The organism is Streptomyces tagetis, assembly GCF_018069565.1.
Classification (GTDB): Bacteria; Actinomycetota; Actinomycetes; order Streptomycetales; family Streptomycetaceae; genus Streptomyces; species Streptomyces tagetis.
Genome location: NZ_JAGPNL010000001.1, coordinates 1,195,582 through 1,308,245 on the forward strand (window position 1 = coordinate 1,195,582; position 112,664 = coordinate 1,308,245).

Here is a 112,664-nt window from a genome sequence, read left to right on the forward strand (position 1 = left end):
GCGCCAGTCGCGGGTCGCGGAGGCGAAGCCGAACCGGTCGGCGGCCTCCTCGGCCCGCCCCGGCACCTCGTCGGCCACCGTCACCAGCTCCGGACGCAGCGGAAGGCCGGGATAGTGGTGCCGTACGCGCGCGTACGCCTGGGTGTGCACACGGCCCATCCAGCCGAAACCGACGACGGCGACGCCCAGCGCATCCACCATGAAGAGCCCCTCTGCGGACCGGTCCAGTCACTGACCCGCTCACCCTGAGCGGCCCCCACCGGTCCTGTCAACCGTTTGACAGGACATGGGCCGGGTCCACGCCTTCGCCCGGCGTCCCGGTCCCAGGTCCGCCGATTCGGTGAACAATATTGTTGACAATCCTGTCGCGCCGGATCTAGGTTCGACGGCACTCGGCAAGGGAGGACGCACCCGCCGAACCAGGACCCTCCGAGGGGGCAGGGCTCCGCGCGGGCTGCCCCCGGTCCGCCGAGACGGCACCGACACCGCCCACCATCCAGGAGACCGTCATGACTCCGCCGCTCGGTGACATCGCCCACCTCGGACACACCCAGCTCTTCACTCCCGACCTGGACGCCAGCGTCGCCTTCTTCACCGACTACCTCGGCCTGACCGTCAACGGGCAGGGCGGCGACACCGTCTACCTGCGCACCTACGACGACTACGAGCACCACAGCCTGGTCCTCACCGCCCGCGAGCGGCCCGGCCTCGGCCGGCTCGCGCTGCGCGCCTCCGGCGAGGAGGCCCTCCGGCGCCGCGTGGCCGCCCTGGAGGCGGCGGGCCGGCCCGGACGGTGGGTCGAGGACGAGCCCGGCATCGGCAGGCTCTACCTCACCGCCGACCCCGACGGGCACGAGCACGCCCTGTACTGGGAGAGCGAGCACTACGAGGCGCCCGAGGAGCTGAGGCCGGCGCTGAAGAACCAGCCGCAGGCCAGGCCCAACCGCGGGGTCGGCGTGCGCCGGCTGGACCACGTCAACTTCCTCGCCGCCGACGTGCTCGCCAACGCCGAGTTCCAGCAGGAGCTGCTCGGCGCCCGGCCGACCGAGCAGATCCGGCTCGACAGCGGCAGGATCGCGGCGCGCTGGCTCACCTTCACCGCCAAGTCCTACGACGTCGTCTACACCGAGGACCGGACCGGCTCGAAGGGCCGCCTCCACCACGTCGCCTTCGCCACCGACACCCGCGAGGACATCCTGCGCGCGGCCGATCTCGCCATCGACACCGGCGTGTTCATCGAGACCGGGCCGCACAAGCACGCCATCCAGCAGACGTTCTTCCTCTATGTCTACGAACCGGGCGGCAACCGCGTCGAGTTGTGCAACCCGCTCACCCGCCTGGTGCTGGCGCCCGACTGGCCGCTGATCACCTGGACCGAGGCCGAGCGGTCCAAGGGCCAGGCGTGGGGGCTGAAGACCATCGAGTCCTTCCACACCCACGGCACCCCGCCGGTCGCCTGACACCGGCCGCACCGCCGCCCAGGGGCGGGCCGCACCGCTTCCGTGCGCGGCCCGCCCCTTCGCCGTGTCCGGGCCTCACCGGGCCCGGCAGATTGTTGCTGAGAATGTTAACAAAACCGTTGACATGAGGAGGCGGGCTCCTTAGCGTCTGGCGCACGCCGGGCCGGGCCGCAGCGGACCGCGCGCAGGCCCGGTCCTCCCCGGCCCCCTCCAGGCACCGCCCACCCTGGACGAGAGGAAAACCGCGATGTCCTCCTCCCCCGCGCTGTCCGCCCGTGGCGGCGGACCGGCCCTGCTGGTCATCGGCCTGTGCTGGCTGGCCGTGCTCTTCGACGGCCTGGACATGTTCATCTACGGCTCGGTGCTGCCCCACATGCTCGCGGAGAAGGCCCTCGGCATCACCCCGGGCCAGGCCGGCGACCTCGGCGGCTACGCCACCTTCGGCATGCTGGTGGGCGCGCTCGCCGCGGGGACGGTCGCCGACCGGATCGGCCGCAAGAAGCTCATGGTCGGCTGCGTCGCGCTCTTCTCGCTGGCCTCCGGCGTCTGCGCGCTCTCGCCCACCGTGGCCGTCTTCGGGATCGGCCGCACGCTCGCCGGCATCGGCCTCGGCGGTCTGCTGCCCACGGCGATCAGCATGGTCACCGACTACGCCCCCCGCGGCCGGGCCGCGCTCACCATCGGCCTGCTGATGACCGCCCACCACGCCGGCGGCATCCTCTCCGCCTACGTGGCCCTCTGGATCGTCGAACCGCTCGGCTGGCGTGCCGCCTTCTGGGTCTGCGTGGCCCCGCTCCTCTTCGTCCCCGTGCTCGCCCGGTTCCTGCCCGAGTCGCTGAGCTTCCTGGTCGCCCGGGGCCGCGCCGAACAGGCCCGCCACCTGGCCGCCCGCTACGAGGTCGACCTGCCCGCCGCCGGCCGGCCGGTCACCGGGTCCCGGTGGACCCACCTCGCCCGGCTCTTCCGCGAGGGCGAGTGGAAGCAGACCCTGCTCTACTGGCCGGCCTCCTTCGGCGGCCTGCTGCTCGTCTACGGCGTGGCCACCTGGCTGCCGACCCTGATGCGCGGCGAGGGGTACGAGCTGGGCTCCGCCCTCACCTTCGTCGTCCTGTTCAACCTCGGCGGCATCGTCGGCATGCTGATCGCCGGACGCGCCTCCGACCGCTTCGGGGCGCCGCGCGTCTCCGCGATCTGGTTCGCGCTGACCGCGGCGGGGGTCTTCCTGCTCAGCGTCCACATGCCGACGGCACTGACCTTCGCGGTGGTCTTCCTCACCGGCGTCTTCCTCAACAGCGCCCAGACCATGATCTACGCGACCGTGGCGATCGGCTCCTCCCCGGCCGACCGGGCCACGGCTGTCGGCTGGACCTCGGGCATGGGCCGCTTCGGCGCGGTCTTCGGCCCCTGGCTCGGCGGACAGTTGCTCGCCGCGGACAAGGGGGAGTGGGGCTTCACGGCGTTCGCCCTCGCCGGGGTGTCGTCCACGGTCTTCATCGGCGCCGCCGCCCTGCGCACGGCCCGCCGCACCACCCCGGCGCCCACGGACCGGCCCCTGACCCCGGCCCCCTGACCGCGGCCCCCGACGCCGGGGGCGGGCCTCGCGGGCGGGGTCCGGCCACCGGGCCCCGCGGGGAGCGGCGTGACACCCCCGCGGAACATCACGACCCCCGGCGGACACGGCACCCCCGCCTCCCGGCCGCGAGGCCGTCTCGCGGCGCGATCGCCGGCCCGGCTCAGTCCCGGCCCATCCGGTCCTCCTCGGAGAGGTGCTCCACCGTCCTGCCGGTCTCCGTGAACGTGCGGGTCACATGGCCGGAGGAGTACACCCACAGGATGCGCAGCGGGACCGTGCCCACATTGCGGAACAGGTGCGGGATCGGCGAGGGGATGTACGTGGTGTCGAACCGCTCCAGCCGCGTCACCTCCCCGTCCACCCACACCTCCGCCTCGCCCTCCAGCACCGTCACGTGCTCGTCGCAGTTGTGCGAGTGCAACGGCGCCCCCGAGCCGACCGGGTAGACGCTCATGCCGCTCGTGATGCGGTTCTCCCCGCCCGCCGACGACGTCGTGATCAGGGGCGTGGTCGCCACCGACCCGCCCCGGTCCAGCAGGGGCACGGACGCGACCTTGACGATGGTGGTCATCCAGGGTTCCTCTCTCCTCGGACAGCGCCGGCCGATCTCCGTCGGACAACGCCGACCGACGTTAGGCCGCGCCCCGGCGAAACGGTGCCCTCCGGCATGCAGGTTTACGTTGCGCTACGAGAGGGGTGAGCATCATCCGCCCGGCTGTACCGTCACCTGTCACCGCAGGGTGTTCGACCCGTGGCAGACCCGCGCCGGAATGAAAAGGCAGGTATCGGCCAGATGAGGCTCCCCGTTCTCACCGAAGAGGAAATGGACCCGCGCCAGCAGGAGCTGGCCGCGAGGATCGCCGGCCGCCGCGGCGCGGTCCGCGGCCCGTTCCGGGTATGGCTGCACAGCGCGGAGATGTGCGAACGCGCCGAGTCGCTCGGCGCGTTCGCCCGCTTCGACTGCTCGCTCCCCCCGCACCTGCGCGAACTGACCCTGCTGATGGCGGCCCGCAACTGGGACGCCCAGTACTCGTGGAACGCGCACGTCCACCAGGCCGTCGAGGCCGGGATACCCGAGGCGGCCGTCAAGGCGATCGCCGAGAAGCGCGAGGCGGTCTTCGACAACGACGCCGACCAGGTGTTCTACCAGTTCTGCCGGGAGGTCCTGGAAGACCACTTCGTCGGCGACGAGACCTTCGCCGCCGCCCTCGCGCACTTCGGCGCCAAGTCCCTCGTCGACACCATCGGCGCGCTCGGCAACTTCACCATGCTCGGCATGTGCCTGAACACCTTCCAGGTGGACCTCCAGCCCGACCGGGAGCCCCCCTTCCCGGACGTCCGCGGATACGGCCGGACCGCCCCCGACACCGACCGGTCGCGGCCGTGACCTCCTCTCCGACCGTCCCGGACACCGAGAAAGGCACGGCGGTGAGTCCCAGGAGAACGGCCCCGGCCCACCCGGCGCCCCAGGCCCTCGTCCGCGTCCGCGGCGTGACCAAGAGCTTCGGCGGAGCCGCCGCCCTCAAAGGCGTCGACCTCGACCTCTACCCCGGCGAGATCCACGCCCTGATGGGCATGAACGGCGCCGGCAAGTCCACCTTCGTCCACGTCCTCAGCGGCGTCCACCAGCCCGACTCCGGCACCCTCACCCTGGGCGGGCACGAGCACACCGGGCTGACCGTGCGCAGGGCCCGCCGGCTCGGCATCTCCTCGGTGCCCCAGCGCCGCGAACTGGCCCCCGGTCTCACCGTCGCCGAGAACGTCCTGCTGGGCGACCTGCCCACCCGGTACGGCACCGTCCACTGGAAGGCCGTCCGGGAACAGGCGGGCCGGGCCCTGTCCGGGCTCGGCATCGACATCGACCCCGACAGGATCGCCGGCACCCTCACCGTCGCCGAGCAGACCATGGTGGAGGTCGCCCGCGAGGTCCGCCGAGGCGGCCGGGTCCTGATCCTCGACGAGCCGACGGCCTGCCTCAGCGCCCGGGACGCCGACCGGGTCCGCGACCTGGTACGCACCCTGCGCGACGAGGGCGTAGCCGTCGTCTACATCTCGCACTACATCGACGAGGTCATGTCCCTCGCCGACCGGATCACCGTCCTGCGCGACGGCGCCCTGGTACGCAGCGCGCCCGCCGCCGAACTGGACGCCGCCGCCCTCGTGCGCGGCATGGTCGGCCGGGACGTCGTCTCCCGGCGCCCCGCCCGGCCCGCCCCCCGGAGCGAGAGCGGGCTCGCCGTCCGCTCGCTGAGCCAGGGACGCGCCCTGCGCGACTTCAGCGTCGACGTCCGCAAAGGCGAGATCGTCGCCGTCCTCGGACCGGCCGGCGACGGCCAGTCCCGCCTCTTCGACCTGCTCTCCGGACGGCAGCGCCCCGACTCCGGCGAGATCCGCGTCGACGGCCGCCCGGTGCCCCCGGGCCGGATCGACGCCTCCCTCGCCGGCGGGCTGCGCTGCGTCACCGGCGACCGCCGCACGCTCGGCCTCGTCCAGGGCCTGACCGTGGACGAGAACCTGATGCTGGCCGGCGACCGCTTCGCCCGCCGCCGGCTGCACCGCGTCCGGCACCTCGCCCGCCGCGCCGCCCCCGTACGCGACACCTACGGCGTCGTCGCGCTCACCGGCAACCCGCCGGTCGGCACGCTCTCCGGCGGCAACCAGCAGAAGGTCCTGCTCGGCAAATGGCTGGAGACGGCACCCGTCGCCTGCTTCCTGGAGGACCCCACCAACGGCGTGGACGTGGCCGCCATGGCCGACATCCACACCCTCGTCGACGACCTCGCCGCGCGCGGTGTGGCCGTCCTGCTGGCCTCCTCCTCCCCCGAGGAGGTCATGCGCCTGGCCGACCGGGTCGTCGTCGTGAGCGCCGGCCGCACGGTCGCCGAGCACGACATCGACGCCATCACCCGCGACCAGCTCGTCACGACCGCCCTCGGAGGTCAACCGCAGTGAGCCTCAAGACACCCTCCGCCGCCCCGGACGTCGCGGCCGGCCCACCCGGCGACGCCGGGCGCCCCCGGAGCACGTACCGCCGGCTGCCGCACATCCCGCACGGCGGACTCCTCCTCGTCCTGGTCCTGGTCGCCGTCTTCACCGCCGTCCAGGCGGACGCCTTCACCTCCTCGCAGAACCTGCTCAACGTCCTCCGCCAGGTCAGCGTCACCGCCGTGATCGCGGCCGGACTGACCCTGCTGATGACCGCCGGCGGCATGGACTTCTCCATGGGCAGCAACGCGGCCGTCACCCTCTGCGTCGCCGCGCAACTGCTGGCCCGCGGCTGGTCCACCCCCGCCGTCGTGGTCGTCAGCCTCGTACTGGCCACGCTGATCGGACTGGTCAACGGCCTGGTGGTGACCTACACCCGGGTCGCCCCCTTCGTCGCCACCCTCGCCTCGGCGATGCTGCTCGACGGCGTGGCCCTCCTCGTCCTGGACGGCATGAGCGTCACCATCGGCGACAAGATGTCCGCGCTCGGCAACGACGAGGTGGCCGGGGTGCCCTACCTGACGATCGTCGCCCTCCTGGTCCTCGCGCTGACCGGCGTGACCATGCGGTTCACCACCTTCGGCCGGGACGCCTTCGCCATGGGCGGCAACGAGCACGTGGCCCGGCTCAGCGGTATCGACGTCAACGGCCGCAAGCTCGCCCTGTACGCCCTCGCCGGGGTGCTGGCCGGCCTCGCCGGGCTGATGCTGCTCTCCCGGCTCGGCGCCGCCGCGCCCAACACCGCGGGGCTTCAGACCCAGCTCACCGCCGTCGCCGCCGTGGTCATCGGCGGTACGTCACTGGCCGGCGGACACGGCACGGTCACCGGCACCGTCATCGGCGTGGTCCTCCTCGGAGTGGTGGGCAACGCCCTCAACCTGCTCCAGGTCAACAGCAACTACCAACTCGTCGTCACCGGCGGCGTCCTGCTGGTCGCCGCGATCGTCAACGAGTTCCAGCGCAAATCCTCCCCAGGCCATTAGGGGCCCGCGCCAGCGACGCCCCCGCCCTCGCGCATCCCCCTGCTCCACGCGCGCCCCCACACGCAAGCACCTTCTCTTCGACGACGCAGGAAAGGCCCCACCCATGAAGCCCATCACCCGCTCCCGCCGTGCCGCCGCGATCTCCCTGGCCGGCGTCGCCGCCCTGCTCCTGGCCGGCTGCGGCTCGGACAAGGACGGCGGGGGCTCCTCCGACGGCTCGGTCTCGCTCGGGTTCGTCAACGGCGCCAACACCCACTTCCACACCTGTCTGCTCAAGGCCGTCGAGCAGGAGGCCAAGACCCAGGGGGCCAAGGTCTACTCGGCCAACTCCAAGCAGGACGCCGGGACCGAACTGTCCAACATCGAGGACATGATCGCCCGGAACGTGGACGCGCTGATCGTGCAGACCGTGAACGTCGACGCGCTGGAAGGCGACATCGCCAAGGCCAAGAACGCCGGCGTCCCGATCTACCTGACCTCCGTGGCCACCTCCGACATGTCCCACGTCCTCGGGGCCGCCGTGGTCGACCTCGACAAGGCCGGGGCCCTGGACGCGGAGTGGATCGGCAAGGACGCCGCCGGCAAGGACGTCACCGTCGGCATCGTGGCCGGAGCCCCGGGGGCCGCCTCGGACCTGCTGGTCGGCGGCTTCAAGGACGCCCTGCCGAAGAACGCCAAGGTGGTCGCCAACCAGCCCGGCATGTTCAACCCCGCCAAGGCCCAGGACGTCGCCGAGAACATGATCCAGTCCCACCCCGGCCTGGACTACGCCTTCGTCGCCAACGAGGAGATGGCCTTCGCCGTCCGCAAGGCGTTCGACGCGGCCGGTGCCAAGGACGTCAAGATCGTCACGGTCAACGGCACCGAGGACGGCGTCGCCGCCGTCGGGGAGGGCCGCCTCTCGGCCACCGTGGCCAACTCGGCCCAGGTCATCGGCGAGACCGCGGTCAAGAACACCGTCGCCCTGCTCGACAAGAAGGAGGGTGTTGACAAGATCTCCGACATTCCTCTTGTCTTGGTCACCAAGGACAACCTGAGCGAGGCTCCCCAGTACTGCCCGAAGTAGGGCCCCACCGGGAACCGGCGCCCGTCTCATCCCTGTCCGAGCCGCACATCCCGCCGCCGCGTCGGGCCGGCCCGGTCGAAGCCGCCACCGGGAACAGGCTTTCCGTGACCGGTGGGGCCCCCGCTCCCCGCCCCGACGCCGGTCGGGCGGGGAGCACCCTCCGGAGGTAAACATGGATCGCCTGCTCCTCATGCACAGCTTCGTCACCGTCGCCCGGGTCGGGAGTTTCAGCGGGGCGGCCAAGAAGCTGGGCTCCTCGGGTTCCCTGGTCTCCCGGCACGTCGCCGAACTGGAACGGCAGGTCGGGGTCCGTCTGGTCAACCGCACCGCCCGGTCGGTGAGCCTGACCGAGCCGGGACAGCGGTACGCGGAGTTCTCCGCCCGCATCCTGGAGGAGATCGAGGCCGAGGACGCGGGCATCGCCCGGCTCCACGACCGCGCCGAGGGCACGCTCAGCGTCATCTGCCCCAAATGGATAGGAAGCCTCGATCTCGGCGAGGCGATAGCCGCCTTTTCCGCCGCTCACCCGAGAATTCACATCCGCTTCGAACTGGGCGGAATGTCGGACCGTACCTACGATTTCCTCGACAGCGGATTCGACGTCGCCTTCCACACCCGCGATCTGCGCGACTCCAGCGTACGGCTGAAGAAGATCTCCTCCCTGCCCTTCGTGCTGTGCGCCTCCGAGGGGTACATCAAGGAGCACGGCGCCCTCGCCCACCCCAACGACCTCGCCGCCCACGACTGCCTGGTCCACGTCAACGACCCGGTGTGGCGGATCGGCCACGGGCACGCGAGCACCCTGCACAAGATCCGCAACATCGCCTTCTCCTCCAACTCCTACATCGCCCTGCAGAAAGCCGCCGTGCACGGCCGCGGCATCGCCCTGCTGCCCCAGCGCTCCGCCTACGACGACCTCGTCTCCGGCGCCCTGCGTGTGCTGCTGCCCGAACTGGCCGTCCCCGACCGCCCGCTCTTCGCCATCTATGGACCCGGGCAGGACACCCCGCGCAAGGTGAGCGTCTTCCTGGACTTCCTCGCCGGCTGGTTCTCCAGGAATCCCATTCCCGCCCTCGCCCCGTGACCGCGGGACGAAAGCGCAAGTAAGGGTTGCGCATCCCGGCGCCCTCAGCCCGTTGAGAGCCCGCCCCCGTATATCTACGCTCACCAGGCGAGACGGAAACGAGGAATCCATGGGAATCCAGAGAATCGAATCGGTCACCTACGGCATCGACGACCTCGGCGAATGCGTCCGGTTCTTCGAAGACTTCGGCCTCCTCCTGGTGGAGCGGACCGCCGACCACGCCGTGTTCGCCACCCTCACCGGGCAGACCCTCCATCTCGACACCGCCCCCGGCCCCTTCCTGCCGCCCCCCGTGGAGAGCGGCCCCACGCTCCGCGAGGTCGTCTGGGGCGTCGACACCCAGGAGGAGCTGGACCGCCTGGTGGGCGCAGTCGCCCGCGAGCACGCCGTGCGCGAGAGCGCCGACGGCGTCCACCACACCGTCGACCTGAGCGGCTTCGGCGTCGGACTCACCCTCGCCCGGCCCACGGCGGTGGCCGTGGAGCCCCGCCCGGCCAACACCCTGGGCACCGTCGGCCGGTGGAACCAGGCCCTGGAGCCGATCGGCCGCGCCCGTCCGCTGCGCATGTGCCACGTCGCGCTCAACATCCTCAAGGAGGGCCGGGAGGAGGCGGTCGCCTTCTACACCGGACTCCTCGGCTTCCGCCCCACCGACGTGGTCGAGCCCATGGGCGTCTTCATGCGGGCCCCCGGCGACGACGACCAGCACACCATGCTGCTGTGCCACCGTCCCGACCGGGCCGGCGTCAACCACGTCGCCTACGAGGTCCCCGGCTTCGACGACGTGATCGAGGGCGGCAACCACATGATCGAGCGCGGCTGGCGGGAGGCCCGCAGGCTCGGCCGCCACACCGTCGGCTCCAACGTCTTCCGCTTCCTGCACGCGCCCTGCGGCGGCCGGGTCGAGTACGCCGCCGACATGGACCGGGTCGACGACACCTACGAGACCCGCGTTCACGCGACCACCCCGCCCCACCACATCTGGGCGCTGCGCACCAACCGGGACCAGGACGCCCCCGCCTCCTGACCTTCCGGACCACCACCCGCCAGCCTGAGAGGGCACCCACCCATGACCACCGACCACGGCCACCCCGCCGTCCGCATGTACATCGCGGGCGAGTGGTGCCAGGGCGGCGCCGGACGTACCGCCCCGATCGTGAACCCGGCCACCGAGGAGGCGATCGGGGAGGTCCCGCTCGCCACCGCCGCCGACCTGGACCACGCGCTCGCCGCCGCCGCCGACGGCTTCCGGCGCTGGCGGGCCACCCCCGTCACCGAACGCACCGCCGTCCTGCACCGCGCCGCCGTCTTCATCGCCGACCGCGCCGAGCACATCGGCCGCGTCATGACCCGGGAACAGGGCAAACCGCTCCGCGAGTCGGCGGGGGAGGCCCGTCGCTCCGCCGACGCCCTGCGCTGGCACGCCGACGACGCCCGCCGCGCCTACGGCCGCATCATCCCCTCCGACCCCGGCACACTGCTCACCGTCCGCCGCGAACCCCTCGGCCCCGTCGCCGCGTTCGTCCCGTGGAACTTCCCCGCCGGCGGCCCCAACCGGAAGATCTCCTCGGCGCTCGCGGCCGGCTGCTCCCTGATCATCAAGGCGGCCGAGGAGACCCCGGCCACCGCCATGGAACTGGTCCGCTGCTACGCCGACGCGGGACTCCCGCCCGGCGTCCTCAACCTCGTCTTCGGCGAACCCGCCGAGGTCTCCGCCCACCTCATCGACTCCCCGGTCACCCGCCTGGTGGCCTTCACCGGCTCCGTCCCCGTCGGCAAACTGCTCGCCGCGCGGGCCGGCGCGGTCATGAAGCCCACCCTGATGGAACTGGGCGGCCACGCCCCGGTGATCGTCTGCGCCGACGCCGACCCGGTGACGGCGGCCCGCCGGGCGGCCCGCGCCAAATGGGCCAACGCCGGCCAGGTCTGCACCTCCCCGAGCCGCTTCCTCGTCCACGCCTCCCTCCTGGAGGAGTTCACCGCCGAGTTCGTCCGCGCCGCCGAGGCCGTCGTGCTCGGCGACGGCACCGCCGAGGGGACCACCATGGGCCCGCTCGCCAACGAACGCCGCCTGGCGGCCGTGGAGCGGCTCACCGCCGACGCCGTCGCCCGCGGCGCCAAGGTCCTCACCGGCGGTGAACGCCCGGCGGGCCCCGGCTACTTCTTCCCGCCGACCGTCCTCACCGACGTCCCGGGCGACGCCGAGCTGATGACCGAGGAACCCTTCGGCCCGCTCGCGCCCATCGTCCCCTTCGACGACCTCGACGAGGCCCTCGCCACCGCCAACGCCCTGCCCTACGGGCTGGCCGCCTACGGCTTCACCCGCTCCGCCGCCACCGCCGAGAAGCTGTCGGACACCCTGGAGGCCGGCATCCTCTCCCTCAACCACTGCGGCGGCTCCGTCCACGAGGCCCCCTCGGGCGGCGTCAAGGACAGCGGTCACGGACGCGAGGGCGGCCCCGAGGCCCTCGACGCCTACCTCGTCACCAAGCGCGTCTCCCACCTGCTGGCGCCATGAGGTACGCACGCGTCTCGGTCGGCGGACGCGCGGTCTGGGGCCGCGTGGAGGAGGACGACATCGCCCTCCTCTCCGCCTCCCCGCTGGAGGAGGAACGCCCCGACGTCATCGGCACCCTGCCGCGCGACGCCGCCCGGTGGCTGCCGCCCGTCGTCCCGCCCGTCTTCTACGCGGTCGGCATGAACTACCCGAGGCACATCGCCCATGCCGCGCGCCTCGGCAACGCCGCCGCCGTCATGCCCGACCGCCCCGAGGTCGGCTACCGGGCCAACAACGCCCTCACCGGCCACCTCGCCCCCATCGTCAGACCGGCCGCCGTCGAGGGCCGCTTCGAGGCCGAGCCGGAACTCGTCGCCGTCATCGGCCGCACCCTGCGCCACGCCACGCCGGCCGAGGCCCGCGCCGGCGTCTTCGGCTGGACCATCGGCAACGACGTCAGCGCCCGCACCTGGCAGCACCAGGACCGCACCTTCTGGCGCAGCAAGAACAGCGACACCTTCAAACCCATGGGCCCCTGGATCGAGACCGACGTCGACGCCCTGGCGCAGAAGACCACGCTGCGCGTCAACGGTGTCACCCACGCCGAGTTCGCCACCGGCGACATGGTCTTCGACCCCTTCGAGTACATCGTCGAGATCACCAGGCACATCACCATGCACCCCGGCGACGTGCTGTGGATGGGCGCCGAGAGTACCTGCGCCATCGCACCCGGCGACACCGTGGACGTCGAGATCGGCGGCATCGGTGTGCTGTCCAACCCCGTACACCCGGAAGGGAACCAGTCATGAGCGCGGAACCCCGCTACATCCACCACGTCAACTTCCCCACCACCGACCCCGACCGGACCGCCGCCTGGTACGCCAAGGTCTTCGGGATGAAGAGGATCACCCCCAAGTCCAACACCCGCGTGGTGCTGATGACCCGGGGCAACTTCGACCTGCACTTCACCCCGGTCGAGGAGATGGAGCGCATGGCGCCCTACCACTTCGCCGTCGAGGTCGACGACTGGGACGACTTCCTCGCCCACCTCAAGGAGCTGGGCATCCGGCACACCCGCCCCGTCCAGCGCCCCGAGAACCAGTCCAAGTTCTGCTACATCCACGACCCCGACCACACCATGATCGAGCTGGTCTACCACGCCAAGCGCCCCAACTAGACCGACGCGCACAGGAGTTCACCCCATGCCTCTCGCCGACTCCGACGGCACCTCCATCTACTACGAGCGCCACGGCAGCGGCCCGGCGATCCTGTTCGTGCACGGCAGCGGCGGCCACCACGCCGCCTGGTGGCAGCAGGTCGCCGCGCTGCGGGACGAGTTCACCGTCGTCACCGTCGACCTGCGCGGCTTCGGCAAGTCCGACTCGTCCATGCCCGAGTTCGACGGCCAGGACTTCCCCGGCGACATCGTCGCCGTCCTGGAGGCCGAGGACCTCACCGACGTCATGCTGGTCGGCCAGTCCATCGGCTCCGTGGCCGCGCTGCGCGCCGCCCTGCTGCGCCCCGAGCGGGTCTCCCGCGTCGTCCTCGGCCACTCCCTCGGCGGCATCGCCCACCCCGAACTGCGGGAACTGGCCGCGGCCGACCGGGCGGAGGCCGTCAAACTGCCCGTCATCGACCGCCTGCTGACCCAGGAGTTCCAGCGGCGGCGGGCCGACCTCACCTTCCTCTTCCAGCAGATGGGCACCTTCAACGTCGCCCGCATGCAGGACCTGCGCAACCTCGACACCGACGGACCCTCGCTGGAGGAGATCCGGGAATCCGGCGTCGAGGTGGTCTTCCTGGCCGCGGAGAAGGACGCCGTCCTGGGCGTCAAGACGGTCACCCGCGCGCACGAACTGCTGCCCGGCTCGCGCCTGGAGATCGTCCCCGGTGCCCCGCACTCCATGTACTGGGAGACGCCCGAGCCCTACAACGCGACCGTCGCCCGTCTGCGCCGCACCCTGACCGCACCGAAGGAAACCGCATGAGCAACGTCACCCTCGGCGCCGCCGAGGAGATCATCGAGGCCGCCCACCGGCGTGCCCGGGAGATCGGCAAGGCGGTGAGCGTCGCCGTCGTCGACTCCGGCGGTTTCGTCGTCGCCGTCCGCCGCGCCGACGGAGCCCGCCCCCTCACCCCCGACATCGCCCGCGCCAAGGCGTACACCGCGGCCGTGATGCAGCGGCCCGGCACCATGCTGAAGAAGTGGCAGGAGAGCCAGCCCGTCTTCTTCTCCCAGCTCTCGCAACTGCCCGGGGCGGCGATGCCGATCCTCGCCACCGAGGGCAGCGTCACCATCAAGAAGGACGGCGAGATCATCGGCGGCCTCGGCATCGCCGGCGGCACCGCCGACGAGGACCAGGTCATCGCCGACGAGGTCCTCGCCTCCCTCGGCTACGAGCTGGAGTTCGCCGCCTGGGGCGTCGCGGGCAGCCCGGCTCCGTCCGGAAAGGACTGACTCATGGCGGACACGTTCAACTACCGCATCGATCACCAGGGCAGCCTGGTCCGCCCCGCCGAACTGGTCGCCGCGCGCGCCGCCGGCGACGCGGACGCGCTCAGGGCCGCCGAGGACCGGGCCGTCGAGGAGGCCGTGGTCTTCCAGCGCAAGCTGCGCTCCACCGTCGTCACCGACGGGGACTTCCCCCGCGAGGACTTCCGCAGCCCCGTCCTGGACACGGTCTCCGGCTTCCGCCGCACCGGCGAGACGGGCGCCGACGGCCTGGCGCGCTGGGTCGCCGAGTCCCTGCCCAAGGCGAACGGCCCCCTGCTCCCCGGCTACGGCCCCCGGCTCACCGGGCTCACGCTGGTCGCGCCCAAGGCGAAACTGCCCTCCCCGGCCTATCTGGCCGCGACCACCTTCCAGGAGGGCCTCGGCCCGGCCTCCGCCCGTGAACTGGGCGAGGCGCTGGCGGAGATCATCCACGCGGAGATCGCGCTGCTGGTCTCCCAGGGCGTCCGCCTGATCCAGCTCGACAACCCGCTCCTGCTCGGCCAGGTCGCCGCCGACCCGGCCGGCTCCGGCGCGCTGTCCTTCGAGGACGCACTCGCCGTGGACGCCCTGGCGGTGCGGACGGCCGAGCGGCCCGAAGGCGTCCGCGTCGGCGTGGCCCCCGGCTGGGCGGCCCCGGCGGCCGTGGACCGGGCACGTGCCGAGCGGCTGTACGCCGGGATACCCGCCGACCGCTGGGTCCTCCCCCTCGACCAGGGCACGGACGCGGAGCTGGACCTCGTCCGGGCGCTCCCCGAGGACCGGGACGTGTGCCTGGGCGTCGTGGACGCGACCAGGGCGGAGCTGGAGGACATCGACACGGTGATGTCCCGGATCGACCGCGTCGGCGAGTTCAAGGACCTGGAGGACGCGGCCGTCGCCCCGTCCCGGGGCTTCGCGGACGTGGCGAGCCGGCCACTGCTCGACGCCGACGGCCAGCACCGCAAGCTCGTCCTGGTCGAGACGATCGCCCGCTACTGCTGGGGCAACGAGTTCTGATTCCCGTGGCCGCCTCCCCGGCACGGGAGCGGAACGGTGCGGGGGCCCCGCCGGGCGCCGGGAGGCGTCCGGCGGGGCCCCGTATCGGCATGCCGGCGCGGGCGTCCGCCCGGCGGGCGGGACGGAAGCCGCCCCACCCGCCACCGTCCGCACCCGGGACGCCCCCGCTACAGCACCTCGGCGAAGGTCACCGAACGCTCCGTCAGCAGCGGCCACACCGTCTCCACGATCTGCTCCTTGAAGTGGGGCGCCGCCTTGTGCGCCTCGAAGCCCGCGACGTCCTCGTACCGCTCGTACAGCAGGAAGCCGCCGGGCTGGTCCGCCACGGCGTGCACCTCGTACGACTGGTTCGCCGGCTCGGCGCGGGTCGCCTCCCGCGCGGTGAGCAGCGCCGCGCGCACCGCGGCTTCGTCGGCGGGGGCACAGCGGTAGTGGGCGACGACTGCGTAGGCCATGTCTGGTCTCTCCTCGGTTCTTCTCGGCTCCGGCGGCATCGGACACACCTGCCGGCCGGCCGATTCCAGCACGGAACAACCCCCCTCCGACCTGCGCGCGATGCAAGCAATGCCTGCCGCCGCGGTGCTGGCGCACCCACCCGGACATGGTGTGTCGTCACATTCGGCCCCCCGGCCGAACCGCTGGGACCGCGGTCACCTCACCGCGGTCGAACGAAGGAAGTGATCCGATGCGCACCCTCGAAACGCTCCTGGGAGGCGAGTGGGTGACGACCGGCGAGTGGATCGACGTCCACGACCCGGCCGACGTCCGCGTTCCCGTGGCCCGCGTCCCGGCCCTGTCCCCGAAGGACGTCACCCGGGCCTACGACCTGGCGGAGCGGGGCTTCGCCCTCTGGAGGCGCACCAGCCCCTTCGAACGGGCCCGTGTCCTCACGGACGCCGCCCGGCTGCTCCGCGAGCGCCTCGACGAGATCGCCGCCGACGTCACCGCCGAGAACGGCAAGACCCTGGCCGAGGCCCGCGGCGAGGCCGGCAAGGCCGCCGACTTCCTCGACTACTACGCCGGCCTCGCCCGGCAGGGCTACGGCACCCTCCTGCACGACGCCCGCCCCGACACCCAGACCCACACCCGGCGTGAGCCCATCGGCGTGATCCTGGTCATCAGCCCCTGGAACGACCCGCTGATCACCCCGGCCCGCAAGCTCGCCCCGCTGCTCGCCGCCGGCAACGCGGCCGTGTTCAAGCCGGCCACCGAGACCCCGGCGTCCGGCCTGCACCTCGCCCGCGCCCTGCACGACGCCGGGCTGCCCGCCGGTGTCCTGAACGTGGTCACCGGCCGCACGGCCGAACTGGAGGAGGCGCTGCTCGACGACCCGCGGATCACCGGCATCACCTTCACCGGGTCCAATTCCGTCGGCAGCCGCATCCGCCGCCGCCTCGGCGACCGCAACGTCCGCTTCCAGGGCGAACTGGGGGGCAAGAACGCCTCCGTCGTCCTGCGCGACGCCGACCTCGCCGCCGCCGCCGAGAAGATCGTCGCCGCCTCCTTCGGACAGGCCGGCCAGCGCTGCACCGCCACCAGCCGCGTGATCGTCGAACGGCCCGTGTACGAGGAGTTCTCCCGCCTCCTGATCGCCGAGGCCGAGACCCTGACGACGGGTCCCGGCACCGACCCGGCCACCACCCTGTGCCCGCTCTCCAGCCCCCGGCAGCGCGACAGCGTCCTGGCCGACGTGGCACAGGCGGTCCGCCAGGGGGCCACCGTCCTCACCGGCGGCGAGGCGGACACCGAGGGGGAGCGCGCCCACGGCTGCTACGTGCGGCCCACCGTGCTCGCCGACGTCACCCCCGAGGCGGCGATCTGGCGCGAGGAGGTCTTCGGCCCGGTCCTCGTGCTGTGCGCCGTCGACGACTTCGCCGCCGCCGTCGAGGCGGTCAACGACTCCGTCTTCGGTCTCGCCGCCGCCGTCTTCACCCGTGACCTCGGCGCCGCCCACCGCTTCGCCGACGAGGCCGAGTGCGGACAGGTCGCCGTCAACACCACCACCACCGGCTGGGACGTCCACCTGCCCTTCGGCGGGTTCCGCGACTCCGGTACGGCCTACAAGGAGCAGGGCGACGAGGTGCTGCGCTTCTCCACCCGCGTGAAGACGGTCGCCGTCCACTTCGGCGCCTGACGGCGCGGGGACCGGCACGAACAGAGAGGAGGACGCCGATGGCGGACGAGACGATCGGCATCGTCGGCGCCGGAATCGTGGGCCTGGCCACGGCCCGCGAGATCGCGCTCGGGCGGCCCGGCACCCGGGTCGTGGTGTTCGAGAAGGAACGGCAGGTCGCGCCGCACCAGACCGGGCACAACTCGGGCGTGGTGCACGCCGGCATCTACTACACGCCGGGCAGCCTCAAGGCGGACCTGTGCGTGCGCGGGGTGGGCCTGCTGCGCGAGTACTGTCAGGACCGGTCGCTGCCGTACAAGGAGATCGGCAAGCTGGTCGTGGCGGTCCGCCCGGACGAGCTGGGCCGCATGGAGAACCTGTACGAGCGGGCCAGGAACAACCACGTACCCGATCTCAGGAAGGTCTCCCGGGAGGAGATCGCGGAACTGGAGCCGCACGCCGGCGGCATCGCGGCCCTGCACTCCCCGCGCACCGCCATCACCGACTACCCGGCGATCGCCCGGGAGTTCGCGAAGGACGTCACCGCCTCGGGCGGCGAGGTCCGGCTCGGCTTCCCGGTCACCGGCATCACCACCGTGCCGGGCTCCATCGAGGTGGCGTCCGGGCGGGAACGCGTCCGCGTGGACCGGCTGATCCTCTGCGCGGGCCTCCAGTCGGACGAGGTCGCCCGCCTCGCGCAGGACGGGCGCGAGCCGCGGATCGTCCCCTTCCGGGGCGAGTACATGCTGCTCAGACCCGATCGCACCCATCTGGTACGCGGCCTCCTCTACCCGGTGCCCGACCCCCGTTACCCCTTCCTCGGCGTCCACTTCACCCCCCGGGTCGACGGCTCCGTGGAGGTCGGCCCCAACGCCGTCCTGGCCCTGGCCCGCGAGGGCTACACACTGGGCCGCGTCTCCCCCCGGGACCTGGCCGGCCTGGCCGCCTACCCCGGCTTCTGGAGGATGGCCGCCCGGCACTGGCGCACCGGCCTCAAGGAGTACCGCGGAGCGCTGTCCACCGCGGCCTTCATGAGGGACGCCGGCCACTACGTCCCCGGAGTCGGCCCACGGGACGTGGTGCGTGGCGGGGCCGGGGTGCGCGCCCAGGCACTGGACCGGGACGGCGGCCTCGTGGACGACTTCCGCATCCACCGGGCCGGCAGGATCACCGCCGTGCGCAACGCGCCGTCGCCCGCCGCCACCGCCTCCATGGCCATCGCCGAGCACATCGTCGGCGCGGCCTTCACCGAAGGCTGATCCACCGCGCGGCCCCGAGGCCGCCGACGTGGAAACGCCCAGCCCACAGGGCGCGTTCGCGCAACAACAGCTTGCGCCCCGGGCTCTCTGCAAGTCCCGCTCGCCCGCCTAGCGTTCCTACCGCGGCACCGCACCGTCACCCGAGAGAAAGAGTTCACACCATGTTCGTCGTCGACACCCAGATCCACATCTGGAAGGAAGAGACCCCGGACCGCCCCTGGGTCCCGGGCGCGCGTGAGCGCATCCGCCTCAACGGCCACCGCGAGGACCCCTTCTCGTACGAGGAGGCCCTGGAGCTGATGGACGAGGCCGGCGTCAACCGGGCGCTGATCCTCCCGCCGTCCTGGGAGGGCAACCGCATCGACTACGCCCTGGAGGCGTGCGAGGCCCACCCGGACCGCTTCGGCATCATGGCCCGGGTCCCGCAGGACAACGAGGCCGAGGGCACGGCGATGCTGAAGGACTTCGCCCAGAACCCGCACATCAAGGGCACCCGGCTCACCTTCCACCGGCCGCAGGACCGCAACTGGATGATCGACGGCACCAACGACTGGTACTGGCCCGTCGCCGAGGAACTCGCCATCCCCACCATGGTCCACGCGCCGATCTGGAAGCGCGAGCTGGGCGAGATCGCCGCCCGCCACCCCGGGCTGAAGATCATCATCGACCACATGGGCATCATGGCCCGCTGCGTCGACGACGCCATCGGCTACTGGGTCTCCGAGACCGCCGACCTGGCCGCCCACCCCAACATCTACGTCAAGGTCTCGGCGCTGCCCGGCTACTCCACCCAGCCCTTCCCCAACGACAACATCCAGAAGTACGTGCGCGAGATGGTCGACAAGATGGGCCCCCAGCGCTGCTTCTACGGCACCGACATCACCCGCCTGCTCGGTCACGGCATCACCTACACCGACACGATCGAGCAGTTCACCAAGCACTGGGACTTCACTCCCGAGGAGCTTGAATGGATCATGGGCCGCGGTATCTCCGAGGTCCTGAACTGGCCGGTCGAGGACTGAGGGACACCACGAGATGACCGACAGCAAGAACAAGCCGGGCGCCGACGGCGGCGAAGCTCTCGTATCCGCCTTCAACGCCGTCGGCGCCGAGTACCTCTTCTGCTCATCGGGGTCCGAATGGGCCCCGGTGTGGGAGTCCCTGGCCCGGCGTCACCGTGACGGTGAGCCGGCGCCGGAGTACCTCGACCTCACCCACGAGACGGTGGCGGTCGGCATGGCCACCGGCTACGGGCTGGTCCGGCGCCGCCCGCAGGGCGTGCTGCTGCACGCCGCCCCGGGCCTGCTCCAGGGCTCGATGGCGGTGCACGGCGCACTCCTGGCCGGCGTCCCGATGGTGGTCGCCTCCTCGGAGTCGACCACCTACGGCGACGGCCCCGGCCCGGACCCGGGCGGTCAGTGGTACCGCAACCTCTCCATCGTGGGCGGACCGCACCAGGTGGCCCAGCCGTTCACCAAATGGTCCAACGAGGCCGCGAGCGTCCACACCCTGCCCACGATGATCACCCGGTCGGCGGAGCTGGCCTGGCGGGCGCCGGCCGGTCCCGCCTACCTGAACGTGCCGCTGGAGATCCTGCTGGAGGAGTGGGACGGCCGCGAGGCCAAGCCCGTCGTGCCGCCGGGCTCCACGCACTCCTCGCCCGAGGAGGTCGACCCGGTCGCGCAGATGATCCGCGAGGCCCGCAACCCCGTGATCGTCACGGAGACGGCCGGGCGCGAGGAGGGCGGCTTCGAGGCCCTGGTCGCCTTCGCCGAGGCGTGGCACATCCCGGTGGTCGAGCCCGACTCGGCCGTGTGCGGCAACTTCCCGCGCACCCACCCGCTGCACGCCGGCAACGACATCGGGCCGTGGATGGACGAGGCGGACCTGATCCTCCTGGTCAACTGCCGCGCCCCGTTCTACCCGCCGAGCCGCCGGCCGTCGAAGGCGAAGATCGTCGTCATCGACCAGGTACCCCAGCGTCCGCACGTCGCCTACCAGGTGCTGTTCGCGGACGTGTACCTGGAGGGCGCCGTCGCCAACACCCTGCGCCAGCTCGCCAGGCGGGCGGGGGACCTCGACCCGGCGGGCCTCGCCGCGCGCCGGGCCGCGCAGGAGGAGCGGCACCACGCCGAAGAGGCCGCGGTCACCTCGGCGGAGGCCGCCGCCGAGGGCACCGGGGGCGCTGACGGCACCGAGGATCGCGGGGGTGTCGACCCGGTGCACGTCGCCGCCCTCCTGCGCCGGCTGCTCGACGGCGAGGACGCCATCGTCGTCGACGAGACCATCACCCACAGCCGGACCGTCCGACGGCACCTGCGCACCTCCGCCCCCGACTCCTACTTCTACGTCCAGGGCGGACTCGGCCAGGGCATCGCGGTCGCCCTCGGGGTCAAACTGGCCGCCCGGAACCGCCCGGTGGTCCTCACCGTCGGCGACGGCGCCTTCGCCTACAACCCGGTGATCCCGTCGTACGACGCGGCCACGGCGTACGGACTGCCGCTGCTGATCGTCGTCTTCAACAACCGGGTCTACCGGTCGATGAACCTCAACCACCGCCGCTTCTATCCCGACGGCGCCGCGGCCGGCACCGGCGAATGGCTCGGCACCGACCTGCACCGGCTGCCCCGCCTCGCGGCCTTCGCCGAACCCTTCGGGATGCACACCGAGACCGTCGACACCACCGACGCCCTCGCGCCCGCCCTGGAACGCGCGCTCAAGGCCGTCGCCCAGGGCACCACCGCCGTCGTCGACGTCCTCGTCACCCGCTGACCCAGGAGACCCCGCACCATGACCGACAGCCCCACTCCCCGGCCGGGCCGGGTCCGCGTCCCCGCCGACGAACTGCGCTCCTTCTCCGCCGCGCTCCTGGAGAAGGGCGGCCTCGGCGCCGACCACGCCCGCACCACCGCCGACGTGTTCGTCTGGGCGGCGCTGCGCGGCGTCGAATCCCACGGCATCGCCCGCGTCCCCGCCTACCTGGACCTGCTCGCCAAGGGCGTGGCCAACCCGGCGCCCGACCTCCGTATCGAGTCCTCCGCCCCGGCCGCCGCCGTCCTCGACGCCGACCGCGCCCCCGGCCCGGTCGCCCTCACCGCCGCCGCCGAGGAGGCGGTACGCCGGGCCCGTACCCACGGCATCGCCTCGGTCGGCGTCCGCCGCACCGTGCACACCGGCGCCATCGGCTACTACGCCGCGAAGATCGCCGAAGAGGGCCTGATCGGACTCGGCTTCGTCGCCGGCATGCCCAACATGGGCTACACCGGCGCCAAGGGCGCGGCCGTCGCCACCAGCCCCCTCGCCATCGCCGTACCGGCCGCCGGGCACGCCCCGCTCCTGCTCGACATGGCCACCGCGACGATCGCGCTCGGCCGCATCCGCCAGGCCAGGGCGAACGGCACGCCCCTGCCGGAGAACGCCGCCGCCACCGCGGACGGCACCCCCACCACCGACCCCGAACAGGCCGTCATGCCGCTGCCCCTGGGCGGCGCCAAGGGCTCCGGCATGTCCCTCGCCTTCGAACTGCTCACCAGCGTCCTGGTCGGGGCGCCGATCCTCTCCGCCTTCCACTCCGACGACCCCCGGGGCCGCGAGCACCGCCAGAACGCCCTGCTGATCGCCCTCGACCCGGCCGCCTTCGGGGGCGGTACGGCAGAGTTCACCGCGGCGGTCGACGCCACCCTGACCACCGTGCAGAACCTCCCGCCCGCCGACGGCGCCGACGGCGTCCACTACCCCGGCGAACGCAGCGCCGCCACGGCCGCCGAGCGTGCCGAAGCGGGCATCCCCCTGCCCCCCGCCCTCTGGCGCGACCTCACCGAGCGCGCCGACCGGGCGGGCCTGACCCCGCCCACACCGCGCTGAGGACACGGCCCCGCGGGTCGCCGGCCGCCACGGGGGCCGGCCGGCGCCCCTGCCCCGCTCCCGGTATGGGTTAGGCTTGACCGGCGCGATCACCGGACACGTGATCCGCACCGGGACGTGGCGCAGCTTGGTAGCGCACTTGACTGGGGGTCAAGGGGTCGCAGGTTCAAATCCTGTCGTCCCGACGGTGAAGCACAAGACGAGAGGGGCCCTGCGGGGCCCCTCTCGACCGTTTCCAGGGGTGCCGTCTCGCCATTCCTCACAAACGCTGTTGACCAAGGCCATCCGAGCGGCGCGGCCGGCTCCTCCGAACCCGCCGTCATCGACTGCGGGTCGGCAGTCGCCACAGAACGAGGCTGCCTCGGTACCTTCGGAGGAAGCACCCAAGGAGGGCGCATGTCCGATGAACACGGCCTCGGGGACCGACTGCGCGAGATCCGCAAGCGGCGCGGCCTCTCGCGGCGTGAACTGGCGCGAGCCTCGAAGGTCAGCCACTCGCTGATCACCAAACTCGAACAGGGCGTGGTGGCCGACACCCGCATGGAGACCGCCCGGAAGCTGGCCGCCGCCCTCCGGGTGCCCACCACGACGCTCGTGGAGCGCGCGCCCGCCGAGCCCCACCCCGCGCCCGAACCGTGGCAAGCCCTCCAGCGCGCCGTGGAACGCCCCGCCGAGCAGCCCGACGAGGAGCCGACGACCCGAGGCGTCCAGGACGGCCTGGAGGCCGTCAGGGCGGCCCACTTCGGCAAGCGGATGCGGGAGGCCGTGGACCTCCTGGTGCCGCTGCTGCGGGACGCCGAAGCCCTCGGGGACTCCCCGGCCGCACGGACGGCCCGTGCTCAGCTTCTCCAGATCGCGGGATCGACCTTGACGGGGGCCCGGCAGTTCGCCGCCGCCGAGACCGCGCTGCGCTGTGCCCTGGACGAGGCTCCGGACCGCCTGCGGGCCGCGAGCGGTCCGGAGGCGGTCCGGAGCGCCTGCGGGCCGCGAGCGTCGTCACCACCTGGACGTGGCTGCTGGTGCGGCAGGGACGGTTCGATGCCGCCCGTGCCATGGCGGTGAAGTGGGCGGACGACGCCGAACCCCGCATGTCCCGGGCGACCGCCGAAGAGATCGCCGCGTGGGGATGGCTGCTGATCCAGGGACACGCGGCAGCCCTCCGGGACAACCGGGGAGGGGAGGCCGCCGACATGCTGCGCCTCGCCCGGTCGGCGGCCGTCGCCACGGGACCGCTTGGCCACGGGGACGTACGGATCGCCACCTGGGGGCCCGCCACGGTGGCGTACAAGGCCGCCGAACAGGGTGTCGTGACCGACCGGCCGGACGAGGTGCTGGAGATCGCCCCCCGGCTGAAGGGCGGCACGGGGTCCGAGTACCACCGTCACAGGCTCGATGTGGCGAAGGCGTACTCCATGACGCGCCGGCACGGCCGCGCGCTCGAAGTGCTGGGGGAGGTCGCGGCCGAGGCCCCGGAATGGATCGCGGAGCAGCCCTACGCACGGGACACGCTGGCCGACACGATCGCCCGTCGGCGCACCCTCACCACCGAGACGCGTCGACTTGCCGACCTGGTGGGCCTACCGCTCTGAACTACGCCTTTGACACTCCGGGCTGACGGCCCGCCAGACTGTCATCGGGGACCGGCGTCCACGAGCGAGGCCGGAATGAGCCGCGGTGACCACACCGACGGCTTGCGTACGGTGGCCGGCCGGGCCGACCCGGGCGAATGCCCGGCACCACCACGGACCGGGGAAACCGGAGCGGGGACCGACGCGGTGAGCCGGTACGACCCCGGGTCCGAAGAGCCGTGCCCCGCCCCGGGCGGTCAGGTGGCGGTGGGGGCGAGGCCCTCGACGGCGAGGCGGAAGACGCGCTCCGCCTGGACGGCCGGGTCGGCGTGGTGCTCGGTGGCCAGGGCGATCCCGACGATCAGCGTGAGCAGGTCGTGGACGGTGACGTCGTCCCGCACGGCCCGGTCGGCGATGGCCCGGCGCAGCAGGGGGGCACCGGCCGCCTCGATGGCCGCCGCGCAGGAGTCGCCGGCCGCGTCGTCCCCGAGGGGCTCGTACGAAAGCGCGTCGGCCAGGCCCCGCGCGGCCACCGAGTAGGCGAGCAGCTCGCGCAGCCAGGTCAGGAGCGCGGCGCGGGTGTCGTCCTCACCGCCGAGCGGTCGCGCGAGGTCGCACAGGGCGCGCACGCGCTGGGCGAACACGGCGTTCAGCAGTGCCCTGCGCGTGGGGAAGTGGCGCCTCACGGTGGCGGAGCCGACGCCTGCCTCACGGGCGATCCGCTCCAGCGACGCCTGGGCCCCGTGGGCCGCCACCTCGGTCTCGGCCACGGCGAGTACGCGTGCGTGGTTGCGGCGGGCATCCGAACGCTGGCCGGTCATCGTCTCCCCAACATTGCTAAGTGGCGGGCCCCGCCGTATCGTAGCGAACGCGAAATGGCGGGCCCCGCCGTTTCTGGCGTGAGGAGAGGCGTCCATGAGGTCCATGACCACTGCCGCGAAACCGGTCCTCGTCACCGGGGCCACCGGCCGCCAGGGGGGCGCCACGGCTCGCGCCCTGCTCGCCCGGGGAACGCCGGTCCGAGCCCTGGTCCGCGACCCGCGGACCGAACGGGCACGGGCCATCGAGGAACGCGGCGCCCGCCTGGTCGTGGGCGATCTGACCGACCCGTCGACGCTCGGGCCCGCCGTGGACGGCGTGCGGGCCGTCTTCTCCGTCCAGATGCCCGCGTTCACCGAGCGGGGTGTCGACTTCGACGGCGAGGTCAGGCAGGCGTACCACCTCATGGCCGCCGCCCGGAGCGCCGGCGTGGAACAGTTCGTGCAGTCCTCGACCAGCGGGGTGGGCCGGCACACCCAGGCTCCGGGCTGGGCGGAGGGACGCTGGGCGATGATGGAAGCGCCCCTGGGCACCAAGGCGGCCATCCAGGACCGCCTGCGCGAAATGGACTTCCCCCACTGGACGTTGATCAAGCCGTCCTTCTTCATGGAGAACCTCGCGCCGTCCACGCGGTTCTACTTCCCCCGCGGAGTCGAGGGCGGCCTGGTCACCGTCGTCAAACCGGACACGCACCTGGCGCTCGTCGCGGCCCAGGACCTGGGCCGCGCCGCGGCGGCTGCCCACCTCGAGCCCGAGAAGTTCCACCGCGTGGAACTGGAACTCGCGAGCGACTACCTGACCATGACGCAGATCGCGGACACCCTCTCCCGCGCCCTGGGCGTCCCGCTGTCGGCGCCGGACATGACCGAGGACCAGGCCCGCGCCGCAGGCATGCCCGACATGGGCGCCGGCCACAGCTTCCTGGACGAGGTCGGCCAGCCGGCCCGGCCCCGGTTCGCCCGCGCCCTCGGCATCGACCTGACCAGCTTCGAACAGTGGGCCCAGGACCATCTACGCCCCGGCACCTGACCGAGCGGGAGGCGAGGAGCCCGCCCGGCCGCCGCGAAGGGAAGGCCCCCATCACCTGGCGGCGAGACCGAACGGGCGACCGTGAACCCGGCTTGTGGATCGAGAGGAGGTCCGAGCCGGGCAGCCTCAGAGGCCGGCGGACTCGTACGGCCTCAGAGCCCGGCCGACTCGTACAGGTTCTCCATCTCGTCGGCGATCTCCTCGGGGTCACGGTCCGCCGCCGAGCGGACCGCCCGTACCTTCGACGCGAACTCCGGGCCGAGCTCCTCGTAGCGTGACCGCCAGACCTCCGCGCGGTCCTGCCAGTACGCCACGCACTTGTAGTGGTGCGCCGGGAGCTTCCGCTCGTGCCGCAGGTACCGTCGCGCCGCGCGGTTCAGGCGGCCCTCGGTCGAGACCCAGACGTAGGTGTCGTCGCCGGGGGCGAGTTCGCGCAGGGCGTCGAGTATCCGGCTCTCGCCGTTGCCGTTGCCGCTTCCGTCCAGCCAGATGTACTCGACGTTCCCGACGTCGGCGCGGATGCGGTGATCGGCGCCGCGTACCTCGAGGAGAAGGACGGTCTCCACCTCGTCGGCGGTCAGCTCCGCGAGCCGGAGCGCGGCGGGCAGGCCCGGCTCGTCGGCGACGAGGATCTGTCGTGTGAGGGCGTCGGGCCGCTCGTAGAGGCCGCAGGGCGGGTTGACGCCGACGGCCTGTCCCGGCCGGGCCTGCTGTGCCCAGGCCGCGGCCACCCCGCCGTCGTGGACGACGAAGTCGACGGTGATCTCACCGGGGGCGTGTCCGCGGACGGTGTAGACGCGCATGGCGGACGGCTCCACGCCGTCGGCGTACTCCCAGCCGCGCACCGTGGTGATCCGGGGGAGGCGGACCTCCTCGTCGGGCCGGTCGGGGAAGAACATCCGGACGTACTCGTCGCCGATTCCGGTGGTGGGGTAGTCGCGCAGATCGGTGCCGCCGAAGCGCACGCGCACCATCCCCGGGCCGGACCGCTCCACGCCGAGCACCTCGGCGCGATGGATGCGCGGGACGTAGTCCGTGGGCAGACGGGTGGCTGAAAGATCCTCGGCCATGACGTTCTCCTCGTAGGGGGACGGCGCGGGCACCGCCCCGGTGGAACGGGTGCGCCCGGCGGTCACGCGGGGCGCACCCGGGGGGTGTCAGAAGTCGTCGAAGTCCTCGACGGCGTCGACGATGCCGTTCACGAAGCTCGTGTAGGTCAGCGCGAAGCCGAACCGCTCCGCGAGGTTGCCGTCGATCCAGTGGTCGTCGGCGACCGCGGGCACGCGCCGCAGCAGCGGGTCCAGCTTGAGGTCCTTCTCCGCCTTGTAGACGAAGAGCACATCCGCGTCGCCCAGGGCGCTCACGGCGTTCTCGTAGCTGAGCATGTGGCCCGTGCCCGCCTGGTTCGGCGGGGCACTGCTGATCTCCTCGTTCTCGTGGATCGTGAAACCGAGTGCGGGGAGGACGACTTGGTAGATCGACTCGTCGGAGATCACGGTGAAGTTGTCGACGGGGGCGTGGATGACCCCCGCGCTCTTGCCCTTGGCGTAGCCGCCGATCTTCTCGCGTGCGCTCTTGACCGCCTTCTCGTATCCGGCGATGGCCGCGTCGGCCTGGTCGGTGCGGTCGAGCAGCGTGAGCTGTTCGGTCATGGCGACGAACGGGTCGTCGGTGGAGGCGCCTTCGACGCCGATGCCGTCGTTGACCGCGAGGACGGGGGCGATCTCGCCGAGCTTGAAGTTCTCGCCCTCGTAGTAGTTCCACCATCCGGAGCCGACGACGATGAGATCGGGGTTGTAGGAGGCGATCTCCTCCCGGTTGAGGTCGAACGCCGTGTTCTTCAGATGCGCGGCGTCCTTGTCGACCAAGGGTGACAGCGGGCTGTCGTCGCCGTAGGCGGTGGCCACGATCGGGTAGTCGGCGAGGAGCGCCATCTCGAGCCCGCTGCGGCTGTCGAGGACGACGACGCGCTGCGGGTCGGCCGGGAGCGTGGCCGAGTAGCCCTCGTACGCGAATTCGATGGTCTTGGCGGAGGTGCCCTTGTCGGCGGCCTTCGCGCTCTCTCCGGAGGAGCATCCGGAGAGGAGGCCGATGGCCACGACAGCGGAGAGCAGGGGCAGGAGGCCGCGGCGCGCGGCCGGTCGGTGACCTGCGCGGGGCGCGGGGGAGGGTGCAGACGGCATGTCGTTCCTTGGGGATGCTCGAACGGCCCGCGTACGGGACCACGATGTGCGTGAGGCGTGGGCGCCTCGCGTTCCACGCTAGGCAGGAGAGGAGACGTGAGGCGGACGATCCGCATCGCGTTCGGGACTCCGCGCGGGCGAGGTGGCGCCGCGGTCGCGCCCGAGCGGGACGACCGTCGGGGTCCCCGTCACCGGGTCCGGTACGACGCGGCAGGCGAGGCCGAAGACCTCGGCGACCAGCTCCTCGGTGACGACGGACTCCGGTGGTCCCTCGGCGACGATCCGGCCGTCCTTCATCGCGATGAGGTGTGTGCCGTAGCGGGCGGCGTGGTTGAGGTCGTGCAGGACCGCGACGAGCGTGTTGCCGGCGAGGTGCAGATCGGTGAAGAGTTCGAGGAGGTCGATCTGGTGCGCGATGTCCAGGAAGGTCGTCGGCTCGTCGAGGAGCAGCAGTGGGGTCTCCTGCGCGAGCACCATCGCCACCCATACGCGCTGGCGCTGCCCGCCGGACAGCTCGTCGACGAGCCGGGTGGAGAGGTCGGTGACGCCGGTGGCGGCCATGCTGTTCAGCACGGCCTCCTCGTCGGCGTCCGTCCACTGCCGGATGATTCCCTGATGGGGATAGCGGCCACGGGCGACGAGGTCCGCGACGGTGATGCCGTCGGGGGCGAGCGAGGTCTGCGGAAGCAGGCCGAGGCGCCGCGCGACCTCCTTGGCCTTGTACGACGTGATGGCCTTGCCGTCCAGGAGGACGGCGCCCTCGCGCGGACGGATCAGCCGGGACAGCGCACGCAGCAGTGTGGACTTGCCGCAGGCGTTCGGTCCGACGATCACCGTGAAGGAGCGGTCGGGGATGGCGACCGTGAGCTTCTCGGAGATCATCTTCTTGTCGTAGCCGATGCTCGCCCGCTCGACGCGCAGACGCGTCGCCTGACCCGCGGTCAGGACGCTGGGGGTGCCGGTGAGTGTCATGCTCTTGCCTTCGGGAACGGGGGCGTGGTGGTCACAGACGTTTCCTCGCCTCGTGGACGAGGAGCCAGATCAGGTACCCGCCGCCGATGACCACCGTGACCGTGCCCACCGGCAGCATCGCGGGAAGGGCGTGGAGGGCGACGTGATCGGACGCCGCGAGCAGCGCCGCCCCCATGAGCGCGGCCACGGGCACGGAGACGCCCGGTGTACGGGTGACGCGGCGTGCGATCTGCGGCGCCGCGAGCGCCACGAAGGAGATCGGTCCGGCCGCGGCCGTGACGACCGCGATGAGCCCGACGGAGAGCAGCATCAGCGTGAGGCGGGCGGGTTCGACGCGGACACCCAGCGCCTTCGCGGCGTCGTCGCCGAGTTCGAGCTGCCGCAGCGGCCGGGAGAGCACCAGCGTCGCGGCGAGGAGGAGCAGGACGAGGAGGCTGCCGATCCCGGTCTGCTGCCACGTCATGCCGTTCAGCGAACCGGCGCCCCAGACCGCGGCCACCAGCGCGGTGTCGAGGTCGGCGGTGAGCGTCAGCCAGGTGTTCAGCGAGCCCAGCGTCGCCGAGACCGCGATGCCCACGATGATGAGCCGGAAGCCCTGCACCCCGTGTTTGAAGGCGAGGAGGTAGACGACCGCCGCCGCCGCGACGCCGCCGATCAGCGCGCCGGCCGCGACGTCGAGATAGGTGCCCCCGAGAACGATGATCACGACGAGCGCGCCCGTGTAGGCGCCTGCCGAGAAGCCGAGGATGTCGGGACTGGCCAGCGGATTGCGCGTCAGGGACTGGAAGACGGCTCCGCTCGCCCCGAGGCCGGCACCGAAGGTGATCGCGGCGAGGGTGCGCGGCATCCGCCACTCGACGACGACGGTGCGGGTGAAGTCGTCCACCCCGGAGAAGAGCGCGTGCCCGACCTGCGAGAGGGTCAGCGGATACTCCCCGCTCACGAGCCCCAGCACTCCGATGGCCAGGCAGACGATCACGAGGACGAGGCTCACCGCGACGGCGCGGACGTCGAAGCGGAGCCATACGCCGCGCGCGTTCCGGCGCAGCACCCGGCGCCCGAAGTCCACCCGGGCGGTCGGCGCCGTGGAGGGGCGGGGAGACGAGACGTTCACAGGCCGCTCACCTTCCTCCGGCGGATCAGCACGATCAGTACCGGAGCGCCCACCAGCGCGGTGACGATCCCTACGGGAATCTCCGCCGGCCGCATCACGATCCGGCCGGTGATGTCCGCGACGAGCAGCAGCACCGGGGACAGGGCGAGCGTGTAGACGAGAATCCAGCGCTGGTCGGGGCCGACCATCCACCGTGCGACGTGCGGCACCATGAGGCCGACGAAGCCGATCGGGCCGGCTATCGCGGTGGCGCCGCCGGCCAGCAGCGTCACGGCGATGATCACGAGGACGCGGGTGCGCAGGACGTTCGCGCCGAGCGCGGCGGCCATGTCCTCGCCCAGCGCGATGGCGTTCAACGGCCGCGCCGTGAGGAGGGCGATCACGAGGCCCGCGGCGAGGAAGGGGAGTACGGGCCACACCAGGTCCAGGCTCCGTCCGACGACGGAACCGGCCCCCCAGTTGCGCATCTTGTCGAATGCCTGGGGATCGAGGAGCGTCAGGGCGCTGGTGAGACCGCTGAGCACCGCACCGAGGGCGACGCCCGCCAGGACGAGGCGCAGTGGGTCCGCACCGCCCCGGCCGGCGGCTCCGATGGCATAGACCGCGATCGTCACGATCAGGGCGCCGGCGAACGCGAACCACACGTATCCGGAGATCGACGCGACCCCGAACGAGCCGATTCCCAGGGCGACGGCGAAGGCGGCACCCGAGTTGACGCCCAGGATGCCCGGATCGGCGAGCGGGTTGCGGGTGAGTGCCTGGATCAGCCCGCCGGCGACGCCGAGCGACGAGCCGACGACGATCGCGATCACCGTGCGGGGGATGCGCAGATCGCGGATCACGAAATGGTCCTCGACGTCGGCGGGGGAGAACACCGCCTGCCAGACCACGGAGAAGGCGATGTCGCGCGATCCGATGACGACACTGAGCACGGTGACGACCGCCAGCACGGCGAGGATGACGAAGAGCACGAGCGTGCGGGAGGCGTTGCTGCCGGCGAGGCCCCGTGGGGGTCGTGCGTCGACCCCCTCGACGGAGCGTGTCGGGACGGACATCATCGGATGGGTACTCCAGATCGGGCCGAATCTGCGGGCGAGGGTGATCGCCGGGCATTCGCGTTCGACGCTACGGTGATCCCGCCGAGGCGGGCGGACAGACGATGTCTCGTTCAGGACAGCGCGGGAGCGCTTCCCGTCCTGTCGCTCACAGGCGGCCGGCGAGGTCACCGGGTGTGTGGCCGACCGTCTTGCGGAACGCCGCGACGAACGCGCTCGTGGAGCCGTAGCCGACGCGCCGGGCGACGACCTTGACGCTCGATCCGTCGGCGAGTTGGCCGAGGGCGGCCCGCATGCGGACGAGTCGTCGCCAACGGGCGAAGCTCATCGCCACCTCGGCGGCGAAGGCACGGGTGAGGGTGCGGGAGGTCATGTTCAGCAGCACCGCCCACTGCTCCAGGGAACGGTCGTCGGCGGGGTCTCGCAGGACGCTCTCGACGAGGGGCGCCAGTCGCCTGTCCCGGGGAAGCGGGACGTCGAGCTGGGTCGACTCGGTGATCTCCAGCATGTCGATGCAGACCTGCTGGGCGCGCATGCGCTGCTCGGCGGTCATCGGCGCGTACTTGAGGTGCATGAGCAACTGCCGCACCGCGGGGATGACGCTGACGGCGACGGGGCGGTCCCACGTCTTCCGCCAGGAGTCGGGGGCGAAGTACGTCGCGCGTACCTCGGTGTGATCGCGTGTCGAGCCCTCGTGCTCCATGCCGGCGGGCACCCACAAGCCGACCCCCGGCGTCACCGTCCACTGCCGGCCGTCGGCGAACATGGTCACGACGCCTCGGTCGGACCAGAGCAGTTCGTGCTCCGCGTGCCGGTGCGGCGGCCAACTGATCGCCCGCTCCGGCTCGTACACGCTCGTCGTGAGAAGGAAGGGGCGGGGGACCGCCCGGTCGGTCGCGGAATCGTTTCTTTCCAGGATGGGCGGCGGGGAGAGCAGCGTCATGAGAACCTCGGGAGGCAAGAAGTTAGGTAAGGGTAACCTAACCTAAATTCGCCGGGTTCGGGATGGTGGCCGCTCGATCGGTGCCCGCCCGTACCGGGCGTGTGGGCGGGAAAGGCTGACTGTTCAAACAGAGTTCCGAAAAATGGACAGGTGGAGCCGGACCTCGGAAGGTGGAAAGGAAGGGGCGTTCACATCTCACGCCCTCCTCCGATCCCCCCCCACGAGGAGGCCCGTCATGGCATCAGCCACCGGCCCGGAGAAGACCGAGGCCGTCGCCGCGACCGAAAGCCTGGGAAGCGAACTGGCCGAATCGGTCCGGCCGCGCGGCGAGACTCCGCCGGCCCCGGCCCCGTCCGTCAGTACGGCCCGGCACGAGGGCCACGAGATCATGGTCACCACCACGTACGAGGTCGTCGTGGACGGCCGGCCGGTGACGGCCCGGCTGCACGTGGACGACAGCGGCATGGTGTCCAGCCCCGGCCTGCCCTACCACCGGTTCGCCTCGGCGCTGGACGCGGTCCGGGTCCTGGTCTCCACCTATCCCGGCGACTTCCGGGGAGGCACCTGAGATGGCCCCCGTGACCCGGAAGAACGTCCTGCGCGACCAGAAGTCACTGAACGACTACGTGCGCGGTGTGGGCCTGCTCAAGCAACGCCCCTCAGGCCGGTACACCAGCGAATTCAACATTCCCGGCCCCATGGAGCCGATCAGTCTCTACGACATCTTCGTCCTCTGGCACATCCTGACGGGCGACAGCGCGATTCCGCCGGGCGGCGACCCGATGCGCCGCAATCAGGCCCACCGCGGGCCGACCTTCCTGCCGTGGCACCGGCGGATGCTCAACCTCTTCGAGGCGAACCTCCGGTTCGTGCTCAATGACTCCGCCTTCGCGCTGCCGTACTGGGACTGGACGGCGGACGGCGACAGCGGCTCGCCGTTCGACGCGCCGGTCTGGCGGCCCGGGTGCATGGGCGGGCAGGGCGACCCGGTGTCCAGCGGCCCGTTCGCCTTCCACGCGAACGACCCGAATACCTTCAGCGTCCACATCGAGACCGACGCCGCCGGGAACCCGTCCCAGCCCGACCGACCCCGGGGTCTGGTACGCGACTTCGGACGGAGCGAGCCGGACGGCTGGCCGACCCTGCCGACCAGCGGGGACATGAAGGCCGCGCTCACCTACCGGCCGTCCGGTCCCCACCCCAAGCCGGAGGACGGGTACGACACCCTCACCTACGACGTCGACTCGGACGGCTTCCGCAGCCGGGTCGAGGGCTGGCTCCCGGCGTCACGCCCCTGGATGCACAACCAGGTCCACATGTGGGTGGGCGGCGACATGGTCCCGATGAGTTCCCCCAACGACCCGGTCTTCTACCTGCACCACTGCAACGTGGACCGGATCTGGGAGGCCCGGATCGAGCGCTACGACGGCCGTGTCTACGCACCGGACATGACCGCGCCGGCCGACCCGTACCTGGGCATCAGGATCGACGATCAGCTCGGGCCTCCCGCGGCCGCCGGCGACACGCCGAGACGGATGCTGGGGTGGGTCTCCAGCGAGCACTACGTCTACGACACGCTGCCCTGAGGCCGGCGAGCGCCACGGACCGGGGCCGGTTCCGGAGGATTCCGGAACCGGCCCACGGTCGTTCCCGGGGCAGGGCGCCCCGCGCCCCGGCACCCCCGCGCCCCGGCGCCCGGGAGGGCGGTACGGAGGTCCGCCGCCGAGTCCGCCGACCCCGTCACCGCCTCACCGGAGGTCTGCCTCCGGCGCCGGGCCCGGTGCCGAGCCCGGGGCCGGTCCCGTGGCCGGGCCCGTCGCCGGGACCGTGGCGAGGGCCCAGAAGCGGGCGTACCGGCCGCCCTGCCGCAGGAGTTCGTCGTGGCTGCCGTGCTCCACGATCCGGCCGTGGTCCAGGAAGGCGACGCGGTGCGCGCGTTGGACCGTCCGCATCCGGTGCGCGACCATGATCACCGTCCGGCCCGCCGTCAGCCGCTCGATGCCCTCGTGCACCGCCGCCTCGTTCCCCGGGTCCAGCGCGGAGGTCACCTCGTCGAGGAGGACGACGGGGGCGTCCTTCAGCAACGCCCGTGCGATCGAGACCCGTTGGCGCTCACCTCCCGAGAGCCGGGCCCCGCCCTCCCCGACGTGGGCGGCCCAGCCGCCGGGCAGTCGCGCGATCACCTCGTCGAGGCGGGCCGCCGACGCCGCCGCCCGTACCTCCGCCTCGTCGGCGTCGGGACGGCCGAGCCGGATGTTCTCCTCGATCGTGCCGTCGAAGAGGAAGACGTCCTGGAAGACGATGGCCGTCCGGGCGAGCAGTGCTTCCGTGCTGATCGCGCGGACGTCGACACCGCCGAGGCGCACCGCGCCCGCGTCCACGTCGTGGAACCGGGCGAGCAACTGCAACAGGGTGCTCTTCCCCGCCCCCGACGGGCCGACCACGGCGAGCCGCCGGCCCTGCGGCACGGCGAGCGACAGGCGGTCGATCACGGTGCGGTCCCCGTGCCGGAAGGAGACCGAGTCGAACTCCAGGTCGTGGCGGGCCGGCAGGACCGGCTCCCCGGGCTCCGGCAGCGGTTCGGTGGCCAACAGCTCGTCGAGCCGAGCCAGTTCGAGCCGGGCCCCGCGCAGGCGTCCGGCGATCTCCGTGAGCGAGAGCAACGGGTCCGCAGAGCGCGCGGCGAGCACCAGGAGCGCCAGGAGCTCCGCCGTGCCGATCCTCGCGCCGAGGGCGAGATGGGCACCGAGCACGAGCACCCCGGTGAACATCGCCTGCACCACGAGCGTCAGGGAGACCGCGCCCGGCAGCGCGGCCAGCGTCGCGCGCCGGGACGTGCGCCGGACCTCCCGCAGCGCGTCGTCGAGGAGGCGGAAGCGTTCGGTGGTCCGGCCGCCTGCCCGCAGGACCGGCTGGGCCTGGAGGTACTCGACGACGCGCCCGGTGGCTTCCTCGTCGTTGACGTGCCGCTCCTCGTCGGCCGCGGCCGTCCAGCGCGCCGCCCACAACTGGACCACCGCCACCAGCGGTACGGCCGCCAGCGCGACGAGGCCCAGCCGCCAGTCGTACGCGAGCATCACCACGACGATCGTCAGGGGGGTGACCAGGGCGGAGACGAACGGGGCGAGCAGATGGGCGATCACCCCCATCGCCTGGAGGACGCCCTGCCCCGCCAGGGTGGACACCTCGCCCACACGGCCCGCGCTGAACCAGCCGAGGGGCAGCCGGGCCAGGTGATCGCCGAGCCGGTGGTACATGCCGCGCAGCAGCGCGGTCCCGGTACGGAACCCGGACAGGTCGCCGAGGAAGCGCAGTACCGCGTAGACCGCGACCGCCGCCCCGAAGGCGGCCAGCCAGGGCCGGGCGTCCTGCGGTGTGCCGCCGAACAGGGCCCGCAGCACGGGGACCAGCAGGGCGTAGGAGAGCCCCTCGACGACCGCGGTCGCCGTCATCAGGGCGAGGGTGCGGCGTACCGGCCCGGCGTGTTCGGTGCCGAGGACGCGCAGCAGCGTGCGGATCATGCGAGGTCGCCTCCTCGTGGCGTTCCGGTCCGGGGTTCCACGAAGATGTGGTCACCGAGTCCGTGGGGGATCGTGGCCGGCTCGTGGCCCCGCACGCGCACCGCGTTCTCGCCGGCCGTCACCGCGATCTCGTGACGGGGCCGGATGCCGGCGCGGGCGAGCCGCAGGAGGACCGAGGGGTCGTTCTGGAGGGGTTCGCCGATGCGGACGACCGTGACCGTGGTCTCCACCGGGGTGGCCGCGCCGGTCAGGGTCAGGACAGGGAAGGGGACAAGGGCAGGGCCGGGGCCGGTGCCGGTGCCGCCCCCGCCCTCCGTGGGGATGGGGCTGCCGTGCGGGCAGGTCGCGGGGTGGCCCAGGAGTTCCGTCAGCCGCCCCGCCACCGCGTCGGACATCACGTGCTGCCACCGGGATGCCTCGATGTGCACGTCCTCCCAGCGCAGCCCGATCACGTCGGCGAGGAAGCACTCGGCCAGGCGGTGCCTGCGCATCACGCGGACGGCCTGTCCGCGGCCCGGCCCGGTCAGCACCAGCCGCCGGTCACGCGCCACCAGCACCAGGCCGTCGCGCTGCATCCGGGCCACGGTCTGGGAGACGGTCGGCCCGCTCTGCCCGAGCCGTTCGGCGATCCGCGCGCGCAGCGGCACCACCCCGTCCTCCTCCAGTTCGACGATGGTCCGCAGGTACATCTCCGTCGGATCGACCAGCCCGTGCGCCCTCATGACCGTTCCCTTCGGCCGGGGTCCGTGCCGTCGGCCGGCGCCGGGCCATGTGCCTCCCAGAAGTGGGCGAACTCGCCGCCCCGGGCGAGCAGTTCGGCGGGCGGGCCCTGTTCGACGACCACGCCGTCGGCCAGCATCACGGCGAGGTCCGCGTCGGCGACGGTCTCCCGCCGGTGGGCGATGACCAGGACCGTACGCTTCCCCTCCAGCGAGGACAGGGCCCGGCGGACGGCCAGTTCGGTCTCCGGGTCGGCGAAGGAGGTCGCCTCGTCGAGCACGAGGACGGGGGTGTCGGCGAGCAACGTCCGTGCGAGCGCGATCCGCTGGGCCTCACCGCCGGAGAGCCCCGCGTCCTCCCCGATCACCGACGCGTAGCCGCGGGGGAGCCGGAGAATCCGTTCGTGGACCCCGGCCAGCCGGGCGGCGCGTACGACGGCGGCGTGGTCGGCGCGCGGCACCGCGAGCGCGATGTTCTCCGCGACCGACGCGCGCAGCAGCCGTACGTCCTGGAAGACGCACGACACGGTCCGGTACAGCTCCGGGCCCGCCACCCGGCGCAGGTCGGCACCGCCGAGCAGCACGGAACCGCGCGTCGGGTCGGCGAACCGCAGCAGCAGCCGCGCCAGCGTCGACTTCCCGCTTCCGGAGGGTCCGACGAGCGCGGTGACGGTCCCCGGTTCGAGGACGAGGTCGACGCCGCGCAGCACCTCGCGTTCTCCGTCGTAGCGGAAGTGGACGTCGCGCAGTTCCACCCGGTGTCCGCGCGGGAGGTCCGGGCGCGCGGGCTGCGGCAGCGGGGGCACGGCGAGCACCTCGCGGATGCGGCCGACCGCGCGCCCGGCGGCCTGGAGGTCGTCGAAGCCGTGGCCGAGCGCCGCCACGGGGGCGGTCAGGCCGAGGCCGAGCAGCAGGAAGGGCAGCAGATCGGCCGGGTCGAGTCCGCCGTCCGTGATGAGGACCGTGCCCGCGGTCAGCACGACGAGGAGGACGAACGGCGGTGAGAGCACCAGTTGCATGGCCGCCGCCGGGCGGGACAGACCGTGCACCCACCGGTCGAAGGTGGAGACGAAGGCGTCGGTGGCCGTGAGGAACCGGCGATGGGCGCGCGCGGACCCGCCGTACGCCTTCACCACCGAGATGCCCTGGACGAACTCGATGACGGAACCGGTGATCCGGCCCATGGCGGCGTCGAGTTCACGCTGCTCGCGCAGCCGCACCGGAGTCATCATCAGGGGGACCACCGCCACGGCGAGCGCGACCGGGGCCAGCGTGATCAGCGTGAGCCGCCAGTCGACGGCGAACAGGTACGCGAGCGACACCAGCGGCACCACGAACGCGGAGACCAGCTCGCCCGGAGCGTGGGCGATGAACGGGTGGACGGCGCTCACGTCCTCGCCCACCAGCCGGGCCAGCTCGCCCGTCCGACGCCGGGAGAGCCAGTCGAGCGGCACTTGCCCGAGGCGCGCGGCCAGTTGACGGCGGAAGGAGAGCTGCACGCGGCCGTCGACCAGGTGCCCGACGCCCTGCGAGGCGGCCGTGAGCACGAGCTGGACGAAGAGCCCGGCCGCGCCCACCGCCACCGTGGCCCAGACGTGGCCGCGGTCGGGCGGCCCCGGCGACAGCAGCGTACGGCCCAGCTCGACCACCGCGAGGAGCGGTGCGAGCCCTGCCACGGCGCCGACGACCTGGAGGAGCACGACGAGCGCGAAGGGCCCGGCGTGGGGGCGGAGCAGTGGGGCCAGGCCCGGTCCCGGCGCGGCGGCGGAGCGGGGCGGTGAGGTGTCCTCGGCGTGCTGCCCCGCCGGTGCGGGGTCGGTGGTGGTCATGGCCCTCTTCTCTCGTCCGGCTCGTCGTGCGCGGACACACCGGCGCTCACGCCGGGCGCGTCCGTCCGTCGGGGTCGGTCGCGCGGTGACCCGGGGGTCTCGGCTTCCTCGCGGGCACGGGGCCGGACGGCACGGTCACCGCCGCGGCGCCCGGCACGGGACCGGCCGGAGGGGGCCACTCATTCCGCCAGGGCGCGGCGCAGCACGGCGCCGAGTTCCGTGAACTGCCGCTGGGAGACCTCGGCGGACAGGATCGCCAGCGACCCGTGGAACGTGCCCGGCCACTGGTGCAGCTCGACCGGGACGCCCGCCCGCAGCAGCCGCATCGCATAGGTGATGTCGACGTCGCGGTACGGGCAGAACTCGGCGCTGGCGATGAAGGCCGGAGGCAGACCGGCCAGGTCGTCGGCGCGGGCCGGAGCGGCGTACGGCGTGGCCGTCGCGGAGCCCAGGCAGTGCCGCCACGCCGCCGCCGCGTGCTCGTGTCCGCCACCGATCGTCTCGATCAGCGGCCCCGTCGACCACTTCTCCCGCCGGTCGTCCAATCCCGGCTGGTTGAGCAGTTGGAAGCAGATTGCCGGGCCGTTCTCGTCCCGGGCCCGAAGCGTCAGCGAGGCCGCGATGGCCGCACCGGCGCTGTGCCCCCCGACGGCGATCCGCTCCGGGTCGACGCCCAGTTCGGCGGCGTGCCCGGCCGCCCAGACCAGGACGGCGTACGCGTCGTCGAAGGCGGCCGGGAACGGGTGCTCGGGGGCGAGCCGGTAACCGACCGAGATCACCACCGCGCCGGAGAGCGCCGCGAGCCGGGCGGCCCACGGATGCTCGGTGTCCAGATCGCCCATGACCCACGATCCGCCGTGCAGCCAGACGATGGCGCCCCGCGCCTGGTGCGGGCGGTAGATCCGCACCGGCACGTCCGCACCGGCGGCCACGGTGCGGTCCTCGATCTCCAGTCCGGTGGTGTCCGGCTCCGGGGCGGCTGCGGCCCGCGCCGCGTAGTTCCCGCGATCGGCGACCGGATCGGTCAGGTCGGTGTGCGGGATGAGCGGGACGAATGCTTCGAGCTCGGGATTCATGCCGGTCATTCTCACGGCCCCGCGCGCCGGGACCATCCGCCAACTGTCGGTCATCCGCGGCGTATCGCGCGCCGGTCGGCGCCCTCCTGCCCGCGGCCTTTCGGCCTTATGCTCCTCGGATGCAGGCAATGTCCGAACGGCTGTCGGACCTGGACTCCCACGTCCAGGGCGCGATCCGTGTCGTCACCTTCTACGACACCCTGATGCGCCGGCGGGTCGATCTGCCGGCGCTGGCCCGCTCCTCGGCGGGCCTCGCGGCGTGCGTCGTCGGAATCCGGCTGCACGGCACGGGCCGGGTCACCCGGCTCGGCCCCGACGGGCGGGACGCCCCCGGGGAGGCACGGCCCCCGTCCAGCACGGCGCCGATCACCCTCGACGACGAGGAGATCGGCACCGTCTGGCTCGAACGCCCCGGACGGCCCAGCCCGCTGGACGAGGTGCTCCTGGACCGGCTCGCCATCGCCGCCGCGGCCGTCGTCGAACGGTACGGACCGGCCCGTACCACCATGGCCGACCCCTCCCTCGTCGAACTGGTCGTCAGCTCCGGCAGCGACGAGGCGGCCCGTGCCAGGGCGCTCAGGCTCCTCGGGTTCTTCGCCGACCGGCCGGTCCACGTCGTCGCCGTGCACTCCCGCCTCCCCCTCGACCAGGTCTGCGCGCTGATCTGCCCGGCCCGTCCGGTGAAGGCGGCACCACTGGCCGACGTGGGCGTCATCCTGGCCACGACCGTGGACCGGGCCGCCTTCCCGGAAGGCGTACGGGCGGGCATCGGCGCGGCGGAGAGCCCCGACCGCTCCTGGCAGCAGGCCCGCACGGCGCTGCGCTTCACCACCCCGCGCCGGCCCGCCGTCCACTACGGCGACCTGGGGGCCCTGGCACTCCTGGCCCACGTGCCGCCGGACCTCGTGCGGGACAACGCCGACGTCGCCGCGATCGGCCGCCTGGCCGAGAGCCGGGAGGACCTGGACACCCTGGACGCCTACTGCGCCACGGGCTCCCTGCGCCGGGCCGCCGAACGCCTCCACCTGCACCACAGCAGCGTCGCCCGGCGCCTCGACCAGATCGGGAAGGCGCTCGGCTTCGACCTCACCGAACCCTCCGGACTCCTGCGCGCGGGTCTGGCCCTCACCGCCTGGCGCCTGCTCACGGACGACCGGCCGCGGTGACCGGCGGCACGATCCGGAAGAAGGGCCCTACGGGCGGTCCGGCGCCGCCCGCCTCCTGATCCCGTCGAGCACGGTGCCGAGCATCCGGTCGAACTCCGCCGTCGAGCCGAAGTCGGTCATCAGGGGGGTGAGGGCGGCCATGGCCGGGTACACGGCGGCGTCGAACGCGGGCACGGCGCCGGGCTCCTCGATGGTGCGCGCCAGCAGGTGCCCGTTGAGGAAGCCGAACAGGACCATGGGCGCGTCCGCGACGGCCTGGTCGGGCACTCCGGCCGCCCGCATGGCGGTGACCAGCCGTTCCAGGGCGGAGACGGCCACCGCCGAGGTCTGGGCGCGGGTCACCAGCAGCGGGAAGATCCTGGGGTGCCGGTAGGCCATCGCCCGGTACTCGTGCGCCGTCCGGCGGGCGATCTCCTCCCAGCCGGGGGACGTGTCGTCGTCCGGGACGGCCGCCACCTCGGCGAGCACCGCCTCGGAGACCGCGTCCAGCAACGCCGCCTTGCCCTTGACGTGGTGGTAGATCGACATCGGGTCGACGCCCAGTTCCTGCGCGAGCCGCCGTACGCCGAAGACCTCCAGGCCGTCGCGGTCGATCAGTGCGACGGCCGCGGCGGCGATCCGCCCCCGGTCGAGCCCCGCCGACACGCCCTGGGTGCGTCTGGCCACATCCACTCCCTCTCCGCAGCCTGCTCCTTGTCAAACCTACAGTGTAGAAACTACCGTACGAAGCGTAAACCTACGGCTTAGGTTTCGGCTGTGGGTCCGCGCGTCCAGTGCTCCCGCCTCCCTCACCGGCCGAGGCGACAAGGAAAGGTTTCCGATGACGGACTCTCGTCAGGATCGACGGGTCGTCGCGGCGGTGTACGCGGGCCTCGTGCTCACCGGCATCGTGACGATCGCCCCGTACGCCGACCGTGCCACCACCCATCTGCTGGCCGACCACATCCGGGCCGGGTATCCCGCGTACGGCCAGGCGCGGGTCGACTCGGCCGTCACCACCTATCTGGTCCTGCTCTCCGTGGTGGGGGCGCTCGGCGTCCTCGCCTGGCTCGGTACGGCGTGGGCCGTCCGCGCGGGCAAGCCGTGGGCCCGGCCCGCCGCGACCGTCCTGTTCGTGCTCGGCCTGAGCGTCGCGCTGACGGGGCTGCTCACCAAGGACACGTCCGGCGACACCGGCCTGCCGGCGGCCCTGGGCTGGGCCGGGATGGCTCCCTGCCTGGCCGGCGCGGTGGTGCTCGCGCTGCTGTGGCGAAGGCCGCGGGCCGTGTGAGCCCGGCCCCCGGCACGGCGGCGCCCCCTCCGGAGCCGGGCGCCGCGAGCGCGGAGATATCTGTTCCCGTGAGGTGAGATTTCAGTGGGCTCCCGCTTGCAGGTTCATTACCGCAACGGCCGAAGCGGAATTATTTACCACGCGCCGGCCGTTGCCACGTGCTACTGTCGTTGCTGGTTGCAGTTGTGGTTCCCGAAAACCTCAGATGCGTTTCAGCCGGCCTCCGGGCCCGCTGGGGGCATTTTTTGTTGTTCCGGTCTTCTCCGGTAGGGGCAATCATCGCGGCGACACGGTATCCACACGGTGTGGGTGCCGGTGCACTGCCCCGAAGGAGAGTGACATGGCCACTGGTACCGTGAAGTGGTTCAACGCGGAAAAGGGCTTCGGCTTCATCGCGCAGGACGGTGGCGGCCCCGACGTGTTCGCCCACTACTCGAACATCGCCGCCACGGGTTTCCGTGAGCTGACCGAAGGCCAGAAGGTGAGCTTCGACATCGGTCAGGGCCAGAAGGGCCCGACGGCCGAGAACATCGTCTCCGCCTGACCCGGTTGACGCTGACGCAGACGTGTGGCTGGGCCCGTATCCTCAGGGGTGCGGGCCTCAGCCGCGTGCACCGCACGGCGCGGCTCCCCAGGGGCTCCCCGGGCAGGTGCGCGCCCCCGCCAGGAGACGGACGCCCGCCTCGGCCGCGCCGCCGACGACGCTCCGGACGGCATCTCCCCCCTCGCGCCCGCCCTTCTCGGCGCCGGCGCCCGCGTGCACCGCACGCGATCGCATTCCCTCTCGCATTCCATTCGGCCCCTTCTCGCAATTCTCGGTACCGGAACTCACCGCGGGAATTCCTTGATGTGCGCCGCAACGAGGAAGGTTCCGTATGAACCGCACCCGCACGAACAATCGCTTCTCCCGTACCCGTAACGGCGGAACCGGCTCCGGAAAGGGCGGCGGCCGGTTCGGTTCGTCGTCGGCGCCCCGTTCCGGCGGACAGAACGGGTCCCGTGGTCACGGCCGCCGGCCCGCCGCGGCATCGGGTGAGTTCGCCCTCCCCGAGACGATCACCCCCGCGCTTCCCGCCGTCGAGGACTTCGCCGATCTCGACCTGCCCGCGGAGATCCTGGCCGAGCTGGGCCGGCAGGGCGTGACCGCGCCGTTCCCGATCCAAGCCGCGACGCTGCCGAACTCCCTCGCGGGCCGTGACGTCCTGGGCCGGGGGCGCACCGGTTCCGGCAAGACCCTCGCCTTCGGGCTGGCCCTGCTGGCGCGTACGGCCGGACAGCGCGCCGAGCCCCGGCAGCCGCTGGCCCTGATCCTCGTACCGACGCGGGAGCTGGCGCAGCAGGTCGGCGACGCGCTGACCCCGTACGCCCGCTCCGTGAGGCTGCGGCTGACCACGGTCGTGGGCGGTATGTCCATCGGCCGGCAGGCGAGCGCGCTGCGCGGCGGTGTCGAGGTCGTCGTCGCCACGCCCGGACGGCTCAAGGACCTCATCGAGCGCGGCGACTGCCGGCTGGACCGGGTCTCCGTCACCGTCCTGGACGAGGCGGACCAGATGACCGACATGGGCTTCATGCCGCAGGTCACCGCGCTGCTCGACCAGGTGCGCCCCGACGGTCAGCGGATGCTGTTCTCCGCCACGCTCGACCGCAACGTCGACCTGCTCGTACGGCGCTACCTGAGCGACCCCGTCGTGCACTCCGTCGACCCGTCGGCCGGCGCGGTCACCACGATGGAGCACCACGTGCTCCAGGTCCACGAGGACGACAAGCGCGACACGACCACCGAGATCGCCGCCCGCGACGGCCGCGTGATCATGTTCCTGGACACCAAGCACGCCGTCGACCGCCTCACCAAGCACCTCCTGAAGAGCGGGGTGCGGGCCGCCGCGCTGCACGGGGGCAAGTCGCAGCCGCAGCGCACCCGTACGCTGACGCAGTTCAAGAGCGGGCACGTCAACGTGCTGGTGGCGACGAACGTCGCGGCGCGCGGCATCCACGTCGACAGCCTCGACCTCGTCGTCAACGTCGACCCGCCGACCGACCACAAGGACTACCTCCACCGCGGCGGACGTACGGCCCGCGCCGGAGACTCCGGCAGTGTCGTCACCCTGGTCACCCCGGACCAGCGCCGTGCCATGACCCGGCTCATGGCCGCGGCCGGCATCGTCCCGCAGACCACGCGGGTCCGCGCCGGCGAGGAGGCCCTGCACCGCATCACCGGCGCCCAGACCCCCTCCGGCGTCCCGGTCGTCATCACCGTGCCCGCGGCCGAACGTCCCGAGAAGCGCGGTGCCGGCTCCCGAGGCCGGCGCCGCCCCGCCCCGGCGTCCCGTCGCGCCCCCCGGCAGCGGTCCTCCTCCGAGTCGGCGGCCTAGCTCCCTCGTGGCCGGGTGGCCTCCTCGCAGCTCGGGAGGCACCTGGCGACACCGGTCCGGACGCGCGGCGGGCACCCGGTCCCTCACCGGCCGCCCGGGACGCTGCCACGACCCACGGCAGCGGTCGCGCTCCGGACCCGCCCGCCCGATCCCGCCGAACCGCCCGGTCCCGTCTTCCCTTCTCCCTGTGAGGCACCATGCGCTGTGTCATCGCCCGCTTCCCCTTCGACCTGACCAAGGGCGGCGTGCTGGAAACCATGAAGGGCGTCAAGCCCGAGCCGATCACCCATGAGTTCATCGTCATCGGCCGCCGTCAGTTCCCCGCCAAGCAGGTCGGGCAGGTCGTCACCCGCCAGGACCGCCGCGACTTCAGCATCGCCGAGGTCGTGCGGGCCATGACCCAGCTCGGCTTCACCTGCGGCACCCTTCCCCCGGCCGAGCCCGAGCCCCAGGCGGTGACCGGCTCGTACGAGCGGGCCTCCGCGCTGCTCGGCACCCCTCCGGCGCCCTGACCGGCCGGACGGACTCCGAAGGAAACGGTGAGGGCCCGGCCGGCGGATGCCGGCCGGGCCCTCGTCCGTGGGGCGCGGTGTCGAGGTCAGTGGTCGGAGTAGCTGAAGTCCCCCACGGTCCAGGCGCTGACGTCCTCGATCGCCACGCGGTACATCCCGCCCGTCTCGGGGATGCCCACGGCGCCCTGCAGGATGCGGGCGACGTGGAAGTGCAGGTGCGTGGGCGGGCCCTCCTTCTTCACGGGGGCGTCGAAGACGGCGGAGAACGCGCTCAGTTGGGCGGAGTTCTCCAGCACCTCCGACACCCTCTGCCGCCATACGGACTCGGGGGCCAGGCGACCGGTGATGACGGCACCCCCGATCACCACGGTCAAGGACATCCGACTGCTCTTCCCGGACTCCACGAGGGCGGCGATGTCAACGATCAGCTCGTCAGGCTTCGGCATGGCAGCGCATTCTATGCACCTCCCCACCCGATCCCCCGCCCGGCCTCCCACCCCCGGTTACGGATCGGTCCGGCGAGCGGGGGAGCACGCCGAGCGCGGGCGTACCGTGGCGGCGTGGCAAACGAAGACCTCGGACGCACCCTGCGCCGCCTGCGCCGTCTCGCCTCCCTCACCCAAGAGGAGCTGGCGGAGCGCGCCGACGTCTGCGTCGACGTGGTCCGTCAGCTCGAACAGGGACGCAAGCACTCGGCACGCCTGCCGACCCTGCACGCGCTGGCGAACGGCCTGGGCGTCGAACTCACCACGCTCCTCGGCGATCCGCCCGCCGTCGCCTCGACCGGCGAGAGCGACGGTCCACGCTTCGTGGCCGTGCGCCGTGCCATCATGCCCGTCCTCCGGGGGCCGGAACCGACACCGCCGGCCGACGGCTTCTCACCGGAGCGGCTGCGCGAGCGGATCGCCGAGGGCTGGACGCGGTACCACGAGGCGGAGTTCGACACGGTGATGGCGGCGCTGCCGGAACTGATCACCGACGCCCGCTCCGCCACCGTCGCGGACGGCGACGACGAGCGGGCCGCGGGCTTCGCGGCGCTGGGCAAGGCGCTGCAACTCGCCGGCCACGTCGCCGTACGCATGGGCAAGACCGATCTCGCCCTGACGAGCCTGGAACGTGCCGCCGACGCGGCCGGCCACTCCGGCGACCCGCTGCTCCTGCCGATGATCGTGAACTCCATGGCGTGGACGTACCAGCGGCAGGGGCGCCTGGAGGACGCGCTGGCCGTGGCGCTGCGCGCCGCCGCCGACGTGGCGGACGGGGGCCTGGACGGGACCGCCGACGGGCTGAAGGTCTGGGGAGCGCTGACGATGAGCGCCGCCACGTCGGCCGCGCGGAGCGGCGACTACGCACGCGCGGCGGCCATGATGGAGACGGCGGAGAAGCAGGCCGCCCGGGTCTCCAAACTGCCCGACGGCGGCGACAACCGCATGGTCAGCGTCTTCAGCCCGTCCTCCGTCCGCATCGAACGCGTCCGTCTCGCCGTGCAGTACGGACACCCGCAGGACGCCCTCGCGCTGGCCGAGGGCGCGCGGCTGAGCAAGGACACCCCGCCGTCCTGGCGGACGTGGCTGCTGCTGGACGTCGCCCGCGCCCATACGGACATGGGGGACGCCGCGGGGGCCGTGAAGACCCTGGAATCCCTGCGCCGGGTGGCACCGGCCTGGACGCGGCACCACACCCTCGCCGTGGCCATCGTGCGCGACCTGTGGACCCTCCCCCACCACCCGCCGGGACTCCGGCCGTTGGCGGAGTTCCTGGGGGTCACCGAATAGCGTGCGGAAAGTAGGACGCGACGCCTCGGGCTCGTCGGCCGGGGCACGGACCCGGTTCGTGGACGTCCGGGTCGCCGGAGCGGCTTGCCGTGGTGTGGCGTGCGTGCAGGTGCGCGGTCGGCCGTGGTGGCCCGGCGGGGCCGCAGGCTCGTTTCCCTCCCCCGGAGGCTACGTGCCTGCGGCCCTTTCCGGCGCCGGTGTGCCGCCGGTTCCGGCCGGGTGCGGCGGGTGTGCCGTCACCAGCACATGACCGCCGTCTCGCCCGCGCCCCACGAGGAGTACAGGCGCACCCGGACGACATAGCGGCGGCCCCTGACGAGCCGCACCCCGAGCGTCGCGTTCCCGGGCGTCCCCCCGTCGTCGTGCCCGGCGAGGTAGCGGGGCTCCCCGTCCCGCTCCTCGAAGACCACCAGCACCGCGTCGCTGTCGCCGAAGGTCCCCACCGTGTACGTACGCGTCTGCGGCGGATCGAGGCGGAAGTCGGCCTGCTCGCCCGGCCCGAGCCCCAGCGGCACCGAACGGAACGGCACCAGCGGCCCCGGCCGGCGCAGCGGCGGATACCAGCGCAGCGCGAACTCCTTGTCCGCCGCCGACAGCGTCCCCGGCGACCGCAGTCCCGCCCGGTAGCGCTCCGGCTCCAGTATCAGCCCCGCCGGGAACGCGTACTCCATGATGGACAGCGGGTCCCACACCGGGGAGTTGACCTCGTCCGCGTCGAGCCGGCGCAGGATGTTGTCGTAGGTCCGCTCCCGGCCCCAGTGGTTCGGCGGACCCGCCAGCTCCGCGTAGACCGCCTCCTCGTCCCAGAGCAGACCGGCGTACGGGCTCTGGTGCTCGTGCAGCATGCCGAGCGCGTGCCCGATCTGGTGGAGGGCCGTGGAGCGCTCCCCGGACGCGGTCAGGTCCCAGCCGAAGTTCATCGTGGGGTCGTTCAGCCCCACCCGCAGCGCGTCCTTGCCCACCGCCGACCAGGACCCGTCGTCCGGCCGGAAGCCGATCCGCAGCTCCGCCTCGGCCCGGTCGCCGACCTCCCGCAGTTCCAGGCCGATCCCCAGGTCCCGCCACTCCGCGAAGCAGTCGCGGACCACGTCCCGCTGGGCCCGCGCCCCCGCCCACGGCTCCCGGCGCGGCCGGCCGGTCCCCGGCATCGGCACGACGGAGGCGTCGGTGTCGGCGCCGAGGAAGCAGTAGTGCAGCACCGTGCCGTTGGCCCACATCCGCTGCCCGCCCACGAGCGCGGCGATCCGCTCCGCGGCCACGCCCGGCGCGAACGCGGGAGCCGGCCGCGGCGCGAGCGAGCAGTACCGTGCGGTCATGGCCCCCAGGCTGCCGTGCCGCCCGCGCCGGGCGCCTGAGTCGGGGGCTACTCAAGTCGCCCTGTATCAGGGGTGAGCAGGGCGACTCCTGTTGCTGTGAGGACTGAGGCGCGGGACGCGACGACCCCCGAGACACCCTGGAAGTTCACCGGACGCGGGGCCGAACTCGACCTGGTCCGCCGCTCCGTGGCGGCCGGACGCCCCGGCATCGCCGTGACCGGACCCGCCGGGCGCGGCAAGACCCGGCTGCTGACCGAGGCCCTGCGCGGCACCGACTTCGCTCGCGTCGCCGGGACGCCGGGCGCGCGCGGGATCGCCTTCGCCGCCTTCGCCCACCTGCTGCCCGACTCCGTCACCCTGCACCGCGCCGTACGCCTCCTGTCCGGCGTACGGCTGCTGCTCGTGGACGACGCGCACCTGCTCGACGACGCCTCGGCCGCCCTCGTCCACCAGCTCGCCGTGCACGGCCGCACCCGCCTCGCCGTCGCCGCCACCACGGAGGGCGAGGTGCCGGCGGCCGTGTCCCGGCTCTGGTCCGGCGAACTGCTGCCCCGCCTCCTCCTGGAGCCCCTGCCGGCCCCGGAGACGGCCGGCCTGCTCACCGAGGCCACGGGCGCCGCCCTGGAACCGCTCACCGCCCTGCGGCTGCACCGCCTCGCCGACGGTGACCTGCGGCTCCTGCGTGATCTGCACGCCGCCGTGCTCCGGCACGGGCTGCTCGACCCCGTCCCCGGCACCGAGGAGCGGGCCTGGCGGGGCCCGGTGCCGGTCACCACCGCCGTACGGGAACGCGTGGCCCCCGTACTCGACCGCCCCGGGCCCGGGGAACGGGAGACCCTCGAACGGCTCGCCTTCGCCGAACCCCTCCCGCTCGACGCCGGCGCCCTCGGCCCGCGCACCCTGGAGCCCCTGGAGGCCGCCGGCCTGGTCCGCGTCGACGACCGGGGCGCCGCCCGTCTCGCCCACCCCCTGCACGGCGCCGTACTGCGCGCCGCCGCCGGGGGGCTGCGGGCCCGGCGGTTCGGCGGCGCCCCCGACCGGTGCGGGCCCGCCCTGGCGGCGGAGCATGCCGCGCTGCTCGGACGGATCGAGCGGGCCGACGTACGGGAGGCGGCGGCGCCCGTGGGGGAGTGGCTGGCGGGGGAGGGGCTGCCGGTGCCGGGTGCGTACGCCGCCGTCCGCGCCCGGTTCGCGCGGCTGCGGGGGCGGTTGCGGGAGGCCGCGTCCTGGGCGCGCGAGGGGCTGCGGGAGGACCCGGCCGACCCGTCCTGCCGCGCCGAACTCGCCCTGGCCACGGCCCAGTGCGGCGCGGTCCCGCCGGGGGTGGCTACGGGGGACCGGCGCCCGGCCGAGGCTCTCGCCCCGCGCGCCGAGGCCGCCGTCCCCGCACCCCGCGCCGAGCCCGCCCCCGCCGTCCCCCAGGCGGGCACCGCCCCCGCCGTCACCGTCTGGGCCGCCGCCGCGCGGGGTGACCTCGATCTCGCGGCCCGTGAGGCGCCCGACGGGGACCCCTACGACGCCGTCCGCCTCGGTGTCCCGGAACGGGCCACGGGCCGGCTCACCGGCGTCTTCGCCGACCACGCCGACGCCCTCACCCGCGGCGACGGACCCGCCCTCGACCGCGTCGCCGGGGAGCTGGAACGGCGCGGCTTCCTGCTCTACGCCGCCGAGGCGCGCGCCCAGGCCGCCCGCGCCCACCGCGACCCCCTCGCCGCCCGCACCGCGCGCACCCGCGCCGCCGCCCTCGCCCGGCGGTGCCAGGGCGCCCGTACCCCGGCCCTGTCCGGAGTGGCGCTCGGCCAACTCACCGCCCGTCAGCGCCAGATCGTCACCCTTGCCGCGGCCGGCCTGAGCAACCGGCAGATCGCCGAGCGGCTCACCCTCTCCGTCCGCACCGTCGGCAACCACCTGTACGGCGCCTACACCCGGCTCGGCGCGGGCGACCGCACGGCCCTGTCCCGCCTGGTCGGCCTGCTCGAGGGACAGCCCGCCTGACGGCTCACCCCGCCTGACGGCTCACGCGGCGCCGAAGGCGCTGAACGCCCACCCCGTCGCCTGGTGCAGCGCGTCGCCCGGCAGCGCGGCCCGCGCGTCGCGCAGCGCCTCCGCCAGGGAGAGCCCGGCGTCGAGCCCCTTGTGCAGCGCCAGCATCAGCGGGACCACCGCCGCGTCGTTGACCGGGGCGCTGCACGCCACCACCCCGGCGGTGCCGAGCGGCAGCAACGCCGTCACCAGGCCCAGCAGTTCGTCGGCGCCGACGGTGGCGAACCGCGCCGTGTCGCAGCAGGACAGGATGATCCGGTACGGGCTGCGCTCCAGGCGTTCCAGATCGTGCGCGATGAGCGGCCCGTCCGCCATCCGCAGCGAGGAGAACAGGGGACTGTCGGCCCGGAAGGTGCCGTGCGCGGCGATGTGCGCCAGCGCGGCCCCGTCCAGCTCCCGCAACACCCTCGGCACCCGCGCCGCGTCCCCCTCCAGCACGATCCGCCGCCCGGCCGGAGAACCGCCCCGCCCCGCCTCTCCACCGTCCAGTGCCCCAGGACCCCCGAACCCGCCACCCCGGCCCGCGAGTTCCGTCACCTCCGCGCCGCCGCCCGCCAGGCCGGGGCCGCGGACCAGGACCTCGCTGCCGCCCGGCGGCGGAGCCGTGTCGTGGGCGCGGAGCCAGCTCGTCGCCGACGGCGAGACGCTGAGCACCCGCTCCCGCAGCGCGGGCAGCAGCGCCCACGGCACCCGGTGCAGCCGGGCCGGCGGCACCACCACGACCGGGCCCGAGCCCAGCCGGCCCGCCACCGGGCCGAGCAACAGCTCCTGGAGCCGCCGCCCGGCCGCCTCCACCAGCGGCAGCCGCGCCTCCGCCCCCGGATGGGCCAGCCGCCGCAGCCCCGCCTGGACGTGCTCGGCCTCCCGCTCCGCCTCCGCCAGCAACCCCGCCTCGTACCGCCGTACCCGGCCCCGCCCGCACAGCAGGACGTGCACCCGGCCGTCCAGGACGACCAGCTCCACCAGGCGTACGCCGTCGCCCAGTTGTTCCAGCAGCCGGCCGACGTCGAAGCGGTCGCCGCCGCCGGGCGCCTCGCCCCGCATGTGCAGGGTCCGCGACCTGATCTCCCGCTCCAGCCGCCGCTGTTCCCGCTCCAGGACGGGCACCGGACGGCCACCCTCCCGGCGGGCCTCCTCCGCGCGGGCGGCGATCTCCCGGAACGCCGTCATACCGCTGAGCAGCACCGGATCGGCGGGCGGCCGGGCCGGCGGCGCCGACAGCACCGTCGCCCGCCACCGTTCGCTCCACACCAGCAGCCGCCGCGGCCCGCCCGAGGCGAGGCTCGCCCGCTGGGCCAGCGCCGCCAGTTCCGCGCCCTGCGCCGTGGCCCGCGCCCGCAACTCCGAGGCGCCCAGCGTCATCCGGTGGTCGTCGAGCACGTCCAGCCCCCGCCGGCACGCCTCCAGCACGCCCCGGTGCGAACCGGCCGCCCGCGCCCGCAGCGCCTGCGCCGCCCAGCCCGTCATCCGGGCCAGCGGCGGCCCGGCCCGGCGGCTGCGCGCGGCGACCGCCAGATGCCGTTCGGCGTCCGCCGTCCACCCCAGTTCCAGCGCGATCCGCCCCGCCAGCAGCGACGCCTCCGGCGCGGCCGGTGCCCCGGCGGCGGCCAGCCGCCGCGCCACCGCCGCCGCGTCCGCCACCAGCCGCCCCGATCCGCGTCCCGCCGCCCGCCGCGCCTCCGCCAGCACCAGCCGGGCGTGGCTCTCGTACCAGGTGCGGCGCTGCCCGGCGAAGAGCCGCACCGCGAGCGCCGCGCGGGCGATCGCCGCCTGCGGATCGTCCGCCAGCCGGGCCGCCCGCGCGGCGACCAGCAGGAGTTCGGCCTTGCGGGTGGACTGTCCGCCCATGCCGTCCAGCGCGGTGATCGCCCCGTCCGCCTCGGCCAGCGCCTCCGGCGCCAGCCCCGCCGCCATCAGCACCTCGCAGCGCCGGATGGTCAGCATGAAGGTGGGCGTGCCGAGCTTCGCGTACCGTTCCTCCGCCGCGTCGAGCAGCCGCAGCGCCGCCGGCACGTCGCCCGAGCGGAACGCCGCCAGCCCCCGGCTCTCCACCGCGTCCGCCTTGTCGTGCTCCTGGCCCGTCGTGTCCCACAGGGCCTCCGCCGCCGTGAAGTCCGCCTCCGCCCGCTCCACCGCGCCCAGCGCCAGGTGCACGGTGGCCCGCAGGGTCAGCGCCCGCGCCGTCCAGATCACGTCGTCCGCCTGCCGCAGCACCGGGATCGCCCGCCGTACGTCGTCCAGCGCCTCGCCGTGCCGGCCCAGCACCCACCACACGTACGCCCGCCGGAACAGCACCCGCGCCCGGGTGTGCCCGGTGCCGCGCGCCACGCCCCGCTCGAACGCGGCCAGGCCCTGCCGGGTGCGTCCCGTGTGCACCAGCGCCACCCCGAGCGTGGCGAGCACGTCCGCCTCCCGTTCCGGCGACTCCGCGCGGGCGGCCAGGTCGCGGGCCCGGCGCAGATGGGCCAGGGCCCGCCGGGTGTCCCCGAAGTCCCGCTGCCAGATGCCGATCACCTGGTGGGCCACGGAGGCGTGCAGCGGCGGCGGACCGGAGGCGAGGACCTCCTCGGCCCCGGCCAGCGCCTCGCCGGGCGCGGCGAACACCATCGGCAGCAGCCGCAGGACCGTATCGTCGTCAACAACCGCCGTCACACTCACGGATGGTAGTGCTCCGCCCCCGCCCCCCACAGGCGCGAGCCTGTATCAGCCCGGCCCCCGGCGGCTCTGATTGACGACCGGCGCACCAGTGGGAGGACACGCATGGCACCCCAGCGATTCCGCGAGCAGTTCGCCCAGATCCAGCGCTCGATGCCGGACGTGCCCCTGGCGATGGGCCCGGACGACACCGGCGAGTTCCTGTACGAGAAGGGCGTCGTCCTCGCCCGCGACGGCGAGGAGGCCCGCCTCGTCGAGGACACCGTGCGCGAGCACTTCACCACCTTCGCCGGGCTCGACCCGGACCGGGTGCGCCGCGCCGGCCCGCGGACCAACCGCACCGGTATCACCCGCATCCGGGTCGCCGACCCCGGCGAGGGCGGCGCCGAGGGCGATCCCGCGGTCGCCGGGGCCCTGCGCTCGCTGCGCACGCTGGAGGGCCGGGCCGGCCGCCGGATGGTCAGCCGCAACCACATCGTCTCCATCGCCGTCAACGCCTGCCCCGGCGACGAACCGGTCCCGCTCCCGCGCACCGCGCCGCCCAACCCGGCCCCGGCCGCCACGCCCTACGACGCCGCGACCGCCGTCGGCGTCCTCGTCGTCGACACCGGACTCGTGCGCGACCACCGCGACTGGCCGCTGCTTGCCCGCACCGACGGCGACTTGGAGACCGACGAGTGCGACGAGGACGGGGTGCTGCGCCAGTACTCCGGACACGGCACCTTCATCGCCGGACTGGTCGCCGCCGTCGCCCCGAACACCGACGTGACCGTGCGCGGCACCCTCAACGACGCGGGGGCCATCCTGGAGTCCGAGTTCGGCGAGAAGCTCTTCGAGGCCGTCGACGAGGGCGGCTGGCCCGACATCCTCAGCCTCTCCGCCGGCACCTCCAACGGCCGCACCGACGGCCTGCTCGGCGTGCACGCCTTCATGGAGGAGCTGCGCACCCGGCGCACCCTGCTGGTCGCCGCCGCCGGCAACAACGGCAGCGCCACCCCCTTCTGGCCCGCCGCCTACGCCGACCTGCCCGGCTGGCAGGACACCGTGGTCTCGGTCGGCGCGCTGCGCGCGGACGGCGCGGGGGCCGCCTGCTTCAGCAACCACGGCCCCTGGGTGCGGGCCTGGGCCCCCGGAGAGCGGCTGACCGGCCCCCTCACCGGCTTCACCACCCCCGTCCCGTACGTGTACCAGCACTCCACCTACGACGACTGCCGCTACGGGTTCTCCTACGCCTGCACCTGCCGGCACCCCCGGCACAGCGGGGCGCTGAGCGAGCCGGCGGAGGGGCCCGCCAAGGCGGACCAGGTGATGTTCGAGGGGCCCGCGCAGTGGAGCGGCACCTCCTTCGCCACCCCCGTCGTCGCGGGCCTGGTCGCCTCGTACATGACGGACCGGCGGGAGGGCGACCCGCGGGCGGCCGGCGGACGGCTCCTCGCGGAGAACACCGGCGTCGCCGAGGTCCGGGGCGAGGACGTCCCGGCCCTGCTCCCGCCCACGTGGACCCCGGCCGCCGCCGACGGGCCCGGGGGCGGGGAATGATCGCCCCCGTACGGGACGGAACCACCTCTTCCACGGCGTACGATGACCTGTCGTACACGAGGGGTGGGACCGTGGACCGTGCAGAGGTCGGGGTGCTCGTCCAGTCCGCCGCCGACGGCGACGCGGCGGCCTGGAAGGCGCTGGTGGACGGGCTGGGCCCGCTGGTGTGGTCGGTGGTGCGGGCGCACGGACTCTCCGACGCCGACGCCCACGAGGTGTACCAGACCGCCTGGTTCCGCTTCACCCAGCACCTCGGGCGCATCCGCGAGCCGGAGAAGACCGGCTCCTGGCTGGCGAGCACCGCCCGCCACGAATGCCTGAAGGTGATCAGGGCGTCCCAGCGGTGGACGCCCACCGACGACGTGCACCTGCTCGACCGGGCCAGCGAGGACCGGACGCCGGAGGAGTCGGTGCTCGACTCCGAGGAGGCCGCCGCCCAGACCGAGCGGGTCCGGCGGCTGTGGCAGGAGTTCGAGGAACTGGGCGAGCGGTGCCGACAGTTGCTGCGGGTGCTGATGGCCTCGCCGCCGCCCAGTTATCAGGAGGTGTCCGCCGCCCTCGGTATCGCGGTGGGCAGCATCGGGCCGATGCGCCAGCGCTGCCTGCGCCGGCTGCGGGCCAAGCTGGAGACCCGGGGGACGACATGAGCGCGACACACGAGGACGGCGACGGCGAGGGGCTGTTCCCGGGCGGGGAGGCGGACGACGGCCTGCTCGCCGACGCCCTGCTGGAGGAGGAGCTGCGGCAGGCCGCCGCGATCCTCGACCCGGTGCCGGCCGCCCTGCGCACGATCGCCGTGGAGGCGTACGCCCTGCGGGACCTGGACGCCCGCCTCGCCGAGCTGACCTTCGACTCGCTGGTCGACTCGCTGCCCGTGCGGGGCGAGGAGACACCGCCCCGGATGCTGACCTTCCAGGCCGGTGCGGTCACCGTCGACGTCGAGGTGGGCGACGAGGGGCTGATCGGGCAGGTGCTGCCGCCGGGCCCGGCCGAGGTCGAGGTGCTGAGCGGACCGCGCCCCCGGGCCCGGCTGACCGCGGACGACCTGGGCCGCTTCGCCGGCGAGGCGCCGCCCGCCGGGCCGTTCGCGCTCCGGCTGCGCACCGGCGGCGAGGTCGTCGTCACCGAGTGGCTGCGGGCCTGACCGGCGCGTCACCGCCCGGCGGGAAGCCGTCGCCCACGGCGTCGACCAACGCCGCCAGGCAGCCCGCGAGGCGCTCCACGCCCGGTCCGGGGGCGCCGGCCGGCTCGCTCGTGTAGGTGTCCCGGCGGATCTCCACCATCAGCGCGGAGACCTCCGGGCGCCGCCCGTGGAACTCCAGCGGGACGTACGCCCCCGCGAACGGGGTGTCCCGCCCGGTCTCCCCGTACGGGGCGAACGCCTCCCGGGCCGCCGCGAGCAGCGCGGGCGGGGTGTGGAAGGCGTCGGTGCCCAGGCAGACGGGCGGGCGCGGACCGTCGCCGTGCAGTTCGTAGGGGAGCGGCCGGCTCGGGTAGGAGTGCACGTCGACGACGACGGCCCGGCCGGTGGCGGCGAGCCGGCCGGCCACCGCCTCGGTCATCGCCCGCGCGTACGGGCGGAAGTAGCGGGCGAGGAGCGGCTCCGGGTCGGTGCCGTCCGGCCGCAGCACCCCCCGGTGAGCGGTGCGCGTGTACACGGCGCCCATGCCGGCGGCGAGCATCTCCTCCCGCTCGTCCGGGAAGCGTTCCGGGTCCACCACCAGCCGGGAGAGCCGGTTGACGAACCGCCAGGGCGTGATGGCGGCCCGCGCGGACGCCTCCTCGGCGATCCGGGCCGTGTGGGCGTCGGTGAGGAGGTCCAGCTCCCGTTCCAGCGCCGCGTCGTCCAGGACGATGCCCGCGCGGACCTCGGGCGGGATCGCCCGCGCGTCGTGCGGCACGTGCAGGATCACGGGGGAGCGCGGGTCGCCGGGCAGCAGGGCGAAGGAGGGCGGTCCGTCGGTCATGGGCGGCTCCCGGGAGCGGGGCCGGAGCGGGCTCCGGGGGGCGTTGTCAGTGGGGTGCGGCAGCATCATGGCACCGGGGCGGACGGCGCCCCGGACCGGGACCACCAGGAGAGGCGCCATGACCGTCACCGACCCGCGCGCGAGCGCGCACCCGTTCCTGCGCGAGCTGTACCGGGACCCGTACTTCCCGGACGAGGTGGTGGACCGGGGCCGCGCGATCCTGCTGCGGCTCTGCGCGCGCATCGAGGCCGACGAGCCCGCCGGCCTGGCGGAGCTGTACGCGCTGACGCACGCGGCGACGGAGGAGTTCAACGCCCTGGAGGAGGCGTTCGAGGCGGCCGGCAGCGAGATCGAGACGGTGGCCCGGGAGGCCATAGCCGAGGACTTCTGGCACATCTCCCGGATCTACGGCTTCACCGAGGCGGACGCCGAGGAACTGGTGGCCCCCCGCGCGTGGTGAACGGCGGACACCCCGTCCCCGCCGGAGCGGGGACGGGGTGCCGGGTGGCCGGGGCGGAGTGCCGCCGGGAGCGGTGCGGATCAGGCCAGCGCGGCCAGCGCCGCGTTCCAGGTGGCGGAGGGACGCATGACCTGGGCCGCCTTGGCCGGGTCCGGCTGGTAGTAGCCGCCGATCTCGGCCGGGGTGCCCTGGACGGCGACCAGCTCGTCGACGATCTTCTGCTCGTCGGCGGCGAGGGTCTCCGCCAGCGCCGCGAACGCCTTGGCGAGGTCCGCGTCGTCGGTCTGCGCGGCCAGCTCCTGCGCCCAGTACAGGGAGAGGTAGAAGTGGCTGCCGCGGTTGTCGATGCCGCCGACGCGGCGGGTCGGGGACTTGTCCTCGTTGAGGAAGGTCGCCGTGGCGCGGTCCAGGGTGTCGGCGAGGACCTTGGCGCGGGCGTTGCCCGTGGTCGCGGCGTACTGCTCCAGCGACGGCACCAGGGCGAAGAACTCGCCGAGGGAGTCCCAGCGCAGGTAGTTCTCCTTGACGAGCTGCTGCACGTGCTTGGGCGCGGAGCCGCCGGCGCCGGTCTCGAAGAGGCCGCCGCCCGCCATCAGCGGCACGACCGAGAGCATCTTGGCGCTGGTGCCCAGCTCCAGGATCGGGAACAGGTCGGTCAGGTAGTCGCGCAGCACGTTGCCGGTGACGGAGATGGTGTCCTCGCCGCGGCGGATGCGCTCCACCGACAGCTTGGTCGCCTCGACGGGGGACAGGACGCGGATGTCCAGGCCCTCGGTGTCGTGCTCGGGCAGGTACTGGTTGACCTTGGCGATCAGGTTGGCGTCGTGCGCGCGGCCCTCGTCCAGCCAGAAGACGGCCGGGTCGCCGGTGGCGCGGGCGCGGGTGACGGCCAGCTTCACCCAGTCGCGGATCGGGGCGTCCTTGGTCTGGCAGGCGCGGAAGATGTCGCCGGCGGAGACCGTCTGCTCCAGCACGGCGGTGCCGTGGGCGTCGACCAGGCGGACCGTGCCCGTGGTGGGGATCTCGAAGGTCTTGTCGTGGCTGCCGTACTCCTCGGCCTTCTGCGCCATCAGACCGACGTTGGGCACCGAGCCCATGGTGGCGGGGTCGTAGGCGCCGTGGGCGCGGCAGTCCTCGATGACGGCCTGGTAGACACCGGCGTAGCTGGAGTCCGGCAGGACGGCGAGGGCGTCGTGCTCCTGCCCGTCCGGGCCCCACATGTGGCCGGAGGTGCGGATCATGGCGGGCATGGAGGCGTCGACGATGACGTCGGAGGGCACGTGCAGGTTGGTGATGCCCTTGTCGGAGTCGACCATGGCCAGCTCCGGGCCCTCGGCCAGCTCGGCGTCGAAGGACGCCTTGATCTCGGCGCCCTCGGGCAGCGACTCCAGGCCCTTGTAGATGCCGCCCAGACCGTCGTTCGGGGTCAGGCCGGCCTGGGCGAGGACGTCGCCGTGGCGGGCGAAGGTCTTCGGGAAGAAGGCGCGGACCACGTGGCCGAAGATGATCGGGTCGGAGACCTTCATCATCGTGGCCTTCAGGTGCACGGAGAAGAGGATGCCCTCGGACTTGGCGCGGGCGACCTGCGCGGTGAGGAACTCGCGCAGCGCGGCGACCCGCAGCACCGAGGCGTCCACGACCTCGCCCGCGAGGACCGGTACCGACTCGCGCAGCACGGTGGTGGTGCCGTCGTCGCCGACCAGCTCGATGCGGAGCGCGCCGTCCTCGGCGATCACGGCGGACTTCTCGGTGGACCGGAAGTCGTTCTCGCCCATGGTCGCCACGTTGGTCCTGGAGTCCGCGCTCCAGGCGCCCATGCGGTGCGGGTGGGTCTTCGCGTAGTTCTTGACGGACGCCGGGGCGCGGCGGTCGGAGTTGCCCTCGCGCAGGACCGGGTTGACCGCGGAGCCCTTGATCTTGTCGTAGCGGGCGCGGATCTCGCGCTCCTCGTCGGTCTTCGGGTCGTCCGGGTAGTCCGGCAGGGCGTAGCCCTGGGCCTTCAGCTCGGCGACGGCGGCCTTGAGCTGCGGGATGGACGCCGAGATGTTCGGCAGCTTGATGATGTTGGCGGCGGGGGTCCTGGCCAGCTCGCCCAGCTCGGCGAGCGCGTCCGGGATGCGCTGGTCCTCGGTCAGGTACTCCGGGAACACGGCGATGATGCGTCCGGCCAGCGAGATGTCGCGGGTCTCCACGGAGACTCCGGCCTGCGCGGCGTACGCGCGGACCACCGGCAGGAAGGAATACGTCGCCAGGGCCGGGGCCTCGTCAGTGTGGGTGTAGATGATGGTCGAGTCAGTCACCGGGTGCTCCGCTCCACGTCTGCAACATTGCTCGACATCAAGATATCCCGTGGCCGTCCCGTGTTCGACAGGGGTCGTGCGCGGCGCCCTCCGCCGGGCCCGCGCCGCACCCCCTGTCGAACAGGTGAGCGAGGTCAGGCGGGGGTGGGGGCGTCCTCGCCGGCGCGCTGCTGCGGGATCACCACGGAGCCCTGCTGGAGCGCGATGGTCCGGGCCGGCGCCGGGATGCGGATGCCCTCCTCGCGGTAGCGCCGGTGCAGGCGCTTGATGAACTCGTGCTTGATCCGGTACTGGTCGCTGAACTCGCCGACGCCCAGGATCACCGTGAACCCGATCCGCGAGTCGCCGAAGGTGTGGAAGCGCACCGCCGGCTCGTGCTCCGGCACCGCCCCGGTGATCTCGGTCATCACCTCGGCGACGATCTCGACCGTCACCCGCTCCACGTGGTCGAGGTCGCTGTCGTAGGCGACCCCGGCCTGCACGAGGATGGTCAGGCGCTGCTCGGGGCGCATGAAGTTGGTCATGTTCGTCTTGGCGAGCTGCCCGTTGGGGATCACGACGAGGTTGTTGGAGAGCGCCCGGACCGTGGTCTGCCGCCAGTTGATGTCCTCGACGTACCCCTCCTCGCCGCTGCTGAGCTTGATGTAGTCGCCCGGCTGCACGGTCTTCGAGGCGAGGATGTGGATACCGGCGAAGAGGTTGGCCAGGGTGTCCTGGAGGGCCAGCGCCACCGCCAGACCGCCGACGCCGAGGGCGGTCAGCATCGGCGCGATGGAGATGCCCAGGGTCTGGAGCACCACCAGGAAGCCGATCGCCAGTACCAGCACCCGGGTGATGTTCACGAAGATCGTCGCCGAGCCGGCCACCCCGGAACGGGACGTCGTCACCGTGCGCACCAGCCCCGCGATGACCCGGGCCGCCGAGGCCGTCGCCACGAAGATCAGCAGCACCGTCAGCACCTGGTTGACGCCGTGCTGCACCGCCCGGTTCAGCGGCAGCGCCGCCGCCGCGCCCGCCACACCGCCCGCGACCGCCGCGCAGGGCGCCACCGTGCGCAGCGCGTCCACCAGGACGTCGTCGCCGCTCCACCGGGTGCGGCGGGCCTGCCCGGCCAGCCAGCGCAGCAGGACCCGCAGCGCGAACGCCCCCAGCAGCCCCGCGGCGAGGGCGATGCCCGCGGGTACCAGGCTGTCCAGGGTGAGGTCGTCCGTCACCGGGCACCCCCGGCACGGCTCACCCGGGGCCGGCTGCCAACTCTGTCCACGTGTACACCCGTTCGTCTCAGGAAATGGGAACACCCCGGCCTCACAGAGGAGTTCGGCCGGAGCGCGCCGCTCATCCTGCCGTATCCCCGGTGGCGGCCACGCACCGCGCCGCGGAGGGAGCCGGGCTACGGGGCCGCCCGGGGAGGCAGGTCCTGTTCGGCCCAGACGACCTTGCCGGCCGGGGTCCGGCACGAGCCCCACCGCCGGCACAGCATGTTGATGAGCTGGAGTCCGCGCCCGCTCTCGTCGCTCACGTCCGCGTGCTGGATCTGCGGCAGGTCCGGCCCCGAGTCGGAGACCTCCACCGACAGCCGCTCGTACCGCAGCAGCCGCAGCTCCCCGGGGGCGTTCCCGTACCGCAGGGCGTTGCCGACCAGTTCGCTGACGACCAGCTCCGTGGTGTCGGTCAGCTCCTGGAGCCCCCACGCCGCCAGCCGCTCCCGGACCATCGCGCGGGCCTGGCCGGCCGCCTTGCCGCCCGGCGGCAGCGTCCGTACGTACACGTCCCCCTCGGGGGCGAGCGGCCGGACCCCGGCCACCAGCACGATCGCGTCGTCGGAGCGGTCCCCGCCGACCCGCTCGACGATCTCCTCGCACACCTCGCCGTCGACCCGCAGCTCCCCGCCGACCGCCTCCCGCAGCCGCTCCAGCCGCGCGTCCAGGCCGGTGGTGCGCGAGCGGACCAGCCCGTCCGTGTACAGCGTCAGCCGCACCCCCTCGGGCACCTCGAAGTCCACCGGGTCGTACGGGATCACGCCCGTCCCCAGCGGCGCCCCGGCCGGCACCGGCAGGAAGGCGGCGATGCCGTCGGGGCCGGTCAGCAGCGGCGGCGGATGACCGGCGCTGGCGATCCGGAAGGTGCCGCCGTAGGGGTCGTAGACCGCGCACAGGCAGGTGGCGACCTGGTCCTCCTCCAGATCGCGGGCGGCCAGGTCCAGCCGGGCCAGCAGCCGCTCGGGCGCGATGTCCAGGGCCATCAGCGTCCGCGCCACGGTGCGCAGCCGGCCCATGGTCGCCGCGGCGGCCAGGCCCCGCCCCATCACGTCCCCCACCATCAGCGCCGTACGGCCGCTGGGCAGCGCCACCACGTCGAACCAGTCGCCGCCCACCGCCGCCGGGTCCCCGGCGGGCGCGTAGCACGAGGACACGTCGAGTCCGGGGGTGTCGGGGCTGGTACGGGGCAGCAGCGCCCGTTGCAGGGTGACCACGTGCTCGTGCTCGCGCATGTAGAGCCGCGCGTTGTCTATGCAGACCGCCGCCTTCGACGCCAGCTCCGTCGCCAGCGCCGCGTCGGCCCGGGTGAACGGGGACCGGCCGCCGGCCCGCACGAAGTCCGCCAGGCCCAGCAGCACCCCGCGCGCGATCAGCGGCACGGCCAGGTACGAGTGCACGCCCGCCCGGCGCAGCACCTCCGCCTCGCCGGGTCCGGGCGCCACCGCCGCGTAGTCGGAGCGCTCCATACGGCTGATCAGCACCGGACGTCGGGAGGTGAGGCAGCGGTTGGCGAGCCGGTGGGCGCCGTAGACGAAGACCTCGCCGACCGGGTCCGGGGCGAGTGACAGCCCCTCGACGTGCGAGACGGCCATCGCCCGCAAGCGCAGGGCGTCGGTCTCGCCGCCGACGCGGTCGCCCTCGCGGAACCGGAGCACCGACTCCAGCAGGTCCACCGCGCAGCCGTCGGCCAGCTCCGGCACGGTGAAGTCGGCCAGCTCCTCCGCGGTGCGCCCGAGGTCCAGGGTGGTCCCGATGCGGATGCCGGCCTCGTTCAGCCAGGCCAGCCGGCGCCGGGCGCCGAGCGCGTCCGCCATCGGCCGCAGGGCGCTGCCGAGGGCCCGGCGCGCGCCGACGAGGGGGTTCGGAGGCCGCCGTGCGCCGAACAGCCACTGTCGCTCCCGCACGCGTCTCCTCCTCCCGCGGCCTCTCCTGCGATTCTCCCTCCGCACCCCCGGCCGGCGCCCGTCCACGGCACCTTCCGGCGCGGAAACGCCTCCGGCGGGCTCCTGGGCGTCTGGCCGGGCGTCGGCCCGGTCCTCGGCCTGGGCTTCGGGGTGGTGTGGGGGCGTGTCCCGGAGGCCGTACACCCTCACCGACTACCGGCGTGGGCCCGCCGGTTCCCGGGCCCGCCCGGACACCGGGCACCGTGCGGCCACGCTACGTTCCCCCGCCCCGCGCCGCACGCGCTCCCCGGGGGCCGACCGGCCCGCGAGACGCCCTGACCGGCCCCTGGGCCCGCGCGGGGACGCGCCGGATGCTCGACAGTGGGGAAGAGGCCGCGGCGGGCCGCGGGCCCCCGGGCCACCGGCCCGGACACCGCCGGCGTCCGCCCCGGGCCGCTCGGGAGGCCCTCCCGGGCGGCCCCCGCACGGCGCGGCCCACACCGGCCGCGCCCCGGCACCGAGGGAAGGTGAACGGCCATGCCGGACAGGGTGCTGGTCGCCTACGGGACGACCAACGGGTCGACGGCACGGATCGCCGAGACCGTCGCCGACGTCCTGCGCGACCGGGGAGTCGACGCGGTGGCGGAGCCCGCCGGGTCCGTGGCGGACGTGACGCCGTACCGCGCGGTGGTGATCGGCGGCGCGCTCTACGGCGGGCGCTGGCACCGGGACGCCCGGCGCCTCGTCCGCCGGCACCGCCGGGAGCTGGCCGCGCGCCCGGTGTGGCTCTTCAGCAGCGGCCCGCTGGACTTCTCGGCGGGCCGGCGGGAGATCCCGCCCGTGCCGGGGGTGCGGCGGGCCGCGGCCCGGCTGGACGCCGTCGAGCACGTCACCTTCGGCGGCTGTCTGGAGGACGGTGCCCGGGGCCGGATGGCGCGGATGATCCTCAAGGACGGCAGGGGCGGTGACTTCCGCGACTTCGGGGCGATCGAACGCTGGGCCGCGCACATCGCCGACCGGCTCACGGTGGCCCGGAGCGGCTGAGGCGGCGGGTGTGGCGGGTGCGGTCGGTGTGGCGGGGGGTGGCGGGGGCGTGGCCGGTATGGCCGGTGTGGCCGGTGTGGCCGGTGTGGCCTGAGCGCGACGCGGGTCGCCCGGGAACGGGGTCTTCCCGCTCCCGGGCAGTCGTCGTCAGCGGGCGGCTCGGGCCGGGGCCGGGACGGGGCGGTCGAGGTGGGTGGCGAACCAGACCCGGGCCAGACGGGCCACCGCCGCCGCGGCCGAGGGGTCGGTGTCGGGGGAGGAGACGTCGGGCACCGTGGCCACCTGGTGCGGGCAGCCCAGCCAGTCCGCGGCGAGGCGGTTGAGGCCGGGGCCCCGGGTGTCGAGGCCGCCGACGACGAACAGCGTCGGCGCCCGTACCCGCGCCAGGGCCGCCGGGCCCGCCAGCTCCGGCCGGTCGCCCACGCAGACGACCGCCCGCGCTCCCGGGTCCGCCGCGGCTGCCGCGAGGACGGCGGGTGCGCCCGCGCCCTCGCCGTGGTAGCCCACCGGCAGCGGGCTCAGGGTACGCAGCCGGTCCCGGGCCGCGCGGGCCCGGCGGGCCAGCAGGACGATGTCGAAGAGGTTGTGCCGGTCGTCCCGCTCCTCCTCGGTCAGCAGGTCGAGGCAGAGCGTGCCGAAGCCCTCGCGGACCAGGGCCGCGGCGAGGGGGTCGCCGCCCCGGCCGGGCCGTTCCCCGCCTCCGGCGCGGGCGAGGACGACCAGCGCGCGGGCCGCGCGGGGCAGGGTGAGCAGGGCGGGCAGCGCGACCGCGCCCGTCGACACCTCGATCCGCTCCGTGGGCGGGGCGGGGGCCGGGGCCGGGGCCGGGGGCCCGGCGGTGCCTTGGTACAGGACGCCACCGGCCGTCCCGGCACGGGCCGGTGCGGGCCCCGTGTCCGTACGGTTCCGCCAGCGCATACGCCACCTCCTGGCTCGGTGTCCCGGCGGCGCGGGGGCGGTGCGCCGCCGCACTCTCAGTGGACCGCGCGGGGCCGCCCGGGGGCATGGGGCGAGCGACCCCCGCACGGGGCCGTTCGGACCCGCCCCCGACGCGGACCGGCCCGGCCTGAGGGGAGGCGTCGGGGCTTAGGGGGAGGCGTCGGGGTGGGCAGGTACGCGGGGGCGGATATGGCCCGGTGGGCCTCCTCGGTCCGGCGGGCTGCCTCGGTCCGGTGCGGAGCGGCTGGGTCTGGTGCGGAGGGGCTGGGTCCGGTCCGGGGTTGCCGGGTCCGGTCCGGGGTTGCCGTCCGGTCTCAGTCGGCCGGTGCCGTGGGCGGGGGCCTTCGGAGGCCGGGTCCGCGCGGAGGGCAGGTACGCGGGGCGGATACGGCCCGGCGGGCTGCCTCGGTCTGGTGCGGAGCGGCTGGGTCCGGTCCGGGGTTGCCGTCCGGTCTCAGTCGGCCGGTGTCGTGGGCGGGGGACTTCGGGGGCCAGGTCCGCGCGGAGCGCGTGTACTCCCCGGTCCGGGCCGAACAGCCCCTGGCGCAGGGGCCGTTCGGAGCCTCGGGGGGCCTTCGCGGGCCCTGCCCGGGGCGGCGGGGGAGCGGGAGCATCGTCCCCGGAGCCGCCACGGTGCCCGCCGGGGCCCGGCTCCCGCACCCTCCGTCGCAGACCGTGCCCACCGGGCCCAGGGGAGGAAGAGATGAGGCACCACCACGTGGCCGTCGGCGTGGACGGTTCACCCACCTCCGTACGGGCGCTGGACCGGGCCGCGCGGGAGGCGGAGCGGCGCGGCACCGCCCTGCGCGTCGTCTACGCCGTGCCCGACCGCGACGAGGCCCCGCCGGTGCTGGCCTTCGCCGCCGCCCGGGTGCGCCGGCGCCACCCCCGGCTCGACGTGGAGACCGACGCGGCCGAGGGCGGCGCCGTACGGGCCCTCGAACGGGCGAGCGGCGCCGCGCTGCTCACCGTGGTCGGCACCCGGGGCCTCGGACCGGTCGCGGGCCTGCTGCTCGGCTCGGTGACGTCCCGGCTCGCCGTACGCACCCTCGGCCCCCTGCTGGTCGTGCGCGGCGAACCCCGCCGCGGACGACCAGCAGGGGACACCGGCGCGGTCCTGGTCGGGCTGGAGGACGACACGGGCGCCGCCGTCGCCGCCTGCGCCTTCGAGGAGGCCGAACGCCGGGACGTCCCGCTCACGGTCCTGCACGTCGGGGAGCACCGGCACGCCGTGCCCGAGCCCCGCACCCTCGTGCCGGGCGGCCGGACCGGCGGCAGGGAGGCGCTGCGGGGCCGCGCCGAGGAGTCCGCGGTGCGCCGGGGCACGGCCAGGTTGCGCGCCCTGTACCCCCGGGTCGACGTGGAGTCCCGTACCGCCGCCGGGCGGGCGGCCCCCGCGCTGCTGGCGGCGGCCCGGGAGGCCGCGCTCGTGGTGGTCGGCGTCCCCCGCGACGGCCGTCTGCCCCGCTCCGGCACCCTCGCGCACGCCCTGCTGCACCGCGCCCCCTGCCCCGTACTCATCGTCCCGGGGCGCTGACCCCGGGCCCCAGCGACTGACCCGACCCCGGGCCATAGCCCTCGCCCCCGGGTCGCCGGCCGTTGCGCCGGGCCGCAGCCGCTGTCCTGGGCCGTTGCGCCGGGCCGTGTCCGCCGGCCGAGGGCCCTGGGCTGCTGACCTCGGCCCCGGCCGCTGCCTTGGGCTGTAGCCCCCGACCCCGGGTCGTCGGCCCCCGACCCCTGGGCCGTTGGCCGCTGTGCCCGGTCGCAGCCGTTGTCCTGGGCCGTTGCGCCAGGTCGCATCCGCTGGCCACGGGCTCTGGGCTGCTGCCCTCGACCCTGGCCCCGGGCCGCGGTCCGCCCCGGGCTGTAGCCCTCGCCTCTGGGCCGCTGGCCGCCGGCCGTTGCGCCGGGCCGTGTCCGCCGGCCACGGGGCCTGGGCTGCTGACCTCGGCCCTCGGCCGCTGCCTTGGGCTGCTGTCCGCGGCCCTGGCCCCGGGCCGCTGCCCCGCTCCGGGCTGTAGCCCCCGACCTGGGCCGCTGGCCGCTGGCCGTTGCGCCGGGCCGCAGTCGCCGTCCCGGGCCGTATCCGCTGGCCGCAGGCACCAGGCCGCTGCCCTCGGCCCCCGGCCGCTGCTTTGGGCCGCTGCCCTTGACCCTGGCCCCTGGCCGCTGCCCGCCCCGGGGCGTAGCTCCCTGCCCTGGGTCCCCGCTCTGGGCTGTTGGCGTCGGCCGCCGGCCCGACCGCAGCCGCTGGCCCGCGTCGCCGGCCCGCGCCGTGGCCGCCGCGTTGCCGACCCCGGCGTCGGAACCCGGTCGGAGACACCCCTCGGGTCGGGGCGGAAACCCGCCCGGGGCCCTTCGGCCCATGCCGGATGTCGGGCGGCAGGGCAGTCTGGAGGGGAGCCTCGGTATCCCGTCCCCGCAGGAGGACGTCATGGGCACCCCGTACACCGTGAGCGACGTGATGACCCGCACCGTCGTGGCGCTGGCCGGCGGGGCGGTGTTCAAGGACATCGTCCGCGCCATCGAGACCCGGGGGATCAGCGCCCTGCCCGTGCTGGGGCCCGGCAACGAGGTGATCGGCATCGTCTCCGAGGCCGACCTGCTGCGCACCGAGGAGGGCCGCGACCGCCATGCCCGCCCGCAGGACACCCTCGCCCGCCGTCCCGGGCCCGCGGTCACCGCGCGGGAGCTGATGACCTCCCCGGCCGTCACCGTCCACCCGGACGCGACCCTCGCCGAGGCGGCCCGCCTCATGGCCCGCCACCGGGTCAAGCGGCTGCCCGTGGTCGGCTCGGACGGGGCGCTGGCCGGCCTGGTCAGCCGCTCCGACCTGCTCCGGGTCTTCCTCCGCCCGGACGAGGAGATCGCCGAGGAGGTACGCCGCGAGGTCGTCGCCGAGCGGCTGCCGGGCTCCGCCGACGGCATCCGCGTGGGCGTCCACGAGGGCGTCGTCACCCTCAGCGGACAGGTCCCCGACCCCACCGTCGTTCCGCTCGTCGTCCGACTGGTGCGCTCCGTCGAGGGCGTGGTCGACGTACGGTACGCGCTCACCGGACCGGAGGGCGTCGCCGTCCCGTGACCCCGGCCCCCGACGCCGCCCGGGTCGCACCGGACGGCACCGCGCCCCTGTGCGCGGCCGGCGCCCCCCGGCCGCGCACAGGCCACGCACAGGCCGTCCGGCGTCCGCTACCGGGGCCCGCCCGGCACCGCGCCGCGCTCACCGGCGCCCGTCGGATGGAACTCCACGTCCACGACCCCCTCCACGGCGCGCACCAGCCGTGCCGCGACCGGCACCAGCGAGGGGTCCGGGACCCGGCCGGTCAGCGTGACCCGGCCCTCGCGGACGTCGACCTCCACGGGGGAGGAGGTCGCCGGGAAGATCGAGGTGACCACCTCGCGGCGCACCTCGTCCGCGATCTCCTCGTCGGAGCGGAGGAAGACCCGCAGCAGGTCGCCCCGGCTGACCACGCCCTCCAGCAGTCCTCCGTCGCTGACCACGGGCAGCCGCTTCACCTTGTGCCGGGCCATGATCCGGGCCGCCTCGGCGAGGGTCGCGTCCGGATGGACGGTGACCGCAGGCGCGGTCATCACGTCGGCCGCCACCAGCCCGCCCGCCTTGGCGAGGTCGGCCAGCCGGCGCCGCTGGGTGAAGCGGTCCGGGTCGCTGTCGCGGAACTCCTCCTTGGGGAGCAGGTCGGCCTCGGAGACCACGCCGACGACCCGGCCCTCGCCCTCCAGCACCGGCAGGGCGCTGATCCGCCACTCGCCCATGAGCCGGACGATGTCCTTGAACGAGGCGTCCCGGCCCACGGCCACCACGGTGTGGGTCATGACGTCGCTCACCACGCGCGGTCCCGGGTTCAGCATTGTCCACTCCTCAGATCGCGCTTCCGCTGCCGTAGGGGGCGTACAGGTCGAGCAGCCGCACCCGGGCCGCGTGCAGCCGCTGGGCGGTCACCTTGCCGACCCAGACGGCGACGGCACGGCCGAACTCGGGGTCCTCGTCGCACAGGCGCTTCACGGCGTCCGCGTCGAACTCCCAGGCCCGCACCGGGCTCATCGCCTCGGCGCCCAGGTGCCACACGTAGGGCGGGAAGTGCCACGACCAGCCGACGAGTTCGTTGTGGCCCAGCGACTCGATGACGGCCGGGCGGCGGCCCGGCACCCGCAGGTCGAGGGTGACGGTGCCGGTACGGATGATCCAGAACCGGTCCGCGCGGCGGCCCTCCTCGAACAGGCGGGTGCCCGCGTCGACGGAGACCTCGCGGGCGAGCCGCATCAGCCGCTCGCGGTGCTCGGAGCTGAGGGCCGTGCCCAGGGTGGTGGTGGAGGTCATTGCTCGGGCTCCTTCCGTGCCGTGCGCGCCGCGGCCGGCCGGCCGCGCCCCACTGCTCGCCGCTCCCCGCCGGCCGGGCGAGGAGGCCGCGGGGCGGCGCCCTCCCTGCCCGGGAGCGGGGGCCCCGGGAGGCGGGGGCCGCTGATTCCAGGGTGGCCCCGCCGCGCCCGGCACGCGACGGGCCGGTCGGCTCCCACCCCGGGCCGGTAGGCCCCGGCGCGGGCGCGGCGGCCGGTCGGACGGCCCACGGGAGGGGACCGTACGGCCCTGGTGGGGGTACGGGCGCCCGTGGTGTCCTGGTGGCGACGGGAAGGACCAGGAAAAGGACGCGGAGCAGCGGCCGTCCACCGTGCACCGCGCGATCGGGTTCCGCGAGAAGCGGAAGAGTCCTTCCCGTCACCCCCGCCCTCCGGCCTCCGGCGCGTGACCGGCAGCCGGTACGGGACCGGGGCCCCGGCCGGCGACCGGAAGCCTCCGCTCCGACTCCGCGGGCCTCCCCACCCGCCGGCGCCGCCCCTCACCCGCCCCCGTCCGTCACCGCCGCCCGTCCCGCTTCCAGGCGGGCCACCGGGACCCGGAAGGGCGAGCAGGAGACGTAGTCCAGTCCCGCCCGGTGGAAGAAGTGCACCGAGTCGGGGTCGCCGCCGTGCTCGCCGCAGACGCCGATCTTCAGTCCGGGCCGCGCCGCCCGCCCCTCCTCGACCGCGATCGAGACCAGCCGGCCCACCCCCTCGCGGTCCAGGGTCTCGAAGGGCGAGGCGGGGAAGACGCCCTTGTCGAGGTAGACGGAGAAGAACGCGGCCTCCACGTCGTCGCGGGAGAAGCCCCAGGCGGTCTGCGTCAGATCGTTGGTGCCGAAGGAGAAGAACTCCGCCTCCTCGGCGATCCGGCCCGCCGTCAACGCCGCCCGGGGCAGCTCGATCATCGTGCCGACCGGGCACTCCACCGGGACGCCGGACGCCTCGGACACCTCGGCGAGCACCCGGTCCACCACGTCCCGCACCAGCCGCAGTTCGGTGACGTCCCCGACGAGCGGCACCATGATCTCCGCCCGGGGGGCGCCGCCCGCGCGGACCCGCTCGACCACGGCCTGGGCCACCGCGCGCACCTGCATCGCCACCAGCCCCGGCACCACCAGGCCGAGGCGCACCCCGCGCAGGCCCAGCATCGGGTTCTCCTCGTGCATGCGGTTCACGGCGTCCAGCAACTCGGCGTCGTGCGCGTCGGGCCGCTCCCCGCGGGCCTCGGCGGCGGCCCCGCGGGCGATCAGCGCGGTCCGGTCGGGCAGGAACTCGTGCAGCGGCGGATCGAGCAGGCGGATGGTGACCGGCAGGCCGTCCATCGCCTCCAGGATTCCGGCGAAGTCCCGCCGCTGGAGCGGCAGCAGCGCCTCCAGGGCCCGTTCGCGCCCGGCGTCGTCCCGGGCGAGGATCATGTCCTCGACCAGTTGGCGCCGCTCCCCGAGGAACATGTGCTCCGTCCGGCACAGGCCGATGCCCTGGGCGCCGAACCCGCGCGCCCGCGCGGCGTCCTCGGGCGTGTCCGCGTTGGCCCGCACCTCCATCCGCCGGACCCGGTCGGCCCGCTCCAGCGCTCGGGCCACCGCCCCGACCAGCTCGGACGCGGCGCCGTCGCGGTGCCCGGTCTCCAGGTAGCGCATCACCGCCGAGTCGACCAGCGGCACCGGACCGGCGTACACCGCCCCGGCGGAACCGTCCACGGAGAGCACGGCGCCCTCCTCCAGCACGGTGCCGTCCCGCGTGGTCAGGCGGCGTGCCCCGGTGTCCACGAGGAGGCCCTCGGCGCCGCAGACGCAGACCTTGCCCATGCCGCGCGCGACCACCGCCGCGTGCGAGGTCTTGCCGCCGCGGCTGGTCAGCACGGCCTGCGCGGCCACCATGCCGGGCAGGTCGTCCGGGGTGGTCTCCTGGCGCACCAGCACCACCCGCTCGCCGTCCGCGGCCCGCCGGACCGCCTCGGCGGAGTCGAAGACCGCCGCGCCCACCGCGGCCCCCGGCGAGGCGGGCAGCCCCCGGGCGAGGGGATCACCGGCCGCCGAGGCGTCGAAACGGGGGAACATCAGCCGGGACAGGCCCTCCCCGCCGACCCGGGCCAGCCCCTCGTCCGGCGTGATCAGCCCCTCCTCGGCCAGCTCGTCGGCGATGGCGAACGCGGCCTCGGCGGTGCGCTTGCCCACCCGGGTCTGGAGCATCCACAGCTTGCCGCGCTCGATGGTGAACTCGATGTCGCACAGGTCCCGGTAGTGGCGCTCCAGCGTCTCCATGTACTCCCGCAGCCGCCCGTGGGAGCCCGGGTCCAGCCCGGCCAGGTCGGCGAGGGAGACGGTGTTGCGGATACCGGCGACGACGTCCTCGCCCTGGGCGTTCGGCAGGTAGTCGCCGTACAGGCCGGGCCGGCCGGTGGCCGGGTCGCGGGTGAAGGCGACCCCGCTGCCGGAGTCCGCGCCGAGGTTGCCGAAGACCATGCGCTGCACGGTGACGGCGGTGCCGAGGTCGTCGGGGATGTGCTCGCGCCGCCGGTAGAGGCGGGCCCGCTCCCCGTTCCAGGAGTCGAAGACGGCCCTGACGGCCCGGCGCAACTGCTCGGCCGGCTCCTGCGGGAACTCCTCGCCCGTCTCCCGCCGGATCAGCTCCTGGTACGTACGGACCAGCCCGGCCAGGTCGGCGGCGTCGAGCCGGACGTCGTCGGGGGCCCCGCGCTCGTCCTTGAGCCGGGTCAGCTCCGCTTCGAAGAGGGCCCCGTCGACGCCCATGACGGTGCTGCCGAACATCTGGACCAGGCGGCGGTAGGAGTCCCACGCGAAGCGCTCGCTGCCGGACGCCTGGGCGAGGCCCCGTACGGAGTCGTCGTGGAGCCCGATGTCGAGGATGGTCTCCATCATCCCGGGCATCGAGAACCGCGCCCCGGACCGGACGGAGACCAGCAGCGGATCGTCCGCCTGCCCGAGGCGCCGCCCGGTCTCCTCCTCCACCCGGGCCAGGTGCGCGGAGACCTCCGCGGCCAGCCCCTCGGGCTCGGTGCCGGTGGCGAGGTAGGCCCGGCACGCCTCGGTGCTGAGGGTGAAGCCGGGCGGTACGGGCAGTCCGAGCCGGGTCATCTCGGCCAGGTTCGCGCCCTTGCCGCCGAGCAGTCCGGCCTGGTCACGGCTGCCCTCGCTGAAGTCGTACACGTAACGGACCATGTCGCTGCGCTCCTCGGCTGGGTGGCCCCTGCCCTTCCAGAGTCCTCCCGCCGGGCCGTCCCGGCACGCGCTCCACCGGCGATCACAGTACGGGCCCCGCGGGCACGTGCGCCCGAGCGGCACGGTCCGGGCCCCGCGGGCACGCGGCCGAGCGGCACGGTCCGGTGGTCTGCCCACCGGACCGTGCCGCCGCCTCGCCCGCGTGTCCACGCGCGGGCCCCGGTCCGTCACACGTTGCGCCGGTACTCCCCGCCCACCTCGAAGAACGCCTCGGTGACCTGCTGGAGCGTGCAGACCCGGGCGGCGTCCATGAGCACCGCGAACACGTTCTCCCCGCCGATCGCCGCGTCCTTGAGCCGGGCGACCGCCTCGGCGGCCTCCTCGCCGTGGATGGAGCGGTAGGTGGTGACCCGTTCGAGCTGGGACTCCTTCTCCGTCTCGGTGGCGCGGGCCAGCTCCGGCTCCGGGGCCCCGCCGGAGCCGCCGGGCCGCAGGAAGGTGTTCACGCCGACGATCGGCAGCGACCCGTCGTGCTTGCGCTGCTCGTACAGCATCGACTCGTCCTGGATACGGCCGCGCTGGTAGCCGGTCTCCATGGCGCCGAGCACCCCGCCGCGCTCGTTGATCCGGTCGAACTCGGCGAGCACCGCCTCCTCCACCAGGTCGGTGAGCTGATCGATGACGAACGAGCCCTGGAGCGGGTTCTCGTTCATGGCCAGGCCCCACTCCCTGTTGATGATCAACTGGATGGCCAGGGCCCGGCGCACCGACTCCTCGGACGGCGTGGTGACCGCCTCGTCGTAGGCGTTGGTGTGCAGCGAGTTGGCGTTGTCGTAGATGGCGATGAGGGCCTGGAGCGTGGTGCGGATGTCGTTGAAGTCCATCTCCTGGGCGTGCAGGGAGCGCCCGGAGGTCTGGACGTGGTACTTCAGCTTCTGGGAGCGCTCGTTCGCCCCGTACCTCTCGCGCATGGCGACCGCCCAGACGCGGCGGGCGACCCGGCCGAGCACCGAGTACTCGGGGTCCATGCCGTTGGAGAAGAAGAACGACAGGTTCGGCGCGAAGTCGTCGATGTGCATGCCGCGCGCGAGGTACGCCTCGACGTAGGTGAAGCCGTTGGCGAGGGTGAAGGCGAGCTGGCTGATGGGGTTCGCCCCGGCCTCGGCGATGTGGTAGCCCGAGATGGAGACCGAGTAGAAGTTGCGGACCCGCTGCGCGATGAACCACTCCTGGATGTCGGCCATCATCCGCAGCGAGAACTCGGTGGAGAACAGGCAGGTGTTCTGGCCCTGGTCCTCCTTGAGGATGTCGGCCTGCACGGTGCCGCGCACGCCGGCCAGCGCGCGCGCCCGCAGCTCGGCGGCCTCCTCGGCCGAGGGGTCGCGGCCCTCGGCGGCGCGGAACCTCTCGGTCTGCTGGTCGATGACGGTGTTGAGGAAGAAGGCCAGCACGGTCGGGGCCGGGCCGTTGATCGTCATCGAGACGGAGGTGGTCGGCGCGGTCAGGTCGAAACCGTCGTAGAGCGCCTTCATGTCGTCCAGGGTGGCCACCGAGACGCCGGAGGTGCCGACCTTGCCGTAGATGTCGGGGCGCCGGTCGGGGTCGCGGCCGTAGAGCGTCACCGAGTCGAACGCGGTGGACAGGCGGGTGGCGGGCTGGCCCTCGGAGAGCAGCTTGAAGCGCCGGTTGGTGCGGAACGGGTCGCCCTCGCCCGCGAACATCCGGGCCGGGTCCTCGCCGTCGCGCTTGAAGGGGAAGACGCCGGCGGTGAACGGGAAGCGGCCGGGCAGGTTCTCCCGGCGCCAGAACCGGACCAGTTCGCCGTGGTCGGTGAAGTGGGGGAGCGCGACCCGGGGCACCTTGTTGCCGGAGAGGGACTCACGGGTCAGCGCGGTACGGATCTCGCGGTCGCGGACGGTGACGACCTGCTCGTCGCCGGAGTACGCGGCCACCACGGCCGGCCAGCCGTCGATCTGCTCCGCGACCTCGTACGGGAGCCTGCCGCGGGCCTCGGCGAGCAGCGCCTCCACCCCGCCGGCCTCCGCGCCCGCCTCGGCGAGGTCCGCGCGGACGGCGTCCAGGCGCTGCACGCGCCGCGCCGCCTCCACGAGACGGCCGGTCTCGCGGTGGTAGGCGCGGACCGTCTCGGTGATCTCGGCGAGGTAGCGGACCCGCTCGGCGGGGACCACCTGCCGGATGCCGGAGGAGTGGCGCACGTCGACGGCGGGCAGCGCGCCCTCGGTGAGCGGCAGCCCGTGCTCGGCGAGGGCGGCCGACAGGTGCTGGTAGAGGGCGGTGACGCCGTCGTCGTTGAAGGTGGCCGCCGAGGTGCCGAAGACCGGCATGTCCTCGGGCCTCTTGCCGAACGCCTCGCGGTTGCGCACCATCTGGCGGCCCACGTCGCGCAGCGCGTCCTTGGCGCCGCGCCGCTCGAACTTGTTGATGGCGACCAGGTCGGCGAAGTCGAGCATGTCGATCTTCTCCAACTGGGAGGCTGCGCCGAACTCCGGCGTCATCACGTACATCGACGTGTCGACGAACGGCACGATCGCGGCGTCGCCCTGGCCGATGCCGGGGGTCTCCACGACGACCAGGTCGAATCCGGCGGCCTTGGCCACGGCGATGACGTCGTCGAGGTGCTCGGGCAGTTCGCGGCTGCCGCGGGTGGCCAGGCTGCGGAAGAAGACGCGGTCCCCGTCGAGGGAGTTCATGCGGATGCGGTCGCCGAGCAGGGCGCCGCCGCCGCGCCGCCGGGTCGGGTCGACGGCGATGACGGCGATCCTCAGCTTGTCCCGCTGGTCGACGCGGAACCGGCGGACCAGTTCGTCGGTGAGCGAGGACTTGCCGGAGCCGCCGGTGCCGGTGATGCCGAGCACCGGCACCACCCGGGCCGCGGCGGCGGTGCGCAGTTCGTCCAGCAACTCGGCGGGCAGGGTGCCGAGTTCGGCGCCGGTGAGGGTGCGGGCGAGGGCGAAGCGGTCGCCGGAGAGCACGCCCGCGGCGTCGGCCGGACCGGCGGCCCACAGGTCGAAGTCGCAGTCCCGGACGACCGAGTTGACCATCCCGGCCAGGCCCATCCGCTGGCCGTCCTCGGGGGAGAAGATGGTCACGCCGCTCTCCCGGAGGCGGGTGATCTCGGCGGGCACGATCACGCCGCCGCCCCCGCCGACCACCCGTACGTGCCCGGCGCCGCGCTCGCGCAGCGACTCGACCAGGTACTCGAAGTACTCGACGTGGCCGCCCTGGTAGGAGGAGACGGCGACGCCGTGCACGTCCTCCTCGATCGCCGCGTCCACGACCTCGCGCACCGACCGGTTGTGTCCGAGGTGGATCACCTCGGCGCCCTGGGACTGGAAGATCCGGCGCATGATGTTGATCGAGGCGTCGTGCCCGTCGAACAGCGCCGACGCGGTGACCAGACGGACGGGGTGCGCGGGGCGGTGGAGATCGCTCATGGGGGCCTTCCCGGGCGGCTCGGGCGGATGGTGCTGAGAAGATAGTAGGACGTCCTACTAAACGCCGGGAGGTGCCACGCGTGTGAGCAGAGGCACAGCTTGAGTGAGCCGGGTCACAGCCGGATCACGGGCGGATCGCGCCGGATCACGGGGGAGCGCGCGGGAAGGCTCCGGGAGCGGCCCCACCCGTCGCTCAGAGGCTCGCGGTCAGCCGCCCCAGCATCGCGTGCGCCTCGGGCAGCGAGGGCCCGTACCAGGTGAGCAGCCGCCCGTCCACCAGCCGGACCGGCACCCGCCGGAAGGCTTCCGGCCCGTCGTCCGGCCCGAACGCGTACGGCTCGTCCGGCAGCAGCACGGCGTCCACCCCCGGCCGGTCGATCCGGTCCAGCGGCACATGCGGATAGCGGCCCTCGTCAGTGCCGAAGGCGTTGGCGAGACCGGCCCGGCGCAGCAGGTCACCGGTGAAGGTGGACCGGCCGACCACCATCCACGGATCGCGCCAGACCGGCACCGCCACCGTCGCCACCGGCTCGGGGACCGGCCCCGACCACAGCGACCGGGCCCGCCCGACCCACTCCGGCACCGGGGCGTCGAGCGCCTCCGTGAACAGCCGGGCGATCGACTCCAGCGCCTGGGGTACGGTCTCGATCACCGTCACCCACACCGGCAAGCCCGCCGCGCGCAGCCGGGCCACGTCCAGCTCCCGGTTCTCCTCCTTGTTGGCGATCACCAGATCCGGCCGCAGCCGCTCGATCGCCGCCCGGTCCGGGTTCTTCGTGCCCCGCACCCGGGCCACGTCCAGCCCCGCCGGACGCGCGCACCAGTCCGTCGCCCCCACCAGCACCTGAGGACGGTCCGCCGCGACCGTCTCGGTCAGCGACGGCACGAGGGACACCACCCGGCGCGGCGGCCGGGGCAGGTCGAGGACGGTGCCCATGTCGTCGGCGATCGGCGGCATCACGGGGCTCCAGGGGTCGGGGACGGGCGTACGGTCACGGCCCGCGCCGGTACGGCGCTGCCACCGGAAGCCTGCCACGGGAGGCGGGACCGGGACCACGGGGTACGGCGCCGCCGCCCCTCGCCCCGTGCCGCGCGCCCGGTCACTACGTCACTTGTCCCGGAGGGGCCGCGACGCTCGCCAAGGGCAGGTCCGGTCATCCGCGTGATCCCGGGCGCGGCCCGGCCTCCTAGCGTCTTAGCAGGTCCGGAGGTCGGACCCGGGCCACCCGCCGCCACCGTGCCGCACCGGCCCGTCCGCACCCCCCGGATCATCCAGTGAAGGGTCCGCACCACATCATGGCTTCGGAGAATCCGGCGGTCACCGCCCGCACCGGGTGCCCGGCCCGGCCGGCGCCCCGCGCCGCGGCGGCCCGGGGTCCGGCGCCACGGCCGTTCCCCGCCGCGCCCGGTCCGGCCGCCCGGCGCCCCGTACCGGGGGCCGCCGTCCGGCAGCCGCCCGCCGCCTCGGCCCCTCCTGTCCAGTACGCCCGCACCCAGCAACGGAGCACGCGATGACGTCGGTGAGAAACGCCGGGGACTCCACCCCCCGCACCACGGGCCGCACGCCCGCGCGACCGGCCGCGGCGGCGGTGGCCGACGCGCTGCGCGACGCCACCTACGAGATCCTGCCGTTCAAGAGCGCCGAGGAGAAGGTCCTCGCCCACGTCCCGCGCGACGTGGCGCTCACCGTGACCACGACCGAGGCCAAGGGCCTCGGACCCACCCTCGACCTCGCGGTCCGCCTCACCGGGCAGGGCTACCGGGCCGCCCCGCACATCGCCGCCCGGCTGGTCCGCGACCGGGCCCACCTCGCCGACCTCGTCGACCGGCTCGCCGACGCCGGAGTCGACCGGCTCTTCGTCATCGGCGGGGACGCCGCCGAACCCGCCGGGGAGTTCCCCGACGCGCTGAGCCTGCTCGAAGCCCTCCGCGAGCGCGACCACCACTTCACCTCCCTCGGCATCGGCGGCTACCCCGAGGGCCACGGCACCATCGGCGACGAGCTGATCGAGAAGGCCCTCGCGGACAAGGCCCCGCACGCGGACCACGTCATCACCCAGCTCTGCTTCGACGCGGCCACCACCCTCCGCTGGGCCCGCGCGGTCCACGGGCGCGGCGTCGGCCTGCCGATACGCGTCGGCATCCCCGGCGCGATCAGCCGGCAGAAGCTGATCCGCGTCTCGGCCGGACTCGGCCTCGGCCAGTCGGCCCGCTTCCTGAAGAAGCAGCAGAACCTGCTCTGGCGCTTCTTCCTGCCCGGCGGCTACAGCCCCGACAAGCTGATCGAACGCCTCACCCCCGCCTTCGGCGCCGCCGACAACCGCCTGCACGGCTTCCACGTGTTCACCTTCAACGACCTGGACAGCACCGAGGCGTGGCGGCAGGAGTGGCTCGCCCGCCTCTCCTGACCGCCCCGCCGCGTGCCCCTTCGGGGCCCCCGGGGAACGCCCCTCGGGGAACGCCGCCCCCCGCCTCGTAGTACGTACGTCGCCTCACCGGAGGAGTTGCAGAACTGATGAGTGCCCAGGTCATCGACGGCCGGGCGTGCGCCCGCACCCTCAAGGAGGGCCTGGCCGACGAGGTGACGCGCCTGGCCCGCGAGGGGACCCGGACCGGCCTGGCCACGGTCGTCGTCGGCGACGAGTACGCCTCGGCCGCCTACGAACGGCGCCTGCGGCGCCTCGCGGACCAGCTCGGCGTCGCCTACCGGCCCCGCTCCCTGCCCCCGGGGGCCACCCAGGCCGAGCTGACCGACACGATCGCGGAACTCAACGCCGACCCGGCCGTCTCCGGCATCCTCGTGCTGCGCCCGCTGCCCCCGCACATCGACGAGGCGGCCGTCTTCCGCACCCTCGACCCGCGCAAGGACATCGAGGCGGTCCATCCCGAGAACGCCGGCCTCCTCGCCCTCGGCGTCCCGCGTTACGTCCCCTCCACCGCCGCCTCCGTCTTCCACCTGCTCGACACCTGGCTGGACGAGGCGGGCGAGGACCGCGCCGCCTTCTACCACCGGTCCCTCATCGTCGTCGTGGGCCGCTCCAACACCGTCGGCAAACCCGCCGTCGCCCTCGGCTACCTGCGCGAGGCCACCGTCGAGTCGGTCGACGAGTGGGCCGACCGCACCCACGGGCTCGGCCGGCACACCCGGCGCGCGGACGTCCTCATCGTCGCCGCCGGCAAGGCCGGACTGATCAGGGCCGAACACGTCCGCGAGGGCGCCGTCGTCATCGACGTCGGCATCAACCCGCGCCGGGACGCGGACGGCACCGTCCGCATGGTCGGGGACGTCGACCACGACGCCGTCGCCCCCCGGGCCCGTGCCCTCACCCCGGTCCCCGGCGGCGTGGGCCCGGTGACCGACGTGTGGCTGTTCCGCAACACCGTGCACGCCGCCCGGCTCCTGTCCGGCCGGCCGCCCCTGCCCGGCCCGCTCACCCGCACCGGACCGACCGAACCCCTCCTGGAGGCGTCATGACCTCGCCCGCTGCCGCCCGGCGCGGCGTCCTGCTGCTGTCCTGCCCCGACGCGCCCGGCATCGTGCACGCCGTCACCGAGCCGCTGGCCCGGGAGCACTGCACCATCCTGCAGAGCCAGCAGTTCGGCAGCTCCACCAGCGACACCTTCCACATGCGGGTCGAGTTCGCGCACGCCGACGGGGCCGGCCTCGACCTCGACGGGCTCCGCCGCGAGCTGACCCCCGTCGCCGAACGGTTCGGCATGACCTGGCAGCTCACCGACGCCGCCCGGCGGCCCCGTACCATCCTGATGGTCAGCCGGTTCGCGCACTGCCTGAACGACCTGCTGTTCCGCAACTCCCTCGGCGAACTCAACCTCGACGTCGTCGCCGTGGTCTCCAACCACCCCGACCTCGGCCGGATCGCCGACAGCTACGAGGTGCCCTTCCGCCACATCCCGGTCACCGCGCGGGACAAGCCGCGGGCCGAGGAGGAACTGCTCACCCTGGTCGAGGAGGAGAAGGTCGACCTCGTCGTCCTCGCCCGGTACATGCAGATCCTCTCCGACGACGCCTGCAAGCGCCTCGACGGCCGGGCGATCAACATCCACCACTCGATGCTGCCCAGCTTCAAGGGCGCCCGGCCCTACCACCAGGCCCACGCCCGCGGCGTCAAGTACATCGGCGCGACCGCCCACTACGTCACCGCCGACCTCGACGAGGGCCCCATCATCGAGCAGGAGCTGATCCGCGTCGACCACTCCCTCGACCCGGCCCAGCTCGCGGCCCGCGGCCGGGAGGCGGAGACCCGCGCGCTCGCCCGCGCGGTGCGCTGGCACTGCGAGAACCGGGTCGTCGTCAACGGCAACCGGACCGTCGTCTTCTCATGACGTTCCCCTGACGCGGGTGACGGCCGGCGGGGGCCGGTACGGCGGCGGGCGCCCCCGGCACCCGCTGCCGTACCGGCCCCCGTTCCGCTTCGGCGGTCCGTCCCGACCTGGGACGGGACATTCGACGTAGGTGCGCGTTCGGGGCGAAACGGGACGTTGTCGCGGGGTGACGTATCCGCTTCTTACGTGCATGCTGTGACTCGACATGCGACGACGCCCGGCACGACCCGCCGCGTCGAGGGCGGGGAGGGAGGGCGTATGCCGAGCCGGAGCCGAGGGACGGCCGACACGCCGGACGAGCCGCGCACGGCGCACGCGCCGCCGCGCACGGTCCAGGGGCCGCGTACCGCGCACGAGCCGCGCACGGCGCACGCGCCCGGCACGGCCCGCGAACCGCGCGCCGCCACGGGCGACCGCACCGAAGACCGCACCGAAGACCGCGCGGCCGGTGCCGCCGCGGGCGTGGCCTGGTCCGACCTCGCGGAGCACGCGCCGGACGGGCTGGCCGTCGTCGACGAGCACGGCCGCTTCCTCCAGCTCAACGCCGCCGCCGTCGCCCTGTGCGCCCGCCCCGCCGGCGAACTGGTCGGCCGCCCCGCCCCGTTCGACATCGCGCTCGGCTTCTCCGCCGGCTCGCTCGGCCTGCTCGACGACGGCGCCGCCGAGCAGATGTGCACCTGGACCCCCGGCAGCGGCCCCGCCCGCGAGTTCGCGTACCGCACCCGGCCCCTGCCCGGCGAACCGCCGCGCACCGTGGTCGCCTTCCGCGACGTCAGCGCCGAACGGCACCGCCAGCGCCGGGTCGCCGCCATCGCCCGCACCGCGGCGAAACTCGCCTCGGAGGGCTCGCTGACCGCGATGCTCGACGCCCTCGCCCAGGAGGTGCTGCGTGCCGACATGCTCGCCGCGGTGCAGATCCTCACCCTCGACGAGTCCGGCGAGAGCCTCCAGATCATGGGCTCGGCCGGGTTCCCGCGCCGCTCCGACTTCTTCGACCTCCTCATGGCCTGCCGCGACCGCGGGGCCACCCTGCGCATGCTGGACGCCTTCGAACTGGCGGAGCCCGTCGTCATCGCGGACCGCGGCGACGCCATCCAGGCCGACCCGGCCTGGGAGCCCCTGCACGCGCACATGGGCGCGCTGCGCTGGGACTGGTTCGCCAGCGTCCCGCTGCTGCTGCGCGGCCGGGCCATCGGCATCATCAACGCCTACTTCGCCCCGGGGCAGGTGGTGGGCCGCCAGACCCTGGAGTTCCTGGAGGCCATGGCCGACCAGGCCGCCGTCGCCGTGGACTACGTGGCCCTCCTGCGCGACGAGCGCGAACTCGCCCGCCGCGAGGAGCGCCAGCGGCTCGCCCGCGACCTGCACGACTCCATCGTCCAGCAGGTCTTCTCCATCTCGATGCAGGCCAAGGTGATGGGCGTGCTCGGCGCCCGCACCGACACCGTGCCCGCCGACAGCGTGCGCCGGATCGCCGACGAGGTGGGCGCGCTCTCCAAGACGGTCCTGACCGACCTGCGCGCGATGGTGCACGAGCTGCGGCCCTCCATCTCCACCCAGCTCGGCCTGGAGGAGGCGGTGCGCGCGCTGGTGGAGAGCACCACCAACCGCACCGGGCTCCGCTTCGACCTGGTGGTCGGCGCCGGGCTGGAGCAGATCGGCGCGGAGACCGCCGAGGACGTCTACCGGATCGTCGCCGAGGCCATCCACAACGTGGTCAAGCACGCCGGGGCCCGCTGGGTGATGCTGCGGATGGGGGTGCGCGACCACAGCCTCGTGGTGACGGTGACGGACGACGGCAAGGGCCTGCCCGCCACCCCCGGCACGAGCACCCCGCCGGGCGGCGGCTACGGGCTGACCAGCATGCGGGAGCGGGCCGAACGCTGGGGCGGCACGGTCCGGGTCGGACCGGAACCGGGGGGCGGCACCGCCGTCCGGCTCTCCGTGCCCCTCGCCGTCTCCGTCCCCCGCGACCCCTCGGCCGTCCCGGACGAGCGCGCCCCCGGCACCCCGCCCGCCCTTGAGCCGCCCGCCGGCCGCGCCCCCGGCACCCCGCCGGGCGGACCGGCCCCCGACCCCGCGCGCCCCCGGGCCCACGGCCGTACCCACCCCACCCCGACGGACTCGACGGAGGACGCGACATGAACGCCCCCACCCCGACGGCCCCCGAGACGACGGCGCTCCGCGTGATGATCGTCGACGACCACGCGGTGGTCCGCCGCGGCATCCGCGCCTACCTGGAGGTGCTGGACGACGTCCAGGTCGCCGCCGAGGCCCCCGACGGGCAGGAGGCCGTCGACCGGCTCCAGGAGATGTCGGTCCGCGGCGAACTCCCCGACGCCGTCCTCATCGACCTGCTGATGCCCCGGATGGACGGCGTCGCCGCCACCGCCCACATCACCCGCAACCACCCCGGCGTCAAGGTGGTCGTGCTGACCAGCTTCGGCGAGATGGAGCGCGTCCACGCCGCCCTGGCCAACGGGGCCTCCGGCTACCTGCTGAAGGACGCCGAACCGCACGAGGTGGTGGCCGCCCTGCGGGCCGCCGCGCGCGGCGACGTCTTCCTGCACCCCTCGGTCGCGCGCCGGCTGACGCAGGAGATCGTCTCGCCGCCGACCGGCCTGAGCACCCTGACCAACCGGGAACGGGACGTCCTCGCCCTGGTCGCGCAGGGCTGTTCCAACCAGGAGATCGCCGACGAGCTGGTGATCAGCGAGCGCACCGCCCGCACCCACGTCAGCAACGTGCTGCGCAAGCTCCAGCTCACCTCCCGTACCCAGGCGGCCCTGGTCGCCGTCCACGAGGGACTCGTCCCGCAGCAGCGCTGACACACCACCGCCGGGCCGCGCCGAGCGCGCGGACTGGCGCACGCGCACGAAACCGGCGCACGAAACGGCCGAGGGCGGCCGGCACCCCTGGTGCCGGCCGCCCTCGGCCGTTCTCGGCGACGCGATCAGGCGGTGACGGCCGTGCGCCAGCCCGGCTGGTAGCTGTCACGGGCCATCGCCGTGTACGGGGCCGGGGAGACGATCGCCCGCACCGGGAACTGGACGTGCGGCTGCACGGTGGTCTTGCCCGAACCGCCGTCCGGCTCGCCCCAGACGACCTCGACCTCGGCACCCAGCGGCACGTCCGGGTTGACCGTGGCCAGCGACAGCGCCTTGCGCTCGTTGGCGCTGTAGCCGGTGAACAGCGACAGGCCGACGGTGTTGCCGTCCGCGTCCCGCACCGCGTCGTAGTTCGACGAGCCGTAGTTGGCGTTCGGCAGGTCGAAGAACTGGTAGCCGGGGCCCTCCTGGACGGGAGAGGCCAGCAGCTTGGAGACGTCCTCGGTGTTCCACTCCAGGGTGACCTTGCGGCGCTGGGTCGCCGGGTCGATCGCCTCCAGGGCGCTGCGGCCCACGAAGTCGTGGTCGAACTTCACGAAGCCGCCGTAGCCCAGCTCCCACGGGTTGAGGTAGTAGTCCTCGATGTTCCGCGAGACGAAGCTGCCCGCCAGGGCGTTGGTCGCCTCGTAGCTGTCCGCGCCGAGCCACTCGCGGTACGGGCGCATCTCCTCGCCCGAGTAGACGGCGGGCAGCGGCGAGGGAATCCAGCCCGACTCCAGCGTGTTGCAGGAGTAGGCGCGGCAGCCGGCCGGCTCCAGGCCGAACTCGCGGCCCGCCTCCAGGATCGCCTCGCGCACCTTGTCGTAACTGCCGTACGGGCCCCAGATCTCCAGGCCGGGGGCGCCCGCCATGCCGTGGCGGAGCGTGCGGATGCGCTCGCCGGCGATGTCCATGTAGCCCATCCGGAAGAACTTCACCTTGTCGACCGGGCCGCCGTTGACCTTCTCGATGACGTCCCAGGCCCGCGGGCCCTGGATCTGGAAGCGCCAGACGTCCCGGGTCACCTGCTTGCCGTACGGGCGCGAGGGCGAGCGGTCGTCCTTGCGGATGTCGACGTTGTACCCCCGGCCGCCCTTGTACGTCAGCCAGTTGGCGACCGGCGCGCGGCCGACGAAGACGAACTCCTCCTCCGCCAGGCGGAACAGGATGCCGTCGCCGATGACCCCGCCCTCGGGCGACACCGGGACGAACTGCTTCGCCGAGTCCACGGGGAAGTTGGCCGTGCTGTTGATGCCCGTGTCGGTGAAGAGCTTCAGCGCGTCCGGACCGGAGACCCACAGGTTCACCATGTGGTGGGACTGGTCGAAGAGCACCGCCGTGTTCTGCCAGGCGGTCACCTCACGCCGGAAGTTGGTGAACTCGGCAGGCACGACCGGGTAGATGTACGCCCCGAGCTGGGAGTTGCGCAGCAGTTCCACCGTGTCGCCCGAGCGGTCCAACACGTCCTGCAGGTTCTTGGCACTCATGTGCAATCCGTCCTCACTCGTGGTTCTCGGCCACCCGGCCCCAGGCGGGAGCGGCCGTGCTTCGGCTGTACTGCGATGTCGTTCGGCGATCGCTCCGTCCGACGGAGCGGCGCGCCGGTGGCGCGGGCCCGCCGACAGGGCCGGCAGCCGTCCGCCTCACGCTAGGGACCGCGGCTGCCGAACGGCACAGAGGAATGGCGGGACCCGGGCGGCCGGGCCCGGCCATAGAGGGCGAGTCATATGACGTAGTCGCCGCCGGGTACGTCATTTGTCCCGGCGCGGCCTCGACAGGAAGCCCGTGCGGTCGGGACGTGTGGGCGATGGCCGCGCGGGCGCCGCCCCCTACGGTCGAAACCATTCGGCGCCGGCCGCGCCCCCGCGCCGGGCCCCGAGCCAGGGAGCACCGTATGACACGCCAGCACGGGCTGGAACCTCCGGGAACGTACGTCTTCGACGGCCCCACCAGCCGCCGCGGACACCGGATGAACAAGCTGTTCATGTCGCTGCGGGAGGAGGCCGCGCGCCGCGAGTTCCTGGCCGACGAGGCCGCCTACTGCGCGCGCTTCGCCCTGTCCGGGCAGCAGACGGAGGCCGTCCTGCGGCGCGACTGGCAGGCGATGCTCGACCTCGGCGGCAGCATCTTCTACATCTACAAGCTCGCCATGATGGACGGGCTCTCCATGCAGTACCTCGGTGGCGTCTTCACCGGCATGACCGAGGCCGAGTTCAAGGCAGCGATGCTGGCGGGAGGACGGACCGATGTCTGAGGTGATCTGGGGACTGGCCACGTCGCACGTGCCGTCCATCGGGGCCGCGATGGACCGGGACATGACCGGGGACCCGGTCTGGTCCCCGCTCTTCGAGGGGTACGGGCCCGCCCGCGAGTGGCTGGCCCGCAACAAGCCCGACGTCGCCATCCTGGTCTACAACGACCACGCCAACGGCGTCGACATGGACATCGTCCCCACCTTCGCCCTCGGCACCGCCGAGCGCTACCGGGTCGCCGACGAGGGCTTCGGCCGCCGCCCGGTGCCCGACGTCGAGGGCGACCCCGACTTCTCCTTCCACCTGCTGCGGCACCTGATGGACGACGGCTTCGACCTGACCGTCTTCCAGGAACTCGACGTCGACCACGGCTTCACCGTCCCCCTGTCGGTGTGGACGCCGGAACCCGGCGACGCCTGGCCCTGCCCGGTCGTGCCGATCATGGTCAACGTCATCCAGTACCCGCAGCCCACCGCAGCCCGCTGCTACGCCCTCGGCCAGGCACTGGGCCGGGCGATCGCCGCGTACGAGGGGGCCGGGACCGTCGGCATCCTCGGCACCGGCGGCATGTCGCACCAACTGGCGGGCGCGCGCGCCGGATTCATCAACCCCGAGTTCGACCACATGTTCCTCGACGCCATCGAGGAGGACCCGGAGAAGCTCGCCGCGCTCACCCGCGAGGACTTCATCCGCGAGGCCGGCGCCGAGGGCATCGAGCTGATCATGTGGCTCGTGATGCGGGGCGCGATGAACGAGCGGGTCCGCCGGGTGCACCGGGCCTACCACGTGCCCGCCTCCAACACCGCCGCCGGACTGGCCCTGTTCGACAACCGTCCCGAGCCGTCCGCCTGACCGGCGGGCGACCCGGACCCCCAGCACGAGGAGCGCCCCGATGTCCGTCGACACGACCGCACCGGCACCCCCCGGCGCGCACACGGTGCCCCGCCCGGGGCGCTGCGTGGTGATGGGCGTCCTCAACGTCACGCCCGACTCCTTCTCCGACGGGGGCCGGTACGCCGCCACCGCCCCCGCCGTGGAGCACGGGCTCGCCCTGTGGGCGGCCGGCGCCGACTACGTCGACGTGGGCGGCGAGTCCACGCGGCCCGGCGCCGTCCGGGTCGACGCGGCAACCGAGGCCCGCCGGGTGCTGCCGGTCGTCGCCGAACTGGCGGCGGCCGGCGTCCGGGTCAGCGTGGACACCACCCGCGCCGCCGTGGCCGAGGCCGCCGTCGGCGCGGGCGCCGCGCTGGTCAACGACGTCAGCGGCGGCCTCGCCGACCCCGCGATGGCCCGGGTGGTGGCAGGCGCCGGCGTGCCCTGGGTGATCGGCCACTGGCGCGGCGCCAGCCGCGACATGTACGCCGGGGCCGTCTACGACGACGTGGTCGCCGAGGTCCGCGCCGAGTTGCTGGCCCGCGCCGACGCCGCCGTCGCGGCCGGGGTGGACGCCGGGCGGCTGATCCTCGACCCCTGCCTGGGCTTCGCCAAGCTGGCCGGCCACGACTGGGAACTCCTCGCCCGCCTCGACGTCCTGGCGGCGCTCGGGCCGCCGGTGCTGCTGGGCGCCTCCCGCAAGCGGTTCCTCGCCTCGGCGCTGACCGGCGGCGCGGGCCGGTCCACGGCCCGGTCGCGGGACGCGGCGACGCTGGCGACCACGGTCCTGGCGGCGCGGGCCGGAGTGTGGGGCGTACGCGTGCACGACGTGGCCGCCTCCGCGGACGCGGTCCGCGTGGTGTCGGCCGCGGGCCGGGCGGCGGCTGCCTGAACGGCCGCCGGCGGGACGCCGGAAGGGGCCCCCTCGCCGAGGGGGCCCCTTCCGTGGTGCCGGGGGCCGGTCACCTCTCCTGCGGGTGGGTGGCGAGCGCCTCCACGGTGACGTCCATCCACTTCCACATCGGCAGCGACACCAGCGCCTCGTGCAGCGCGGCCGGGTCCTCCGCCTCGTACAGGCCGACGGTGGCGTTGCGGCCCGGCACGCGCCACAGCCGCTTCAGCACGCCCGCCTCCCGCAGCTCCATGGCGCGGACGCGCTCACCCCGGCGCAGTTCCTCGCGGACCTCGTCCGGGGTGTCCGGCGGCAGCAGGTTCTCGGTGCGGACCAGGAACTCCACGGCTCTTCCTCCTCCTTGTACACGGTGCGGGCGGGGTGCCCGGCGCTCAGGCCGCGGCGATGTCGAGCAGCAGGGCGGCCAGCTCGTCCGGGGCGGTGACCATGGCCTCGTGCCCGGTGGCGATCTCGTGGACCGGCCAGCCGCGGGCGGCGGCGCGCTCGGCGTGCGCGGTGAAGACCCGCATCCAGTCCACGCACTCGACGAAGACGGCCGGCACCCGGTCGGCGCCGCCGGTCAGCCGCAGCGGCTCGGTGTAGGTGAGCCAGGGGTGCGGGGTGAGCCGAGGCGAGAGCCAGTCGAGGTCGGCCTGCTCGCTCACGCCGAGCCGTTCCAGCGGCCGGACCGGCACGAGCCAGCCGAAGCCGGGTCCGGCGACCGCCTCCCGGTAGTGGCCGGCGACGGTCTCGGGCAGCAGGTCGATCGCGGCCTCGCCGTCGTCGCCGACGAAGGCGTCCAGGTGGACGCGGCGGGCCAGCCGCTCCGGCACGCGGTCGGCGACGCCGGTGATGACCTGGCCCGCGTAGCTGTGCCCGACGAGGACCACGTCCCGCAGGTCGTGTGCCTCCAGCAGCGCGACGACGTCCTGGACGTGCGTGGAGAGGCCGACCTGCGGGGTCAGCAGGTGGGCGCGGTCGCTGAGGCCGGTCAGCGTGGGGGTGTGCACCTCGTGACCGGCGGCGCGCAGTGCCGGGACGACGCGCTGCCAGGCCCAGCCGCCGTGCCAGGCGCCGTGGAGGAGGACGAACGTGCTCATGGGGTGATCACCCTTCGGTGGTTCGGGGTTCGGTGAATCGGTGGTTCGGGTTCAGGGGGGGTGCGCGGCTGGGGGTGTGCAGCCCGTACGGGGTGGGCGGTGCCTGCCCTGCCGGGGCCGGCCCGGGTGTGTGGCCGGCCGCCGGGGCCGTCGTGGCGGCCGGGATGGTGACGGCACCGACGTTAGGGAGCGGGAGAAGATCCGGTAACGCGCGAATGACCGGACCCGCGCGGAGCGTTGTCCCGCCGCCGCTACGTCATCCGTCGCGGGCCCCCGCACGCGGCACGGCCGACGGCCGGCGTGCCCGAGAGGGGCGCCGGCCGTCGGCCGTGGGGGGAGTACCGGTCCGGGGCGGCGGGACGTGCGGGTCCCCGCGCAGCGGACCGGCACGGGTCAGGCGGTCGTCCCGCTCGGGACGGAGGTGGCGGAGGTCTCCGTCTCGCTGTCGGGACCGGGCGCCGCCCCGCCGCGCAGACCGAGGATCGCCACCAGGCTGACCGTCGAGAGGGCGGAGACGTAGCAGGCGATGACGGTGGAGGAGTTGTACGCGCTGAAGAGCGCGGTCAGCGCGATGGGCGTCACGGCACCGCCGATCACACCACCCATCTGGTAGGCGATGGAGATGCCGCTGTAACGGACCTTGACGTCGAAGATCTCGGTGAACAGGCCGCCCTGCGCACCGGCCATGATGCCCTGGACGATGGCCGCGATCATGAAGGCGACCAGCGCCATGCCGACGCTCGCGGTGTTGACCATGGCGAACATCGGGATCGGCCACAGCGCCGCGGTGAGCGTGCCGATGGTGTAGACGCGCTTCGAGCCGAACCGGTCCGAGGCGAGCGCGGAGAGCGCGATGGCGATGACCCACACCACCGTCGACAGCAGGATCAGCGTCAGCAGCGTGTTCCGCTCGAAGCCGACCTGCTGGGTGCCGTAGGTGAGCATGTAGACGATGACGGTGTAGCCGACCGCGGGCGGCGCGATGGAGGCGAGGGAGGCCAGGATCAGGTTGCGCGGCTGACGGCGGAACAGCTCGGCCACCGGCACCTTGCTGACGTTGCGCTCCTTCTTGACCTTCTCGAACTCGGGTGCTTCCTGGAGCCGCGAGCGCACCATGAAGCCGACCACGACCATGAGCGCGCTGACCAGGAACGGGATGCGCCAGCCGTACGAGCGGAAGGCGTCGTCGCCCAGGCTGGAGACGAGCAGGAACGCCAGGTTGGAGGTGAGCACGCCGATCGGCAGGCCGAACTGCGCGAAGCTGCCGTAGAGCGCGCGGCGGCGCGGTGAGGCGTGCTCGGTGGCGATGAGGATGGCACCGCCCCACTCGCCGCCCACGCCGAAGCCCTGGATCAGCCGCAGGGCCACCAGCAGCAGCGGGGCACCGACGCCGATCGCCGCGTAGGTGGGCAGCACACCGATGAGGAAGGTCGAGCCACCGGTCAGCAGCAGCGTGAGCACCAGCATCGACTTGCGGCCGATCCGGTCGCCGTAGTGGCCGATGACCGCGGCGCCCAGCGGCCGGGCGATGAAGCCGACGGCGAAGGTGGCGAAGGCGGCGAGGGTGCCGGCCACCGGGGAGAACCCGGGGAAGAACAGGTCACCGAAGACCAGCGCGGCGGCGGTACCGAAAATGTAGTAGTCGTACCACTCGATCGACGTGCCGACGAAACTGGCCGCGAATATGCCCTTTTTATTCTTGGTTGACGTGGTGCTGGGTGAAGGGGTCACGACGGGTACTCCTCCGAAACGCCGGACGGCAGGGTGAGGGTGAGTCCTCCCGGGACGGTGAGGTCTCACGACGGGCTGGGGCGAGCGAGTCCGGGCCCCGGTCGGTGGGCGGCCGAAGCGGCCGACCGGGGCCCGGGTCGGGCGGCGACACCGGCGCACGGCCCGCGCGGAGGCCGGCGGGTCGCCGGTGTGCCGGCTCCGCGGCGCCGCGCGGTGAGGCCGGACTCGGTGTCCGGACTCGCTCGTTCAGGGAATGTAAGTGAGGACGGCTGCCGCGTCGCGGGTCTTCTGCGGCATGACGCCTACGTCATGTGTCGCACCGCACATTCGTGCGGCCGGTCAGCCCAGCGGACGGGTCTCGTGGACGAGGGGCAGTTCGAGCAGCCGGGGCCCGCGTCCCGGTGCCACGGCGGCGAGTTCGGCGGCGAGTTCGGCGCCGTCGGTGATCCGCCGGGCGGGCAGCCCGTACCCCTGCGCCGTGCGCACCGCGTCGAGTCCGGGCAGGTCCAGGCCGGGCGCGTTCTCCACGCCGAGCTGGTCGACGAAGCCGCGCAGCGCCCCGTAGGTGCCGTTGCGCATCACCACAAACGTGACCGGCAGGTTCTCCCGCACCGCCGTCCACAGCCCGGCTACGCCGTACTGCACCGCGCCGTCGCCCAGCACGGCGACCACCGGCCGGGACGGGTCCGCCAGCGCCACCCCGGCCGCCGCGGGCAGCCCGAAGCCGAGGCCCCCGGCGGCGGGGAAGAAGAGGCCGCGCGGACGGTCCAGCTCCAGGTGGTGCCAGAACTGCGTGGTGTTCGACGTCGACTCGTTGACCAGCCGCACCCCGGCCGGCAGCGTCCGCGCCATCAGCGCGAACACCTGGTCCGCGGTGAACGGCGCCACCGCCCGCGCCGGGTCCGCGCCGGCCGCCGTCCGCACGTCCGCGCCGGCCCGCTCCCCGGCTCCCGGTGCCTCGCCGGCCGGCCGCCGCTCCGGCTCGGGTCCCAGCGCCTCCAGCAACTGGCCCGTGACCGCGGCCACATCGCCCACCAGCGCGTCGCCGAACGCGGCCCGCGCCGCCGCGTACGGGTCCGAGCCGACCGCCACCAGCTCCGTGCCCTCAGCCAGCCACGGCCCCGGCCGGTAGGCGTGGTACCGGAACACCGGGGCGCCCAGCACCAGCACCAGATCGTGGCCGGACAGCCGCTCGGCGACCCCCGCGATGCTCGGCGGCAGCACCCCCCGGAACAGCGGGTGCCGGGTCGGGAACGGGCACCGGGGCGGCGTCGGCGCCACCCACACCGGCAGCCCCAGCCGCTCGGCCAGCGCCACCACCCGGTCGTAGGCCCGCTCGTCGTCCACCTCGGGGCCCACCACCAGCGCCGGGGAGGCGGCCCGCTCCAGCCGCCCGGCCAGCTCCGCCACCACCTCCGGCCCGGCGGCGCCCACCGACCGCACCCGGCGCCCCGCCAGGTGGGCCACCTCGTGCTCCGCCACCTCGGCGGCCCAGTCGTCCATCGGCAGCGACACGAACACCGGGCCCGCCGGCGCCAGCGTGGCCAGGTGGAACGCCTCCGACAGGGCCCGCGGCACGTCCTGGGCGCGGGCCGGTTCGAAGGACCACTTCACGTGCGGCTCCGGCACCCGGGTCATCGCCGGCTCGGCGAGCACCGAACCCAGCCCGATCATCGCGCGGGCCTGCTGCCCCGCGGTCACCACGAGCGGGGTCCGCGAGGCGTGCGCGTTGGCGAGGTTGCCCATCGCGTTGCCCAGCCCGGCCGCCGAGTGCAGGTTCACCAGCGCCGGACGCCCGGTGGCCTGCGCGTAGCCGTCGGCCGTCGCCAGGACCGCGCCCTCGTGCAGCCCGAGGACGTACCGGAAGTCCGCCGGGAAACCGTCCAGGAACGGCAGTTCGTTGGAGCCCGGGTTGCCGAACACGGTGGTCAGCCCCCAGGTCCGCAACAGGTCGTACGTGATGGCGCGAACGGTGGGCATGGCGTCCTCCAGGGGATCGGGAAAACCCCGGGGGCCGACGCACCCCGGGAGCCGCGCACGTTACAAGCCGTTTTGACCCCGGCCGAGCGCGAGGCCCCGATCTACGTCGGATGTCTCGGTCGCACCTGCCGCAACGGCCCGGAAGGAACGGGTCCAATGCCCGGGGGCCCCCGGCCGTGCTCGCGGTTACGGTGGCCCGACGCCAGCCGGGAGGCGGCCGATCCCACGCCCCGCCCCTCCCGTGCGACGACCGGAGGTACGCCGATGGCACCGTTGGACCAGCTCGCCCAGCTCCCGGAGATCAGAACCGGGCTCTACATCGACGGCGAGACGCACGAGACCCGACAGACGCTCCGCGTCGTCGACCCGGCCGACCGCGAGTCGGTCGTCGGGCTCGCCGCCGCCGCGGACGCCGCCCAGGCCACCGCCGCCGTCGCCGCGGCCCACCGGGCCTTCCCCGCCTGGGCGGCCCGCAGCGCCCGGGAACGCGCCGAACTGCTCACCGCCGCCCTGGCCCCGCTGGAGGCCGACCGCCCGGCCACGGCCGAGATCCTCACCCGCGAGAACGGCAAGATCCGGATGGAGTCCTTCGTCGACTCCCTCGTCTTCGAGCACCGCTTCCGCCTCGCCGCCGACCTCGCCGAGGAGGTCGAGCGGGTCACCACCCTGCCGGCCCCGCCGTACCGCACCGAGGTCTCCTACCTGCCGCTCGGCGTCGTGACGATCATCGTGCCCTTCAACTGGCCGCTGGCGATCCTCGCCGCCGCGCTGCCGCAGGCGCTCCTCGCGGGCAACACCGTCGTCGTCAAGCCGCCGCCCACCGCGCCGCTGGCCACCACGCGCACCGTGGAGATGGTCGCGCGGGCGCTGCCGCCCGGCGTGCTCAACGTGGTCACCGGCACCGACGCCGAGATCGGCGCCCCGCTGATCCAGGACGACCGGGTCAAGAAGGTCTGCTTCACCGGCAGCTCCCTCGGCGGGCGGCGGATCATGGCGATGGCCGCCGAGTCCCTCACCCGGGTCGCCCTGGAACTGGGCGGAAACGATCCCGCCCTGGTGCTCGCCGACGCCGACCTCGGTCCCGAGGCGATGCGGCGCCTGTTCACCGGCACCTTCGACTCCACCGGCCAGATCTGCATGGCCACCAAGCGGCTCTACGTCCACCGCTCCCGCTACGAGGAGGTCGTGGAGGGCCTCTCCGCCCAGCTCGCCGAGGTCCGGCTCGGCCACGGGCTCGCCGAGGGCGTCACCATGGGCCCGCTGCACAGCGCCGCCCAGCGCGCCTACGTACGGGAACTGCTGGACGAGGTGCGCGCGGCCGGTGCCGAGGTCCGCGAGTTCGGGGAGGCCGCCGACGGCCAGGAGCTGAGCCGGGGCACCTTCCTGCGGCCCTCGCTGGTGCTCGACCCGGCCGACGACGCCCGCGTGGTCGTCGAGGAGCAGTTCGGGCCCACCCTGCCGGTGCTGCCGTTCGACGACGAGGACGAGGTCATCGGCCGGGCCAACGACACCTGGTCGGGCCTGTGCTCCTCGGTGTGGACCCAGGACCTCGACCGGGCGGCGGCCGTCGCGGCCCGGCTGCGCACCGGCTACACCTTCGTCAACGCGCACGGCGCCGCCCACCTGGACGAGCGCGCCCCCTTCGGCGGCTTCGACCACAGCGGCATGGGCCGCGAGATGGGCGTCGAGGGCGTCCGCGAGTTCATGGACACCCACGCGGTCGGCTTCCCCGCCTGAACCGGCCGCGGCCTCCGGCTCCTCCCGGTCCGGTCCGGACCACCCGACCGGACCGGGAGGACACCACGCGGTTGGTGCAGGAGGGCCTGCCGCGCCCCCGCCGCCTCAGCGGGACCGGCAGGAGCGGCGCTTCCGGCCGGACCCGCGCGACCGGCGCGACCCGCAGGAGCCGCGAGCGATCTCGTCGGTGACGAACCCGAGCCCGATGCCGAACATCCACGCGTCCTTCGCCAGCGCCGTCCCCTGCTGCGTCGGGCGCAGACTGCCCTCCTGCCGCATCCCGGGGGTGCGCAGGTACAGGCCCAGCAGCCCGGCGGAGAAGGCGGTCAGCCCGGCGCCGGCCACGACGGTCGGCACCACCGGCAGCAGCAGCGCGGCCCCGAGCGTGATCTCCCCGGCGGAGAGCAGCCTCACGAACGCCGACGGCGACAGCTTGCCGAGGAAGGGGTACGTCATCGTCGCCATGCCGTGCAACTGCGCGGCGGTCTCCTCGTCGGCCTTGCGCTTGACCAGGCCGGAGTTGAGGATGAACGCCCCGGTGGCCAGGCGCGGCGCCACATGCCGGGCTTCGACGGGCAGACGCATGACGGCTCCCTGGAGTCGGGGATGGGGGTGTCGGATACGGCGGTGCGGGCGGTGCGGACAGGCCCGTTCGCCAGCGTAAGGCGCCCCCGGGCAGGACGCAGGCCGGGAGGGCCGACGGTGGACCGGCCGTGACACACGGCGCCGGCGGCGTGGCGCGGGCGGGGCCCGGCCGAGGACGCCGCCCCGAGCGGAGCGCCCGCGCCGCCCCCGTACGTACGCCCCCGACGGTAGTCGCGGTTACTCCCGCCGCCGGACGTGTCCGCGGCCCGTCCCCGGCACCGTGGGGGCCGTGACACTCAGCCGTCCCGTACGCCGGGCCACCCTCGCCGTCCACGTCGTCGCCTCAGCCGCCTGGCTCGGCCTCACGCTCGGCCTGCTGGCGCTCGCCCTCACCGCGACCACCACCGGCTCCGCCGCGACCGCCGAGGCCGGCCTCTGGGCCATGAAGCTCTTCGCCGACCTGCTGCTGCTCCCCGTGGCGCTCCTGACCCTCGCCTCGGGCCTGGTGCTGGCCCTCGGCACACCCTGGGGGCTGGCCCGCCACCGGTGGGTGTGGACCAAGTTCTGGCTGACGCTCGCCACGACCACCGCGACCGCCTTCGCCCTGCGCCCCGGCGTGAACGCCGCCGTCGCGGCCGTCGCCGCGGGCGAACCGCTGCCCGGGACCACCGACGTACTGGCCGGACCGCTCGTCTCCCTCACCGCGTACGTCTTCATGACCGTGATCTCGCTGCTCAAGCCCTGGGGCCCGACCCGGCGCGGACGCCGGCCCGGCACCCGGCCCCACCGCCACGGCGCCGCCGCGCCGGCCGGCCGCGCCCGGTGATCGGCTTTCGGGCCGGTGGGCGGGGTTCCATGATGGACGGGAACCATCACCGAGAACGCCGGGAGTCAGACATGCGCCGTGACGACCTGCCCGCACCGGAGTCGGGGATGCTGCTCACGCACTTCCTCACCGTGGCCGACGTGCCGCGCTCGCGTGACTTCTACGCCGGGGTCCTCGGCGGGGAAGTGGTCCTCGACGAGAACCCCTGCATCGTCAGGCTGGCCAACAGTTGGCTGATCATGAACCCGGGCGGCGGGCCCACCCCCGACAAGCCCGACGTCACCCTGCACCCGCCCGACGACCCGCGGACGGCCACGAGCTTCCTCAACCTGCGCGTGGCCGACATCGAGCGCTGCTACCGCGAATGGAGCGCGCTGGGCGCCGAGTTCCTCACCCCGCCCATCGACCGCAAGGCCGAGATCCGCTGCTACCTGCGCGATCCGGACGGCTACCTCATCGAGGTCGGCCAGTCCACCGGGCTGCTCCACGGCGTCCTCGCCGACCCGCCCGCCGGAGGCCGCTGAGCCGCGGCGCCCGGCCCGGAGCCCGCCCCGTGTGACCCTGCCCACCTGGAGCGTACGTTCGTACGCTCTGCCGGTAGGGTCCCGCTCATGACTGTCGAGACGCTGCGGCGGCCCACCCTGGCCGACCGGCGGGCCCGCGTGGCCGTGGCCGTGCTGTTCTTCACCAACGGGGCGCTGTTCGCCAACCTGTTGCCGAGGTATCCGCAGATCAAGGCGGATCTCGGCATCGGCAACGCGGCCTACGGGCTGGCCGTCGCGGCGTTCCCGACCGGCGCCATCGCCGCCGGGCTGGCGGCCGGGGTCCTCGTCCGCCGCTTCGGCTCGGCAAGGGTGGCCGTCGCGGGCACGCTGTTCACCGCCGTGGGCATCCTCGCGGCCGGACTGGCCGGTTCCGTCGCGGTGTTCGCGGCGGCCCTGTTCCTCGCCGGGGCGATGGACGCCATCACCGACGTCGCGCAGAACGCCCACGGCCTGCGCGTCCAGCGCCGCTACGGGCGCTCCATCATCAACTCCTTCCACGCGATCTGGTCGGTCGGCGCCGTCACCGGCGGCGCCATGGCCGCCGCGGCGATCGCCCTCGGCGCGGCCAGGGGGCCCCATCTCCTCGTCTCGGGCGTGCTGTTCGTGGCCGCCGCCTGTGTCGCCCTGCGCTTCTGCCTCCCCGGGCCGGAGACCGGGACCGACGGGGAGCCCGCCCCCGAAAGCGCCGCCGGCCCCTCCGGGCGGGTCGCGTCGCCGGGCCGGCCGGTCGCCTGGGTGCTGACCGCCCTGGTCCTGATCGCCACCGCGGGCACCGTCGTCGAGGACGCCGGCAACTCCTGGGCCGCCCTCTACCTCTCCGACTCCCTGCGCTCGACCGCCGCCGTGGCCGCCTCCGGCTACATCGCCCTGGTCGGCGCCCAGTTCGTCGGCCGGCTGATGGGCGACCGGCTCGTCGACCGGTTCGGCCAGCGCGCCGTGGCCCGCTCCGGCGGCCTGATCGTCGCCGCCGGCATGGGGCTGGCGCTCGCGGTGCCGACGGTGCCCGGGACGGTCCTCGGTTTCGCCGCCGCCGGGTTCGGCGTCGCCACCCTCGTCCCCGCCGCGATGCACGAGGCCGACTCGCTGCCCGGCCTCAAGCCCGGCTCGGGGCTGACCATCGTCTCCTGGCTCATGCGCCTGGGCTTCCTGCTGCCGCCGCCGCTGGTCGGCCTGGTCGCCGACGCCACCAGCCTCAGGGCCGGCCTGCTCGTGGTGCCCCTCGCCGGGCTCCTGGTCGTGTCGCTGGCGGGGGTGCTGCGCTCCCGGCGGGCGTGAGGGCGGGTGCGCGGGGGCCGCGAGGGCGGCGGTCGGGTGCGCGGGCGCCGCGAGGGCGGCGGTCGGGCCGGGGTGTCGGTGCCGTGATGGTGGCGGTCGGGCCGGGGTGCCGTGACGGCGGGAGCGGGGGCGGGGGCCGTGACGACACGCGGCGCGGGAGTGTACGTACGTACACTCCCGGGTGTACGGTCGTACGCATGCCGAAGGACCACTTCGCCGGGGACCCGCGCACCCACCTCGAACGCATGCGCGCGGGCGACCTCTACATCGCCGACGACCCCGAGATCGCCCGCATGCAGCAGCGGGCGGTGCGGCTGGCCGCCCGGTACCAGGCCGCCTTCGCCGAGGACGCGGACGCCGCCCGGCCGCTGCTCGCCGAACTCCTCGGCTCGCTGGGGGAGGAGGCGCAGGTCCGGCCGCCCCTGTACGTCGACTACGGCACCAACATCACCATCGGCGCCCGCACCTTCGTCAACTACCACCTGACCGCGCTGGATGTCGCCGCCATCACCATCGGCGAGGACTGCCAGATCGGCCCGAACGTCCAACTGCTCACCCCGACCCACCCGTTGGAGCCGGGGCCGCGCAGGGACAAGCTGGAGGCGGCCCGGCCCATCGTGATCGGTGACAACGTCTGGATCGGCGGCGGCGCCATCGTCCTGCCCGGCGTCACCATCGGGGACGACTCGGTCGTCGGGGCCGGCGCGGTGGTCACCAAGGACGTGCCGCCAGGCGTCGTCGCCGTCGGCAACCCGGCCCGTACCGTCCGGACCCTGTGAGCCGGCTGCCATGGCCACCGGACACACCGACCCCCAGCGCCGCGAACGCATCATCGCCGCCACCCTCGACCTCATCGCGGAGGAGGGCATCGCGCGGGTCTCCCACCGGAGGATCGCCCAGCGCGCCGATGTGCCGCTGGGGTCGATGACGTACCACTTCAGCGGCATGGACCAGTTGCTGCGGGAGGCGTTCGGCCGGTTCATCGACCACATCGTCGCCGTCTTCGACACCCACCTCGAAGGCATCGCCGACCAGGACCGGGCCCGCGAGGCGGTGGCCGACCTCGTCCACGCCCTGTCCGAGGGCAGCCGGCGCGACCTCGTCCTCACCCAGGAGCTGTACACCCTCGCCGCCCGCTCACCCTCCTACCGGGAACTCACCCACACCTGGATGCGGCACAGCCGGGTCCGCCTGGAGGCGCACTTCGACCCGGACACGGCCCGCCAGCTCGACGCCCTCATCGAGGGACTGACCCTGCACCGGGCCCTGGACCGGGAACCGCACGACCGCGCCCTGACCCTCGAAGCGGTCACCCGGATCACCACACGGGGCGGGCCACAGGCCACCTGAACCGGGCCGGCCGGGCCCTCGGCAAGCGCTCCGGCCGACCCCCACAACCGCCCGTGCGGCACGGTCCTGACCGCCGCGCCGCACGGGCTCCTCCTTTCGCGGCGGGGTCGGCCCGCCCAGGCCGTCCCCCGGCCCGCATCGCCGGTACGGCACCCCACCCTGATGACGCGGTGCCGTACCGGATGCGAGGATGGCCCGCGACAAGGCGACGGCGAACCGAGGAAGCCGGTGGAAAACCGGCGCGGTCCCGCCACTGTGATCGGCGAGCGGACCCCGTTCGAGGCCACGGCCCGCACACCCGCGGGCCGGAAGGCCGGGGCGAGCATCGACCCGAGAGCCAGGAGACTCACGCGGTCGCCTCCTCCACGGACGCCGGGGCGGATCTCCCCGGGGAGAGGAACGATGCGCCATGCCCGCGTCACCGGGCGAGGCGGCCCCCGCCGCCCCCTCCGCAGCCGACACCGCGTACGGCACCCCGCCCTGCCGGGTCGTCGTCTGCCGGGACTGCTGCTGCGGCACCCCCAAGGTGAGCGGCGACCACGCCGCCCAGACCGCGCGCCTGCGTGCGGAGGTCCCCGTCCGCGTCTCCACCTGCCTGGACGTCTGCGACCAGGCCAACGTCATCGTGGTCCAGCCCTCCGCCGCCGGCCGCGCGGCGGGCGCCCGCCCCGTCTGGCTGGGCCTGGTCAACGACGCGTACGCCACCGAGGACATCCTCGCCTGGATACGGGCGGGCGGCCCCGGCATCGCGGACCGCCCCGACATCCTCGACCTGTACGCCTTCACGCCGCCGCGCCGCGCGGCCCGCTGAGGCGGCGCCGTGTCAGCGTCCGGGCCCGCCGCGGCGTCAGTGCCTTCGCCGGCCGGCGTGGGGGCGTCCCCGCCCGCCGCCGTGTCGGTGTCCCCGCCTGTCGCCGGGGGAGCGTCCCTGTCCGTCGCCGTGGGGGCGTCCCTGCCCGCCGCCGCGTCAGCATCCCCGCCCGCCGCCGCCCGTGCCGACGAGGCGGCCGTCGGAGCCGCCCTGGCCGACGTCGCCCGGTACGGCGGCTTCTTCGCCCTGACGGTGGGCGGCCCCGCCGAGGGCTGGCACCCCGTCGGCGCCTCCTACGCCCGCGGCTTCGCCGACCTGGCCCGCGCGGTCGCCGAGCGCCACCGCGCGCCGGAGCCCCGCGTGGGGCTCTCCATCGCCCACCTCGGACACGTCGCCCGGCTGTGGTCACCCGCCCTGGCCTGCGTACTCGTCCACGGCATCGTCCCGGACCTCGCCGCGCTGCAACGCGCCGACGACGGACCGGCGCTGCGCCTGCCCCGCGCCGCCGGCTGGCACGCCGCCGCCCTCCCGGACCCCGCCGGTGCGCTCGCCGGCCAAGTCCACCACCACCTACGGGCGTTCGCGGCCGGTCCCCACCTGCGGATCGCGCACCGCCTGCTCGACGGCAACGCCGCCTCCGCGCTCGCCGAAGCCGCCCGCGCCCTGCTCGCCGCCCACCCCGACCGGCGCGAGGGGCTCACCGCCCTCACGGCCGACCTGCTCGGCAGGCCGCCGCTCACCGGCACGGGCCGGCTCACCGGAGCCGACCTCGCCTTCCGCCGCCGGAGCTGTTGCCTCTACTACCGCGCCCCGGCCGGCCGCCCCTGCGGCGACTGCTGCCTGACCGCACGGGACGGCGGCCGGTGAGGGCGGGGCGAGGGCGCCGGGGGGGATCAGGCCGCCTGAGCCGTCGCCTCGTGGCGCCAGAAGCCCGAGAAGGTGATGCGGTCCTTCGGCAGGCCGAGCCGGTGCAGATGACGGCGGCCCTCCGTGGCGAGGGTCGACTCGCCGACGACGAAGGCGTACCCGGCCGCGTCGGCGGCGGTGAGCCGGCGCAGCGCGCCGAGGGCGGCGGTCCCGGGCACGGAACGCCGGTCCTCCCGCACGATCCAGGAGACGGCGACACCGTCCGGCCCGTCCAGCGGGCGCCGGTCGCCCTCGGTGGGGACCTCCTGGATGACGCGGCCCACGGTCTCGCGGGGCAGGGAGCGCAGGATGCCGGCGGTGGCGGGCAGCCCGGTCTCGTCGGCCACGATGACGACCTCGGAGGCGTCGGGCGGGCAGTCGAACAGGAGCCCCTGGTCGAGCACGGCGAGCGCGTCCCCCGGCCGGGCGGCGCAGGCCCAGATCGCGGCCCGCCCCTCGATCTCGCCGGTCGGCCCGTGGTGCACCACGAAGTCGATGTCCATCTCCGCCGCCTGCGCCCGGAAACCGGCGACGGTGTAGTTGGAGCAGTGCGGGCGCTCCTCCTCGGGGATCGCCAGATACGGCTGCCACCACGACGACCCGGTGAACTCCGGCAGGCGCAGTCGCCGTTGGTGCGGAAGCTGGAGGAAGAGCCGGAACCAGTGGTCGTACCCCAGCCACGCGAACTCGCCGAGGTCCTCGCCGCCGACGGTCACCCGTTGCAAGGACGGCGACACGCGCTCACTCCGCACGACACGGGCACGGAACATCCGGGGATTCTGCGGCACCAACCGCCGACTCTTCGCCATGAGGCAAGGCTAACCTAAGCGTGCCGTCCGATCGCCTGCCAGGTGTCGTGCACCACCTCGACGACGGTGGCGTGGCGTCCGGGCCACAGTCCACGATGCTGCGGATCGGCGGCGCGCTCGGCACCTGCGTCCTGGTCACCGTGATCGTCGGCAAGGCCGGTTCCACGCTGTACGACGAACTCACCGGGACGGGCGTCCTCTGCCTGATCGGTGCCGTGGCCGACTTCGCCGGCATCAAGGGCCGCGCCGAGGAGACCGGGCACGCGTCGGCGTGACCCCGGCACCCTGAACACGCCCCGGCCGAAGCCGCGTTCCCGGCAGGTCCCCCTCCACCCGGAGCGAACCCGCCGGAGCACGGCCCCGGCACGGCCCGGACCGCCCGGGGAGCCGTCGAGCGGCGCTTCAGCCGATGCGGACCACCGCGTACGACTCCCCGTCCCTCGGCGGCCGGCTCCAGGAACGGGTGGTGAACGTGTGCAACCGCCCCTTCAACAGCGCATGACGCGGCAACCCGACCCCGAACTCCCCGGCCACCGCCTCCAGTAGCGTCCCTTCCGCTCCCTCGACGTCATCGGAGAACCGGTCCGGGTCCAGCGCCTCCGGTATCGCCCCGCTTCGCCGGACCGCACCGTCCGCGTACGTGAAGGCGTACCGCTCGACCCCGTCCTCCGTCACCGAGAGGTGGAAGAACGGCGCCCCGAGCCCTGTCCTCAGCCCACACCACACCACCACCGCGCGGGTCCCCGCCCCGGCGCCCCCGGCCGGGGAGACCAGCCGCCGCGCGTCGAAGGGGGCGGGCTCCCCGTCGAAGGCGAAGCTCCAGCCGGAGCCGGCCCGCCCGACCGCCACAAGAGCCCGGTCGTCGAAGGACGAGAACTCCCGCTGGGACCGTAGCGCCTTCCCCCGCGCCTCCGAGAAGGTCAGGGGTTCGCTCAGTACGGCGGCGTCCCCGTCCGCCAGGAGTCCGGGCAAGCCCTCCGGCTCCACCCCCTCCACCAGCACGAACCGGTAAGCGGTATGGCTGTTGCCCGCGTCCGGCTCCGCGAGCCATGCCAGACCGCCCGGGTCGGCCCCGGCCGCCGGCTCCGGTGCCTCGCCGGACTGCCCACCCCTCGGGGTGGACAGCAGCTCGCGCCCCCGCTCCGGGGTCAGCAGCGGCCCGAGCAGCGGGTCGGCCAGCCACCCCAGCGGCGCCAGGTGGTCCGGGCCCAACGGCTCCCACCGGGGTACGGCACACATCAGCGTCCGCCACGCCCCGTCGCTGTCCCCCCACCGCGCCAGTTCCCGCGCCTGCTCGACCGCCTCGCCGAACGGACCGGACGCCGTGTACCGGTACGCGCGGTTCCGCACCTGCTCCAGCGTGGCGTGAGCCGCCGCCACCAGGGTGTCGTCGGCTCCCGCCAGGTCGAACACCAGCGTGGAGTCGCTCCGGTACGAGTGCGCCGCGTGCTCGGCGACGAGCGGGGGCAGCAGATCGGGCGCGTACCTCGGGTCCGTCACCAGGTCAGGGAAGCGCGCCACGGAGGTCTGACCGAGCAGACGGCGTATCTGGTCGCCCAGCCCGGCGGCGCGCGGCCTGCCGTACTCCTTCGCCTCGTCCAGAGCCTGCCCGGCCCGCTCCCAGCCGCCGCGCAGCGCCTCCAGCCGGGCCGCCTCCACCTGGGCGTCCAGCGTCCGCGTCGTCTCGTTGGCGAACTCGGGGCTTCCCTCTTCCCTGCGGCCGGCCCGCAGGTTGTGGAACTGCCGGTGCATGCCCCGCATGAACTCCAGGAAGTTCGCGTACCGCTTGGGCGGCGCGGCCAGCCAACTGGCCCACGTGTAGACGGCCCACTCTCCGTCCTCGTCCGCGTCCTCGGGGTCCATGAGCACGTGGGTGATGTCGGACTCCACGTCGAGCTGGAGGCCGCTCCGCCAGATCTCCACCTCCCGCCGCTGCTCGGGTCCGGCGTCCTCGTCGAGGTACCGCTCGAACTCCTCCGCGTGCCCGTAGGCGTCGTCGTGCCACCGCGCGTCCGCGGTCCCCGCCAGCAGCCAGACGAACCCGCCCGCCTCCCGCCACCCGTCGGTGACCTTGAGGAACTCCCGGTACGACGGCGGCATCCGACGGCCGAGCCGCTCCTCCATGGCGACGATCCGCCCCTCGGACGCGCCCGGGAAACCCAGCCACCGCCCCTTTGGGCGCTCCTCCCCCTCCGCGAGCGAGTCCACCCACTCCTCGCTCCACCGCAACAGGAAGGACCCCCAGTCGAACCCCGCGATATCCGTCATCCCCCGATGCTCCCAGCGCCCACTGACAGCGCCGGTCCCCCGGTGGACGAGAGGCACCGGAGTCCGGTGACGGGGCCGGGCGGTGCCGGGACCGCCACCGGGATACGGCGGGTCAGCTCCCCTCTCGGGCCAGGTCGGCGACGAACCCGGACCACGCGCTCCGCGTGAACGCGAGCAGCGGACCACCGCGCTCCTTGGAGTCCCGTACGCGTATGGCGAGGTCACCGGCGGCGACCTCGACGCATTCGCCTCCCTCGTCACCGCTGTAGCTGCTCTTGAACCAGTTGAGCCGTGCGGACTGTTCGGTGTTCATAGGTCTCCCAGCATCTTCTCCAGCAGGCGCAAGGACTCTCGGGGGGTGAGTGCCTGCCCTCGGATGCTGCCATGCTTCGCGGCCAGGACACGTACCTCTTCCGCGTCAGTGATGAGACGGCTGAAGTGCTGGACCTCCAGATAGGCGACCTGGGGTTTGCCCTTCGGGGTGAGCAGTGTGAACGGGCCGCCCATCCCCGCGTGGTCCTCGCTCGCGGTCGGCATGACCTGGAGTTCGACGTGGCGCAACCGGCCCAGCCGAAGGAGCTGTTCCAACTGCCCGCGCCGCACCGCCGCCCCGCCGAAGGGCTGGCGCAGAATGCCCTCCTGGATGATGGCGCTCACCGTCGGCGGTGGCCATCGGGTCATCAGTTCCTGCCGCGCCATCCTCGCCGTCACCCGGTGCTCGATGGTCTCCTCGTCGAAGAAGGGCTGTCGACTGGCGAAGACGGCCCGCGCGTACTCCTGGGTCTGGAACAGGCCCGGAACCGCCTGGTTGGCGAAGTAGCACAGCTCCACCGCCTCCGCCTCCAGACGGGCGTAGTCCCGGAACCATTCCGGATGCCGCACCCGGCGCCGGGTCTTCGCCCGCTCGACGTCCTCCGCCGCGGAGGCGAGGAGGCCGCCACAGTCCAGTAAGTGGTCGACGGCGAGGAGGAGTTCGGGCTGAGGCGTCCGCCGGGCCCGTTCGACGGACGAGATGGTCTCCTCGCCGTACCCGATGCGGTCGCCCAACTCCTTCTGGCTCAGTCCGGCCCGCTCTCGGGCGACCTTGATCTGCCGGCCGAGGGCCCGGAACAGGTCCGCGACCTCGTCCGTGCCGTCCGCCTCGCTGCCCGGGGGAATCCCGGGACCCGGCTGCGCTGCCATGCCGTACCACCACCCTGTTGCTCGTGCAGGACGAACCGGTAAACGCCCCGCCGGGTCACGGCCGTACGCCCGTACACCACCTCGTCCATGCCGGACAGTCACGTCCCGTACCGTCGCGGCGTAGAGGACGAACGGGCAGGGGAGCGCGAAGTGAGCGGGGAGCGGCCGGAGATGACGACGACATGGGGACTGATCGTCGAAACCACCGTGGGTTTCAGGGAACGCAAGCACACCGAGGCGTACGTGGTGGCCCACTTCACCGGATCGCGCGAGGAGGCGCTCGCGGAGCTGGAGCGCCGGGCACGACGGCACACACCCGAGCACCCCATGAGCCCCAAGCGCCGTCGGCTCCTGCGGTGGAGTGACGGGTTCCTGCTCGTCGTGGACGGGGCGTGGCAGTCGTTCGTCACCCGGTTCACGGTGGCGGAGCTGCTGGAGGACTCCGACGCGCCCAGTGCCCCGGACCCCGCGGCGGCGGAGGAGCCGGCCGCGCCCGTCGCCCCGGAACCGGTGACGGCGGAGAAGCCGAGCGCGGCAGCGGCCGGGCCCGCGGAACAGCAGGACGAGTGGTACGCGGACGGAGTCCCGGTCAAACCGGCCTGGCTGGGCCGCAAGGACCTGCCATAGCGGCCCCAGCCGACGTCCCGGCTCTCCCAGCGGTACCCGCGCCAGGCCGGTGCCGGGCCACTCAGGCCCGCAAAGGTGTCCCGGGGCCTTCGTGTTCGGCTCGGGTTGTGAGGTGGCGCCACATCGAGGTGACGGTGAACGCCGGGCCGAGGTCCGGTAGTTCGTCGATGTCCTCGTCGGGTACGGGGCGCAGGGGGGCGCCGGTGGCGGTGACGGCCAGCATCGTGCGGGCCAGGGAGTCCACCGCCACCGCCCGGGTCACGGCTTCCGCGACGGCGTGGGCGGGGTCGCCGGTGCCGACGGCGACGAGTCCGTGGCCCCGCAGCACCACGACCGGGCGGTCCCCGAGCGTGGCCGTCATCTCCTCGGCCAGGTCGCGCCGGCGGATCAGGGCCGAGCGGGGCCAGACGGGGATGCCGTCGTGCGCGAGCCGGGCGGCCGGGATGTCGTACGCACCGGTGAGGGGGAGCCAGGGCAGGTCCGCCACGGAGGCCGCGACCACGGCGGGCGGGTGGGCGTGCACCACGGCGGTGACCTCCGGCCGTGACCGCATGATCTCCGTGTGGATGGGCAGCTCGCTCGGCGTCTTCCAGCCGGAGGGGACCGTACCGGTGCCGTCGAGGGAGACCTGTCGCACGTCGTCGACGACGGTGAAGGCGAGTCCCCGCTCCGCGGGCCCGCGTCCGCGGACCAGGAGGCCGTCGGGGCCGGTCCGGGCGCTGACATGGCCCAGGATGTGCTCGACGAGGCCGGTGACGGCGAGCACCCGGCAGGCGACGGCCGACGCGTTCTCGCAGGGCTTCGTAGGGCTCCATCCGGCTTCGCCCACCCCTTGGATGCGTCGCGTCGATAGGTCTGTTGGTATGACTTTAAGCCATTGTGATGAGAGGCGTCAATGAGGCGGCAAGGCGTGGGACAATGCGCACATGCAACCGCGACCCAGCCAGGCTCAGCGCGCTGAGACCGGAGCCGAGAACCGCGCCAAGCCGGCCTCCCCGGCCGGAGGGCTGTTCAAGACGGTCTCCTCCAGCCGTGTCTCTCAGCTGATCGTCGACCAGATCCGGACGCTCCTGAGGGAGGAGCGGCTCCAGCCCGGTGACCGGCTGCCGAGTGAGCGTGATCTGTGCACACAGTTCGGCGTGAGCCGGGTGACCGTGCGGGAGGCGCTGCGCAGCCTGGAGGCCAGTGGGCTGGTCGAGATCCGGCTCGGCGCCCGGGGCGGATCGTTCGTGACGTCGCCGTCCTCCCGCCGGGTCGGCGAAGGACTCGCCGACCTGCTGTCGCTGTCGCCGGTGACCGCCGCGGAGGTCACCGAGTCCCGCCTCGTGTTCGAGCTGGGCATCGTGCCGCTCATCGTCGAACGCGCCACCGAGGAGGACCTCGACGCGCTCCGCGCCCTGTGCGACCAGCACGCCGAGGCGATCGAGCAGGGCACGTACACCATGGAGATGTCCGCGGACTTCCACACCCGGGTCGCCGCGTGCACGCACAACGCCGCGATCGAGATGCTGGTGCAGTCCTTCCATGGTCCGCTGCTGATGAGCCTGCGCGAGGCGCAGAGCATCGAGCCGCAGATGGGGCAGCACGGATCGAAGGAGCACCGCGGCTTCGTCGAGGCCATCGCCGCGCGCGACGCGGAAAAGGCGACGGAGATCATGCGCACCCATCTGAAGCGGACCGCGTCCCGGGTGAAGGGCGACGGCCGGAAGTAGCCGGTCCGAGAGCGCCGAGCCCCGGGCCCGATCGGGTCCGGGGCTCTTTTGTGCCACGACTGAAGGCATTATGGTTAGACCATAAGGCGTTTAGAGCGCTTCGGGCAGCACAGGAGGCAGCATGGGCAAGAAGGGACGAGTCTTCGTCCGCGGTCTGACCTCGGAGACGTACGGGCTCGACGACTTCCGGCGGAGGCAACTCGCCGTCGAGCGGGTCCGCGACGACTCCGTGGTCGTCGACGACGCGAAGGTGGGCCACTCGGGCGACAGCGAGAAGTCCCGGACATGGTGGAGGGTGGGACCGGGCGACGAGGACTTCCTCACCCAGACGATCCAGGTCCACTTCGTCGAACTGCCGCCCCGGTCCAGCAACCACGGACACGGCCACCAGAACGAGGCGGCGTTCTACATCCTCCGGGGCCGCGGCTACGAGATCCACGACGACCAGCGCTACGACTGGAACGCGGACGACCTCGTCTTCGTCCACACCGACTCGGTGCACCGCCACTTCAACCCCTACGACGAGACCGCCACCGCCCTGGTGGTGAAGGCCAAGAGCACCTGGATGTTCATGGGCCTGCTCCAGCAGGGGCGCAGCGGCCCGGTCGAGCGGGAGGCCGAGTTCGGGCCCCGCGAGGACTGGTCGCGGATCTGGACCCCCGGCGTCGGGGACCGCAAGAAGGTCATCGGCCCGGCCGACACCACCTGGGAGGACACCCCGCTCGGCCGGGTGCGGGTGATGTCCTCGCCCGAACGCACCGACGCCCGCATCTTCTCCGTCGACGCCTTCGAACTCGACATCCCGGCCGGCAGTTGTTCGGGCAAGTACTGGAAGATGGCCGACGAGGTGTTCTACGTCCTCGAAGGCGGCGGGTACGCCCTCCAGTGGGAGGTCGAGGCGGAGATCGCCGAGAAGTACTACGCGCGGATCGCCAAGGAACCGACCCGGCACGAGATCACCCAGGGCGACACGCTGTACGTGCCGCAGAACCACGTCTGCCGGCTCTTCGCCCACGACGGCACCCCCCTGCGCGTGCTGTCGGCGCAGAACCGCGTCTTCAAGCACCTCGGCTACGACACGGTGCACTTCATGGAGGACGCCCCCGAGTACCAGGGCGCGCGGCACGCCTGACGGACCGGGACACCGCGGCCCCACACCCTTCCGGCAGGGTGTGGGGCCGGGGCCGTGCCGTCCGCGCGGCGCTTCAGGGGCGTGGCGCCGCGGCCTCCTCCGCGGCGGCGACGAGGTCCTCGACGCTCAGCCGGGCCGGCTCCCGGGCCGTCTCCAGGCGCAGGGCGAGCGCCCCGTGCACGGTCTTGCGGATACGGCGTCCGTCGAGGCCGGCCAGGAGCGCGCCCACCCGCCGGTGCACCGCCGGGTCCTCGGCCAGTGCGGCCAGTTCGGGCCACTGCGCGGCCAGGGCGCGCAGCGAGTCGGCCACGATCAGCGGGACCACCGACTCCTCGGGCAGCCCGGTGCGCACGACGAGGTCGGCGCGGGAGAGGAACGCCTCGTCGACGGCGTCGGCGAAGTTCGTCGTCACGACGAGCAGTGTGCCGGGGCGCGCGGCCCGCAACGCGTCCAGGCCGCTGAGCACCGCGTCCGTGGCCCGGTGCACGTCGACCGGGTTGGTGTCGAAGGACGCCGCGTGACGCCGTACGGCCAGGGCCTCCACCTCGTCGACGAGGACCAGGGTGTGCGGCCTGCGCGCGGCCAGCTCGGGGAGCGTCTCGCGGAACAGGCGGGAGACGGAGCGCTGGCTCTCGCCCAGCAGCTCGCTGGGAAAGGCGTGCGGATCGACCTCGACCAGCGTCGTCGCCCCGTGCGGGGCCAGGGTGCGGGCCGCGGCCTGCGCGAGCCCCTGGGCCAGTGTCGTCTTGCCGGTGCCGGGCGGTCCGGCCAGCACCACCAGACCGTGCGGTGCCACGGGCGAACCCGCGAGCCGCCGCCCGTGCCGGAGCACGAGGACGGCGGTCGCCAGCAGCCTCTCCTTGACCCGCGGATCGATGATCACCGAGTCCCAGGGGCCGTCGTGGTGGTCCGAGGGCAGCGCGTGGAGACCGGCGACGCCGTGCGGCAGTGCGGTGCTCACCGCGTGTCGCCCCCGTTCACGGCCACGTGGGGCGGGTGAGCGCCGGCCAGCGGATCGTCGACGGATCGCCTGCCTGGGCGTCACGGATGTGGTCCGGCGGCTCCTCGAACAGCACCAGCGGATCGCACAGGGCGCGCATCGTCTCCAGCAGGCTGTCGAACATGTGGACGCGCACCACCTTGGCCGTGGCGTCGGGCGTGGTGTTGATGTGCTGGTGCCACAGGAAGTGGTCGACGACGATGATGTCGCCCTTCTTCCACGGGTGCCGCTCGCCGCCCTCCGGCTCGGCGCCCAGGTAGCTCTCGCCCGCGCCCTCGACGACGTACAGCCACGCCTCGCCCGGATGCCGGTGCATCGACTGGGCCCGGCCCGGACCGATCTCGAACATGGCCATGGTGATGCCGGACGCCTGGTAGCCGATGGCGCGGTCCAGCAGGAAGGTGGTCCGGGTGCCGCGCGGGGTGTTGCGCAGCTCCAGCTCGTCCCAACTGGTGTGCAGCCGGCCCGAGCGGCGGGCCTCCTGGTCGCGGGCGAGCCGCCGCAGCCGCGTGGCGTACGGATCGGCGCCGTCCCGGCCCGGTGAGAACGGCGGCCGGGGCGGCAGTTCGGAGACGGGGGTGTGGCCCGCGTCCTCGATGGCCGCCATGCCCATCGTCTCCAGCAGCGGCGCGCTGGAGAAGGTGAGGCAGCGCGTCGTGGTGGCGCCGTCGTTGCCGCTGCGGTGCCAGGCCCAGGCCGGCAGGTGCAGGGAGTCGCCCGGCCCCCAGTCGACGCGCCGGCCGTCGATCTCGGTCCAGCCCCAGCCGGCCACCACGAACACCATGGCGTCCCAGGAGTGCCGGTGCACCGTGGTCACGGTCCCCGGGTCCATCTCGTGGGCCAGGGCGTCCATGGTCCGGGTCGGCCGGTCGCCGTCGGCGCCCACGTAGACCCCCACGCGGCTGCCCCGCTCGGTGGGGTGCATCACGACGTCGTCGACGGACACGACGGTGCGGTGGTTCCGCCGCCACTCCTCGATGAAGGCGGCACGCCGGCGTTTCTGTACGTGGTAGTGGGTGACCTCGGTCGTGGTGTGCGTACTCAAGCGTGTCTCCCAACGGGTTGTGGTGTCACGGGAGTCGGAGGATCAGGAGGTGGTCTTCCGGACCGTCGGCACGGTGTAGTCGCGCACCGTGCGGCTGCGGAGCGCGCTCGCGCCCGACACGGCCGCCGGCACCAGACCGCCGAGGGTCAGGGCCAGGACCGGGCCGAGGGCGCCGGCCGCCAGGCCCATCAGCGAGTCGCCGATCGCCGGGCCGCCGCGCGAGCACATCTGGTAGATGGCCGAGACCCGGCCGCGCAGCGCGTCGGGCGTCTCGACCTGGACCGCGGCATGGCGGACGGTGGTGGCGACCGCGTCCGCCGCCCCCAGGGCGAGGGCCATGACGAGCGCCACGGGGAAGGCGCGTGACTGCGCCAGCCCCACCACGGCCAGCCCGTAGGCGACCGTGCCCCACAGCACGATCCGTCCGGCGCGTGCCGTGCGCACCAGCCGGAACACCCAGACCGAGCCGATCAGCGCGCCGGCCGAGGGCGCCGAGGAGAGCAGCCCGTAGCCGGTGGCGCCCACGTGCAGGACATCGGCGGCGAAGGCGGGCAGCAGCACCCGGTAGGCGCCGAACACCGTGGCCGTCATGTCCAGGCCCATCAACTGCCAGACCACGGGCCGGTCCGACACGTACCGCACGCCCTCGCGCAGGCCGCCCGGCAGCGACCGCCGTCGGCTCTCGCCGGCCGGCGGCGGCACCCGCAGCAGGGCGAGGGCGACGATCAGCACGGCGTAGGTGACCGTGTCGAAGACGTACACCGCCCCCGGCCCGCCGACGGCGATCAGGACGCCCGCGAAGGCGGGCCCCACCAGGACCGCCAGCTCGCGCGAGGGGTTGAGCAGCGCGAACGCCTCGACGAGCCGTTCGCGCGGCACCATGGCGGGGATCAGCGCCTGCCGGGCGGGCTGGTCGAAGGTCGCGGCGGCCGTCGCCAGCAGCGACGTGACCACGACCGACCACACCGTGGCGGCGCCCGCCAGGGTGATCGCGGCCAGGGCCGCCGACACCACCAGGGCGACGGCCTGCGTGGCCTGGAGGAGGCGGCGCCGGTCCAGCCGGTCGGCGTAGATCCCGCCGACCGGTGACAGGACCAGCAGCGCCACCGCCTGGGCGAGGCCCACGAGCCCCACCTGGGCGGTGGAGCCGCTGAGTTGGTAGACCTGGTAGAGGTTGGCGGCGACGGCGCCCCGGGTCCCGATCTGGGAGAGGACGACGCCGCCCCAGTAGAGGGTGAAGTCCCGGTTGCGCAGTACCTCGGGTATCGCCATCGGTCAGTCGACCGGGACGAGGGTCACCTTGTCCGGGGGGACCGAGAAGTACACCTCGGTGCCCGGCGCGATCGACAGGTTGGGATTGGAGCGGTTGCGGATCTCCAGGTCGCCGACGCCGACGATGTGGTCGACGACGTCGCCCATGAAGGCGCGGGTGAGGACCGTGCCCGCCCACTCGTTGGGCACGTCGCCCCGCCGCTCGCGGGACAGGTCGACGCACTCGGGGCGCACGGAGATGAGCACGGTGTCGCCCGCCGCGGGCGGCGCCTCCACCCCGCGGGCCAGGAGGCGGCCCTGTGCCGTGTCGACCGCCACCTCGTCGCCCGTCACCGAGACGACCTTGGCCTCCATGAAGTTGGAGGTGCCGATGAACTCGGCGACGAACCGTGTGGCCGGTTTGGTGTAGATCTCGCGGGGCTTGCCGATCTGCTCGATACGGCCCTTGTTCATCACGGCGATGCGGTTCGACATCACCAGGGCCTCGGACTGGTCGTGCGTCACGTAGATCGCGGTGAGGTTCAGCTCCCGCTGGAGCCGCTTGAGTTCGAAACGCATCGACTCGCGCAGCTTCGCGTCGAGGTTGGAGAGGGGTTCGTCCAGCAGCATCAGATCGGGCCGGGTCACCAGCGCGCGGGCCAGGGCCAGGCGCTGCTGCTGGCCGCCGGAGAGCTTGGTGGCCGGCCGGGAGGAGTAGGCGCCCAGTTCGGTGACCTCCAGGGCCTGTCCCACCCGGTCCTCGATCTCCTTGCGGCCGGGCCGCTTGGCGCGGGGCATCACCTCCAGCGGGAACGACACGTTCTTGAAGACCGACAGGTGCGGCCAGATGGCGTACGACTGGAAGACCATGCCGAGCCCGCGCCGGTTGGCGTGCACGTTGACGCCGTGGTCGGAGTCGAACAGGACGGTGCCGCCGAGCGTCACCCGGCCCTCCGTCGGGCGTTCCAGGCCCGCCACGGCGCGCAGGGTGGTGGTCTTTCCGCAGCCGGACGGGCCGAGCAGGGTGAACAACTCGCCCTCGTGCACCTCGAAGTCGACCCCGCCGACGGCGTACACACGCGTGCCCTGGTCGGACTTGCGCTTGGCGGAGCGCCCCGAGGTGTCGTCGTAGCTCTTCTTGAGGGATTCGACCGTCAACATCGCTGAAGGTCCCTTCGGTCAGTTCGCGGAGTCGCTCTGCAGCCCGAAGCGGGCACCCAGGCGGTAGGCAACGGAGACGAGGAGGACGAGCAGGGCGACCATGCAGACGCCCAGCGCGGCCAGGGTGGTGAACTGGCCGTTCTCGAACTGCTCCCAGATCAGCACCGACAGCACCTCCTTGCCGGGGCTGTAGAGGAGGATGGTGCTGGACAGCTCGCGGAAGGAGACGACCAGGATGTAGACCCAGCCGGCCAGGATGCCGCCGCTCATCAGGGGCAGCAGCACCCGGCGGAAGGTCTGGAACCAGGAGGCGCCCGAGACCGCGGCCGACTCCTCCAGCTCGGGCGACATCTGCGCCATCGCGGACGAGGCGTAGCGCATGCCGTACGGCAGGTACCGCGTGCAGTAGGAGATCAGCAGGATCAGCAGCGTGCCGTAGATCGGCAGCGGCATCCGCAGGTACACGAAGGACAGCGCGAGGCCGAGGACGAGTCCGGGGATCACGATGGGCGTGAAGGCGAGCAGGTCGAGCACGCGTCGCCCGGGGGCCTTGGTGCGCAGCACGACCCAGGCGACGATCGCGGCCAGGAACATCACGGCCGTCGCCGCGCCGATGCCGACGATGAGCGAGTTCTTCAGCGCGGTGAACGCCAGCGGCATGGTGAAGACGGCGCGGTAGTTGTCCAGCGTGAGCCGGCCGAGGGTCTTGCTGGTCGGTGCGGTGTAGTACTTCAGCAGCGAGGCGTAGACGAGGACGCCGACCGGCAGGATCACCGTGACCAGGAAGTACAGGATCACCCCCGCGCCCACGTACGGCCGCGCCCGGCCCAGCTCGACGGGGCGGGGCCGGAACGCCTTGCCGCCGACGGTCTGGAAGTTGCGCGAGGACCGCTGGAGCCAACCGGAGAGCAGCACCCCCATCGCCGCGATGACCAGCAGGCCGATGGCGTAGGCGCCGGCGGCCCCGTAGTCGATGGGGTAGGCCCGCAGGACGAAGTAGATCCGGCTGGTGAAGACGTAGATGCCGTTCTGGAGTCCGAGCAGTCCCGGCACCTCGAAGCTCTCCAGGGACTGGACGAACATCAGCAGGGCCGCGGAGATCATCGCCGGCCGCAGCAGGGGTACGGTGATCCGCCGCAGGACCGTGAGCCGGCTCGCCCCCGACATGGCGGCGGACTCCTCCAGCGAGGGGTCCATCGCCCGGAAGGCGGCCACCATCAGCAGGAACGTCACCGGGGCGAGGTGCAGTCCCTGCACCCAGATCATGCCCCAGACGCTGTAGATGTTGATGGGGGAGGAGCCGAACAGGGGCTTGAAGAGGAGGGAGTTGAGCAGCCCGGTCGACGGGTCGCCGAGGAAGATCCACGATGTCGAGTAGAGGATGCCGGGCACGATGAGCGGTACCAGCGACGCCGCGAAGAACAGCCCCTTGAACGGGGTGTCCGTCCGTACCTGCACATAGGCCAGAGCGGTGCCCAGGGTGAGCGCCAGGGCCGCCGAACCGACGGCGAACCAGAGCGAGTTGAGCAGCATCTGGCCGGCCTGGGAGTTGCCGCCGTAGGCCCGTGCGAAGGCGTCGAGGGAGACGCCGCTCCCGCCGGAGCCGAGGAAGGTGTCGTGGACCAGGTAGCCCAGGGGCACGAGGGCGAGGTAGCCGACCACGACCACCGCGACGCCGACCAGCAGGCCCTGGAAGGACAACGGC

At 73.8% G+C, this 112,664-nt stretch carries 102 protein-coding genes, 1 tRNA gene and 1 riboswitch (2 of these 104 only partly in view); of the genes, 59 read left to right on the plus strand and 44 right to left on the minus strand.

Features of this window, described 5'->3' with window-relative positions:
* Positions 1-201: the 5' portion of a Gfo/Idh/MocA family protein gene (locus J5Y05_RS05145; protein ID WP_210868534.1), read on the minus strand. Its footprint begins 957 nt before the window's first position; the window shows 201 of its 1,158 coding nt (coding positions 1-201); it begins with the start codon at positions 199-201; its stop codon lies beyond the left edge, outside the window.
* Positions 202-509: 308 nt separating this feature from the next.
* Here J5Y05_RS05145 and J5Y05_RS05150 point away from each other — a divergent pair, with 308 nt between their 5' ends.
* Both J5Y05_RS05150 and J5Y05_RS05155 read left to right on the plus strand, forming a co-directional pair.
* Positions 510-1,460 (plus strand): VOC family protein, encoded by a 951-nt coding sequence (locus J5Y05_RS05150; protein ID WP_210868535.1) that lies wholly within the window; start codon positions 510-512, stop codon positions 1,458-1,460.
* A 247-nt stretch (positions 1,461-1,707) separates the two neighbouring features.
* A complete protein-coding gene (locus J5Y05_RS05155; RefSeq protein WP_210868536.1) occupies positions 1,708-3,030 on the plus strand; it encodes an MFS transporter in 1,323 nt (440 codons plus the stop codon).
* 163 nt (positions 3,031-3,193) lie between these two features.
* On the opposite strand, the gene J5Y05_RS05160 is transcribed toward J5Y05_RS05155, so the two are convergent.
* Complete coding sequence (locus tag J5Y05_RS05160; RefSeq protein WP_210868537.1) at positions 3,194-3,604, minus strand: cupin domain-containing protein; 411 nt, start codon at positions 3,602-3,604, stop codon at positions 3,194-3,196.
* Between the two features lie 252 nt (positions 3,605-3,856).
* Between J5Y05_RS05160 and J5Y05_RS05165 the strand changes: the two genes are divergently transcribed.
* From J5Y05_RS05165 to J5Y05_RS05220, 12 genes are all read left to right on the plus strand, one after another.
* Positions 3,857-4,420, plus strand: coding sequence for a carboxymuconolactone decarboxylase family protein (locus J5Y05_RS05165; protein WP_210869711.1), 564 nt, complete (start codon positions 3,857-3,859; stop codon positions 4,418-4,420).
* Between the two features lie 41 nt (positions 4,421-4,461).
* Positions 4,462-5,985, plus strand: coding sequence for a sugar ABC transporter ATP-binding protein (locus tag J5Y05_RS32430; RefSeq protein WP_210868538.1), 1,524 nt, complete (start codon positions 4,462-4,464; stop codon positions 5,983-5,985).
* A complete protein-coding gene (locus tag J5Y05_RS05175; protein ID WP_210868539.1) occupies positions 5,982-7,001 on the plus strand; it encodes an ABC transporter permease in 1,020 nt (339 codons plus the stop codon). Before J5Y05_RS32430 ends, J5Y05_RS05175 begins: the two co-directional genes overlap by 4 nt.
* A 103-nt stretch (positions 7,002-7,104) precedes the next feature.
* Positions 7,105-8,067: a sugar ABC transporter substrate-binding protein gene (locus J5Y05_RS05180; RefSeq protein WP_210868540.1), complete on the plus strand. Its 963-nt coding sequence runs from the start codon at positions 7,105-7,107 to the stop codon at positions 8,065-8,067.
* Between the two features lie 172 nt (positions 8,068-8,239).
* Positions 8,240-9,151 (plus strand): LysR family transcriptional regulator, encoded by a 912-nt coding sequence (locus J5Y05_RS05185; RefSeq protein ID WP_210868541.1) that lies wholly within the window; start codon positions 8,240-8,242, stop codon positions 9,149-9,151.
* Positions 9,152-9,260: 109 nt separating this feature from the next.
* On the plus strand, positions 9,261-10,178 hold the full coding sequence (locus J5Y05_RS05190; protein WP_210868542.1) for a VOC family protein: 918 nt from the start codon (positions 9,261-9,263) through the stop codon (positions 10,176-10,178).
* A 42-nt stretch (positions 10,179-10,220) separates the two neighbouring features.
* A complete protein-coding gene (locus tag J5Y05_RS05195; RefSeq protein WP_210868543.1) occupies positions 10,221-11,669 on the plus strand; it encodes an NAD-dependent succinate-semialdehyde dehydrogenase in 1,449 nt (482 codons plus the stop codon).
* Positions 11,666-12,457, plus strand: a complete 792-nt coding sequence (locus J5Y05_RS05200; protein WP_210868544.1) for a fumarylacetoacetate hydrolase family protein — start codon at positions 11,666-11,668, stop codon at positions 12,455-12,457. Before J5Y05_RS05195 ends, J5Y05_RS05200 begins: the two co-directional genes overlap by 4 nt.
* A complete protein-coding gene (locus tag J5Y05_RS05205) occupies positions 12,454-12,825 on the plus strand; it encodes a VOC family protein (protein WP_210868545.1) in 372 nt (123 codons plus the stop codon). The genes J5Y05_RS05200 and J5Y05_RS05205 overlap by 4 nt, the downstream gene beginning before the upstream one ends.
* A gap of 25 nt (positions 12,826-12,850) precedes the next feature.
* On the plus strand, positions 12,851-13,636 hold the full coding sequence (locus tag J5Y05_RS05210) for an alpha/beta fold hydrolase (protein WP_210868546.1): 786 nt from the start codon (positions 12,851-12,853) through the stop codon (positions 13,634-13,636).
* Entirely contained in the window at positions 13,633-14,106 is a 474-nt protein-coding gene (locus J5Y05_RS05215; RefSeq protein WP_210868547.1) for a GlcG/HbpS family heme-binding protein, read from the plus strand. The genes J5Y05_RS05210 and J5Y05_RS05215 overlap by 4 nt, the downstream gene beginning before the upstream one ends.
* A 3-nt stretch (positions 14,107-14,109) precedes the next feature.
* The gene (locus tag J5Y05_RS05220) at positions 14,110-15,138 is read left to right on the plus strand and encodes a uroporphyrinogen decarboxylase/cobalamine-independent methonine synthase family protein (protein ID WP_210868548.1); all 1,029 of its coding nucleotides are present in this window, start codon (positions 14,110-14,112) and stop codon (positions 15,136-15,138) included.
* A 167-nt stretch (positions 15,139-15,305) separates the two neighbouring features.
* Here the strand turns inward: J5Y05_RS05220 and J5Y05_RS05225 are convergent, their stop codons facing one another.
* On the minus strand, positions 15,306-15,593 hold the full coding sequence (locus J5Y05_RS05225; RefSeq protein WP_210868549.1) for a putative quinol monooxygenase: 288 nt from the start codon (positions 15,591-15,593) through the stop codon (positions 15,306-15,308).
* A gap of 230 nt (positions 15,594-15,823) precedes the next feature.
* Between J5Y05_RS05225 and J5Y05_RS05230 the strand changes: the two genes are divergently transcribed.
* The 8 genes from J5Y05_RS05230 to J5Y05_RS31560 all read left to right on the plus strand — a co-directional run bounded on the left by J5Y05_RS05230 (position 15,824) and on the right by J5Y05_RS31560 (position 23,963).
* A complete protein-coding gene (locus J5Y05_RS05230; RefSeq protein WP_210868550.1) occupies positions 15,824-17,272 on the plus strand; it encodes an aldehyde dehydrogenase family protein in 1,449 nt (482 codons plus the stop codon).
* A 38-nt stretch (positions 17,273-17,310) separates the two neighbouring features.
* Positions 17,311-18,510 (plus strand): L-2-hydroxyglutarate dehydrogenase, encoded by a 1,200-nt coding sequence (gene lhgD, locus J5Y05_RS05235; protein ID WP_210868551.1) that lies wholly within the window; start codon positions 17,311-17,313, stop codon positions 18,508-18,510.
* 161 nt (positions 18,511-18,671) lie between these two features.
* Positions 18,672-19,532, plus strand: coding sequence for an amidohydrolase family protein (locus J5Y05_RS05240; protein WP_210868552.1), 861 nt, complete (start codon positions 18,672-18,674; stop codon positions 19,530-19,532).
* 13 nt (positions 19,533-19,545) lie between these two features.
* Positions 19,546-21,282, plus strand: coding sequence for a thiamine pyrophosphate-dependent enzyme (locus tag J5Y05_RS05245; RefSeq protein WP_210868553.1), 1,737 nt, complete (start codon positions 19,546-19,548; stop codon positions 21,280-21,282).
* Between the two features lie 18 nt (positions 21,283-21,300).
* Positions 21,301-22,374 carry an Ldh family oxidoreductase gene (locus tag J5Y05_RS05250; RefSeq protein ID WP_210868554.1) on the plus strand — a complete coding sequence of 358 codons (1,074 nt, stop codon included), beginning with the start codon at positions 21,301-21,303 and terminating at the stop codon, positions 22,372-22,374.
* A 111-nt stretch (positions 22,375-22,485) separates the two neighbouring features.
* Positions 22,486-22,559 (plus strand) — tRNA-Pro (locus J5Y05_RS05255).
* A 211-nt stretch (positions 22,560-22,770) separates the two neighbouring features.
* The gene (locus J5Y05_RS31555) at positions 22,771-23,436 is read left to right on the plus strand and encodes a helix-turn-helix domain-containing protein (protein WP_247614037.1); all 666 of its coding nucleotides are present in this window, start codon (positions 22,771-22,773) and stop codon (positions 23,434-23,436) included.
* On the plus strand, positions 23,427-23,963 hold the full coding sequence (locus J5Y05_RS31560; protein ID WP_247614038.1) for a hypothetical protein: 537 nt from the start codon (positions 23,427-23,429) through the stop codon (positions 23,961-23,963). Before J5Y05_RS31555 ends, J5Y05_RS31560 begins: the two co-directional genes overlap by 10 nt.
* A gap of 236 nt (positions 23,964-24,199) precedes the next feature.
* Here the strand turns inward: J5Y05_RS31560 and J5Y05_RS05265 are convergent, their stop codons facing one another.
* Complete coding sequence (locus J5Y05_RS05265) at positions 24,200-24,763, minus strand: TetR/AcrR family transcriptional regulator (protein ID WP_210868556.1); 564 nt, start codon at positions 24,761-24,763, stop codon at positions 24,200-24,202.
* Positions 24,764-24,866: 103 nt separating this feature from the next.
* Between J5Y05_RS05265 and J5Y05_RS05270 the strand changes: the two genes are divergently transcribed.
* Positions 24,867-25,790: an NmrA/HSCARG family protein gene (locus J5Y05_RS05270; RefSeq protein ID WP_210868558.1), complete on the plus strand. Its 924-nt coding sequence runs from the start codon at positions 24,867-24,869 to the stop codon at positions 25,788-25,790.
* A gap of 152 nt (positions 25,791-25,942) precedes the next feature.
* Here the strand turns inward: J5Y05_RS05270 and J5Y05_RS05275 are convergent, their stop codons facing one another.
* The 6 genes from J5Y05_RS05275 to J5Y05_RS05300 all read right to left on the minus strand — a co-directional run bounded on the left by J5Y05_RS05275 (position 25,943) and on the right by J5Y05_RS05300 (position 32,075).
* Complete coding sequence (locus J5Y05_RS05275) at positions 25,943-26,860, minus strand: siderophore-interacting protein (protein WP_210868560.1); 918 nt, start codon at positions 26,858-26,860, stop codon at positions 25,943-25,945.
* Between the two features lie 87 nt (positions 26,861-26,947).
* Positions 26,948-27,973, minus strand: coding sequence for an ABC transporter substrate-binding protein (locus J5Y05_RS05280; RefSeq protein WP_210868562.1), 1,026 nt, complete (start codon positions 27,971-27,973; stop codon positions 26,948-26,950).
* A 78-nt stretch (positions 27,974-28,051) separates the two neighbouring features.
* Positions 28,052-28,945, minus strand: coding sequence for an ABC transporter ATP-binding protein (locus tag J5Y05_RS05285; protein ID WP_210868564.1), 894 nt, complete (start codon positions 28,943-28,945; stop codon positions 28,052-28,054).
* Between the two features lie 31 nt (positions 28,946-28,976).
* The gene (locus J5Y05_RS05290; protein ID WP_307853706.1) at positions 28,977-30,059 is read right to left on the minus strand and encodes a FecCD family ABC transporter permease; all 1,083 of its coding nucleotides are present in this window, start codon (positions 30,057-30,059) and stop codon (positions 28,977-28,979) included.
* Positions 30,056-31,114, minus strand: a complete 1,059-nt coding sequence (locus tag J5Y05_RS05295) for a FecCD family ABC transporter permease (RefSeq protein ID WP_307853707.1) — start codon at positions 31,112-31,114, stop codon at positions 30,056-30,058. Before J5Y05_RS05295 ends, J5Y05_RS05290 begins: the two co-directional genes overlap by 4 nt.
* Positions 31,115-31,262: 148 nt before the next feature.
* Entirely contained in the window at positions 31,263-32,075 is an 813-nt protein-coding gene (locus tag J5Y05_RS05300) for a helix-turn-helix transcriptional regulator (RefSeq protein WP_210868568.1), read from the minus strand.
* A gap of 217 nt (positions 32,076-32,292) precedes the next feature.
* Here J5Y05_RS05300 and J5Y05_RS05305 point away from each other — a divergent pair, with 217 nt between their 5' ends.
* Both J5Y05_RS05305 and J5Y05_RS05310 read left to right on the plus strand, forming a co-directional pair.
* A complete protein-coding gene (locus tag J5Y05_RS05305; RefSeq protein WP_210868570.1) occupies positions 32,293-32,625 on the plus strand; it encodes a hypothetical protein in 333 nt (110 codons plus the stop codon).
* Position 32,626: 1 nt separating this feature from the next.
* Positions 32,627-33,643 carry a tyrosinase family protein gene (locus J5Y05_RS05310; RefSeq protein ID WP_210868572.1) on the plus strand — a complete coding sequence of 339 codons (1,017 nt, stop codon included), beginning with the start codon at positions 32,627-32,629 and terminating at the stop codon, positions 33,641-33,643.
* A gap of 162 nt (positions 33,644-33,805) precedes the next feature.
* On the opposite strand, the gene J5Y05_RS05315 is transcribed toward J5Y05_RS05310, so the two are convergent.
* The 4 genes from J5Y05_RS05315 to J5Y05_RS05330 form a co-directional block, all read right to left on the minus strand.
* A complete protein-coding gene (locus J5Y05_RS05315; protein WP_210868575.1) occupies positions 33,806-35,578 on the minus strand; it encodes an ABC transporter ATP-binding protein in 1,773 nt (590 codons plus the stop codon).
* Entirely contained in the window at positions 35,575-36,300 is a 726-nt protein-coding gene (locus J5Y05_RS05320; protein ID WP_210868577.1) for an iron-dependent transcriptional repressor DtxR, read from the minus strand. The genes J5Y05_RS05315 and J5Y05_RS05320 overlap by 4 nt, the downstream gene beginning before the upstream one ends.
* Positions 36,297-38,126 carry an ABC transporter ATP-binding protein gene (locus tag J5Y05_RS05325; RefSeq protein ID WP_210868579.1) on the minus strand — a complete coding sequence of 610 codons (1,830 nt, stop codon included), beginning with the start codon at positions 38,124-38,126 and terminating at the stop codon, positions 36,297-36,299. Before J5Y05_RS05325 ends, J5Y05_RS05320 begins: the two co-directional genes overlap by 4 nt.
* Before the next feature lie 179 nt (positions 38,127-38,305).
* Entirely contained in the window at positions 38,306-39,202 is an 897-nt protein-coding gene (locus tag J5Y05_RS05330; protein ID WP_210868581.1) for an alpha/beta hydrolase, read from the minus strand.
* Between the two features lie 119 nt (positions 39,203-39,321).
* On the opposite strand from J5Y05_RS05330, the gene J5Y05_RS32155 reads away from it, so the two are divergent.
* Positions 39,322-40,368 (plus strand): PucR family transcriptional regulator, encoded by a 1,047-nt coding sequence (locus J5Y05_RS32155; RefSeq protein ID WP_210868583.1) that lies wholly within the window; start codon positions 39,322-39,324, stop codon positions 40,366-40,368.
* 27 nt (positions 40,369-40,395) lie between these two features.
* Here the strand turns inward: J5Y05_RS32155 and J5Y05_RS05340 are convergent, their stop codons facing one another.
* Positions 40,396-41,034: a TetR/AcrR family transcriptional regulator gene (locus J5Y05_RS05340; protein WP_210868585.1), complete on the minus strand. Its 639-nt coding sequence runs from the start codon at positions 41,032-41,034 to the stop codon at positions 40,396-40,398.
* A gap of 154 nt (positions 41,035-41,188) precedes the next feature.
* Between J5Y05_RS05340 and J5Y05_RS05345 the strand changes: the two genes are divergently transcribed.
* The 4 genes from J5Y05_RS05345 (at position 41,189) to J5Y05_RS05360 (ending at position 44,522) form a co-directional block, all read left to right on the plus strand.
* Entirely contained in the window at positions 41,189-41,638 is a 450-nt protein-coding gene (locus J5Y05_RS05345) for a hypothetical protein (protein WP_210868587.1), read from the plus strand.
* A gap of 340 nt (positions 41,639-41,978) precedes the next feature.
* On the plus strand, positions 41,979-42,182 hold the full coding sequence (locus tag J5Y05_RS05350; protein WP_210868589.1) for a cold-shock protein: 204 nt from the start codon (positions 41,979-41,981) through the stop codon (positions 42,180-42,182).
* 331 nt (positions 42,183-42,513) lie between these two features.
* On the plus strand, positions 42,514-44,010 hold the full coding sequence (locus J5Y05_RS05355) for a DEAD/DEAH box helicase (protein ID WP_210868592.1): 1,497 nt from the start codon (positions 42,514-42,516) through the stop codon (positions 44,008-44,010).
* Positions 44,011-44,207: 197 nt separating this feature from the next.
* Positions 44,208-44,522, plus strand: coding sequence for an SCO5918 family protein (locus J5Y05_RS05360; protein WP_210868593.1), 315 nt, complete (start codon positions 44,208-44,210; stop codon positions 44,520-44,522).
* 86 nt (positions 44,523-44,608) lie between these two features.
* Here J5Y05_RS05360 and J5Y05_RS05365 read toward each other — a convergent pair whose 3' ends face one another.
* Positions 44,609-44,968 (minus strand): GvpU-like protein, encoded by a 360-nt coding sequence (locus J5Y05_RS05365; RefSeq protein ID WP_210868595.1) that lies wholly within the window; start codon positions 44,966-44,968, stop codon positions 44,609-44,611.
* Between the two features lie 114 nt (positions 44,969-45,082).
* Between J5Y05_RS05365 and J5Y05_RS05370 the strand changes: the two genes are divergently transcribed.
* The gene (locus J5Y05_RS05370) at positions 45,083-46,297 is read left to right on the plus strand and encodes a helix-turn-helix domain-containing protein (protein WP_210868597.1); all 1,215 of its coding nucleotides are present in this window, start codon (positions 45,083-45,085) and stop codon (positions 46,295-46,297) included.
* Positions 46,298-46,533: 236 nt separating this feature from the next.
* Here J5Y05_RS05370 and absR1 read toward each other — a convergent pair whose 3' ends face one another.
* On the minus strand, positions 46,534-47,613 hold the full coding sequence (gene absR1 / locus J5Y05_RS05375; protein WP_210868599.1) for a beta-glucuronidase AbsR1: 1,080 nt from the start codon (positions 47,611-47,613) through the stop codon (positions 46,534-46,536).
* 96 nt (positions 47,614-47,709) lie between these two features.
* On the opposite strand from absR1, the gene J5Y05_RS05380 reads away from it, so the two are divergent.
* Complete coding sequence (locus tag J5Y05_RS05380) at positions 47,710-49,608, plus strand: LuxR family transcriptional regulator AbsR2 (protein WP_210868601.1); 1,899 nt, start codon at positions 47,710-47,712, stop codon at positions 49,606-49,608.
* Positions 49,609-49,629: 21 nt separating this feature from the next.
* Here the strand turns inward: J5Y05_RS05380 and J5Y05_RS05385 are convergent, their stop codons facing one another.
* On the minus strand, positions 49,630-52,263 hold the full coding sequence (locus tag J5Y05_RS05385) for a CHAT domain-containing protein (RefSeq protein WP_210869715.1): 2,634 nt from the start codon (positions 52,261-52,263) through the stop codon (positions 49,630-49,632).
* Between the two features lie 153 nt (positions 52,264-52,416).
* Between J5Y05_RS05385 and J5Y05_RS05390 the strand changes: the two genes are divergently transcribed.
* The 3 genes from J5Y05_RS05390 (at position 52,417) to J5Y05_RS05400 (ending at position 54,994) form a co-directional block, all read left to right on the plus strand.
* Positions 52,417-53,850: a S8/S53 family peptidase gene (locus J5Y05_RS05390; RefSeq protein WP_210868603.1), complete on the plus strand. Its 1,434-nt coding sequence runs from the start codon at positions 52,417-52,419 to the stop codon at positions 53,848-53,850.
* 71 nt (positions 53,851-53,921) lie between these two features.
* Entirely contained in the window at positions 53,922-54,497 is a 576-nt protein-coding gene (locus J5Y05_RS05395) for an RNA polymerase sigma factor (protein WP_307853708.1), read from the plus strand.
* A complete protein-coding gene (locus tag J5Y05_RS05400) occupies positions 54,494-54,994 on the plus strand; it encodes a hypothetical protein (RefSeq protein WP_210868607.1) in 501 nt (166 codons plus the stop codon). Before J5Y05_RS05395 ends, J5Y05_RS05400 begins: the two co-directional genes overlap by 4 nt.
* Here the strand turns inward: J5Y05_RS05400 and J5Y05_RS05405 are convergent.
* Positions 54,972-55,817: an N-formylglutamate amidohydrolase gene (locus J5Y05_RS05405; protein WP_210868609.1), complete on the minus strand. Its 846-nt coding sequence runs from the start codon at positions 55,815-55,817 to the stop codon at positions 54,972-54,974. The two genes, J5Y05_RS05400 and J5Y05_RS05405, sit on opposite strands and share 23 nt — an antisense overlap.
* A 118-nt stretch (positions 55,818-55,935) precedes the next feature.
* On the opposite strand from J5Y05_RS05405, the gene J5Y05_RS05410 reads away from it, so the two are divergent.
* Complete coding sequence (locus J5Y05_RS05410) at positions 55,936-56,277, plus strand: DUF5713 family protein (protein WP_210868610.1); 342 nt, start codon at positions 55,936-55,938, stop codon at positions 56,275-56,277.
* A gap of 80 nt (positions 56,278-56,357) precedes the next feature.
* On the opposite strand, the gene J5Y05_RS05415 is transcribed toward J5Y05_RS05410, so the two are convergent.
* From J5Y05_RS05415 to J5Y05_RS05425, 3 genes are all read right to left on the minus strand, one after another.
* Entirely contained in the window at positions 56,358-58,577 is a 2,220-nt protein-coding gene (locus tag J5Y05_RS05415) for an NADP-dependent isocitrate dehydrogenase (RefSeq protein ID WP_210868612.1), read from the minus strand.
* 134 nt (positions 58,578-58,711) lie between these two features.
* Positions 58,712-59,791 carry a mechanosensitive ion channel family protein gene (locus J5Y05_RS05420; protein WP_210868614.1) on the minus strand — a complete coding sequence of 360 codons (1,080 nt, stop codon included), beginning with the start codon at positions 59,789-59,791 and terminating at the stop codon, positions 58,712-58,714.
* A gap of 176 nt (positions 59,792-59,967) precedes the next feature.
* Positions 59,968-61,740 carry an ATP-binding SpoIIE family protein phosphatase gene (locus tag J5Y05_RS05425; RefSeq protein WP_307853710.1) on the minus strand — a complete coding sequence of 591 codons (1,773 nt, stop codon included), beginning with the start codon at positions 61,738-61,740 and terminating at the stop codon, positions 59,968-59,970.
* Positions 61,741-62,256: 516 nt separating this feature from the next.
* On the opposite strand from J5Y05_RS05425, the gene J5Y05_RS05430 reads away from it, so the two are divergent.
* On the plus strand, positions 62,257-62,763 hold the full coding sequence (locus tag J5Y05_RS05430) for a flavodoxin domain-containing protein (RefSeq protein ID WP_210868616.1): 507 nt from the start codon (positions 62,257-62,259) through the stop codon (positions 62,761-62,763).
* Between the two features lie 147 nt (positions 62,764-62,910).
* Here the strand turns inward: J5Y05_RS05430 and J5Y05_RS05435 are convergent, their stop codons facing one another.
* Entirely contained in the window at positions 62,911-63,681 is a 771-nt protein-coding gene (locus tag J5Y05_RS05435) for an alpha/beta hydrolase (RefSeq protein ID WP_247614039.1), read from the minus strand.
* 724 nt (positions 63,682-64,405) lie between these two features.
* Between J5Y05_RS05435 and J5Y05_RS05440 the strand changes: the two genes are divergently transcribed.
* Together J5Y05_RS05440 and J5Y05_RS05445 are read left to right on the plus strand one after the other, a co-directional pair.
* Positions 64,406-65,239, plus strand: a complete 834-nt coding sequence (locus tag J5Y05_RS05440) for a universal stress protein (RefSeq protein ID WP_210868618.1) — start codon at positions 64,406-64,408, stop codon at positions 65,237-65,239.
* A 927-nt stretch (positions 65,240-66,166) separates the two neighbouring features.
* Positions 66,167-66,784 carry a CBS domain-containing protein gene (locus J5Y05_RS05445; protein ID WP_210869721.1) on the plus strand — a complete coding sequence of 206 codons (618 nt, stop codon included), beginning with the start codon at positions 66,167-66,169 and terminating at the stop codon, positions 66,782-66,784.
* A 107-nt stretch (positions 66,785-66,891) separates the two neighbouring features.
* Here the strand turns inward: J5Y05_RS05445 and J5Y05_RS05450 are convergent, their stop codons facing one another.
* From J5Y05_RS05450 to J5Y05_RS05470, 5 genes are all read right to left on the minus strand, one after another.
* Complete coding sequence (locus J5Y05_RS05450) at positions 66,892-67,572, minus strand: CBS domain-containing protein (protein WP_210868621.1); 681 nt, start codon at positions 67,570-67,572, stop codon at positions 66,892-66,894.
* Between the two features lie 10 nt (positions 67,573-67,582).
* On the minus strand, positions 67,583-68,041 hold the full coding sequence (locus J5Y05_RS05455; protein ID WP_210868622.1) for a Crp/Fnr family transcriptional regulator: 459 nt from the start codon (positions 68,039-68,041) through the stop codon (positions 67,583-67,585).
* Positions 68,042-68,558: 517 nt separating this feature from the next.
* Positions 68,559-71,243: a pyruvate, phosphate dikinase gene (gene ppdK / locus J5Y05_RS05460; protein ID WP_210868624.1), complete on the minus strand. Its 2,685-nt coding sequence runs from the start codon at positions 71,241-71,243 to the stop codon at positions 68,559-68,561.
* A gap of 227 nt (positions 71,244-71,470) precedes the next feature.
* A complete protein-coding gene (gene icmF / locus J5Y05_RS05465) occupies positions 71,471-74,698 on the minus strand; it encodes a fused isobutyryl-CoA mutase/GTPase IcmF (protein ID WP_210868626.1) in 3,228 nt (1,075 codons plus the stop codon).
* Positions 74,699-74,891: 193 nt separating this feature from the next.
* Positions 74,892-75,656, minus strand: coding sequence for a helical backbone metal receptor (locus J5Y05_RS05470; protein WP_210868628.1), 765 nt, complete (start codon positions 75,654-75,656; stop codon positions 74,892-74,894).
* 553 nt (positions 75,657-76,209) lie between these two features.
* On the opposite strand from J5Y05_RS05470, the gene J5Y05_RS05475 reads away from it, so the two are divergent.
* The 5 genes from J5Y05_RS05475 to J5Y05_RS05495 all read left to right on the plus strand — a co-directional run bounded on the left by J5Y05_RS05475 (position 76,210) and on the right by J5Y05_RS05495 (position 81,870).
* Positions 76,210-77,106 carry a methylenetetrahydrofolate reductase gene (locus tag J5Y05_RS05475; protein ID WP_210868630.1) on the plus strand — a complete coding sequence of 299 codons (897 nt, stop codon included), beginning with the start codon at positions 76,210-76,212 and terminating at the stop codon, positions 77,104-77,106.
* A gap of 107 nt (positions 77,107-77,213) precedes the next feature.
* The gene (locus J5Y05_RS05480) at positions 77,214-78,173 is read left to right on the plus strand and encodes a bifunctional 5,10-methylenetetrahydrofolate dehydrogenase/5,10-methenyltetrahydrofolate cyclohydrolase (protein WP_210868632.1); all 960 of its coding nucleotides are present in this window, start codon (positions 77,214-77,216) and stop codon (positions 78,171-78,173) included.
* Complete coding sequence (gene purU / locus J5Y05_RS05485) at positions 78,170-79,042, plus strand: formyltetrahydrofolate deformylase (RefSeq protein ID WP_210868634.1); 873 nt, start codon at positions 78,170-78,172, stop codon at positions 79,040-79,042. Before J5Y05_RS05480 ends, purU begins: the two co-directional genes overlap by 4 nt.
* Positions 79,043-79,300: 258 nt before the next feature.
* Positions 79,301-81,187 (plus strand): sensor histidine kinase, encoded by a 1,887-nt coding sequence (locus tag J5Y05_RS05490; protein WP_247614040.1) that lies wholly within the window; start codon positions 79,301-79,303, stop codon positions 81,185-81,187.
* Positions 81,184-81,870: a response regulator gene (locus tag J5Y05_RS05495; protein ID WP_051821574.1), complete on the plus strand. Its 687-nt coding sequence runs from the start codon at positions 81,184-81,186 to the stop codon at positions 81,868-81,870. The genes J5Y05_RS05490 and J5Y05_RS05495 overlap by 4 nt, the downstream gene beginning before the upstream one ends.
* 125 nt (positions 81,871-81,995) lie before the next feature.
* On the opposite strand, the gene ligM is transcribed toward J5Y05_RS05495, so the two are convergent.
* Entirely contained in the window at positions 81,996-83,396 is a 1,401-nt protein-coding gene (gene ligM / locus J5Y05_RS05500; protein WP_210868636.1) for a vanillate/3-O-methylgallate O-demethylase, read from the minus strand.
* A 407-nt stretch (positions 83,397-83,803) separates the two neighbouring features.
* Between ligM and J5Y05_RS05505 the strand changes: the two genes are divergently transcribed.
* The 3 genes from J5Y05_RS05505 to folP are packed head-to-tail and all read left to right on the plus strand — an operon-like array spanning position 83,804 to position 85,926.
* Complete coding sequence (locus J5Y05_RS05505; protein ID WP_210868638.1) at positions 83,804-84,163, plus strand: protocatechuate 3,4-dioxygenase; 360 nt, start codon at positions 83,804-83,806, stop codon at positions 84,161-84,163.
* Entirely contained in the window at positions 84,156-85,013 is an 858-nt protein-coding gene (locus tag J5Y05_RS05510; RefSeq protein ID WP_210868641.1) for a class III extradiol dioxygenase subunit beta, read from the plus strand. Before J5Y05_RS05505 ends, J5Y05_RS05510 begins: the two co-directional genes overlap by 8 nt.
* A gap of 40 nt (positions 85,014-85,053) precedes the next feature.
* Positions 85,054-85,926, plus strand: a complete 873-nt coding sequence (gene folP, locus J5Y05_RS05515; RefSeq protein WP_247614041.1) for a dihydropteroate synthase — start codon at positions 85,054-85,056, stop codon at positions 85,924-85,926.
* A gap of 70 nt (positions 85,927-85,996) precedes the next feature.
* Here the strand turns inward: folP and J5Y05_RS05520 are convergent, their stop codons facing one another.
* The 4 genes from J5Y05_RS05520 to mdlC form a co-directional block, all read right to left on the minus strand.
* Positions 85,997-86,272 carry a muconolactone Delta-isomerase family protein gene (locus tag J5Y05_RS05520; protein ID WP_210868643.1) on the minus strand — a complete coding sequence of 92 codons (276 nt, stop codon included), beginning with the start codon at positions 86,270-86,272 and terminating at the stop codon, positions 85,997-85,999.
* 46 nt (positions 86,273-86,318) lie between these two features.
* Positions 86,319-87,026, minus strand: coding sequence for an alpha/beta hydrolase (locus J5Y05_RS05525; RefSeq protein WP_210868646.1), 708 nt, complete (start codon positions 87,024-87,026; stop codon positions 86,319-86,321).
* A gap of 393 nt (positions 87,027-87,419) precedes the next feature.
* Positions 87,420-88,757: an MFS transporter gene (locus J5Y05_RS05530; RefSeq protein ID WP_210868647.1), complete on the minus strand. Its 1,338-nt coding sequence runs from the start codon at positions 88,755-88,757 to the stop codon at positions 87,420-87,422.
* Between the two features lie 339 nt (positions 88,758-89,096).
* Positions 89,097-90,737: a benzoylformate decarboxylase gene (gene mdlC, locus J5Y05_RS05535; RefSeq protein ID WP_210868649.1), complete on the minus strand. Its 1,641-nt coding sequence runs from the start codon at positions 90,735-90,737 to the stop codon at positions 89,097-89,099.
* A gap of 264 nt (positions 90,738-91,001) precedes the next feature.
* Here mdlC and J5Y05_RS05540 point away from each other — a divergent pair, with 264 nt between their 5' ends.
* Complete coding sequence (locus J5Y05_RS05540; RefSeq protein ID WP_210868651.1) at positions 91,002-92,474, plus strand: aldehyde dehydrogenase family protein; 1,473 nt, start codon at positions 91,002-91,004, stop codon at positions 92,472-92,474.
* A 105-nt stretch (positions 92,475-92,579) separates the two neighbouring features.
* Here J5Y05_RS05540 and J5Y05_RS05545 read toward each other — a convergent pair whose 3' ends face one another.
* Complete coding sequence (locus J5Y05_RS05545) at positions 92,580-93,059, minus strand: hypothetical protein (RefSeq protein WP_210868653.1); 480 nt, start codon at positions 93,057-93,059, stop codon at positions 92,580-92,582.
* Between the two features lie 289 nt (positions 93,060-93,348).
* On the opposite strand from J5Y05_RS05545, the gene J5Y05_RS05550 reads away from it, so the two are divergent.
* The 7 genes from J5Y05_RS05550 to J5Y05_RS05580 all read left to right on the plus strand — a co-directional run bounded on the left by J5Y05_RS05550 (position 93,349) and on the right by J5Y05_RS05580 (position 98,733).
* Entirely contained in the window at positions 93,349-93,885 is a 537-nt protein-coding gene (locus tag J5Y05_RS05550; protein ID WP_210868655.1) for a DUF2269 domain-containing protein, read from the plus strand.
* Positions 93,886-93,956: 71 nt separating this feature from the next.
* Complete coding sequence (locus J5Y05_RS05555; protein ID WP_210868657.1) at positions 93,957-94,409, plus strand: VOC family protein; 453 nt, start codon at positions 93,957-93,959, stop codon at positions 94,407-94,409.
* An 87-nt stretch (positions 94,410-94,496) separates the two neighbouring features.
* Positions 94,497-95,705, plus strand: a complete 1,209-nt coding sequence (locus tag J5Y05_RS05560; RefSeq protein WP_210868659.1) for an MFS transporter — start codon at positions 94,497-94,499, stop codon at positions 95,703-95,705.
* Between the two features lie 197 nt (positions 95,706-95,902).
* Positions 95,903-96,484 carry a sugar O-acetyltransferase gene (locus J5Y05_RS05565; RefSeq protein WP_210868661.1) on the plus strand — a complete coding sequence of 194 codons (582 nt, stop codon included), beginning with the start codon at positions 95,903-95,905 and terminating at the stop codon, positions 96,482-96,484.
* A 10-nt stretch (positions 96,485-96,494) separates the two neighbouring features.
* A complete protein-coding gene (locus tag J5Y05_RS05570; protein WP_210868663.1) occupies positions 96,495-97,055 on the plus strand; it encodes a TetR/AcrR family transcriptional regulator in 561 nt (186 codons plus the stop codon).
* 219 nt (positions 97,056-97,274) lie between these two features.
* A riboswitch (cobalamin riboswitch) is annotated at positions 97,275-97,402 on the plus strand.
* A gap of 62 nt (positions 97,403-97,464) precedes the next feature.
* On the plus strand, positions 97,465-97,866 hold the full coding sequence (locus J5Y05_RS05575) for a (2Fe-2S) ferredoxin domain-containing protein (protein WP_247614042.1): 402 nt from the start codon (positions 97,465-97,467) through the stop codon (positions 97,864-97,866).
* 141 nt (positions 97,867-98,007) lie between these two features.
* A complete protein-coding gene (locus J5Y05_RS05580; protein ID WP_210869730.1) occupies positions 98,008-98,733 on the plus strand; it encodes a (2Fe-2S)-binding protein in 726 nt (241 codons plus the stop codon).
* A gap of 26 nt (positions 98,734-98,759) precedes the next feature.
* Here the strand turns inward: J5Y05_RS05580 and J5Y05_RS05585 are convergent, their stop codons facing one another.
* Complete coding sequence (locus J5Y05_RS05585) at positions 98,760-99,581, minus strand: siderophore-interacting protein (protein WP_210868665.1); 822 nt, start codon at positions 99,579-99,581, stop codon at positions 98,760-98,762.
* 20 nt (positions 99,582-99,601) lie between these two features.
* Here J5Y05_RS05585 and J5Y05_RS05590 point away from each other — a divergent pair, with 20 nt between their 5' ends.
* Positions 99,602-99,856 (plus strand): hypothetical protein, encoded by a 255-nt coding sequence (locus J5Y05_RS05590; protein ID WP_372450458.1) that lies wholly within the window; start codon positions 99,602-99,604, stop codon positions 99,854-99,856.
* A 127-nt stretch (positions 99,857-99,983) separates the two neighbouring features.
* Here J5Y05_RS05590 and J5Y05_RS05595 read toward each other — a convergent pair whose 3' ends face one another.
* The 3 genes from J5Y05_RS05595 to J5Y05_RS05605 all read right to left on the minus strand — a co-directional run bounded on the left by J5Y05_RS05595 (position 99,984) and on the right by J5Y05_RS05605 (position 103,031).
* Positions 99,984-101,849: an SMI1/KNR4 family protein gene (locus J5Y05_RS05595; protein ID WP_210868667.1), complete on the minus strand. Its 1,866-nt coding sequence runs from the start codon at positions 101,847-101,849 to the stop codon at positions 99,984-99,986.
* A gap of 112 nt (positions 101,850-101,961) precedes the next feature.
* The gene (locus J5Y05_RS05600) at positions 101,962-102,162 is read right to left on the minus strand and encodes a DUF397 domain-containing protein (RefSeq protein ID WP_210868668.1); all 201 of its coding nucleotides are present in this window, start codon (positions 102,160-102,162) and stop codon (positions 101,962-101,964) included.
* Positions 102,159-103,031: a helix-turn-helix domain-containing protein gene (locus J5Y05_RS05605; RefSeq protein ID WP_210868670.1), complete on the minus strand. Its 873-nt coding sequence runs from the start codon at positions 103,029-103,031 to the stop codon at positions 102,159-102,161. The genes J5Y05_RS05600 and J5Y05_RS05605 overlap by 4 nt, the downstream gene beginning before the upstream one ends.
* A gap of 171 nt (positions 103,032-103,202) precedes the next feature.
* On the opposite strand from J5Y05_RS05605, the gene J5Y05_RS05610 reads away from it, so the two are divergent.
* Positions 103,203-103,658, plus strand: coding sequence for a hypothetical protein (locus J5Y05_RS05610; RefSeq protein WP_210868672.1), 456 nt, complete (start codon positions 103,203-103,205; stop codon positions 103,656-103,658).
* Positions 103,659-103,719: 61 nt separating this feature from the next.
* Here the strand turns inward: J5Y05_RS05610 and phtC are convergent, their stop codons facing one another.
* Positions 103,720-104,487, minus strand: a complete 768-nt coding sequence (phtC, locus tag J5Y05_RS05615) for a 3,4-dihydroxyphthalate decarboxylase (protein ID WP_210868674.1) — start codon at positions 104,485-104,487, stop codon at positions 103,720-103,722.
* 97 nt (positions 104,488-104,584) lie between these two features.
* Between phtC and J5Y05_RS05620 the strand changes: the two genes are divergently transcribed.
* Complete coding sequence (locus J5Y05_RS05620; RefSeq protein ID WP_210868676.1) at positions 104,585-105,370, plus strand: FadR/GntR family transcriptional regulator; 786 nt, start codon at positions 104,585-104,587, stop codon at positions 105,368-105,370.
* A gap of 121 nt (positions 105,371-105,491) precedes the next feature.
* Positions 105,492-106,502: a cupin domain-containing protein gene (locus J5Y05_RS05625; RefSeq protein ID WP_210868678.1), complete on the plus strand. Its 1,011-nt coding sequence runs from the start codon at positions 105,492-105,494 to the stop codon at positions 106,500-106,502.
* 73 nt (positions 106,503-106,575) lie between these two features.
* Here the strand turns inward: J5Y05_RS05625 and J5Y05_RS05630 are convergent, their stop codons facing one another.
* The 5 genes in view from J5Y05_RS05630 to J5Y05_RS05650 are tightly spaced (at most 42 nt apart) and all read right to left on the minus strand, a layout consistent with a single transcriptional unit that may run on beyond the window.
* Entirely contained in the window at positions 106,576-107,463 is an 888-nt protein-coding gene (locus J5Y05_RS05630; protein ID WP_210868680.1) for an AAA family ATPase, read from the minus strand.
* 16 nt (positions 107,464-107,479) lie between these two features.
* The gene (locus J5Y05_RS05635) at positions 107,480-108,547 is read right to left on the minus strand and encodes a cupin domain-containing protein (RefSeq protein ID WP_210868682.1); all 1,068 of its coding nucleotides are present in this window, start codon (positions 108,545-108,547) and stop codon (positions 107,480-107,482) included.
* Positions 108,548-108,589: 42 nt separating this feature from the next.
* Positions 108,590-109,819: an MFS transporter gene (locus J5Y05_RS05640; protein ID WP_210868684.1), complete on the minus strand. Its 1,230-nt coding sequence runs from the start codon at positions 109,817-109,819 to the stop codon at positions 108,590-108,592.
* Between the two features lie 3 nt (positions 109,820-109,822).
* Positions 109,823-110,959, minus strand: a complete 1,137-nt coding sequence (locus J5Y05_RS05645; RefSeq protein WP_210868686.1) for an ABC transporter ATP-binding protein — start codon at positions 110,957-110,959, stop codon at positions 109,823-109,825.
* Between the two features lie 18 nt (positions 110,960-110,977).
* Positions 110,978-112,664: the 3' portion of an ABC transporter permease gene (locus tag J5Y05_RS05650; protein WP_210868688.1), read on the minus strand. 119 nt of this gene lie beyond the right edge of the window; the window shows 1,687 of its 1,806 coding nt (coding positions 120-1,806); its start codon lies beyond the right edge, outside the window; the stop codon is at positions 110,978-110,980.

Excerpts from the sequence above, each read along its gene's own strand:
- lhgD (WP_210868551.1), top strand. The coding sequence starts at position 17,311 with ATGGCGGACGAGACGATCGGCATCGTCGGCGCCGGAATCGTGGGCCTG.
- J5Y05_RS05155 (WP_210868536.1), top strand. The coding sequence starts at position 1,708 with ATGTCCTCCTCCCCCGCGCTGTCCGCCCGTGGCGGCGGACCGGCCCTG.
- J5Y05_RS05295 (WP_307853707.1), bottom strand. The coding sequence starts at position 31,114 with ATGTCCGTCCCGACACGCTCCGTCGAGGGGGTCGACGCACGACCCCCA.
- J5Y05_RS05365 (WP_210868595.1), bottom strand. The coding sequence starts at position 44,968 with ATGCCGAAGCCTGACGAGCTGATCGTTGACATCGCCGCCCTCGTGGAG.
- mdlC (WP_210868649.1), bottom strand. The coding sequence starts at position 90,737 with ATGCCCACCGTTCGCGCCATCACGTACGACCTGTTGCGGACCTGGGGG.
- J5Y05_RS05450 (WP_210868621.1), bottom strand. The coding sequence starts at position 67,572 with ATGCTGAACCCGGGACCGCGCGTGGTGAGCGACGTCATGACCCACACC.
- J5Y05_RS05240 (WP_210868552.1), top strand. The coding sequence starts at position 18,672 with ATGTTCGTCGTCGACACCCAGATCCACATCTGGAAGGAAGAGACCCCG.
- J5Y05_RS05320 (WP_210868577.1), bottom strand. The coding sequence starts at position 36,300 with ATGAGGGCGCACGGGCTGGTCGATCCGACGGAGATGTACCTGCGGACC.
- J5Y05_RS05280 (WP_210868562.1), bottom strand. The coding sequence starts at position 27,973 with ATGCCGTCTGCACCCTCCCCCGCGCCCCGCGCAGGTCACCGACCGGCC.
- J5Y05_RS05455 (WP_210868622.1), bottom strand. The coding sequence starts at position 68,041 with ATGACCTCCACCACCACCCTGGGCACGGCCCTCAGCTCCGAGCACCGC.
- J5Y05_RS05275 (WP_210868560.1), bottom strand. The coding sequence starts at position 26,860 with ATGGCCGAGGATCTTTCAGCCACCCGTCTGCCCACGGACTACGTCCCG.
- J5Y05_RS05250 (WP_210868554.1), top strand. The coding sequence starts at position 21,301 with ATGACCGACAGCCCCACTCCCCGGCCGGGCCGGGTCCGCGTCCCCGCC.
- J5Y05_RS05345 (WP_210868587.1), top strand. The coding sequence starts at position 41,189 with ATGACGGACTCTCGTCAGGATCGACGGGTCGTCGCGGCGGTGTACGCG.
- J5Y05_RS05435 (WP_247614039.1), bottom strand. The coding sequence starts at position 63,681 with ATGCGCTGGCGGAACCGTACGGACACGGGGCCCGCACCGGCCCGTGCC.
- J5Y05_RS05410 (WP_210868610.1), top strand. The coding sequence starts at position 55,936 with ATGACCGTCACCGACCCGCGCGCGAGCGCGCACCCGTTCCTGCGCGAG.
- J5Y05_RS05200 (WP_210868544.1), top strand. The coding sequence starts at position 11,666 with ATGAGGTACGCACGCGTCTCGGTCGGCGGACGCGCGGTCTGGGGCCGC.
- J5Y05_RS05525 (WP_210868646.1), bottom strand. The coding sequence starts at position 87,026 with ATGAGCACGTTCGTCCTCCTCCACGGCGCCTGGCACGGCGGCTGGGCC.
- J5Y05_RS05505 (WP_210868638.1), top strand. The coding sequence starts at position 83,804 with ATGACACGCCAGCACGGGCTGGAACCTCCGGGAACGTACGTCTTCGAC.
- J5Y05_RS05220 (WP_210868548.1), top strand. The coding sequence starts at position 14,110 with ATGGCGGACACGTTCAACTACCGCATCGATCACCAGGGCAGCCTGGTC.
- J5Y05_RS31555 (WP_247614037.1), top strand. The coding sequence starts at position 22,771 with ATGTCCGATGAACACGGCCTCGGGGACCGACTGCGCGAGATCCGCAAG.
- J5Y05_RS05285 (WP_210868564.1), bottom strand. The coding sequence starts at position 28,945 with ATGACACTCACCGGCACCCCCAGCGTCCTGACCGCGGGTCAGGCGACG.
- J5Y05_RS05305 (WP_210868570.1), top strand. The coding sequence starts at position 32,293 with ATGGCATCAGCCACCGGCCCGGAGAAGACCGAGGCCGTCGCCGCGACC.
- J5Y05_RS05405 (WP_210868609.1), bottom strand. The coding sequence starts at position 55,817 with ATGACCGACGGACCGCCCTCCTTCGCCCTGCTGCCCGGCGACCCGCGC.
- J5Y05_RS05480 (WP_210868632.1), top strand. The coding sequence starts at position 77,214 with ATGAGTGCCCAGGTCATCGACGGCCGGGCGTGCGCCCGCACCCTCAAG.
- J5Y05_RS31560 (WP_247614038.1), top strand. The coding sequence starts at position 23,427 with ATGGCGGTGAAGTGGGCGGACGACGCCGAACCCCGCATGTCCCGGGCG.
- ligM (WP_210868636.1), bottom strand. The coding sequence starts at position 83,396 with ATGAGTGCCAAGAACCTGCAGGACGTGTTGGACCGCTCGGGCGACACG.
- J5Y05_RS05605 (WP_210868670.1), bottom strand. The coding sequence starts at position 103,031 with ATGGCAGCGCAGCCGGGTCCCGGGATTCCCCCGGGCAGCGAGGCGGAC.
- J5Y05_RS05495 (WP_051821574.1), top strand. The coding sequence starts at position 81,184 with ATGAACGCCCCCACCCCGACGGCCCCCGAGACGACGGCGCTCCGCGTG.
- J5Y05_RS05360 (WP_210868593.1), top strand. The coding sequence starts at position 44,208 with ATGCGCTGTGTCATCGCCCGCTTCCCCTTCGACCTGACCAAGGGCGGC.
- J5Y05_RS05225 (WP_210868549.1), bottom strand. The coding sequence starts at position 15,593 with ATGGCCTACGCAGTCGTCGCCCACTACCGCTGTGCCCCCGCCGACGAA.
- J5Y05_RS05385 (WP_210869715.1), bottom strand. The coding sequence starts at position 52,263 with ATGGTGTTCGCCGCGCCCGGCGAGGCGCTGGCCGGGGCCGAGGAGGTC.
- J5Y05_RS05215 (WP_210868547.1), top strand. The coding sequence starts at position 13,633 with ATGAGCAACGTCACCCTCGGCGCCGCCGAGGAGATCATCGAGGCCGCC.
- J5Y05_RS05645 (WP_210868686.1), bottom strand. The coding sequence starts at position 110,959 with ATGTTGACGGTCGAATCCCTCAAGAAGAGCTACGACGACACCTCGGGG.
- J5Y05_RS05185 (WP_210868541.1), top strand. The coding sequence starts at position 8,240 with ATGGATCGCCTGCTCCTCATGCACAGCTTCGTCACCGTCGCCCGGGTC.
- absR1 (WP_210868599.1), bottom strand. The coding sequence starts at position 47,613 with ATGACCGCACGGTACTGCTCGCTCGCGCCGCGGCCGGCTCCCGCGTTC.
- J5Y05_RS05190 (WP_210868542.1), top strand. The coding sequence starts at position 9,261 with ATGGGAATCCAGAGAATCGAATCGGTCACCTACGGCATCGACGACCTC.
- J5Y05_RS05315 (WP_210868575.1), bottom strand. The coding sequence starts at position 35,578 with ATGATCCGCACGCTGCTGCGCGTCCTCGGCACCGAACACGCCGGGCCG.
- folP (WP_247614041.1), top strand. The coding sequence starts at position 85,054 with ATGTCCGTCGACACGACCGCACCGGCACCCCCCGGCGCGCACACGGTG.
- J5Y05_RS05625 (WP_210868678.1), top strand. The coding sequence starts at position 105,492 with ATGGGCAAGAAGGGACGAGTCTTCGTCCGCGGTCTGACCTCGGAGACG.
- J5Y05_RS05270 (WP_210868558.1), top strand. The coding sequence starts at position 24,867 with ATGACCACTGCCGCGAAACCGGTCCTCGTCACCGGGGCCACCGGCCGC.
- J5Y05_RS05540 (WP_210868651.1), top strand. The coding sequence starts at position 91,002 with ATGGCACCGTTGGACCAGCTCGCCCAGCTCCCGGAGATCAGAACCGGG.
- J5Y05_RS05400 (WP_210868607.1), top strand. The coding sequence starts at position 54,494 with ATGAGCGCGACACACGAGGACGGCGACGGCGAGGGGCTGTTCCCGGGC.
- J5Y05_RS05210 (WP_210868546.1), top strand. The coding sequence starts at position 12,851 with ATGCCTCTCGCCGACTCCGACGGCACCTCCATCTACTACGAGCGCCAC.
- J5Y05_RS05150 (WP_210868535.1), top strand. The coding sequence starts at position 510 with ATGACTCCGCCGCTCGGTGACATCGCCCACCTCGGACACACCCAGCTC.
- J5Y05_RS05390 (WP_210868603.1), top strand. The coding sequence starts at position 52,417 with ATGGCACCCCAGCGATTCCGCGAGCAGTTCGCCCAGATCCAGCGCTCG.
- J5Y05_RS05430 (WP_210868616.1), top strand. The coding sequence starts at position 62,257 with ATGCCGGACAGGGTGCTGGTCGCCTACGGGACGACCAACGGGTCGACG.
- ppdK (WP_210868624.1), bottom strand. The coding sequence starts at position 71,243 with ATGGTCCGTTACGTGTACGACTTCAGCGAGGGCAGCCGTGACCAGGCC.
- J5Y05_RS05245 (WP_210868553.1), top strand. The coding sequence starts at position 19,546 with ATGACCGACAGCAAGAACAAGCCGGGCGCCGACGGCGGCGAAGCTCTC.
- icmF (WP_210868626.1), bottom strand. The coding sequence starts at position 74,698 with ATGAGCGATCTCCACCGCCCCGCGCACCCCGTCCGTCTGGTCACCGCG.
- J5Y05_RS05350 (WP_210868589.1), top strand. The coding sequence starts at position 41,979 with ATGGCCACTGGTACCGTGAAGTGGTTCAACGCGGAAAAGGGCTTCGGC.
- J5Y05_RS05565 (WP_210868661.1), top strand. The coding sequence starts at position 95,903 with ATGCCGAAGGACCACTTCGCCGGGGACCCGCGCACCCACCTCGAACGC.
- J5Y05_RS32155 (WP_210868583.1), top strand. The coding sequence starts at position 39,322 with ATGCAGGCAATGTCCGAACGGCTGTCGGACCTGGACTCCCACGTCCAG.
- J5Y05_RS05355 (WP_210868592.1), top strand. The coding sequence starts at position 42,514 with ATGAACCGCACCCGCACGAACAATCGCTTCTCCCGTACCCGTAACGGC.
- J5Y05_RS05205 (WP_210868545.1), top strand. The coding sequence starts at position 12,454 with ATGAGCGCGGAACCCCGCTACATCCACCACGTCAACTTCCCCACCACC.
- J5Y05_RS05555 (WP_210868657.1), top strand. The coding sequence starts at position 93,957 with ATGCGCCGTGACGACCTGCCCGCACCGGAGTCGGGGATGCTGCTCACG.
- J5Y05_RS05165 (WP_210869711.1), top strand. The coding sequence starts at position 3,857 with ATGGACCCGCGCCAGCAGGAGCTGGCCGCGAGGATCGCCGGCCGCCGC.
- J5Y05_RS05265 (WP_210868556.1), bottom strand. The coding sequence starts at position 24,763 with ATGACCGGCCAGCGTTCGGATGCCCGCCGCAACCACGCACGCGTACTC.
- J5Y05_RS05560 (WP_210868659.1), top strand. The coding sequence starts at position 94,497 with ATGACTGTCGAGACGCTGCGGCGGCCCACCCTGGCCGACCGGCGGGCC.
- J5Y05_RS05570 (WP_210868663.1), top strand. The coding sequence starts at position 96,495 with ATGGCCACCGGACACACCGACCCCCAGCGCCGCGAACGCATCATCGCC.
- J5Y05_RS05490 (WP_247614040.1), top strand. The coding sequence starts at position 79,301 with ATGCCGAGCCGGAGCCGAGGGACGGCCGACACGCCGGACGAGCCGCGC.
- J5Y05_RS05640 (WP_210868684.1), bottom strand. The coding sequence starts at position 109,819 with ATGGCGATACCCGAGGTACTGCGCAACCGGGACTTCACCCTCTACTGG.
- J5Y05_RS05510 (WP_210868641.1), top strand. The coding sequence starts at position 84,156 with ATGTCTGAGGTGATCTGGGGACTGGCCACGTCGCACGTGCCGTCCATC.
- J5Y05_RS05230 (WP_210868550.1), top strand. The coding sequence starts at position 15,824 with ATGCGCACCCTCGAAACGCTCCTGGGAGGCGAGTGGGTGACGACCGGC.
- J5Y05_RS05585 (WP_210868665.1), bottom strand. The coding sequence starts at position 99,581 with ATGGCGAAGAGTCGGCGGTTGGTGCCGCAGAATCCCCGGATGTTCCGT.
- J5Y05_RS05475 (WP_210868630.1), top strand. The coding sequence starts at position 76,210 with ATGACGTCGGTGAGAAACGCCGGGGACTCCACCCCCCGCACCACGGGC.
- J5Y05_RS05445 (WP_210869721.1), top strand. The coding sequence starts at position 66,167 with ATGACCCGCACCGTCGTGGCGCTGGCCGGCGGGGCGGTGTTCAAGGAC.
- J5Y05_RS05325 (WP_210868579.1), bottom strand. The coding sequence starts at position 38,126 with ATGACCACCACCGACCCCGCACCGGCGGGGCAGCACGCCGAGGACACC.
- J5Y05_RS05620 (WP_210868676.1), top strand. The coding sequence starts at position 104,585 with ATGCAACCGCGACCCAGCCAGGCTCAGCGCGCTGAGACCGGAGCCGAG.
- J5Y05_RS05180 (WP_210868540.1), top strand. The coding sequence starts at position 7,105 with ATGAAGCCCATCACCCGCTCCCGCCGTGCCGCCGCGATCTCCCTGGCC.
- J5Y05_RS05195 (WP_210868543.1), top strand. The coding sequence starts at position 10,221 with ATGACCACCGACCACGGCCACCCCGCCGTCCGCATGTACATCGCGGGC.
- J5Y05_RS05610 (WP_210868672.1), top strand. The coding sequence starts at position 103,203 with ATGACGACGACATGGGGACTGATCGTCGAAACCACCGTGGGTTTCAGG.
- J5Y05_RS05545 (WP_210868653.1), bottom strand. The coding sequence starts at position 93,059 with ATGCGTCTGCCCGTCGAAGCCCGGCATGTGGCGCCGCGCCTGGCCACC.
- J5Y05_RS05470 (WP_210868628.1), bottom strand. The coding sequence starts at position 75,656 with ATGCCGCCGATCGCCGACGACATGGGCACCGTCCTCGACCTGCCCCGG.
- J5Y05_RS05160 (WP_210868537.1), bottom strand. The coding sequence starts at position 3,604 with ATGACCACCATCGTCAAGGTCGCGTCCGTGCCCCTGCTGGACCGGGGC.
- J5Y05_RS05330 (WP_210868581.1), bottom strand. The coding sequence starts at position 39,202 with ATGAATCCCGAGCTCGAAGCATTCGTCCCGCTCATCCCGCACACCGAC.
- J5Y05_RS05575 (WP_247614042.1), top strand. The coding sequence starts at position 97,465 with ATGCCCGCGTCACCGGGCGAGGCGGCCCCCGCCGCCCCCTCCGCAGCC.
- J5Y05_RS05440 (WP_210868618.1), top strand. The coding sequence starts at position 64,406 with ATGAGGCACCACCACGTGGCCGTCGGCGTGGACGGTTCACCCACCTCC.
- J5Y05_RS05600 (WP_210868668.1), bottom strand. The coding sequence starts at position 102,162 with ATGAACACCGAACAGTCCGCACGGCTCAACTGGTTCAAGAGCAGCTAC.
- purU (WP_210868634.1), top strand. The coding sequence starts at position 78,170 with ATGACCTCGCCCGCTGCCGCCCGGCGCGGCGTCCTGCTGCTGTCCTGC.
- J5Y05_RS05595 (WP_210868667.1), bottom strand. The coding sequence starts at position 101,849 with ATGACGGATATCGCGGGGTTCGACTGGGGGTCCTTCCTGTTGCGGTGG.
- J5Y05_RS05310 (WP_210868572.1), top strand. The coding sequence starts at position 32,627 with ATGGCCCCCGTGACCCGGAAGAACGTCCTGCGCGACCAGAAGTCACTG.